The sequence below is a fragment of the Granulicella sp. L56 genome, from assembly GCF_009765835.1.
GTDB lineage: Bacteria > Acidobacteriota > Terriglobia > Terriglobales > Acidobacteriaceae > Edaphobacter.
The window spans coordinates 402,215-516,501 of record NZ_LMUS01000001.1 but is presented as its reverse complement, the minus strand read 5'-3'; the positions used below and the strand labels follow the sequence as shown (position 1 = coordinate 516,501).

Annotated in this window: 104 protein-coding genes, 2 tRNA genes, 1 pseudogene and 2 riboswitches (2 of these 109 running past the window's edge); of the genes and pseudogenes, 63 read left to right on the top strand and 44 right to left on the bottom strand. The window is 57.5% G+C overall.

Going from position 1 to position 114,287, the window contains the following annotated elements; all coding sequences use genetic code 11:
- The 6 genes from GSQ81_RS02195 to GSQ81_RS02170 form a co-directional block, all read left to right on the top strand.
- Nucleotides 1–525 carry the 3' portion of a 6-phosphofructokinase gene (locus GSQ81_RS02195; protein ID WP_158909096.1) on the top strand. 519 nt of this gene lie to the left of the window's left edge, so only the last 525 of its 1,044 coding nucleotides appear in the window; the start codon falls outside the window, past its left edge; the stop codon is at nucleotides 523–525.
- A gap of 227 nt (nucleotides 526–752) precedes the next feature.
- Nucleotides 753–1,007, top strand: coding sequence for a helix-turn-helix domain-containing protein (locus GSQ81_RS02190; protein WP_158909095.1), 255 nt, complete (start codon nucleotides 753–755; stop codon nucleotides 1,005–1,007).
- Between the two features lie 170 nt (nucleotides 1,008–1,177).
- A complete protein-coding gene (locus GSQ81_RS02185; RefSeq protein ID WP_158909094.1) occupies nucleotides 1,178–2,323 on the top strand; it encodes an NAD(P)/FAD-dependent oxidoreductase in 1,146 nt (381 codons plus the stop codon).
- 5 nt (nucleotides 2,324–2,328) lie between these two features.
- Nucleotides 2,329–2,913 (top strand): YceI family protein, encoded by a 585-nt coding sequence (locus GSQ81_RS02180; RefSeq protein ID WP_158909093.1) that lies wholly within the window; start codon nucleotides 2,329–2,331, stop codon nucleotides 2,911–2,913.
- 158 nt (nucleotides 2,914–3,071) lie between these two features.
- Nucleotides 3,072–4,607 carry an aldehyde dehydrogenase gene (gene adh, locus GSQ81_RS02175; RefSeq protein ID WP_158909861.1) on the top strand — a complete coding sequence of 512 codons (1,536 nt, stop codon included), beginning with the start codon at nucleotides 3,072–3,074 and terminating at the stop codon, nucleotides 4,605–4,607.
- Between the two features lie 6 nt (nucleotides 4,608–4,613).
- A complete protein-coding gene (locus GSQ81_RS02170; RefSeq protein ID WP_158909092.1) occupies nucleotides 4,614–4,991 on the top strand; it encodes a DUF779 domain-containing protein in 378 nt (125 codons plus the stop codon).
- Nucleotides 4,992–4,994: 3 nt separating this feature from the next.
- Here GSQ81_RS02170 and GSQ81_RS02165 read toward each other — a convergent pair whose 3' ends face one another.
- Nucleotides 4,995–6,035 (bottom strand): metallophosphoesterase, encoded by a 1,041-nt coding sequence (locus GSQ81_RS02165; RefSeq protein ID WP_254059939.1) that lies wholly within the window; start codon nucleotides 6,033–6,035, stop codon nucleotides 4,995–4,997.
- A gap of 134 nt (nucleotides 6,036–6,169) precedes the next feature.
- On the bottom strand, nucleotides 6,170–7,045 hold the full coding sequence (locus GSQ81_RS02160; protein ID WP_158909091.1) for a metallophosphoesterase: 876 nt from the start codon (nucleotides 7,043–7,045) through the stop codon (nucleotides 6,170–6,172).
- A gap of 80 nt (nucleotides 7,046–7,125) precedes the next feature.
- Between GSQ81_RS02160 and GSQ81_RS02155 the strand changes: the two genes are divergently transcribed.
- The 7 genes and pseudogenes from GSQ81_RS02155 to GSQ81_RS20280 all read left to right on the top strand — a co-directional run.
- Nucleotides 7,126–8,199 (top strand): Xaa-Pro peptidase family protein, encoded by a 1,074-nt coding sequence (locus GSQ81_RS02155; protein WP_318523847.1) that lies wholly within the window; start codon nucleotides 7,126–7,128, stop codon nucleotides 8,197–8,199.
- 34 nt (nucleotides 8,200–8,233) lie between these two features.
- Nucleotides 8,234–8,710, top strand: a complete 477-nt coding sequence (gene accB, locus GSQ81_RS02150) for an acetyl-CoA carboxylase biotin carboxyl carrier protein (RefSeq protein WP_158909859.1) — start codon at nucleotides 8,234–8,236, stop codon at nucleotides 8,708–8,710.
- Nucleotides 8,711–8,883: 173 nt separating this feature from the next.
- Nucleotides 8,884–10,248, top strand: a complete 1,365-nt coding sequence (gene accC / locus GSQ81_RS02145) for an acetyl-CoA carboxylase biotin carboxylase subunit (protein WP_158909089.1) — start codon at nucleotides 8,884–8,886, stop codon at nucleotides 10,246–10,248.
- 2 nt (nucleotides 10,249–10,250) lie between these two features.
- Nucleotides 10,251–10,877, top strand: coding sequence for a thiamine phosphate synthase (gene thiE / locus GSQ81_RS02140; protein ID WP_254059938.1), 627 nt, complete (start codon nucleotides 10,251–10,253; stop codon nucleotides 10,875–10,877).
- 72 nt (nucleotides 10,878–10,949) lie between these two features.
- Nucleotides 10,950–12,455: an APC family permease gene (locus tag GSQ81_RS02135; RefSeq protein WP_158909858.1), complete on the top strand. Its 1,506-nt coding sequence runs from the start codon at nucleotides 10,950–10,952 to the stop codon at nucleotides 12,453–12,455.
- Between the two features lie 17 nt (nucleotides 12,456–12,472).
- Entirely contained in the window at nucleotides 12,473–14,089 is a 1,617-nt protein-coding gene (locus GSQ81_RS02130) for an amino acid permease (protein WP_158909087.1), read from the top strand.
- A gap of 209 nt (nucleotides 14,090–14,298) precedes the next feature.
- Nucleotides 14,299–14,997 (top strand): annotated as a pseudogene (locus GSQ81_RS20280) (class I SAM-dependent methyltransferase); the annotation flags it as partial.
- Nucleotides 14,998–15,028: 31 nt separating this feature from the next.
- On the opposite strand, the gene GSQ81_RS19935 reads toward GSQ81_RS20280, so the two are convergent.
- The 3 genes from GSQ81_RS19935 to GSQ81_RS02115 all read right to left on the bottom strand — a co-directional run bounded on the left by GSQ81_RS19935 (nucleotide 15,029) and on the right by GSQ81_RS02115 (nucleotide 20,101).
- Complete coding sequence (locus GSQ81_RS19935) at nucleotides 15,029–17,785, bottom strand: hypothetical protein (protein ID WP_254059937.1); 2,757 nt, start codon at nucleotides 17,783–17,785, stop codon at nucleotides 15,029–15,031.
- Nucleotides 17,786–17,823: 38 nt separating this feature from the next.
- Nucleotides 17,824–18,606: an ABC transporter ATP-binding protein gene (locus GSQ81_RS02120; RefSeq protein WP_158909085.1), complete on the bottom strand. Its 783-nt coding sequence runs from the start codon at nucleotides 18,604–18,606 to the stop codon at nucleotides 17,824–17,826.
- Nucleotides 18,607–18,700: 94 nt separating this feature from the next.
- A complete protein-coding gene (locus GSQ81_RS02115) occupies nucleotides 18,701–20,101 on the bottom strand; it encodes an efflux RND transporter periplasmic adaptor subunit (protein WP_158909084.1) in 1,401 nt (466 codons plus the stop codon).
- 295 nt (nucleotides 20,102–20,396) lie between these two features.
- On the opposite strand from GSQ81_RS02115, the gene GSQ81_RS02110 reads away from it, so the two are divergent.
- Nucleotides 20,397–22,133, top strand: a complete 1,737-nt coding sequence (locus tag GSQ81_RS02110; RefSeq protein ID WP_158909083.1) for a GWxTD domain-containing protein — start codon at nucleotides 20,397–20,399, stop codon at nucleotides 22,131–22,133.
- Nucleotides 22,134–22,307: 174 nt separating this feature from the next.
- Nucleotides 22,308–24,023 (top strand): carboxypeptidase-like regulatory domain-containing protein, encoded by a 1,716-nt coding sequence (locus GSQ81_RS02105; protein ID WP_158909082.1) that lies wholly within the window; start codon nucleotides 22,308–22,310, stop codon nucleotides 24,021–24,023.
- Nucleotides 24,024–24,175: 152 nt separating this feature from the next.
- Here the strand turns inward: GSQ81_RS02105 and hydA are convergent, their stop codons facing one another.
- From hydA to GSQ81_RS02075, 6 genes are all read right to left on the bottom strand, one after another.
- Nucleotides 24,176–25,579, bottom strand: a complete 1,404-nt coding sequence (gene hydA, locus GSQ81_RS02100; protein ID WP_158909081.1) for a dihydropyrimidinase — start codon at nucleotides 25,577–25,579, stop codon at nucleotides 24,176–24,178.
- Nucleotides 25,579–26,994 carry an NAD-dependent dihydropyrimidine dehydrogenase subunit PreA gene (gene preA, locus GSQ81_RS02095; RefSeq protein WP_158909080.1) on the bottom strand — a complete coding sequence of 472 codons (1,416 nt, stop codon included), beginning with the start codon at nucleotides 26,992–26,994 and terminating at the stop codon, nucleotides 25,579–25,581. Before preA ends, hydA begins: the two co-directional genes overlap by 1 nt.
- Entirely contained in the window at nucleotides 26,987–28,315 is a 1,329-nt protein-coding gene (locus GSQ81_RS02090; RefSeq protein ID WP_158909079.1) for an NAD(P)-dependent oxidoreductase, read from the bottom strand. Before GSQ81_RS02090 ends, preA begins: the two co-directional genes overlap by 8 nt.
- Before the next feature lie 49 nt (nucleotides 28,316–28,364).
- On the bottom strand, nucleotides 28,365–29,171 hold the full coding sequence (locus GSQ81_RS02085) for a nitrilase-related carbon-nitrogen hydrolase (protein ID WP_216846354.1): 807 nt from the start codon (nucleotides 29,169–29,171) through the stop codon (nucleotides 28,365–28,367).
- Between the two features lie 270 nt (nucleotides 29,172–29,441).
- Nucleotides 29,442–30,872, bottom strand: coding sequence for a glutamine synthetase family protein (locus GSQ81_RS02080; RefSeq protein ID WP_158909077.1), 1,431 nt, complete (start codon nucleotides 30,870–30,872; stop codon nucleotides 29,442–29,444).
- Nucleotides 30,873–30,946: 74 nt separating this feature from the next.
- Nucleotides 30,947–32,143 (bottom strand): porin, encoded by a 1,197-nt coding sequence (locus GSQ81_RS02075; RefSeq protein ID WP_158909076.1) that lies wholly within the window; start codon nucleotides 32,141–32,143, stop codon nucleotides 30,947–30,949.
- Nucleotides 32,144–32,679: 536 nt separating this feature from the next.
- Between GSQ81_RS02075 and GSQ81_RS02070 the strand changes: the two genes are divergently transcribed.
- Nucleotides 32,680–34,242: an ammonium transporter gene (locus GSQ81_RS02070; protein WP_158909075.1), complete on the top strand. Its 1,563-nt coding sequence runs from the start codon at nucleotides 32,680–32,682 to the stop codon at nucleotides 34,240–34,242.
- Nucleotides 34,243–34,337: 95 nt separating this feature from the next.
- Entirely contained in the window at nucleotides 34,338–34,676 is a 339-nt protein-coding gene (locus GSQ81_RS02065) for a P-II family nitrogen regulator (RefSeq protein WP_158909074.1), read from the top strand.
- 75 nt (nucleotides 34,677–34,751) lie between these two features.
- Here the strand turns inward: GSQ81_RS02065 and GSQ81_RS02060 are convergent, their stop codons facing one another.
- The gene (locus tag GSQ81_RS02060) at nucleotides 34,752–35,663 is read right to left on the bottom strand and encodes a LysR family transcriptional regulator (protein ID WP_158909073.1); all 912 of its coding nucleotides are present in this window, start codon (nucleotides 35,661–35,663) and stop codon (nucleotides 34,752–34,754) included.
- 11 nt (nucleotides 35,664–35,674) lie between these two features.
- Nucleotides 35,675–36,214, bottom strand: coding sequence for a molybdopterin-dependent oxidoreductase (locus GSQ81_RS02055; RefSeq protein ID WP_158909072.1), 540 nt, complete (start codon nucleotides 36,212–36,214; stop codon nucleotides 35,675–35,677).
- A 127-nt stretch (nucleotides 36,215–36,341) separates the two neighbouring features.
- Between GSQ81_RS02055 and nuoI the strand changes: the two genes are divergently transcribed.
- From nuoI to GSQ81_RS02030, 5 genes are all read left to right on the top strand, one after another.
- A complete protein-coding gene (nuoI, locus tag GSQ81_RS02050) occupies nucleotides 36,342–36,845 on the top strand; it encodes an NADH-quinone oxidoreductase subunit NuoI (RefSeq protein WP_158909071.1) in 504 nt (167 codons plus the stop codon).
- Between the two features lie 75 nt (nucleotides 36,846–36,920).
- On the top strand, nucleotides 36,921–37,298 hold the full coding sequence (locus GSQ81_RS02045) for a hypothetical protein (protein WP_158909070.1): 378 nt from the start codon (nucleotides 36,921–36,923) through the stop codon (nucleotides 37,296–37,298).
- 135 nt (nucleotides 37,299–37,433) lie between these two features.
- A riboswitch (SAM riboswitch) is annotated at nucleotides 37,434–37,539 on the top strand.
- 119 nt (nucleotides 37,540–37,658) lie between these two features.
- Nucleotides 37,659–38,948 (top strand): threonine synthase, encoded by a 1,290-nt coding sequence (gene thrC, locus GSQ81_RS02040; RefSeq protein WP_158909069.1) that lies wholly within the window; start codon nucleotides 37,659–37,661, stop codon nucleotides 38,946–38,948.
- Nucleotides 38,938–39,219 (top strand): MoaD/ThiS family protein, encoded by a 282-nt coding sequence (locus GSQ81_RS02035; RefSeq protein ID WP_158909068.1) that lies wholly within the window; start codon nucleotides 38,938–38,940, stop codon nucleotides 39,217–39,219. Before thrC ends, GSQ81_RS02035 begins: the two co-directional genes overlap by 11 nt.
- Nucleotides 39,220–39,419: 200 nt before the next feature.
- Complete coding sequence (locus GSQ81_RS02030; RefSeq protein WP_158909067.1) at nucleotides 39,420–39,569, top strand: lmo0937 family membrane protein; 150 nt, start codon at nucleotides 39,420–39,422, stop codon at nucleotides 39,567–39,569.
- 71 nt (nucleotides 39,570–39,640) lie between these two features.
- Here the strand turns inward: GSQ81_RS02030 and lon are convergent, their stop codons facing one another.
- The 5 genes from lon to GSQ81_RS02005 form a co-directional block, all read right to left on the bottom strand.
- The gene (gene lon / locus GSQ81_RS02025) at nucleotides 39,641–42,064 is read right to left on the bottom strand and encodes an endopeptidase La (protein WP_158909857.1); all 2,424 of its coding nucleotides are present in this window, start codon (nucleotides 42,062–42,064) and stop codon (nucleotides 39,641–39,643) included.
- A 185-nt stretch (nucleotides 42,065–42,249) separates the two neighbouring features.
- Nucleotides 42,250–43,536 (bottom strand): ATP-dependent Clp protease ATP-binding subunit ClpX, encoded by a 1,287-nt coding sequence (gene clpX, locus GSQ81_RS02020; RefSeq protein WP_158909066.1) that lies wholly within the window; start codon nucleotides 43,534–43,536, stop codon nucleotides 42,250–42,252.
- A gap of 171 nt (nucleotides 43,537–43,707) precedes the next feature.
- Nucleotides 43,708–44,298, bottom strand: coding sequence for an ATP-dependent Clp endopeptidase proteolytic subunit ClpP (clpP, locus tag GSQ81_RS02015; RefSeq protein ID WP_026336315.1), 591 nt, complete (start codon nucleotides 44,296–44,298; stop codon nucleotides 43,708–43,710).
- Nucleotides 44,299–44,351: 53 nt separating this feature from the next.
- Nucleotides 44,352–45,776: a trigger factor gene (tig, locus tag GSQ81_RS02010; RefSeq protein ID WP_254059936.1), complete on the bottom strand. Its 1,425-nt coding sequence runs from the start codon at nucleotides 45,774–45,776 to the stop codon at nucleotides 44,352–44,354.
- 153 nt (nucleotides 45,777–45,929) lie between these two features.
- Nucleotides 45,930–47,156, bottom strand: a complete 1,227-nt coding sequence (locus tag GSQ81_RS02005) for a hypothetical protein (protein ID WP_158909065.1) — start codon at nucleotides 47,154–47,156, stop codon at nucleotides 45,930–45,932.
- A 188-nt stretch (nucleotides 47,157–47,344) separates the two neighbouring features.
- Here GSQ81_RS02005 and GSQ81_RS02000 point away from each other — a divergent pair, with 188 nt between their 5' ends.
- The gene (locus GSQ81_RS02000) at nucleotides 47,345–48,061 is read left to right on the top strand and encodes a uracil-DNA glycosylase (protein ID WP_216846353.1); all 717 of its coding nucleotides are present in this window, start codon (nucleotides 47,345–47,347) and stop codon (nucleotides 48,059–48,061) included.
- A gap of 10 nt (nucleotides 48,062–48,071) precedes the next feature.
- On the opposite strand, the gene GSQ81_RS01995 is transcribed toward GSQ81_RS02000, so the two are convergent.
- The 8 genes from GSQ81_RS01995 to GSQ81_RS01960 form a co-directional block, all read right to left on the bottom strand.
- Entirely contained in the window at nucleotides 48,072–48,470 is a 399-nt protein-coding gene (locus GSQ81_RS01995; RefSeq protein ID WP_158909064.1) for an EamA family transporter, read from the bottom strand.
- Nucleotides 48,467–48,907 carry an EamA family transporter gene (locus GSQ81_RS01990; RefSeq protein ID WP_158909063.1) on the bottom strand — a complete coding sequence of 147 codons (441 nt, stop codon included), beginning with the start codon at nucleotides 48,905–48,907 and terminating at the stop codon, nucleotides 48,467–48,469. The genes GSQ81_RS01995 and GSQ81_RS01990 overlap by 4 nt, the downstream gene beginning before the upstream one ends.
- A 112-nt stretch (nucleotides 48,908–49,019) precedes the next feature.
- A complete protein-coding gene (gene hpnJ, locus GSQ81_RS01985) occupies nucleotides 49,020–50,504 on the bottom strand; it encodes a hopanoid biosynthesis associated radical SAM protein HpnJ (protein WP_158909062.1) in 1,485 nt (494 codons plus the stop codon).
- 124 nt (nucleotides 50,505–50,628) lie between these two features.
- Nucleotides 50,629–51,960, bottom strand: coding sequence for a TolC family protein (locus tag GSQ81_RS01980; RefSeq protein WP_158909061.1), 1,332 nt, complete (start codon nucleotides 51,958–51,960; stop codon nucleotides 50,629–50,631).
- A gap of 55 nt (nucleotides 51,961–52,015) precedes the next feature.
- Nucleotides 52,016–52,990, bottom strand: coding sequence for a lipopolysaccharide assembly protein LapB (locus tag GSQ81_RS01975; RefSeq protein ID WP_158909060.1), 975 nt, complete (start codon nucleotides 52,988–52,990; stop codon nucleotides 52,016–52,018).
- Between the two features lie 2 nt (nucleotides 52,991–52,992).
- Complete coding sequence (locus GSQ81_RS01970) at nucleotides 52,993–54,240, bottom strand: efflux RND transporter periplasmic adaptor subunit (RefSeq protein ID WP_158909059.1); 1,248 nt, start codon at nucleotides 54,238–54,240, stop codon at nucleotides 52,993–52,995.
- A gap of 95 nt (nucleotides 54,241–54,335) precedes the next feature.
- Entirely contained in the window at nucleotides 54,336–56,147 is a 1,812-nt protein-coding gene (gene recJ / locus GSQ81_RS01965; protein WP_158909058.1) for a single-stranded-DNA-specific exonuclease RecJ, read from the bottom strand.
- 5 nt (nucleotides 56,148–56,152) lie between these two features.
- A complete protein-coding gene (locus tag GSQ81_RS01960) occupies nucleotides 56,153–56,617 on the bottom strand; it encodes a hypothetical protein (RefSeq protein ID WP_158909057.1) in 465 nt (154 codons plus the stop codon).
- 81 nt (nucleotides 56,618–56,698) lie between these two features.
- Here GSQ81_RS01960 and GSQ81_RS01955 point away from each other — a divergent pair, with 81 nt between their 5' ends.
- The 5 genes from GSQ81_RS01955 (at nucleotide 56,699) to GSQ81_RS01935 (ending at nucleotide 58,138) form a co-directional block, all read left to right on the top strand.
- Nucleotides 56,699–57,064, top strand: a complete 366-nt coding sequence (locus GSQ81_RS01955) for a ferredoxin (protein ID WP_158909056.1) — start codon at nucleotides 56,699–56,701, stop codon at nucleotides 57,062–57,064.
- A 60-nt stretch (nucleotides 57,065–57,124) separates the two neighbouring features.
- On the top strand, nucleotides 57,125–57,403 hold the full coding sequence (locus GSQ81_RS01950; protein WP_158909055.1) for a DUF507 family protein: 279 nt from the start codon (nucleotides 57,125–57,127) through the stop codon (nucleotides 57,401–57,403).
- A complete protein-coding gene (locus GSQ81_RS01945) occupies nucleotides 57,400–57,675 on the top strand; it encodes a DUF507 family protein (protein WP_158909054.1) in 276 nt (91 codons plus the stop codon). The genes GSQ81_RS01950 and GSQ81_RS01945 overlap by 4 nt, the downstream gene beginning before the upstream one ends.
- Before the next feature lie 230 nt (nucleotides 57,676–57,905).
- Nucleotides 57,906–57,982, top strand: a tRNA-Glu gene (locus GSQ81_RS01940).
- A 79-nt stretch (nucleotides 57,983–58,061) separates the two neighbouring features.
- Nucleotides 58,062–58,138 (top strand) — tRNA-Glu (locus GSQ81_RS01935).
- Between the two features lie 265 nt (nucleotides 58,139–58,403).
- Here GSQ81_RS01935 and GSQ81_RS01930 read toward each other — a convergent pair.
- On the bottom strand, nucleotides 58,404–58,598 hold the full coding sequence (locus GSQ81_RS01930) for a hypothetical protein (protein ID WP_158909053.1): 195 nt from the start codon (nucleotides 58,596–58,598) through the stop codon (nucleotides 58,404–58,406).
- Between the two features lie 873 nt (nucleotides 58,599–59,471).
- The gene (locus GSQ81_RS01925) at nucleotides 59,472–60,410 is read right to left on the bottom strand and encodes an IS1595 family transposase (protein ID WP_158909052.1); all 939 of its coding nucleotides are present in this window, start codon (nucleotides 60,408–60,410) and stop codon (nucleotides 59,472–59,474) included.
- Between the two features lie 357 nt (nucleotides 60,411–60,767).
- On the opposite strand from GSQ81_RS01925, the gene miaB reads away from it, so the two are divergent.
- From miaB to GSQ81_RS01910, 3 genes are read left to right on the top strand one after another with little or no spacing between them, the layout of a single operon-like run.
- Nucleotides 60,768–62,087, top strand: coding sequence for a tRNA (N6-isopentenyl adenosine(37)-C2)-methylthiotransferase MiaB (gene miaB, locus GSQ81_RS01920; RefSeq protein WP_158909051.1), 1,320 nt, complete (start codon nucleotides 60,768–60,770; stop codon nucleotides 62,085–62,087).
- On the top strand, nucleotides 62,087–62,626 hold the full coding sequence (locus tag GSQ81_RS01915; RefSeq protein WP_158909050.1) for a bifunctional nuclease family protein: 540 nt from the start codon (nucleotides 62,087–62,089) through the stop codon (nucleotides 62,624–62,626). The genes miaB and GSQ81_RS01915 overlap by 1 nt, the downstream gene beginning before the upstream one ends.
- Nucleotides 62,627–62,652: 26 nt before the next feature.
- Nucleotides 62,653–63,819 carry a glycosyltransferase family 9 protein gene (locus GSQ81_RS01910; protein ID WP_158909049.1) on the top strand — a complete coding sequence of 389 codons (1,167 nt, stop codon included), beginning with the start codon at nucleotides 62,653–62,655 and terminating at the stop codon, nucleotides 63,817–63,819.
- 225 nt (nucleotides 63,820–64,044) lie between these two features.
- Here the strand turns inward: GSQ81_RS01910 and aroA are convergent, their stop codons facing one another.
- Both aroA and GSQ81_RS01900 read right to left on the bottom strand, forming a co-directional pair.
- On the bottom strand, nucleotides 64,045–65,349 hold the full coding sequence (aroA, locus tag GSQ81_RS01905; protein ID WP_158909048.1) for a 3-phosphoshikimate 1-carboxyvinyltransferase: 1,305 nt from the start codon (nucleotides 65,347–65,349) through the stop codon (nucleotides 64,045–64,047).
- 133 nt (nucleotides 65,350–65,482) lie between these two features.
- The gene (locus tag GSQ81_RS01900; RefSeq protein WP_158909047.1) at nucleotides 65,483–65,935 is read right to left on the bottom strand and encodes a hypothetical protein; all 453 of its coding nucleotides are present in this window, start codon (nucleotides 65,933–65,935) and stop codon (nucleotides 65,483–65,485) included.
- A 148-nt stretch (nucleotides 65,936–66,083) separates the two neighbouring features.
- Here GSQ81_RS01900 and GSQ81_RS01895 point away from each other — a divergent pair, with 148 nt between their 5' ends.
- From GSQ81_RS01895 to GSQ81_RS01845, 11 genes are all read left to right on the top strand, one after another.
- Nucleotides 66,084–67,313, top strand: a complete 1,230-nt coding sequence (locus tag GSQ81_RS01895; protein WP_254059935.1) for a hypothetical protein — start codon at nucleotides 66,084–66,086, stop codon at nucleotides 67,311–67,313.
- A gap of 85 nt (nucleotides 67,314–67,398) precedes the next feature.
- A complete protein-coding gene (locus GSQ81_RS01890; protein ID WP_158909046.1) occupies nucleotides 67,399–67,713 on the top strand; it encodes a PspC domain-containing protein in 315 nt (104 codons plus the stop codon).
- 9 nt (nucleotides 67,714–67,722) lie between these two features.
- Nucleotides 67,723–69,009 carry a diaminopimelate decarboxylase gene (gene lysA, locus GSQ81_RS01885; protein WP_158909853.1) on the top strand — a complete coding sequence of 429 codons (1,287 nt, stop codon included), beginning with the start codon at nucleotides 67,723–67,725 and terminating at the stop codon, nucleotides 69,007–69,009.
- 84 nt (nucleotides 69,010–69,093) lie between these two features.
- Complete coding sequence (locus GSQ81_RS01880) at nucleotides 69,094–69,846, top strand: YebC/PmpR family DNA-binding transcriptional regulator (RefSeq protein WP_158909045.1); 753 nt, start codon at nucleotides 69,094–69,096, stop codon at nucleotides 69,844–69,846.
- Nucleotides 69,847–69,927: 81 nt separating this feature from the next.
- The gene (locus tag GSQ81_RS01875; RefSeq protein WP_254059933.1) at nucleotides 69,928–70,680 is read left to right on the top strand and encodes an acyloxyacyl hydrolase; all 753 of its coding nucleotides are present in this window, start codon (nucleotides 69,928–69,930) and stop codon (nucleotides 70,678–70,680) included.
- A gap of 9 nt (nucleotides 70,681–70,689) precedes the next feature.
- On the top strand, nucleotides 70,690–71,619 hold the full coding sequence (gene ftcD, locus GSQ81_RS01870; RefSeq protein WP_158909044.1) for a glutamate formimidoyltransferase: 930 nt from the start codon (nucleotides 70,690–70,692) through the stop codon (nucleotides 71,617–71,619).
- A riboswitch (cobalamin riboswitch) is annotated at nucleotides 71,612–71,808 on the top strand. It overlaps the preceding gene by 8 nt.
- Nucleotides 71,809–71,960: 152 nt before the next feature.
- Entirely contained in the window at nucleotides 71,961–74,240 is a 2,280-nt protein-coding gene (metE, locus tag GSQ81_RS01865; RefSeq protein WP_158909043.1) for a 5-methyltetrahydropteroyltriglutamate--homocysteine S-methyltransferase, read from the top strand.
- A 189-nt stretch (nucleotides 74,241–74,429) separates the two neighbouring features.
- Nucleotides 74,430–75,380: a hypothetical protein gene (locus tag GSQ81_RS01860; RefSeq protein WP_158909042.1), complete on the top strand. Its 951-nt coding sequence runs from the start codon at nucleotides 74,430–74,432 to the stop codon at nucleotides 75,378–75,380.
- Between the two features lie 186 nt (nucleotides 75,381–75,566).
- Complete coding sequence (locus GSQ81_RS01855) at nucleotides 75,567–76,028, top strand: MarR family winged helix-turn-helix transcriptional regulator (protein ID WP_158909041.1); 462 nt, start codon at nucleotides 75,567–75,569, stop codon at nucleotides 76,026–76,028.
- Nucleotides 76,029–76,203: 175 nt separating this feature from the next.
- Nucleotides 76,204–77,076 carry a pirin family protein gene (locus tag GSQ81_RS01850; RefSeq protein ID WP_158909040.1) on the top strand — a complete coding sequence of 291 codons (873 nt, stop codon included), beginning with the start codon at nucleotides 76,204–76,206 and terminating at the stop codon, nucleotides 77,074–77,076.
- Nucleotides 77,077–77,298: 222 nt separating this feature from the next.
- A complete protein-coding gene (locus GSQ81_RS01845) occupies nucleotides 77,299–77,838 on the top strand; it encodes a YceI family protein (RefSeq protein ID WP_158909039.1) in 540 nt (179 codons plus the stop codon).
- Nucleotides 77,839–78,055: 217 nt separating this feature from the next.
- On the opposite strand, the gene GSQ81_RS01840 is transcribed toward GSQ81_RS01845, so the two are convergent.
- Nucleotides 78,056–78,526, bottom strand: coding sequence for a chemotaxis protein CheX (locus tag GSQ81_RS01840; RefSeq protein WP_158909038.1), 471 nt, complete (start codon nucleotides 78,524–78,526; stop codon nucleotides 78,056–78,058).
- Between the two features lie 47 nt (nucleotides 78,527–78,573).
- Nucleotides 78,574–78,963 carry a PleD family two-component system response regulator gene (locus GSQ81_RS01835; RefSeq protein ID WP_254059932.1) on the bottom strand — a complete coding sequence of 130 codons (390 nt, stop codon included), beginning with the start codon at nucleotides 78,961–78,963 and terminating at the stop codon, nucleotides 78,574–78,576.
- Between the two features lie 138 nt (nucleotides 78,964–79,101).
- Here GSQ81_RS01835 and GSQ81_RS01830 point away from each other — a divergent pair, with 138 nt between their 5' ends.
- From GSQ81_RS01830 to GSQ81_RS01770, 13 genes are all read left to right on the top strand, one after another.
- The gene (locus tag GSQ81_RS01830) at nucleotides 79,102–79,860 is read left to right on the top strand and encodes a flagellar hook-basal body protein (protein ID WP_158909851.1); all 759 of its coding nucleotides are present in this window, start codon (nucleotides 79,102–79,104) and stop codon (nucleotides 79,858–79,860) included.
- 57 nt (nucleotides 79,861–79,917) lie between these two features.
- On the top strand, nucleotides 79,918–80,706 hold the full coding sequence (gene flgG / locus GSQ81_RS01825; protein WP_158909036.1) for a flagellar basal-body rod protein FlgG: 789 nt from the start codon (nucleotides 79,918–79,920) through the stop codon (nucleotides 80,704–80,706).
- 40 nt (nucleotides 80,707–80,746) lie between these two features.
- Nucleotides 80,747–81,247: a flagella basal body P-ring formation protein FlgA gene (locus tag GSQ81_RS01820; protein ID WP_158909035.1), complete on the top strand. Its 501-nt coding sequence runs from the start codon at nucleotides 80,747–80,749 to the stop codon at nucleotides 81,245–81,247.
- On the top strand, nucleotides 81,244–82,083 hold the full coding sequence (locus GSQ81_RS01815) for a flagellar basal body L-ring protein FlgH (protein WP_254059931.1): 840 nt from the start codon (nucleotides 81,244–81,246) through the stop codon (nucleotides 82,081–82,083). Before GSQ81_RS01820 ends, GSQ81_RS01815 begins: the two co-directional genes overlap by 4 nt.
- A 293-nt stretch (nucleotides 82,084–82,376) precedes the next feature.
- Nucleotides 82,377–83,420, top strand: coding sequence for a flagellar basal body P-ring protein FlgI (locus GSQ81_RS01810; RefSeq protein WP_254060041.1), 1,044 nt, complete (start codon nucleotides 82,377–82,379; stop codon nucleotides 83,418–83,420).
- Nucleotides 83,417–83,749, top strand: a complete 333-nt coding sequence (locus tag GSQ81_RS01805; RefSeq protein ID WP_158909033.1) for a hypothetical protein — start codon at nucleotides 83,417–83,419, stop codon at nucleotides 83,747–83,749. The genes GSQ81_RS01810 and GSQ81_RS01805 overlap by 4 nt, the downstream gene beginning before the upstream one ends.
- A 39-nt stretch (nucleotides 83,750–83,788) precedes the next feature.
- The gene (gene flgM / locus GSQ81_RS01800) at nucleotides 83,789–84,100 is read left to right on the top strand and encodes a flagellar biosynthesis anti-sigma factor FlgM (protein ID WP_158909032.1); all 312 of its coding nucleotides are present in this window, start codon (nucleotides 83,789–83,791) and stop codon (nucleotides 84,098–84,100) included.
- Nucleotides 84,101–84,102: 2 nt separating this feature from the next.
- Entirely contained in the window at nucleotides 84,103–84,372 is a 270-nt protein-coding gene (locus GSQ81_RS01795) for a hypothetical protein (protein ID WP_158909031.1), read from the top strand.
- Nucleotides 84,360–85,757, top strand: a complete 1,398-nt coding sequence (gene flgK / locus GSQ81_RS01790) for a flagellar hook-associated protein FlgK (RefSeq protein WP_158909030.1) — start codon at nucleotides 84,360–84,362, stop codon at nucleotides 85,755–85,757. The genes GSQ81_RS01795 and flgK overlap by 13 nt, the downstream gene beginning before the upstream one ends.
- A gap of 51 nt (nucleotides 85,758–85,808) precedes the next feature.
- Nucleotides 85,809–86,708 (top strand): flagellin, encoded by a 900-nt coding sequence (locus GSQ81_RS01785; protein WP_158909029.1) that lies wholly within the window; start codon nucleotides 85,809–85,811, stop codon nucleotides 86,706–86,708.
- A 114-nt stretch (nucleotides 86,709–86,822) separates the two neighbouring features.
- Nucleotides 86,823–87,059, top strand: a complete 237-nt coding sequence (locus GSQ81_RS01780; protein ID WP_158909028.1) for a hypothetical protein — start codon at nucleotides 86,823–86,825, stop codon at nucleotides 87,057–87,059.
- A 46-nt stretch (nucleotides 87,060–87,105) separates the two neighbouring features.
- Complete coding sequence (locus tag GSQ81_RS01775) at nucleotides 87,106–87,795, top strand: dienelactone hydrolase family protein (protein ID WP_158909027.1); 690 nt, start codon at nucleotides 87,106–87,108, stop codon at nucleotides 87,793–87,795.
- 39 nt (nucleotides 87,796–87,834) lie between these two features.
- Complete coding sequence (locus GSQ81_RS01770) at nucleotides 87,835–88,947, top strand: exo-alpha-sialidase (protein ID WP_158909026.1); 1,113 nt, start codon at nucleotides 87,835–87,837, stop codon at nucleotides 88,945–88,947.
- On the opposite strand, the gene pdxT is transcribed toward GSQ81_RS01770, so the two are convergent.
- From pdxT to pdxS, 4 genes are all read right to left on the bottom strand, one after another.
- Nucleotides 88,898–89,506, bottom strand: a complete 609-nt coding sequence (pdxT, locus tag GSQ81_RS01765; RefSeq protein ID WP_158909025.1) for a pyridoxal 5'-phosphate synthase glutaminase subunit PdxT — start codon at nucleotides 89,504–89,506, stop codon at nucleotides 88,898–88,900. The genes GSQ81_RS01770 and pdxT overlap by 50 nt on opposite strands.
- 50 nt (nucleotides 89,507–89,556) lie before the next feature.
- Nucleotides 89,557–89,928, bottom strand: a complete 372-nt coding sequence (locus GSQ81_RS01760; protein WP_158909024.1) for a VOC family protein — start codon at nucleotides 89,926–89,928, stop codon at nucleotides 89,557–89,559.
- 172 nt (nucleotides 89,929–90,100) lie between these two features.
- On the bottom strand, nucleotides 90,101–90,724 hold the full coding sequence (locus GSQ81_RS01755) for a pyridoxamine 5'-phosphate oxidase family protein (RefSeq protein WP_158909023.1): 624 nt from the start codon (nucleotides 90,722–90,724) through the stop codon (nucleotides 90,101–90,103).
- Between the two features lie 204 nt (nucleotides 90,725–90,928).
- The gene (gene pdxS / locus GSQ81_RS01750) at nucleotides 90,929–91,882 is read right to left on the bottom strand and encodes a pyridoxal 5'-phosphate synthase lyase subunit PdxS (RefSeq protein WP_158909022.1); all 954 of its coding nucleotides are present in this window, start codon (nucleotides 91,880–91,882) and stop codon (nucleotides 90,929–90,931) included.
- A gap of 860 nt (nucleotides 91,883–92,742) precedes the next feature.
- Here pdxS and GSQ81_RS01745 point away from each other — a divergent pair.
- Nucleotides 92,743–93,465 (top strand): glycosyltransferase, encoded by a 723-nt coding sequence (locus GSQ81_RS01745; protein ID WP_158909021.1) that lies wholly within the window; start codon nucleotides 92,743–92,745, stop codon nucleotides 93,463–93,465.
- Here GSQ81_RS01745 and GSQ81_RS01740 read toward each other — a convergent pair.
- Nucleotides 93,462–93,926 carry a PaaI family thioesterase gene (locus tag GSQ81_RS01740; protein ID WP_158909020.1) on the bottom strand — a complete coding sequence of 155 codons (465 nt, stop codon included), beginning with the start codon at nucleotides 93,924–93,926 and terminating at the stop codon, nucleotides 93,462–93,464. The genes GSQ81_RS01745 and GSQ81_RS01740 overlap by 4 nt on opposite strands.
- A gap of 94 nt (nucleotides 93,927–94,020) precedes the next feature.
- Here GSQ81_RS01740 and GSQ81_RS01735 point away from each other — a divergent pair, with 94 nt between their 5' ends.
- Together GSQ81_RS01735 and GSQ81_RS01730 are read left to right on the top strand one after the other, a co-directional pair.
- On the top strand, nucleotides 94,021–94,653 hold the full coding sequence (locus tag GSQ81_RS01735; RefSeq protein ID WP_158909019.1) for a DUF4126 domain-containing protein: 633 nt from the start codon (nucleotides 94,021–94,023) through the stop codon (nucleotides 94,651–94,653).
- A 74-nt stretch (nucleotides 94,654–94,727) separates the two neighbouring features.
- Entirely contained in the window at nucleotides 94,728–96,410 is a 1,683-nt protein-coding gene (locus GSQ81_RS01730) for a 30S ribosomal protein S1 (protein WP_158909018.1), read from the top strand.
- Here GSQ81_RS01730 and GSQ81_RS01725 read toward each other — a convergent pair.
- The 4 genes from GSQ81_RS01725 to GSQ81_RS01710 are packed head-to-tail and all read right to left on the bottom strand — an operon-like array spanning nucleotide 96,407 to nucleotide 101,214.
- On the bottom strand, nucleotides 96,407–97,813 hold the full coding sequence (locus tag GSQ81_RS01725) for an amidase (RefSeq protein ID WP_158909017.1): 1,407 nt from the start codon (nucleotides 97,811–97,813) through the stop codon (nucleotides 96,407–96,409). The two genes, GSQ81_RS01730 and GSQ81_RS01725, sit on opposite strands and share 4 nt — an antisense overlap.
- Nucleotides 97,814–97,817: 4 nt before the next feature.
- Nucleotides 97,818–98,942: a DegT/DnrJ/EryC1/StrS aminotransferase family protein gene (locus GSQ81_RS01720; RefSeq protein ID WP_158909016.1), complete on the bottom strand. Its 1,125-nt coding sequence runs from the start codon at nucleotides 98,940–98,942 to the stop codon at nucleotides 97,818–97,820.
- On the bottom strand, nucleotides 98,939–100,093 hold the full coding sequence (gene neuC, locus GSQ81_RS01715; RefSeq protein ID WP_158909015.1) for a UDP-N-acetylglucosamine 2-epimerase: 1,155 nt from the start codon (nucleotides 100,091–100,093) through the stop codon (nucleotides 98,939–98,941). Before neuC ends, GSQ81_RS01720 begins: the two co-directional genes overlap by 4 nt.
- Entirely contained in the window at nucleotides 100,090–101,214 is a 1,125-nt protein-coding gene (locus GSQ81_RS01710; RefSeq protein WP_158909014.1) for a polysaccharide biosynthesis protein, read from the bottom strand. The genes neuC and GSQ81_RS01710 overlap by 4 nt, the downstream gene beginning before the upstream one ends.
- Nucleotides 101,215–101,750: 536 nt before the next feature.
- Between GSQ81_RS01710 and GSQ81_RS01705 the strand changes: the two genes are divergently transcribed.
- From GSQ81_RS01705 to GSQ81_RS01695, 3 genes are all read left to right on the top strand, one after another.
- Nucleotides 101,751–105,365: a carboxypeptidase-like regulatory domain-containing protein gene (locus GSQ81_RS01705; RefSeq protein WP_254059930.1), complete on the top strand. Its 3,615-nt coding sequence runs from the start codon at nucleotides 101,751–101,753 to the stop codon at nucleotides 105,363–105,365.
- Between the two features lie 169 nt (nucleotides 105,366–105,534).
- Nucleotides 105,535–107,202, top strand: a complete 1,668-nt coding sequence (locus GSQ81_RS01700; protein ID WP_158909013.1) for a tetratricopeptide repeat protein — start codon at nucleotides 105,535–105,537, stop codon at nucleotides 107,200–107,202.
- Nucleotides 107,189–108,919, top strand: a complete 1,731-nt coding sequence (locus GSQ81_RS01695) for a CRTAC1 family protein (RefSeq protein WP_158909012.1) — start codon at nucleotides 107,189–107,191, stop codon at nucleotides 108,917–108,919. The genes GSQ81_RS01700 and GSQ81_RS01695 overlap by 14 nt, the downstream gene beginning before the upstream one ends.
- 18 nt (nucleotides 108,920–108,937) lie before the next feature.
- On the opposite strand, the gene GSQ81_RS01690 is transcribed toward GSQ81_RS01695, so the two are convergent.
- Complete coding sequence (locus tag GSQ81_RS01690) at nucleotides 108,938–109,363, bottom strand: hypothetical protein (protein ID WP_158909011.1); 426 nt, start codon at nucleotides 109,361–109,363, stop codon at nucleotides 108,938–108,940.
- Between the two features lie 147 nt (nucleotides 109,364–109,510).
- On the opposite strand from GSQ81_RS01690, the gene GSQ81_RS01685 reads away from it, so the two are divergent.
- Both GSQ81_RS01685 and GSQ81_RS01680 read left to right on the top strand, forming a co-directional pair.
- Complete coding sequence (locus GSQ81_RS01685; protein ID WP_158909010.1) at nucleotides 109,511–111,097, top strand: lipase maturation factor family protein; 1,587 nt, start codon at nucleotides 109,511–109,513, stop codon at nucleotides 111,095–111,097.
- A gap of 178 nt (nucleotides 111,098–111,275) precedes the next feature.
- A complete protein-coding gene (locus tag GSQ81_RS01680) occupies nucleotides 111,276–112,592 on the top strand; it encodes a sugar MFS transporter (RefSeq protein ID WP_158909009.1) in 1,317 nt (438 codons plus the stop codon).
- A 126-nt stretch (nucleotides 112,593–112,718) separates the two neighbouring features.
- Here GSQ81_RS01680 and GSQ81_RS01675 read toward each other — a convergent pair whose 3' ends face one another.
- Nucleotides 112,719–113,669 carry an aldo/keto reductase gene (locus tag GSQ81_RS01675; RefSeq protein ID WP_158909008.1) on the bottom strand — a complete coding sequence of 317 codons (951 nt, stop codon included), beginning with the start codon at nucleotides 113,667–113,669 and terminating at the stop codon, nucleotides 112,719–112,721.
- 62 nt (nucleotides 113,670–113,731) lie between these two features.
- A protein-coding gene (locus tag GSQ81_RS01670) for a PP2C family protein-serine/threonine phosphatase (RefSeq protein ID WP_158909007.1) crosses the window boundary here: on the bottom strand, nucleotides 113,732–114,287 show its 3' portion. Its footprint extends 566 nt past the window's final position; only the last 556 of its 1,122 coding nucleotides appear in the window; the start codon falls outside the window, past its right edge — the gene reads right to left on this strand; the stop codon is at nucleotides 113,732–113,734.

Here is a 114,287-nt window from a genome sequence, read left to right as displayed (position 1 = left end):
GGCTGGATTGCGATTACCTCTGGAATTGCGGGTGGCGCCGACGTTGTTCTGGTGCCCGAGGTGCCAATCGATATCGAAGAGACCTGCCGCCTGATCAAGTACCGTCGCGAGCATGGCAAGAAGTTCTCGATTGTGGTTGTGGCTGAGGGGGCGAAGTTCCCCGCGGGTACCGTGGCCACGCATGACGAGTCGCTGGATTCGTTTGGCCATCCGCGCTTGAGCGGCATTGGACAGACGCTGGCCGAGGAGATCGAGAAGCGTACCGGCTACGAGACGCGCAGCGTGAACCTGGGCCATACGCAACGTGGCGGCACACCGACAGCCTACGACCGTATGCTGGCGACGCGCTATGGCGTGGCGGCGATTGACCTGGTCCATGCGGGGAAGTTTGGCCGCTTGGTGGTGCTGCGCGGAACGCAGATCACGGACATTTCGATTGCCGATGCGATTGCCAAGACCCGGACGGTTGGACAGGATCTGCTGGATGTCCTGCAGAGCCTGCAACCCTTGAAGGACGCTGTTTAGCTTCTAGCTAGCAACATAGGCGAAGAGCCCCAGCGAGATTCGCTGGGGCTCTTCTATTTCTTTTATCCATGGGTTTTGGGGTAGTGAAGGCCGCTGGGTCGTTATCGGTTAGTTGGTTAACACCCGATGGTTTCTGGTTGTGCCGGGCTGTGGAAAACGGTACAAAGGGTGTGCCGGTTGCAGCAGGGTTTTATCCGGTTTGTTTCGGTTGTTCGGAGGGTTCTCTGATGGCTGCTTTGGCGCAGGTTGCAACTCGCGAAGTGATGGATATCCGGCAGGCATCGGAGTATCTGGGCATCAGTGGAGACACGCTGTACCGCTATGCGTCGGAGGGATTTATTCCGGCGTTCAAGCTGGGAAACCGCTGGCGGTTCAAGAAAAGCCTTCTGGATGCGTGGATGGATGAGAAGTCGGGTGTAAAGGTGGCTGCTCCGGTAACCGTGACGCCGAAGCAGAAAAAACCGGCCGGGCGAGTCCGATAGATATTCGCTAAGTGGTTTGTTGCCAAAGACACACCTCCAACAGCTTTGCTAACATCCCCGTCCGGCTTAAGTCCAACGGACGACGTCTGACAACCTCTTCGATTTAGCTTGTAACGGAGCGGAACTGCATTTTCGTTTTGAAAGCTTTGCTGGCGTCCAGAGGTAGCAGCTTGGGCTTTGCGAGCGCGGATATAGTGATTGTCGGCGGAGGGCCGATAGGGTTGGCGGCAGCCATTGCCTTGAGACAGGCTGGTGCGGATGTATTGATCGCCGATGCATGTGAGCCTCCTATCGACAAGGCATGCGGTGAAGGTTTAATGCCCGATTCTTTGTGTGAACTATCCAAACTGGGAATCGACCTCGCCCAAGTGGCGGGCACACCTTTCGACGGCATTCGTTTTGCCGACAGACAATCCACCGTGAGCGCCCGGTTTGCGGAGGGTCAAGGGCTGGGGGTGCGACGGTTGGCGTTGCATCGTCAATTGCTCGACCGCGCGGCGGCGATGGGCGTACGGATGCGGTGGAAGAGTCTGGTTGAGCTGCGGCACGGAGAAGAGCCAACGCTCGGTGGCGAAGTTCTCAGATACAAATACCTGATTGGTGCCGATGGCGAGTCTTCGCGGACTCGCGCGTGGGCTGGTCTAAGTGCAGGCGGGGTTCGCAGCCGTCGCTTTGGCTTTCGCGCCCATTTTGAGTTTGACCGCGGCGATGAGACCGGCATCTATTCGGGTGGTAGACACGTCGAGGTGCATTGGGGAGACGGAGGGCAGGCATATGTGACACCAGTTGGCGAGCGTATGGTGTGCGTCGCTGTCATATCCCGCTCCCAGTCGCCGGGGACATTCCAGAGCGTGATTGATAGCATTCCAGCCTTGCGTGGTTCGCTAGCGCGAGCGAAACAGCTTACACCGCAACGAGGAGCAGTGACGACGACCTCCAGCTTTGATCGCGTGGTACGCGGCAGGGTTGCGTTGGTGGGGGATGCCTTGGGCACAGCGGATGCTATTACCGGAGAAGGGCTTGCGATGGGGTTCCGGCAGGCGCTTTTGTTGCGTGATTCGATTGCAGAGGGCGGGTTAAAACGGTATCAGGCCCAGCATTCAGATATTCTGCGATTGCCGCAGGGGATGGCGCGCGCAATGCTGCTGATGGACAGGCATCCCTTGCTGCGGCAGCGGGTGTTGAGGGGATTCGCCAGGCGACCAGATCTTTTTGCGGCGATGCTGAGCGTGCATCTCAACGAAGAGAGCTTGTCCAGGGTTGTATTACGACATGGTGTGGACTTTGGAAGGCTATTGTTATCTTCAGCAGGATGAGAAAAATGATCTCTAAATTTCGATATGTACTTGCGGCGGCGGTTCTTTCGCTGCTGGTGGTCTCTGCCAGCGCGCAAAGCTCGCCCACGAAGATGACGCTTCATTTCGACCCGGCGACGACAAAGATCGACTGGACGCTGAAGGACGTTCTGCACACCGTTCGCGGGACGTTTCAACTGAAGAGCGGCGTGATCATCTTCGACGAAGATACGGGAACAGCGGACGGAGAGATCATTGTCGAAACCGCGTCCGCGGAGAGCGGTAACCAGAGCCGCGATGATCGCATGAAGAAAGATGTTCTTGAGAGCAAGAAGTATCCTGAGGCCATCTTTCATCCTGAAAAAGTCACAGGAGTGGTTCATGACGGGCAGACGCAGACGGTAACGGTTGAGGGAACGTTTACGATTCACGGTGCCGATCATCCGCTGTTTCTACAGGTGCGGACCTCATTGAGCGATGGAAAACTGAACGCGACAACGAGCTTTGTTGTGCCCTATGTTGCATGGGGAATGAAGGACCCGAGCACGCTAATGCTGCGTGTAGGCAAAGACGTGCAGGTCAGTGTCGATGCGCGGGCGACGGTGCAATAACATAGCAGGTTGTTGAGGTCGCGAGGGATGTCCAGGGCCGGTTGCAACGGTCTACTGTGCGGGTGTACTGTTGCTACGCTTAGGCGCGGGGCTACTCGAAGCGATTCTCTGCGTCTCAAGACAGCCCATCTCTGAAGGAGTAGCACGCCATGTCCACGATGACCTCCGCAGCAGCCAGCAAAGTCGTACCGGGAAGCTATGGATTTCCGGTCTCTTTCCGCAAGCAATACGGAAACTATATCGGGGGCGAGTGGGTCGCTCCTGCCTCGGGCGCTTACTTTGAAAATGTCACGCCGGTGACCGGCGAAGTTCTGTGCGAGATTCCGCGCTCGAACGCGGACGACGTGAACCGTGCGCTCGATGCCGCACATGCTGCGAAGGCGGCGTGGGGGCGCACCTCTCCAGCGCAGCGCGGCCATATCCTCGAACAGATCGCACAGCGCATGGAAGACAACCTGGAGATGCTGGCCACGGTCGAGACCTGGGACAACGGCAAGCCGATCCGCGAGACGATGGCCGCCGATCTGCCGCTGAGCATCGACCACTTCCGCTATTTCGGCGGGTGCATCCGCGCACAGGAGGGGGGCATCTCGGAGATCGATGTCGATACCGTGGCCTATCACTACCATGAGCCGCTTGGTGTCGTCGGCCTCATTATTCCTTGGAATTTTCCGATCCTGATGGCGACGTGGAAGCTGGCTCCGGCTCTGGCCGCGGGCAACTGCGTCGTGTTGAAACCGGCGGAGCAGACTCCGCTGTCGATACTGGTTTTACTGGAACTGATTGGAGACTTGCTACCTCCGGGTGTGCTCAATGTGGTGAATGGATTCGGATTGGAAGCGGGCAAGCCATTGGCCTCCAGCACGCGCGTCAACAAGGTAGCCTTCACCGGTGAGACCACGACTGGCCGTTTGATCATGCAATACGCCTCACAGAACATTATTCCCGTAACGCTCGAACTTGGCGGCAAGAGTCCGAACATCTTCTTCGAAGACGTGATGCGCGAGGACGATGCCTTCTTCGATAAGGCGTTGGAGGGTTTCACCATGTTTGCGCTCAATCAGGGCGAAGTTTGTACCTGTCCTTCGCGGGCGCTGGTGCAGGAGTCGATCTATGACCGCTTTATGGAGCGGGCGCTGGCACGGGTGAAGGCGATCAAGCGCGGCAATCCGCTGGACCGCGACACCATGATCGGAGCACAAGCCTCGACCGAGCAGATGGAGAAGATTCTTTCCTATCTCGATATCGGCAAGCAGGAGGGCGCGAAGGTGCTGACCGGAGGCAAGCGCGCCGAAAATGGCGGCGATCTCGCCAGCGGTTTCTACATTGAGCCGACCGTGTTCGAAGGCAACAACAAGATGCGCATCTTCCAGGAAGAGATCTTCGGGCCGGTGGTCTCGGTCACGAAGTTCAAGGACGACGAAGAAGCGCTGGCAATCGCCAATGACACGCTCTACGGGCTGGGCGCTGGCATCTGGACGCGCGACATGAACCGCGCCTACCACTTTGGCCGGAGCATTCAGGCGGGACGTGTCTGGACGAACTGCTACCATCTGTATCCGGCACACTCGGCATTCGGCGGTTACAAGCAGTCCGGCATCGGTCGCGAAAATCACAAGATGATGCTCGACCATTATCAGCAGACCAAGAACCAGCTCATCAGCTACAGCCCCAATGCCATGGGATTCTTCTAGGAGCCTATGCCACGTACTCCCGATCAGGTCATCGCCACCGATGCAGCCATCGAACTGATGGCGAAGCTGCATGGAAAGCACGGTGACCTGATGTTTCACCAATCGGGGGGCTGCTGTGATGGCAGCTCGCCGATGTGTTATCCACGAGGAGAATTCCTTGTAGGCGACAGCGATGTGCTGATCGGGACATTGGGCGACACGCCTTTCTATATGAGCCGCAGCCAGTTCGAATACTGGAAGCACACGCAGCTCATTTTGGATGTGGTGCCGGGCAGGGGTGGGATGTTTTCGCTGGAGAATCCTGAAGGCGTGCGCTTCCTGATCCGCTCGCGGGTGTTTACCGACGACGAGATCACTGCGCTGCGTGGAGCGGGGCGGATCTGACTACTAACTCAGGATGGTGACCTTCCCGGCTTTCGTCTTGGTGAAGGCATGGATAATGTTGCCCGTGTTGTCGAGATGACGCATGGTGAGAAGGTCTTCGGTCGCTTCGATATGGCTGAAACCATGAATCTTCTCTGCCCATGGACCGCGGACAGAGGGATCAATCTTCAAGGGATAGAGGCCCGCGCCGCCGCCGCCGGAGAGAAAGAAGGATGTGGGGTGTCCAGCGAACTCCAGATGCTGGAGGTCATGGTCGTGACCGGCAAGGTAGAGATGGACGCCGTATTTACGCAGCAGCGGGTCCCAGTCGTTGATGAGGGTGGCGTTATCGCCATGAATCCCGTCGGAGTAGATGGGATGGTGGCCCATGACAGCGAGAAATGGCGTAGTGAGAGGTTTTTCAAGCTCGGTCTGGAGCCAGCTTAGCTGCTGCTGCCTGGTTGTATCGGTCATGGTGTAGAAGCTGCCGTTTTGAGTGGCTCCCCCTGCAAGAGGCATATTGCTGTCCAGCGCAATCAGGGTGATGAGGGGATCGCTTGCGGGGAAGGTGACGCGATACCACTGCGAGGGCATCGTCCAGCGCGTGCCGCCTTGCTGGGCGTAGGCAAGCTCCGCGGTGTACTTCAACGGCTGGTATTGATAATCGTGGTTGCCGGGGATGGCGTAAGCCGGGCAGTTGAAGACCGAGGCAGGGTACATCTGTTCGAATTGCGTCTGCCAGCGGGGGTCAGAGACACCCCCAGGGAGCACTCCATAGAAGTTGTCTCCAAGCATGAGAAGGGCTTGGAGATTCGCCTTCAACTGCTTCGTGTAACTTTGCATCGCCTGTGCAACCGTCGTCTGATCGGAATAATCGCCATTGATGCCCCAGTCTCCGAGCATGAGGAGATGTGCGGAGTCAGGAGACGCTGGAAGAAGCGAAGCCGGGCCGCTGCCACAGGCCACGAGCGGACCAGCGAGCGCGGAGGCTGCACTGAATGCAAAGCTCTGTTTGAGAAAACGGCGGCGCGAAAGAGGTTGGAGCGTGGACATCGTGAGATGCATTGTCCCCTGCCGTTCTCCCGGTGTCAATTTTTAGCCATCCCAAAGATGCAATGGCTTCATCGCTTTAGCGACCGGATGACGAAGAGGATCGCCTATATGGATGCGAACTATCTGAAATAAATGCTATGTGTTTTTCAGGTAGATTGCAGGGTAAAAATGGTGATCTCCGGCGGGCAGTTGAGGCGGAAGGGAATGCCGACTGTGCCAATGCCACGGTTGACGTAAAGCTGCATGTTACCGAGACGGAAGAGCCCTTCGGCGTAGATTTTGCCCATGGGTGGAAGGACGAGCGGTCCCATAAAGGGCAGTCGAATCTGGCCGCCATGGGTATGGCCGGAGAGCATGACATCGACGAAGCGCCCGCGCGGATGCTCTTTGACGGTGTCGGCGTAGTCGGGTTCGTGTGCCATTAGAATGACAGGGCCGTCTGGCTGAGGCGGCACCGCCAGCTCAAGACGCGGATTAGTCGTGCCGGGATCGTTGACGCCCGCGAGCCAGAAGCGCGAGCCGTTTCGCTCGATGGGGACGTGCTTGTCGACGAGCACCGGGATGTCGTTGGAGGTGAGGGAGTCGATGACCAGCGGCGCGCTGACGGCGACGTCGTGGTTGCCCAGGCAGGCGAAGCGCAGCGGGCAGGTGAGGGTGCTGAGAATCTCGGCGCAGCGGTGCGCGGCGGACTGGCCGTTCAGGAAGGTGAGCGAGCCGTGGGTGACAAAGTCGCCGGTGAGAACGACCATGTCCGCCGCAAGAGCGTTGACATGGCGAACAACGCGTTCGAGGAAGAAAGGCTCTGTGAACTCGTCGAGGTGGATGTCGCTGATCTGTGCGATGCGGAAGCCATGGAAGGCGCTGGGAAGATTGGAGATGGCGAGGGTATGGGGAACGAGATCAAGCTCGTGGCGGGCGATTTCCCCGGAGTAGAGGGCGAGACCGGCGGCGGCTGCTCCTGAGCCGACGAGAAAATGGCGGCGGGTAATGCGCGGGGAGGAATCCTGTTTAACGCCGGACATAGGCCATGATAGCGGGTTGTGTCGGAGTTGAGCCAGTTTTACGGCACAAGTTCGGTAGAATCATAGGGATGAGTTTAAGCGTGCGTAAGAAGAGAGCTGTGGCTGCGGCGAAGGCTGCCGGAGTGGATTGCCTGCTGGTGACGCATCTGCCGGATGTCCGCTATCTATGCGGGTTTACCGGGTCGAACGCGGCTCTGGTACTGGCTGGCAGCCGCTCCGTCCTGTTTACCGACGGACGATACACCGCTCAAGCCAAAGCCGAGGCGGTGGGAACCAGGGTCGTCATCGCGAAGAAGCCCGCGGTAGCGGCTGCCTGCGAGTGGATAGAGGCCGCCGGGTTGAAGCGGTGCGGCTTCGACGCCGCACAGACATCGGTAGCTGCGCTGGAGGCGATGCGCAAGGCGGTTTCGGCGAAACTGCGGCGGGGGATCTTTCAGCCGGTCAAGCCGCTGGTAGCCGGACTACGCGAGGTCAAAGACACTGACGAGATCGCCGTGATGCGCGAGGCGGCCTTGCTGGGCTGCCGTCTCTTCGATGGCATGTTGAGCTATATCCAATTGGGGTTGACCGAGGTTGCCGTTGCGGCAGAGCTGGAACATGCGGCCCGGCTGGCCGGCGCGGAGGCGATGTCGTTTGACACGATCGTCGCCAGCGGAGAGCGCAGCGCGCTGCCGCATGGCCGTGCAACGCAGGTTAAATTGCCGCGCCGAGGCTTTGTCACACTCGATTTTGGCGTCATATTAAATGGATATTGCAGCGACATGACGCGCACCGTGCACATGGGCAAGGCGCTGCCGGGCGAGCGGGAAGTGTATGATGCGGTTCTGGAAGCGCAGGAGGCTGGAGTTGCGAAGGTGGCTCCGGGCGTGACCTGTGCCGATGTCGATGAAGCGGCAAGAAGCGTTCTGCGGTGGTCTGGTCTTGACAAGTATTTCAGCCACTCGACCGGGCATGGCGTTGGGTTGGAGATTCACGAAGGACCGAGGCTTGCGGCGAAGCAGACGCAGGTTTTAGAAGAGGGTATGGTCGTCACGATTGAGCCCGGTGTGTACATGCCGGGCAAGTTCGGAGTGCGGATCGAGGACATGGTTCTCGTGACCGCGACGGGAGGCGAAGTTATGACGCCAAGCGTGAAGGCATGGATTGAGTTGTAATTACCAGAGTGCCGCAACAGGCACAGGAGACATGATGGACGGAAATAAGTTGCAAGAGCTTCGCGAACTGGTCGAATTTTTGAAGGCGAACGAGATCGCCGAGTTCGACATGGAACAGGATGACCTGAAGGTCCGGATCAAGTTCGCGGGCGAGCCTGCGGCAGCGGCCCCGGCTGGCGGGGTAGACCTCGCAAACCTGAGCCGGTTGATGGCTTCGGCGGCCCCTGCTGCGGTCGCGCCCAGTGTGCCTGCTGCTGCGCCAGAGGAGGCTCTGCACGAGGTGAAGTCGCCGATCGTGGGGACGTTCTATGAGTCGCCCTCGCCGGGCACGCCATCGTTTGTGAACGTTGGCGATCAGGTGGAAGTTGGCCAGGTACTTTGCATCGTCGAGGCGATGAAGCTGATGAATGAGATCGAGTCCGATGTCGCCGGCGAAGTGGTAAAGCGGATCGCCGCGAGCGGACAGCCTGTGGAGTATGGTCAACCGCTGTTTGCGATCAAGGCGCGATGAATCAGCCAAACTCAATTGCGCGGTCGGATGATCACGACATGCAGGAATGGGCGCAAAGACTGCGTACGCCCTCCAAGCGCGGGTTGTTCTGGTTCTTGATCGTACAGATCCTAACCTTCATATTTTGATTTCTCTCGCGGCCGACTTGGGGCGAAGAAGTACAGGAAGATTACATGTTTCGTAAGGTATTGATTGCAAATCGCGGAGAGATTGCGCTGCGCGTCATCAACGCGTGCAAGGAGATGGGAATCCGCACGGTAGCGGTGTATAGCGAGGCGGATCGCAACAGCCTCCATGTGCGCTTTGCCGATGAGGCCATCTGTATAGGTCCGCCAAGGTCGGCGGACAGTTACTTGAATGTTCCTGCGGTCATCTCGGCCGCGGAGATTGCCGATGTGGATGCAATTCATCCCGGCTACGGCCTGCTCAGCGAGAACGCAAATTTTGCTGAGGTGTGCCGTGCCTCGAACATCAAATTCATCGGGCCTCCGCCTGAAGTAACGCGGATGATGGGTGAGAAGTCCACCGCGCGGCAGACCATGAAGAAGGCGAAGGTGCCGATTCTGCCTGGGTCCGATGGCGTGATCGCCAACGAAGGCGAGGCGCTCGAGTGGGCGCGCAGCGTGGGCTATCCGGTGATCTTGAAGGCAGTTGCTGGCGGCGGCGGCAAGGGGATGCGTATCTGCCGCAACGCAGAGGAGCTTCCGAAGTTTTACGAACAGGCCACGCAAGAGGCGATGAACTCCTTCGGCAACGGCGATATGTACATGGAGAAGTTCATCGAGCGGCCTCGGCATATCGAGTTCCAGGTGCTGGCCGACGAGCATGGCAACGTGATGAGTCTCGGCGAGCGCGAGTGCTCGATTCAGCGGCGACACCAGAAGCTTATTGAAGAGGCTCCAAGCCTGGTGATCACTCCCAAGCTGCGCGAAGAGCTTGGCAAGACGATCAGGAAGTCGCTCGAAAATATCGGCTACTGGAACGCCGGGACGATTGAATTTCTGATGGATGAAGACGGCAAGATCTACTTCATCGAGATGAACACCCGCATCCAGGTGGAGCATTGTGTAACCGAGATGGTTACAGGAATCGATCTGGTGAAGGCGCAGTTGCGCATCGCTGCGGGCGAGAAGTTGAACTCGATTGTGACCGAGCCGGTAACGATTCGCGGGCACGCGATTGAGTGCCGCATCAATGCGGAGCATCCCGAGAAGTTCACGCCCAGCGCAGGCAAGATTACCGCGTTCAACCTGCCTGGTGGCAACGGCGTTCGTGTGGACACTGCGCAGTATGCCGAAGGCGTCGTGCCCCCGTACTACGATTCGCTGATCGCGAAGTTAATCTGCCACGGCAAGGACCGCGAAGAGGCCATGAACAAGATGCAGCGGGCGCTGTCGCAGTTCGTGGTGCAGGGAATCCACACGACGATTCCGATGCATCAGAAGATCTTTGCCGATGCTGAGTTCCGTTCGGGCAAGTTCGATACGAAGTTCATGGAGCGTTTCTTCGAGCGGCAGAAGGACATCAAGGCGGAGTAGCAGTGGGCTTGCCGAAGTTATATCCGATTCTGGATGCGGGGTTGCTGGCGGCTCGTGGGCATGAGGTGCGCTGGGCCGCCGAGCAGATGCGAACGGCAGGCGTGGAGCTGCTTCAGTACCGGGACAAGGCCGGTTCGCCGCAGTCGATCTTGCAGAATGCAGCCATAATTCGCGAAGTATTTGCGGGTGCAAATTGCAGGCTCATCCTGAATGACCGTGCCGACCTCGCCGTGCTGGCGGATTGGGGTGGGGTGCATGTAGGGCAGGGAGATCTGCCGCCCGACGATGCGCGGCGAGTCGTGGGTGCGGCGCGCTGGGTTGGCGTCTCCACGCACAATGACGAGCAGGTACTGCTAGCGAATGCGACTTCCGCAGATTATGTAGCCGTGGGGCCAGTCTTTGCCACCGGGACGAAACTCGATGCGGAGCCGGTGATTGGTCTCGACGGAGTACGGCGCGCGCGGGTTTTGACGAGCAAGCCGATTGTGGCCATCGGCGGAATTACGCGGGCCAATGTGCGGAGTGTGATCGAAGCCGGGGCGGATTCTGTGGCCCTGATTAGTGCCTTATTTGTTGAAGGTGGGTCAGTTGAGAAAGTGGCGCGGGACTTTCTGGAGATTTTGGGGTAGAACTGACGCAACGTGAATAGTTCGGTAAAAATCCAAAACGAAGCTGTCGCCTCTCCGCAGTTCGTGCAGGGGATGGGGCTATTTTCGGCGACCGCGATCGTGATGGGCTCGATGATCGGCTCGGGCATCTTTATCGTCTCGGCCGATATGTCGCGCGCGCTCGGCTCCCCCGCACTACTGATCGCGGCATGGCTGGTAACGGCGGTGATGACAGTAATAGGCGCGCTGAGCTACGGCGAACTGGCGGCGATGATGCCAAAGGCTGGCGGCCAGTATGTCTATCTGCGCGAAGCTCTTGGGCCGTTGTGGGGATTTCTCTACGGATGGACGTTGTTCCTCGTGATCCAGACGGGAACCATCGCCGCGGTGGGCGTGGCCTTTGGAAAATTTCTCGGTGTCTTCTTCCCATCGGTGAGCGCGCAGCGCTGGCTGTGGCACATCGGCCATGTTCCGGCCTGGCATGTGGGGCCGATGGTACTGGGCAACATGGAGATCGGGTTGAACACCGCCAACCTTTCGGCAATCGTCGTAATCACGCTGCTGACGTTGCTGAACACGCTGGGCATAAAGATGGGCGCGGCGGTGCAGAATGTATTCACCTCGGCGAAGGTGCTGGCACTGGCCGCAGTGGTTCTGGTCGGCGTGTTCGCAAAGGACGCGATTGCGCTGGCGGCCAACTTCGGTGCAGGCTGGCATCACTTCTGGGCAGGTGCTGGCTGGCATACGACCCATGCAGTGCAGGTCGGCGTGGGCGGACCGACGGCTTACGTCGGGTTGTTGACGATTGTCGCGGTGGTGCAGGTAGGATCGCTGTTCAGCGCGGATGCCTGGAACAATGTGACGTTTACCGCAGGCGAAATCCGAAATCCGAAGCGCAACCTGCCGCTGTCGTTAGCGATTGGTACCGGAGTTGTGCTGCTGCTGTATGTCCTCTGCAATTTCGTCTACCTCAGCGTGCTGCCGATGATGGGCGACCCGGCAGCCGGAACGATTGCGGGGCGGGGAATTCAGTTTGCCTCGGAAGACCGTGTCGCGACGGCGGTGATGCAAAGCGCGTTTGCCGGATACGGCGCGAAGCTGATGGCGGCGGCGATCCTGATATCGACCTTCGGCTGCGTCAACGGAATGTTGTTGGCCGGGGCGCGGGTCTACTACGCGATGAGCCGCGACGGATTGTTCTTCAAATCCGTTGGCAAACTGAGCGAACGCTCGAAGACGCCGGTGAACTCGCTGTGGGTGCAGTGGGCATGGACGTGTCTGCTGTGCCTGTCGGGCAGCTACGGGCAGTTGCTGGATTACGTGATCTTCGCCGTGCTCATCTTCTATATCCTGACAATTACAGGGCTGTTTGTCCTGCGCCGGACGCGCCCCGATGCCGTGCGGCCCTATAAGGCATTCGGGTATCCCGTGCTTCCGGCGCTGTACATCGTGATGGCGACATGGATCTGCATTGTGCTGCTACGTTACAAGCCGCAATACACCTGGCCGGGGCTGGTGATCGTGCTTCTGGGAGTACCGGTTTATTTAATATGGAAGAGGCAGGGAACGGCTGTTGCAGGGGAGACGGCCGGGACGTAAAGGAGAGTTGATAAAAGATGTCGATGCTGTTTGCAAAAAAATCGATGGAGGTCCTGCTGGAAGAGAGCCGGGCAGAGGGCGCGCATACGCTGGAGCGATGCCTCGGGCCATTTCAGTTGACTGCACTGGGCGTGGGTGCGGTGATCGGCGCTGGCATCTTTGTGATGGCCGGGCTTGGGGCACACTATGCCGGACCGGGCCTGATGCTCTCGTTCGTGCTCAGTGGACTGGGATGCGGGTTTGCAGGGCTCTGCTATGCGGAGTTTGCTGCGCTCATTCCTTTGGCGGGATCGGCCTACACCTATGCCTATGCGACGCTGGGCGAGCTGATTGCTTGGATCATCGGCTGGGACCTGACGCTCGAGTACGCGATGGGCGCGAGCACGGTGAGCTCGGGCTGGTCGAACTACTTTGTCGAAGTGCTGGACATCATTCATGTAAAGTTTCCGCTGTGGCTGGCCTATGACCACTGGACAGCGCTGGGAAAAGCCGTTGAGACGGTCAGTCGCCAGGTGATGGCGATAAATTACCCCGCAATGTTGCCGGGATCGCAGCTTTACCTCGCGCAGCTTGAGGTCCTGAAGATGCACCCTACGGCCGATATGATGGCGCGGGCCCATCAGGTGCTGGGAGCACCGGTTCTATTCGGGCATGAGATCGGATTTAACCTGCCTGCATTCCTGATCGCGCTGATTGTGACCACCGTACTGGCGATCGGCATCAAGGAGTCGGCAAAGTTCAACACCGGGATTGTGGTCGCCAAGGTGGCGATCGTCCTGTTCGTTATCTTCCTGGGTGCGAAGTACGTTCATCCCGGAAACTGGGGGCATGACTGGCACACCTTCGCGCCATACGGATTTAGCGGAATCGGAGCAGGCGCTGCGTATATCTTCTTTGCCTATATCGGCTTCGACGCAGTATCGACGACGGCGCAGGAGGCGAAGAATCCGCAGCGCGACCTGCCTATCGGAATCATTGCATCGCTGGCGGTGTGTACGGTGCTCTACATCGCGGTCGCGGCAGTGTTGACGGGCATGGTGCCGTGGCAGTCGGTCAATATCGAAGCGCCGATTGCGCGCGCCTTCGCCGACCGCAACCTTGGCTGGGCCAGCGACATCATTACGCTGGGGGCTCTGGCCGGGCTGACCTCGGTGATGCTGGTGATGTTGCTGGGACAGACGCGCGTGCTCTATGCCATGGCAAGTGACGGTCTACTGCCGAAGAAGTTCTTTGCTGAGGTGCATCCGCGCTTTCGCACGCCATTCAAAAATACGTTCCTTGTAGGAACGCTGGCGGGAGTGGTCGGCGCACTGACACCGATCGACGACATCGGCAAGATGGTGAATATCGGGACGCTGCTGGCATTTGTGATCGTGTGCATTGCGATCATGATTCTGCGAAGAACCGAACCCGATAGGCCGCGCCCGTTCCGCACCCCCTGGGTCCCGCTGGTGCCTGTCCTGGGCATCCTCTTCAACGGATACATGATGATCAAGCTGGGCTGGCTGAACTGGGCGCGGCTCATTATCTGGTTGATTATTGGCCTGATCGTCTACTTCAGCTACAGCGTAAAGCACAGCCGCGTCAGGCTGCGAGCGAAAGGCCTTCCGGAGGGCGTTGAGACCTTGCACTGAGTCTGCGCGCCCGGCATTCTCATGTTGTTAAAAATGGGAAGGTTGAACTTTATCGATTTAAAAAGTTAGTCGAGGCAACCGCGCTGCTCAAAAGGATGTTCTTACTGTCACATAAAAGAGTTTGAGCGGTTCTTGCACTGTAACTTTCTGTCTGTTCCTTTTCTCCTGGTCGTGGAGCGATATTGCGCAAGTTGGCAGCGGAGGAGTGAATGGCAGTTTCTGGAAGCTACGTTACCCGGGCGGCAAAGGACATCTTATCGCTCAGTCTCGCAAGTTTGATTCGCATGTCACTCGGTGGATTTAAGGAAGGGCATAAGAGTCTCCATGACACCTATCGGGCAGTCTCTCCGTTCTCTCCTCTAAAAGAGGGAGAAGGACGCAAGGTGCTTGCGCTTATCCCGGAGGTTTCGCTTGAGTCGCTTGGAGGGTTTCCGGAGCAGGTCACTCTGGACATGCGCTACGTGGACGTGAATGGAGCCACGCCATTTCGAGACCTGATTGCGATCCTATCGTTGGCGAAGAACCAGCATCCCAGAGCGGCATTGGAGTTTGGAACCTACTTTGGATCGACGACGGCGAACCTGGCGCTGAATCTTCCGTCCGCGATCATACACACCATCGATCTGCCGGAAGATAGCGAAACGGCAGCGGCTTTGATTGAAGGGCAGCCCGTCGATGACCTTCACCTGATCTCGGGCAGGAAGCTGGGAAAGTCATTTCGCGGGACCGCCATTGAACAAAGGATCGTGCAGCACCAGGGGGATACGGCGACGTATGACTACAGCGTCATCCACGATCCAGTAACCGTTTTTCTGATCGATGGATCGCACACCTACGAGTATGCCCGCAACGATACTTTGCACTGTTTCGATCTCGCCCAGGAAGCCCAGGGCGAGTGCACCTTCCTGTGGCACGACTGCGACTGCCATTGTCTCGGAGTTACGACTTGGCTGGTGGAGATGATCCGGGCTGGGCTGCCGGTTGTTCGGGTGCAGGACACGTCCCTTGCGTGCATGCGGCTGGATGTCCGGGATCCGCAGGTGCAGAAGGTGATGCACTCGTGGCAGGGGCAGGCTCTGCAGGCGTCGCATCCGGCGTGGCAGTCGGAGCCACTGTCTCAGGCTTAACCGGAACAGGAGCTATCTTCTGGGCACGCTGGCTCTGCGGCGCCCTCTGAATCGAGACCGGGATCGTAACCGTGTTGGCGGCCGTAGGATCGTCGCGCAGCTTCAGGTAGAAGCCGCTCTTGCTGGGGCGCGAGAGCGAGAGCGTGGTGCCGATAAAGCCCTCGGGAACGTCCGTGGGGCTCGTGAAGCCCTCATCGATAGCGATGGAATCGACAAGGTAGAGGCTCGATCCGGTGATGGTGCAGGGCTGCGATGAATCGGAGGGGCAATGCACGTCTTCGAGCGCTGGCAGGCGGACCAGGGTAATCAGCGGAATCCAATCGCCGGCGGTGCCGTCGGGATCGACAGCACGGAGACGCAGTGGGCCGAAGGCCGAAGTGCCGAACGCCTTGAGCGGGTCCAACATGCCCACCAGCGTGTGGCGGTTCTGCATGATCAGCGTGCCCGTCGCGACACTGAGCGTAGTGTGCAGCGAGTTGTCGGCATTGGCGATCTCAATCTGGCCAGTGCGTGGAAATGAACCCTCTGACTTGAGCGAAAAGGTAAGCTGCTGCGTGACCGGCAGATCATCCGGGTCTGCCAGGTGGATGGAGTTATCTGTGGACGGCGCGATGCGCTTGTTGATGAGCGTAACCGATGGGCGCTCCTGGTCGACTTCGACCGGAAGCGTAAGCGTGCGCCCATCTTTCAGTGTGATGTGCGCCGTGAGCTTTTCGCCCGCCTTCAGCTTGGGAGGATTCGCATTGGCCGGCAACGCAAGTCGCAGAGAGGTCGTGCCCGCACTCTGCGGCTGGCTAAAGCCGTCCACGTTGGCGGAAACCGGCAACGGGGCCGGGATGAAGATCTGTCCCTTCATGTCAACCTGCGCGACCTGGTTGAGGTTGGTGCCGTTGAGCACCGCAGAGGTGTCTCCCGCGTAAAACTTCAGCGAAGAGAGCGTCGCAGGTTCGGAGAAGGTCTCGGCGGCGACGGTATCCGGCTTGGGCTCGCCATACTGATGCACGGTGAGGTGCAAAGCGCCGGGGTCGACCGATTTGAGCGAGACCTTAACGTCGATCAGGTTCGGTTTGTCGGCTTCCTTCCAGTCGGTCTTGTCCTGCTTACCCGCTGTCGTGTCAAGCGTGATGGATTGGACGCACGCCGTTCCGCTCGAGGAGAGCGAGAGATTGTTCTCACGTCCTGAGATCAGGACATCGTCTGCTGCCAGCTTCCAATCCTTGCCCGGAACGGTCTGCAACTGCATGGTGGGACCGGTGAAGGGATCGAATCCCCAAAAGCCGGTAATGGTTCCCGTAACTTTGCCTGAGGGGTCGGATTTTGCCGAAATTTTGGTGGCGGGCGCAGGAACCGGCTGCGGAGCATCCGTGGTGGCAGTGGTCAGCAGCTTCCGCTCGCCGGTGGCCGGGGAAAGGGTGAGGCCGCCCCGGTACGCATCGGGTACGAGGGGAATATCTTTCTCAGTCCCGGTGCCGTTGATGTGAAGGACAAGGTTATGTGCGAACGAAGTCGAAAAGACCAGAGGAGCGCCTTCGACCGGAAGTGCGACCGACGGCTGCAACAGGCAGGTCACATGCTTCGGATCTGCAGGCCGCAGAGGGGGAAGGGTAGAGGCTTGGATGGCAGGCAGGCCGATGACGATCACCGACTTCGGGTTATGAAACGAAGGCGGTGTATTGAGCCGCAGGTTGAGGCTCTCTCCCTCGGGAAACGCGATGGCGGGAATGTACTGGTACTGCGCCGTATGCAGGGTGCCCATCAGGTGGACGAGATCGACCACCGCTCCCACATAAGCGCTGTACAGGCCGCCTCCTCCCAATGAGGTATAACTCGCTGCGCTGATCAGGTTCGATGCATCGCCATTCGTCAGGCTGGAGACGACGGTCTCGCCGTGGCCATCGTTGAGCAGTGTCTGGTTTCCGCTCTGGGTCAGGCAGGTGTACTGCTGATCGATCGGGCGATTGAAGCAGTCCTCATTCGGCTTCAGGTTGAGGGTACGGGCGATGAGGTTCGAGTGTTCGAGCAGCGCCTTTGGGTCGGAGGGAGGCACCAGCCGCATATCCGCGAGGTACTTCTCGATACGCGCCTGTTCGAATCCGGCCTCGGCAAGGTCCTGCGAGGCCCGCACAAAGATGCCGGGACGGCCGCGAACTGCAGACCGAAGCGTGGTGAAGTCTCCGCCTGTCTCCGGGGCGAGAAAGAGGACTGCCTGCTGCGCCTCATCGGGAACATAGACGTTCACGCCTTCTTCGCGCACCTTCTGGTTCCAGGTCTGGATCTTGATGAACCAGTCGTCCGGCGGAGGGTTGGTGGTGCCGCGAAGGAAGCAGACCACCAGCAGATAGTGAACGGACTGAGTAGTCGGTAGATCGGGATGAAGCCAGATCTTGTCGCCTGCCTGCAGGTTGGGCACGGACGCAATGGGCAGCGTCTTCCCGTCACGGGTGACGTGGACCTCGATCTTGGGGCCGGTCAGGTCGAAGCGGGCTGCCTGTCCGAACAGCGAAGGGCAGACGAGAAGCAGTGCTACAAAAGCTCCAAGAGGACTGAAGGGCCGAAACTTTGCCATCATTCCATTTTAGACTGCCCCAGTAGGCGTAATGGATGCAATCAGACGCTAATATTGGCTGATTTGCTACCCTTGTTGCTGATACGGGAGGAGATATGGTCACTGGCGATGACTCCGTCGCGAATTGTGACCACGCGATGCGCAAACTCGGCGATGTCCGGCTCGTGGGTGACCAGCACAATCGTGTTGCCTTGTGCGTGCAGGTCGTCGAAGAGAGCCATGATCTCGTCTCCTGTTTTGGAATCGAGATTTCCTGTCGGCTCGTCGGCGAGGATGATCGACGGTTTGTTGACCAGCGCGCGGGCGATAGCGACGCGCTGCCGCTGGCCGCCTGAGAGTTCATTGGGCTTGTGCATCATGCGCTCGCCGAGGCCGACCGACTCCAGCACGCTTTTGGCTCGTTCAAGGCGTTCCGCCGCCGGGGTGCCGTTGTAGATCAGAGGCAGCTCGACATTGTGCAGCGAGGTCGCTCGCGCCAGCAGATTGAACGTCTGAAAGACGAAGCCGATCTCTTTATTGCGAATACGCGCCAGTTCGTCGTCGTTCAACTCGGAGACATCGTGGCCGTTCAACCAGTACTTGCCCTGCGATGGTGAGTCGAGGCAGCCGATCAGGTTCATCAGCGTCGATTTGCCCGAGCCGGAAGGGCCCATGATGGCGACGTATTCATTGTGCCGGATGCGCAGGTTGACCCCGCGCAGGGCGTTCACCTGCTGATCGCCCATCTCGTAGGTCTTCCAGAGATTGTCCGTCACGATCACATCACCGGCGCGTGGGCCGGAGGCGTTACTCAAGGTTGTATCGACTGCGGTTTCGATGGCCATCCGGTTCTCCGGTTCCTGCATGTTTCAGGATAGTACGTTTGTGCCGACGCGGTAGTTCCTTTTATGCGGTGTGACCGCCCGTGTCAGTCTGAGGCTACGATTGGTCGGTCGAGGTTGTCGTCTCGGGAGTGTTGTCTCGTTTGACGACCGTACCGCTCTTGAGGGTTCTCAGGACCTTGTAGCGCCCTGTCACAATCTCGTCTCCTGCCTTCAGCCCGTTGAGCACCTCGATATCGGTAGCTCCTGTGATGCCTGTCGTGACCGGCACAAAGACGACGCGAAGCTTCTTGCGCTCCGGCTGCAGGATATAGACGCCCTGAACCGGCTTGGCGTCGCCAGGGGCGGCGGTGGTCGCGGCAGCAACCGTCTTTGCAGGCTTACCCGCATTGGCGGCTAAAGCTTTTTCCTCGGCAACGTTGCGCTCGACCAATGCCTGAATGGGAATGGTGAGTGCGTTGGGCTTGTTCGCCGTGGTGATCTTGGCCGTGGCCGAAAGTCCGGGGCGAAGATCGTCGGAGGGGTGATCGAGCGTGACGACGACTTTAAAGTCCTTGGCCTCTTCCGTTCCGGTCGTGCTCTGACTGGTGGCGATGCCGGTGGTCCGCAGCAGGGCCTGATCGCCAACCTGGGTGACATGCCCTTTGAAGATCTTTCCCGGCAGGGCATCGACGGTGACGTCAGCCGGCTGCCCCAACGCAACGTTGACGATGTCAGTCTCGTCCACCTTGACCTCGGCGGTGATGACCGACATATCGGCCAGCGTCATCATTGTCGAGCCTTCGGCATTCTGAATACCGACGACGACCGTCTCTCCCTCGCGCACCGGAACGTTGGTCACGAGGCCATCGAACGGGGCGCGGCTGATCGTCTTGTCCAACGCATCAAAGTTGGCGCGCTGGCTGGCTACAGCCTGGTTCACATGTCCTCGTTGTGAGTCCGTCTGTGCCAGAGCCTGGGCATACGCTGCCTGCCGCTGGGCCAGCGTCGCAACGGCCATATCGTAGGCCGCCTTTTTGCTGTCATAGTCCTGCTTCGCGATCAGCTTGTCCTGATACAGCGCCTTGGCGCGGCCATAGTCCAGTTGCTTCTGCTCCAGATCGGCATTGGACTCCTCGATGTTCGCGCTGGCAGTCTTCTCGGCGGCGATGTAGCTGCTGACGTCGGTGCGGCTCGACGCAATGGTCGCCTGCTGGGCGGCGACGGTCGCCTCCGGCTGAACGCTCTCGACCGTGGCCAAGACGGTGCCCTTCTTAACGTGGTCGCCTTCCTTGACGTTCAGGTGCGTGATGCGTCCAAAGGAGGTGGCGCCGACGTTGACATAAGTCTTTGGCTTGATCTGCCCGGTGCCATTGACGATCGAGACGAGGTCCTGGCGCACCGCTTTGCCCGTCGCAACCTTGGTTACATTGGCCTGCCCATGGAGAATAGTGCCTACGACGATGCCTGCCAGTACCAGGACGCCGACGACGATTAGAACAATCTTTTTCGCGCTCATTGCTGCTTTCTTTCGCAGATCGGGCAAATCCCGCCTGCGGGCATTGGAAAATGGCCTGTCAGAGAAACAATACGAAAAGGACGTAGAAGCAGTTCCGTCGAACTTTCCCTGCGCAGCCGCATGGCTAAATCAGGCAGAGAGAAGAGTAGCAGTTATCCCAAAAGAACACGAAATGTTTTATGTCATGCGAGGATCACCGAGGATGATAGCAGGATACGAGCCAGATTCCACCCCTTGTACCGGCGCGGTAACCGCTCTACAATACAGATTGGTTAACAGGAGCACTGCCCTATTTATGAATACGTCTCGACGCCTTGTTTCGGTCACAGCTTTATTGTTTTTGACAATGGCGGGGGTAAGTGCTTTGCCGGCCCAGGACGCGAATCCGCTCCCGGCGGTCGATGGAACCACAGCGAACCCTGCCAACGTTGAGAAGCCTGACCCGCTGAAGCGGCAGTTGACCGACAATGAAAAGCGCGCCCAGCAGAAAGAGCTCCGCGGCGAATTGCACGGCGTCTACAAGAAGTGGCTCGACGAGGACGTTCGCTGGATCATTACCGATCAGGAGCGGAACGCCTTCAAGAACCTGAGCAACGACGAGGAGCGCGACTCCTTCATCGAGAACTTCTGGCTCCGCCGCAACCCCAATCCCGATTCGCCCGAGAACGAATACAAGGAAGAGCACTACGCCCGCATCGCTTTTGCGAACGAGCACTACGCCGCCGGTATGCCTGGCTGGAAGACCGATCGCGGCCATATCTATATCGCCTACGGCAAGCCTGACAGCACCGACTCCCACCCCAGCGGTGGCAACTACGAGCGGCCCATGGACGAGGGCGGCGGCGAAACATCAACCTTCCCCTTCGAGGTCTGGCACTACCGTTATCTGGCCGGCATTGGCGACAACATCGATATCGAATTTGTAGACACCTGCATGTGCGGTGACTACCACATGACACTTGACCGCTCCGAGAAGGACGCCCTCAAACACGTTCCCGGCGCTGGCCTGACGCTGTACGAAGAGCAGGGACAGGCGAAGAAGGCGGACCGTTTTTCAGGCGGTGGCCTCGAGCAGCTTGGCACCGGCCCCATGTCGTCTCAAAACCAGAGCAAGGAGTTCGACCGGCTTGACCAGTACGCCAAGCTGATGGCTCCTCCGGTCATCAAGTTTAAGGACCTGGAGTCGTTCATGGCGACCTCCAAGATCCTGGTCGGCCCCCCCTTCCTCTTCAGCGTCCGCACTGACTATGTCAAGGTCACCAACGACACCGTCCTTGTTCCTTTGACCCTGCAGATTCGCAACGGCGACATCACCTTCAACAATAAGGACGGCGTGGCCACCGGCACGGTCAACATTCTTGGTCGCGTCTCCAACCTCAACGACCGGCCTATCCAGACTTTTGAGGACACGGTCAATGTTCAGGTGCCCAGCGAGTTGCTCGCCCGTACCCAGAACAACGTCTCTGTCTACTGGAAGGCGCTGCCGCTGCGGCCGGGCCTGTACAAGGTCGATATCGCCATCAAGGACGTTAATAGCCCCGACCACATCGGCCGCTGGAAGCGCAGTATCAATGTGCCCAAATACGACGACGACCACCTCGCCTCCTCCTCGCTGATCCTCGCCGACCAGATGGAGCATGTCCCATCGCGCGATATCGGCGCTGGCAACTTTGTCATCGGCGACACTCGCATTCGTCCCCGCGTGCCAAGCGAGATGAGCGTGCCGGTCACCTTCCACCGTGCCCAGAATTTGAACTTCTGGATGCAGGTCTATAACCTTGGTATTGACGAGAAGAGCAGGCACAACGACGCGACCATTCAGTACGAGATTGTGAATACGGTCACGAACCAGACCGTCTTGCAGTCGCAGGAACTCACCTCGAAGACGAATCCGAATGCGGATCAGGTGACGTTGGAAAAGAGCATGCCGCTCGCTGGCCTTGCTCCCGGAAAATATAAGGTGACCATCAAGGTTGACGATGGCATCACCAAGCAGCAGATCGCAGAGTCTGCACCGTTTGTAGTGGATTAGCGCAGTCTGCACCAATCAGGTTCCATGCCTACGCGGATGCAATAGGCGATAGGCAGTAGCCGGGCAGGCTGTAAAACAGCACCCTCCCTTTTAGCTGGGTGCAATCACCATATGGAGTCGCCGTCGACGCGCAGGATGCAAAACGCTGTGCAACGATCCCAGGGAAGTATCCAGGTGAAGATCGCGCTTCTGGCTCTGATGCTGTCCACGGCGTCGGTATGCCTCGCTGTTGGCCCTGGAGCCACGGTCTCAGGCGTAGTGCGGGATGCCGATGGTGTCGCCCAGATGGGCGCTCTGGTCCAGGTGCTGGCAACTGACTCAGCCCTTGTGGGGACCGCCTTCACCGATCTTCATGGCCGTTATCTCATCGCCAGCCTGCTTCCCGGCAAATATGAGGTCCGTGCCACTGCCGCGCTCTTTGTGCCCACCACGCGAGGCGACCTTCATCTCCGTCCCGGTGCGCAGGCAGTCGTCAATCTCACCCTCAATACCATCTTCAACACGACTACATGGCTGCCCGCCGAACGTCGCAGGGCAGACGAGCCTGGCGATGACTGGAAGTGGACGCTACGCTCCGCCGTCAACCGTCCTATCCTCAGAATGGCTGGCGATGATGGCAATGTGATGACCGTTTCTTCCAGCGTGACTGAGGAATCCAGCAAGCCATCCTCTCGCGTCCGGGCCGCTGTCAGCAGCGGCGACGGCGGATTCGCCAACGGGGGCATTCACAACGTCGTCACCGTGGATCGCGTGCTGGACGATGGTTCCGGCATGGTCCTCCGAGGCGATATAGGCACCGGGCTCGGCCCGTGGATGGGATCGCCGTCCATGAACCTGTCCTCGGGCTTCGAGCGGAAGCAGGGCTTTGCCGGCTCCAGCCGTCTGGTGGCAAGCTATCAGTCCCATCCCGAGATACTCGGCTCCGGGAATACGCCCGGCCTCCAGACCCTCCAGCTCGCCAGCGCGGAGAAGATGCAAATTGGTGATTTCGCGGACGTCGAGGTGGGCGGCGTTCTCTATGCCATCCACGCCGCAGGCTATCTCGTCGCCTCACGGCCCTTCCTCAAGGTGACCACCCACCCTTCGGAGACATGGACGGTAGGCTACCGCATGGCAACTGCGCGCGACCTGCAGTCTTACGCCGGACTCAACACGGTACAGCAGGAGATGCCGGTTGCCGTGACCTCGCAGGGCCGCATGCGCACCGAGAGCGGTCTGCATCAGGAGTTCGCCGTCGGCCGCAAGCTCGGCCCCGGCCTGGTCCAGCTCGCCTACTATCTCGACTCACTCAATCAGGTGACGGTCGAGGGAGGAGGCTCTCTCAGCCCCTCCGATATTGCCCAGGCCGACGAATCGCCCATCGGCGGCGTTCTGGCCGACCAGACCACCGGCAGCTTCCGTCTCCTCAACGCTGGCTACAAGACCAACGGAATGAACCTCACGCTGTCCGAGCCGCTTACCACGAACATGTGGGTGGCCCTCGAATACAGCACCGGCGCGGCGCTCACGGCCAAGGATGAAGATGTTCTCACCATGGAGGACATGCCCACCGCGTTGAAGCCTATGACCTCGCAGACGGCGACGCTCGCCGTCAAAGGAAAGGTGCTTCGCAGCGGCACCAGCGTCCGCGCAGCCTACCGCTGGCAACCGGCCCGGATGGTGACAGCGGTCAACCCCTATGCCGCCTTCAGCGATCAGGCTTATCTTAGCTGCTATCTGCGCCAGGCGATCAAGTTGGGCAACCTCCTGCCTCCCGGCCTTGAGGCAACCGTCGACGTCACCAACCTGCTCGCTCAGGGCTATCGCCCCTTCGTCTCCGCTGACGGCAAGACCCTCTTCCTGGCCCAATCCCCAAGAGCGCTTCAAGCCGGCCTCGCCTTCACTTTCTAAGGCGCAATCCAAACTCTAAAACTCCTCCCAACTGCAACCCGATTAACCCCAACACAACCCAAACCAACGTCATCTCGACAGGAGCCGCGCAGCCTCATCGCGCGGCGGAGTGGCGAGACGACCTCTGTATTTGCCTTTAAAAAATAAGCACTTCAGCGCCAGGCGCCCCCACGCGGCTCACGCTTCAGATATCTGCCTCTTCCAGCTTTGCCCAGAAACTTACCGGCCTCAACAATCAACTCACCAGCAGAGAACACCTGCCGAGCATTACCCTTCACCCGATACCCCTCAAACATCGAGTAATCGCAGCGCATATTGTGGGTCGCGGCGCTGATAGTAAGCTCGGCCTTCGGGTCCCAGACCACGATGTCCGCATCGCTGCCCGGCGCAATCGTCCCCTTCTTCGGATACATCCCGAAGATGCGCGCCGGAGCGGTGGCCGTGATCTCGACAAACCGATTCAGCGACAGCTTGCCCGAGTTGACGCCATGATGATGGATCAACTGCATCCTGTTCTCGATCCCCGGTCCGCCATTGGGAATCTTGGTAAAGTCGTCGATGCCCAGCACCTTCTGATCGGCAAAACAGAAAGGGCAGTGGTCGGTCGAAACCACCTGCAGATGGTCATGCTTCAGGCCATCCCAAAGTTTGGCCTGATTTTTCTTCTCCCGCAGCGGAGGTGTGAAGACATACTTGGCGTCCTCGAAGGAGCCGGTATTCATATTGTCTTCAATCGACAGCAGCAGATACTGCGGACAGGTCTCGGCAAACGCCGGAACGCCGCGGTCGCGTGCCTCGCGAACCTGATTCAACGCGTCCTCTGAAGAGAGATGCACGATGTAAACCGGCGCTCCGGCGATCTCGGCCATGGCAATCGCTCGCTGCACCGCCTCTGCCTCGGCCAGCGTAGGCCGCGTTAGCGCATGGTAGATCGGCGCAGTCTTGCCCTCGGCCAGCGCCTGCTGCACGAGCACGTCGATGACGCTGCCGTTTTCGGCATGCATACAGACAAGCGCGCCGTTCTTCGCCGTCTGCCGCAGCGCCTTGAAGATGGTCGCGTCATCCGCCATCAGTACGTTGGGATAAGCCATGAAGAGCTTAAAACTGGCCACGCCCTCGCGCACCATGCTGTCCATGTCGTCGAGTCCAGCCTTGCCCGCATCGCTGCCCAGATCGGTCACGATCATGTGCAGGCCATAGTCGATACAAGCCTTGCCCTCGGCTTTCTTCCACCACAGATCGAGGGCATCGCGCATCTTCGTCCCTTTGGCTTGAATGGCGAAGTCGACAATCGTAGTCGTTCCTCCAATAGCCGCTGCCCGAGTTCCGGTCTCGAAGTCGTCGCTCGACATCGTGCCGCCGAAGGGCATATCGAGATGAGTATGTGCGTCGATTCCACCTGGCAGCACCAGCATCCCTGCCGCATCGATAACAGTATGGCCGCTGGCTGAGATCCCGGCGCGAACTTCCCTGATGACTTCGCCTTCGATTAGCACATCGGCGGCAAAGGTTTTTTCAGCCGTAACAACCGTTCCATTCTGAATCAGCAAGCCCATCAGCAACTCTCTCCTGTCAGGCACGCAGCAGAACGCTCTTCCCACGTCTCCGCTGGAAGATGCGTCTTCACTTCCACCATCGTGATGCATGCATCGACAGGGCAAACCAGCGAGCACAGATTGCAGCCAACACACTCCGTCTCGTCCACACGAGGAACGCGAGCAAGCGGAGTTACATAAGGTTGACGCGCCAAATAGCCATCAAGCTTAGGAATCGGAGTGACCGAAATATTGCTTCGACTCGCTGCTTTCACGTCGGACGGCTTCGCGTGCAACTCGATAGGGCCATCAACTTGCCCGCTCACGCGGTCGACATGAATACACTGATGCGCTCCATCCCAACAAGCTGTGTAACAAAGACCGCAGCCAATGCACTTCGCCTCATCGATATGCGCGACGACCTTGTAGTTCAGATTCAGGTCTTTCCATTCGGTCATCTTCGGCAAGCTCAGCCCACGAAAGTCCTCGATGGAGTGAAAGCCCTTCTCGCACATCCAGTTCTCAAGCCCTTCGATCATGTCTTCGACGATGCGATATCCCTGCTGCATCACCGCAGTGCAAACCTGCACTGTGCCTGAACCCAGCAGGACAAACTCGGCGGCATCTTTCCATGTAGCAATGCCGCCAATTCCAGAGATAGGCAGCATCGCCTCTGGATCGCTCATCACCTGCTGCACCATATTGAGCGCAATCGGCTTCACCGCTGGTCCGCTATAACCACCATGCGAGGATCTGCCGTCGACATCCGGCTGCGGAATCAACGTATCCAGATCGATGCCTGTGATGGAGTTGATAGTGTTGATAGCTGCAAGCGCATCAGCGCCGCCACGTTTCGCCGCTCGCGCCACCTCGCGAATGTCGGTGATATTCGGCGTCAGCTTAACGATGACCGGCGTTCTCGCCTTCTCTTTCACCCAAGCCGTAATCATCTCCGTATACTCAGGCACCTGGCCGACCGCCGAACCCATGCCGCGCTCGCTCATGCCATGAGGACAACCGAAGTTCAACTCCAGCCCATCGGCTCCAGCATCCTCCGCCTGCTGCACAACGTTGTGCCATGCCTCGCGCGTCGATTCGACCATCAACGAAGCAATAAGCGTCTGCTTCGGATAACGCTTTTTCACTTCAGCTAGTTCACGCAGATTCACTTCAAGCGCACGGTCGCTGATCAACTCGATATTGCTGAAGCCCATCATGCGCTGGCCATTCCAGTTGATCGACGAATAGCGCGAAGAGGTATTCGTCACCCGCGCGCCCATCGTCTTCCAAACTGCTCCGCCCCATCCGGCATCGAAAGCCCGCATAATCTGCTCGCCGGTGTTGGTCGTCGGCGCGGAAGCCAGCCAGAATGGATTCGACGACTGGATACCGGCAAAGTTTACGGAGAGATTCGGTTTTACGTTGTACTTAGACATAAGCAGACTCCAGCAGACGAGCGATCTCGACACCAGCCCGCTTGCCGTCTGCAACTGCATCCACTACTTCGCGTCCTCCGTTGACACAATCGCCTCCGGCAAAATACTTGGGATTCGTTGTCTGTCCTGTTGCGCGATTCACGACGACTCGTCCTCGTTCCAACTGCACCTCGCGGCATTGGTCTAGAAGTTCAAGCAGAGGAGACTGGCCAATCGCAGGAATCACCATGTTGCATTCCATATGGGAGGTCGAACCTTCGACCGGTTTAAGTGATCCATCGGAATCAATCTCCATGCGCAAACATTCAACGGAGGTGATGCCGATAGCTGAGGAATGAATCGCCATCAACTGGGTCAACCAGAGAAAATGAACGCCCTCCTGCAAGGCTTGCCGATATTCAAAATCAAATGCAGAGATATGTTCTCTCGTGCGGCGATACAGAATCGAAACGCTCTTTGCTCCAAGCCGCTTCGCTGCATTAGCCGCATCGATGGCAGTATTGCCTGCGCCAACAACGACGACATCGCCCTCGACCTGAGAGATCTTTCCCGTCTTATAGTCTTCGATGAATTGCAGAGCGTCGATAACGCCGGGATGAGATTCGCCCGGTATAGAGAGCCGATGCATTGCGCCGAGGCCTACGCCAATGAAGATCATGTCGAATTCAGCTTCGAGTTCAGCGAGCCAGGTCTCGCCGCAGATCTCGACCCCCAATCGAAACTCGACGCCCAAATCCTTGATCAACTCAATCTCGTCAAGGCTCTCTGTCAGTGGTAGTTTGTACTCCGCGATTCCATAGGTATTCAAACCGCCAGCTGAAGGGCGCTTGTCGAAGACAGTTACCTGAAATCCTCGCTGCTGTAACTCTGCGGCTGTAGACAGTGACGCGGGACCAGCGCCGATACAGGCAATCTTCTCAGTCCGGTTCTCGTCCGACTTTCGTGGCAGCTTGCCTCCCTTCGCATGGAAGCTATCCATGGCATATCGCTGGAGCCTGCCAATCTCAATCGGATGTTCGTTGGAGCCATGCATCACGCAGGCCCCTTCGCAGAGCACTTCGACAGGGCATACCCGGGCGCAACTTGCTCCGAGAACATTTGCGTCGAGAATGCCAAGTGCCGCGCCATGCAGGTTGCCGCTGGCGATCTTCTTGATAAACTTTGGCACATCGATATGGGTAGGACAGGCGATGGTACAGGGAGCGTCAAAGCAATTCAGGCAGCGGTTCGACTCAACCACTGCGGCCTGCGCCTCGAAAGGCGGATGCAGGTCCCCAAACCTCTCTGCGATCTCTGGCTTCTGCTGGAGTAATTCCTGCATCGTTACTTACCTCGGGATAAACGAAAATTCGTCGTCAAGGACAAGAGAACTACGGCTTGACCAGATCGCCATACATCTCCGGCCTGCGATCGCGGTAGAACTGCCATGTCTTCCGTACTTCGGCAACCTGATCGAGATCGAGATCGGCGGTAAGCACCTCGTCATTGTCACGCGAGGCCTCGGAAAATATCTGGCCGCGTGGATTGCAGAAGTAACTCTGTCCGAAAAACTCGCCGATATTCCATGGAGCTTCCGTCCCAACTCGATTGATTGCGCCGACGAAGTATCCATTCGCCGCCGCATGTGCAGGCTGTTCCAGCTTCCAAAGATATTCGCTCAGCCCTGCAACAGTCGCAGAAGGATTGAAGACAATGTCGGCGCCATTCAGTCCCAGCGCACGCGCTCCTTCTGGAAAGTGGCGGTCGTAGCAGAGATAGACGCCAATCTTGCAGAAGCCCAAGTCGAAGACAGGAAATCCAAGATTGCCGGGTCGAAAGTAAAACTTCTCCCAGAAGCCCGGATCGAGATGCGGAAGATGTGACTTACGGTACTTTCCGAGATAGTTGCCCTGGCCGTCGATCACCGCAGCCGTGTTGTAGTACACGCCTGTGCCTTCCATCTCGTAGATGGGGGCGATGATGGCGATCTGTAACTCCTTCGCCAAATCCTGCATGAGCTTTATGGTTGGGCCGTCGGGTACAGCCTCCGCCATGTCATACCAGCGAGTGGACTGCTCTGCGCAGAAGTAGGGGCCGTAGAAGAGCTCTTGAAGGCAGACTATCTGCGAACCTTCGGCAGCAGCCTGTCGAATGAGGGGAATATGTTTGTCGATCATGGCCCGTTTGATTTCGGCCAATGATCTTTCTTCGTGAGGGATACTTGCAGCCTGGATCAGCGAACAACGAACGATACGCGACATTCTAGTAAGTCCTTCCGTGGATTCCGCCTCCTACGAGAGTGCAGATCCCTGGCAAAATCTCATTGCCAAAACCTTTGCGCCTTGCAATTCGAGCTGAACGCGCAAATACTTGCGCTGTTGCTATTTTACGCCAACCGCAAAAGAATAGCCGACTCCCCGGAGAGTCGGCTATTGCGCAACCAAAGGAAACAAAGGTTGCAGCTTCGGTTAGAACTGGCCCCAGAGAAGCTGGTTATAGACATCGTGATGGAACTGCACCTCAGGCACTTTGACGATTGTGCCCAACAAGCGAGGGCAGCGATCCGCAGATGCCTGCTTCAGATCGGCGTAGCGGGCCTTGACATCTTCACCCAACAGCTCAGTCGTCCATTTGGAGCTACGGAAACCTTCAAGCGCGGTGTAGATGTTGTCGGGCAGATAACGTTCTGCCTGGCGCAGGTTCTTGATCTTCGCGGTATCTCCATCGAGTCCGCTCTTGAAGACCGAATACAGCACCATATAAGGATTCGCATCTGGCCCGACCGAACGCACCTCGACGCGCGCGCTTTTCTCGTTGCCGATAGGGATGCGCACCATGGAGCCACGATCCGTTGCCGAAGCCTTAATCTGGTTGGGAGCTTCGAAGTGGGGATCAAGCCTGCGATACGAATTGACACTCGCATTCAGCAGAAGACAGATGTCGTTGCCATGCGTCAGAATGCGGTCCACAAATTGCCATGCAAACTTCGAGATTTTCTCTTCACCCTTTGCATCCCAGAAGAGGTTCTTCTTGTTCTTCGAGATGGAGATGTTCGTGTGCATCCCGCTGCCGTTGACACCGACCACAGGCTTCGGCAGGAAGCTCGCGGTCATGCCCATCTGTGTCGCAACCTGCCGACAGATCAGCTTGTAAAGCTGAATCTGATCGGCCGCTGCGACCACCTCTCCGTAGCTATAGTTGATCTCGAACTGCGACGGCGCAACCTCGGGATGGTCCTTCTCGTTTTCAAAGCCCATCGCCCGCTGCACTTCGGCTGCGGTATCGATGAAGGTGCGTAACGGGTCGCCGGGAAGCGAGTGATAGTAGCCTCCGGTATTCACATACTTGAAGTCGCCTGTGTCATGGAAGCAGCGCTCTGCATCGGCTCCTTCAAATAGAAAGCCTTCGATCTCGTTCGCTGCATTCAGCGTGTAGCCATGCTCTGCATGCAACTTATTCGAGAACTGCTTCAACAATCCGCGGATGTCAGCGCTGTAGGGAGCGCCGCCCTTGTCGATGACTTCGCCAAAGACAAGCACTTTGCCTGCGCCGAAGACATCGGACGGAGCCCAGTAAAAGGCGCTCCAGTCCAGGGCCAAACGCAGATCGCTTTCTCGCTGGGCGGTAAAGCCGCGAATCGACGATCCGTCGAAGGTCAGATTGTCCCAGCTTTTGAGCAGGAACTTTTTATCGTAGTCCAGCATGTGCAGCCGGCCTTCGAGGTCGCTGAACAGGACGGTTACGGCCTTGATGCCCGGAGTATCCGTTAAGTATTTGAGTCGCGCCTCCTGGATGACATCAGCGGCTACACGGTTGCGCCGCTGCTCTTTAGCCTCAAGGTTGAGCTCTTCCAGTTCTGCATAGGAAAGCTCAAGAAAATTTCGAAGTACAGTCGACATAGTGCTCCTTAGTTATCGGGTAGATATCGTTGAATCAAGCAAAAGGGAACAAGTAGTCCTCATACTGAAATCTCCTACCTCTTTGGTCCGAAGAAGGCGACTACTCCAGCCTCTAAAGTTGATTGAGCATTTACGAGGCGGCTGCCTTTTACGAAATACGGTTGGTCGGAGTCATCGCGGCGGAATTCAAGCCGTGCCAGAAGTCCTTCTGGCATCTTGTATTCTCCGGTCAAAGTAAATTCGTTGACATTTTGCACTGTCCCGGTTGAGAACCCCGACTCGTCCTTGAAGTATTCAAAGCGAGGGGTAAAGGCAACTTTACCTGTGGCCTGATAATGCAGAGCCGCAGCGATGCCTTGCCAGTGAGACAGATCGGTCGTCTCGTACTGTGGAGTCGCAACTTCGCTATCGATGACGTCTGCATTCCGGTTCTGGCCATAGTCGTAATTGATATACGCGCTGACCTTCGGACTTGGTGTCAGCAACAGTGTGGTATCGAAAAGATTACGATATCCCTTGTTGGTTTTGTTGTTCTCGGGACCGACATAGTAGTTCGTGCTCAGCGTGTACTTTGGCTTGGTGTAAACACCAGTAAGTCCAATGGTTTTGCCGCTGTTGTTATCGCTGAAGTTATTCCATCCATTTACAACTTGAACTCCGGCGGTAAAGCTTTTGGTCAGTGGCATAGAAGTGCGAAGTCCGACATGGTAGTAGGGAATTGCCAGCGAGAACAGCAGTGAGCGTGAGTAGTTCCAGTTGTCCTTCGTCTCAATTACTTCTGCGCCAGCCGAGGTTACAAACTCACCGAAGTCAGCCTCAAATCCCTTGCCCTTGGTGGGTTTCCAGCTAACGAACGCTTGCTCCAGATGCTTGAAGTTCGGCTCGGTGCTGAGGATTTCGTTGAAAGCTTTCCCAAACCCAAGATCGATCCGGAATCCCACGGGATCGGGATCGTGAGACATCGTCAGCTTGGCCATATTCAAGCTAAAGGTATTGGCGTCATAGTCGAAGTTGTGGAGCTGGTTTCCGTTGGTGCTATCGGGCGGATGGTTCGCATTGAAGTTGTAATAGCCATCGACGAGACCGCTGAAGTCGATTCCGCCAACGCTCCAGACCGACGGTGCGGCAGCGGCGGGAGCAGCAGCCGGTGCTGTGCTGGGAGGTGTCGCGGGTGCTGTGCTTGACGGAGGAGGGGGTGGAGATGCGTCCTGTGCCTGGGAGTGCTGCGTAGTTAAAAGTGCTCCGGCGCAACATGCCAAGGCCGCGATCATGGTTCTCGTAAGTGCAGTCTTCCTCTTTGATTGAGCCATCGTTTTCAGTGTCCTCTCTCTTGTTATGTGCTGTGATGGTAGAGCGCAAATGATAGGAAGTTCGTATGGAAACCGTTAAGAAGTCATAAGCATGCTGGCGCAAATTCCAGCGGTGATTGATGGCCCTCATCCTGCCAGAGTGTGAGTCTGAGCAGGTTGCTAAGTGTGTGTAAGTTGGGTATAGCACGCAGATTTCGGCATTCTTTCGGCATTCTGCGCGAATCAATGCATTCGATATGGCATATCAAAAAAAGCTATCTTGATGGCTGAATACTCTGCCTTTATCCGTGTATCGGTCGCAAAAAGTAATGCGGTCCATAGAAAAAAGTTCTTCTGCGAATGAGCTCTTGATGCCCGGTAACGGGCTGTGTACGGTACAGCTACCGCAACGTAACCAGGGATCGCAAAATCAGGCAGTTGGGCTCCAGGCGCCTTCCAGGTCTTAGCGATATGTGTCTCAATAGCGTCATCTACTTTCCAGCAAAGGAGTTCTCTGAATGTCACAAACAGTGAACCAGGCAGTAAGACTATCCTTCCCGCAGAAGATCAGCCGATTGGGCGAGCGCCTGCACGAGGCTCAGTGGCGCCGTTACGGCATGGTTCTGCTCGCCGGCAAGGTGCTTGGTGTTGCGGCCGTCATGCTGGTCGCCACCTTTATCACCGAGCTCTGCTTTACCAACGTGTTGGCTGCCGATTCACCGGTCAAAGCAGCCGATATCGTCAACCCAGTCAACACCATGTGGACGCTGGTCGCGGCCTTCCTTGTTTTCGGAATGCAAGTCGGCTTCACCATGCTTGAGGCTGGCTTTTGTCGATCTCGAGAGACGGTCAACGTGTTGATGGAGTGTATCGTCGATACCTGTCTCTGTGGCCTGCTCTTCTATGCCATCGGCTTCTCATTCATGTTCAGCCATGGCAATGGCTTCATCGGCTATCATTGGTTCTTTCTGAAAGATATCCCGGCAACTTACGAGTCCACCGGCGTCAGCTTCCTGGCCTTCTGGATCTTCCAGTTCGCCTTCGCTGATACCTGCTCCACCATCACCTCGGGAGCGATGATCGGACGTACCGGTTTTGTCGGAGACTTGCTCTACAGTCTTGGCGTCTCCGGCTTCATCTATCCCATCATCGGCCACTGGGCATGGGGCCCGGACGGTTTCCTCGCAACCATGGGAAGCACCGGCTTCTTTCTTCCCACCCTCGGCCAAAGCTTTCACGATTTCGCTGGCTCGACAGTCGTACATACCATCGGCGGCATGGTCGCTCTTGCGGGGGCAATCGTTCTTGGCCCGCGCCTTGGTCGCAAGTTCAAGCGCGATGGCGGCGGCCCTATGCTTCCTCATGACCTTACGATTGCTGCATCGGGCGGCTTGCTTCTCTGGTTCGGCTGGTACGGATTCAACCCTGGCAGCACGCTCTCCGCAATGGACTTTGAGGGCATCGGCAGAATCTCTGCAAATACAACCCTCGCCGCCTGCGCTGCTGGCCTCACTGCCATGACGTTCGCTTACTTCATGAGCAAGAAATGGGATATCAGCTTCACGGTCAATGGCTTCCTTGCGGGACTTGTGGCAATTACCTGCCCTTGCTATTGGGTAAGTCCAACCGGGTCGATTATTCTGGGTGGTATCGCTGGCATTATCGTTGTGTTGGGAGTCGAGTTACTGGAGTGGCTCCGCATCGACGATCCTATCGGCGCGGTTCCCGTTCATGGACTGTGCGGCATATGGGGCACGCTCTCTCTCGGCTTCTTCGCCGTGGGTAAGTACGGTGCCACCGGGCCACTCGCTCCGGACAACAGCGCACCGCTGAGAGGTCTCTTCTACGGTGGCGGGTTGACGCTCCTCAAGGCACAGTTCATTGGGAGCGCGATCATTACTGTATCGACCTTTGCGGTAGCCATGCTGCTCATGTGGGTGGTCAATCTCACCGGTACGCTGCGTGTATCGAAAGAGGGCGAACTCTACGGCATCGATCTGCACGAGCACGGCATCTCAGCGTATCCCGAATACGTCATCACCGCCCTTGGCTCACCTTCGGGCATGACGGACGGCAGATAGCCCGTGAGGGAATGGCCGCTATCGGACATTCCCTCGCGTCGTGCTCTTCTTTTGAAGCTCACCATTCAACCCGATGAAATCGATGCGAGGACAGCATGACAAAAATAGAGGCGATTGTAAGACCAAACAAATTTGACGCGATCAAAGAAGCACTCTCGGATCTCGGTGTCGAGGGCATGACAGTAGGAGAGGTTCGCGGGCATGGCAGGCAGAAAGGCCACACCGAAACTTATCGCGGGCGAGAGTATGAAGTCAGCCTCATTCCCAAGCTGCGCGTCGAAATCGTTGTCCCTGACGAGCGTGTCGAGCCAATCATCGAAGCCATCATCAAACATGGTGCGACGGGAGAGATAGGTGATGGAAAGATATTCCTCTTCAAAGCCGAAGACGCGATTCGTATAAGAAACCAGGAACGCGGAGAGCGGGCCTTGTAGAGCATTCGGGAAAGCCCGCATCGAATGATAAAACTCGATGCGGGCTTTTCTCGCATTTCCATATCTCGTAACGGCTTATTCTGTCGGAAGCCCCGCAGAACCAGGTCCGCCGACATCGCGAGTGGCAATCTCCAGAAACGCTTTCGTGGCTCGTGTCATCGATTTCTCCTTGAGATAGACGATCCCCAGATCGCGTGACAGGCGCAGCGATTCAATCTTCACAATCTCCAAAGTACCCCGCTTGATCTCATCCGCAATGTTGGCGCTCGGCAGGAAGCCAATGCCGAGTCCCGCAAGAATGAAGCGCTTCATCAGCTCTCCGCTCTCTACTTCCATCACGGTCTTGGGCTGAACATCCTGCATTCCAAAGATGTTGAGAATTAATTCCCGTTGTCGTCCCTGCTTGGGTAGCAGAAAAGGAAACTTCACAATGTCTTTCACGACGACATTTTTTGCGGTGCGCAACGGATGGTCCTTCGGAACTGCAAGTACCAGCTCATCACGATGAATTGTCTCTACTGTAAAACGCGCATCTTTTACAGGAAGAGAGACAACCCCAAAATCGATCTCCCGGTTAGCGAGCAGTTCGAGAGTGCGTGCTCTCTCTGCCCGAATAATCTTCAGCGCAACCTTCGGATAATATTTCTTGAACTCCACGAACACATCCGGCAGAACATGCAGGCTGGTGGACTCCTGCGCGCTGATCCCAACCTCTCCTCGCGGAGAACGTAGCTGCTCCGCCACCATCATCATCATGTGCCGCTGGCAGTCGAGAGCATGTTCGGCGAACGGCTCAAAGACCCGCCCAGCCGCCGTAAAGGTCACCTTACCCCCTTTGCGGTCGAATAACGTCTCTCCTATCTCACGCTCCAACGAGCGAATCTGCGCGGAGACTGCCGGCTGCGTAATCCGCAACTTCTCGGCCGCCTTGGAAAAACTCTTTTGCCGCTGTACCTCGACGAATGTCTTCAACTGTTCAAAGTCCATGATGAATCCCCTTAATCCACCGTCACCAGCGAAATTTTCGTAGCGTTTCTTACCCAACGCATCGGCTTCTTGTCTCCGCTGGCCACCAGCTTGATCGCTCCGTCTTCTCCTACCCCGCTGCCATTCATGCCGGTAGCCACAATGACATCGACGTTGTGTATCTCCCCTTCAATTTCTGCGGCGGAGTACAGCACAAAGTAATGGTCCGTCCCTTCCACCCGTAGGTAGCTACGCAGGATTCGACGCTGTGTCGTCTTGTCCAGCGCTGCGCCATACTTCGCCAGCAGATCGCTCAACTCCACGCCGGTGTAGTTCTCATCCATCTTTGTATGCGGATTGTGGACGGTGACCGTCTTCTGCGGCATCGCCTGCAGCTCAGCTACGGATAGCGTCGTCGCCTTACCTTCTATAACAAGTGTCAGGCTCGTCGATAGCACGGCCTGGACGTGGGCATGTTCCGGCATCCCCTGACCCTGTGCCGGAATCCCGCTCAGAGTACCGCCTAAAACCATCGTCATCGTCAGATAGCCAGCAAATCGAATTGCTTTCATTACCACATCCTACCCTGTGTGGCCAAGGACTTCAGGCACATACGACGCAGAAGATAAAATTTCAGCCGGAAGTTCAGCTTGTTTTCGTGTCAAGCAGCGCTCTTCTGACACAAGTTATACTGGAAGTATGTCCAAAGTACGCGCCGCCGCAGCCATAGCCAAGGGAATGAGCATCACCCTCAAGGAGATGTTCCAGCCGACCGAAGTTGAAAACTACCCTGACGGCAAAGGTCCAATGCGAGGGGCTAAATTTCAGGAGCGTTTCCGCGGCAAGCACCAGCTTCAGCGCGATGAGAACGGTCTCGAAAAGTGTGTGGCCTGTTTTCTTTGTGCCGCAGCCTGCCCATCAAACTGCATCTATATTGAAGCGGCTGAGAACACCGAGTCCGTCCGAATCTCCTCTGCCGAGCGCTACGCCAAGGTCTACAACATCGACTACAACCGCTGCATCTTCTGCGGCTATTGTGTCGAGGCTTGCCCGACCGATGCCATCACGCACGGGCATGGCTTTGAACTTGCCAGCCTCAACGCGACCAATCTCGTGATGCGTAAAGAAGATCTGCTCGTCCCCTCTGCTAAGCTTCCGGACGCCGTCCGCTCCGAGAAGGACGAAGCCGAAATACTTGCCTAGAAGGCATCATCTGAAATGGCTGACAGCAAAGTGTAGAGATAAGTCAAAAAGGCCCAACGACAAAGTAACGGAATCATGGAACCACTCACAGACAATAAGCAAGCAATTCTGCACATCTGTCGTCGCGAGATGCTACGGCCCTTGCGCGATCAAATCCTTCGTATCTCGGGTTTCGACGTAGATTCCACTCTCAGCAATGCCGAAGGGATGTCCATGTTCTGGGCACGGCCCTACGATCTTGTTCTGATCGACGTTGAAGGGGAGGCGGGAATTAGCGAAGCGGAACATCTGTGCTCTGAGATCAAGACAGCTCAGCCTGGCCAGTTGATCGCCTTTGTTTGCAACTGGCGTGTCGCCATCCTCACCGACTGCCCAGATGAGATCGTTCGTACGGAGTTTGATCCTGCAGCCTTCGTCGAAGGTGTCCGCGATATTGTCCCAAAGCCACGCTAAGCTTCCACGGCACGGACGCAATAAAATGCAGCCGCAGCTTGATGAGATGCATCTAGTTACTAACTGACACAGTTGCAGAGGCAACCGTGTTGTGCTAAAAGTTAACTATTCCAGTTTGCTTTCGGGCAAATTTGAATTTCATGCAGAGTGGTTGAGGGACGAGCCCTGTGACGCCACGACAACCGGACAGAACAAACGCGTACCGGTGTCAACTCTCTCCTGGAAACAGGGAACATGAGATTAGGAGCACGCAGCCAAAATGTTAGGTTGCACCCCATTTCACCTTCCTGGCCGTTCGCGGCGTTCCCATAAAAGAGAGTATGTCGCAGGTTCAAAACTCCTCCTCTCGGAGAGAGCGTAATGAACTATTCCTGTACGGTGTATGAGCTGAAATGCAATGAGTGCGGAAAGCGGTTTGGCAACCAGCCACTGTCCGCATGCCCCGATTGCCTGGCCCCGCTTGAAGTGGCCTACGATCTGGAAGCAGCACGCGGTGTCTTCACCCGCGAAGCCATCGCAGCAGGCCCGCCCAGCATCTGGCGCTACGCCGCTCTCCTGCCCATTCCCGCAGGCTACCAGCCCGACCTTCCCGTCGGCTTCACGCCTCTCATCAAGGCCAACAATCTCGGCAAGCGCATCGGCGCAACCAATCTCTACCTTAAGAACGACGCCGTCTGCTTCCCAACTCTTAGCTTCAAGGACCGTGTCGTCTCCGTAGCTTTGGCAAATGCCCAGCGCTTCGGCTTTGATACCGTTGGCTGCTCTTCCACCGGCAATCTGGCCAACTCAGTAGCCGCACAGGCCGCGCGCCTGGGTATCAAGGCGTGCATCCTCGTTCCGGCTGAGCTCGAAGCCGCCAAGATCCTTAACACCCAGGTCTATGGTGCCCGTCTGGTCCGCATCGACGGCAACTACGATCACGTCAACCGTCTCTGCAGCCAGATCGCCGACGAGTACAACTGGGGTTTCGTCAACGTCAATCTCCGCCCCTACTACGCTGAAGGCTCGAAGACGGTAGGCTACGAGATCGCCGAGAAACTGGGCTGGCGGCTGCCCGACAACGTCATCGTCCCCATGGCTGGCGGCTCGCTCATTCGCAAGATCCGCAAGGCCTTCCAGGAGCTCATCTATCTTGGCCTTGTCGAAGAGAAGCATGTCCGTTTCTTCGGTGCCCAGGCTACCGGATGCTCGCCCATCTCTCAGGCTGTCAAGCTGGGCAATGACTTCATCGAGCCCCAGCGGCCCAATACTATTGCCCGCTCCCTCGCGATCGGCAATCCTGCCGATGGCCCCGCAGCGTCGCAGATGATCCGCGCCACGGGCGGCTGGGCTGAAGACGTCTCCGATGTAGAACTCGTATCCGGCATGCAAGAGCTTGCAGAGACCGAAGGTATCTTCACGGAGACCGCCGGAGGCGTTACCACCGCCGTCACGGCTCGCCTCTACGCTCACGGACGGATCTCCCCCGACGAACTCACGGTTGCCTGCATCACCGGCAACGGTCTTAAAACAACTGACGCGCTGACCGGACACTATCGGGAAGAGCGCGCCGTTCGCCCTCGCCTGGCTGACTTCGATGCCTACCTGCGGGAGTTGGATGGCGCTGCGGAACCTGAACTGGCTGCCGTTGGAGGTACTCATGGCAATTAAAGTAACTCTTCCCGCTGCCTTCACCCGCCATACCGATGGCCGCAAACAGTTCGACTCCGCTGCGCAGAATCTGCCCGGTCTTATCGCCGATATTGACCAGACATTTCCTGCTCTCGGTACCCAGATTAAAGATGATGACGGTAAGCTCCGCCGCTTCATCAACATCTATGTCAACGACGAAGACATCCGTTTTCTCGGTGGCGAGGCCTACTCGTTTCAGGATGGCGATGAGGTGATGCTGATTCCTTCGATCGCCGGTGGCACCTTCTAAAGAAAATCACGATTCAACGCTAACGATGTAAAAAGGATAGGGCAGTCAGAGACTTCTGGCTGCCCTATCCTTTTATAGCCCCCAAGTGGGTCACTTCATATTCTTCGCTATAGATACAACGAATGCGGCCTCTCGCGGCTCTTATCACTTGTAAGTTTCGCGCCTGACGCGATACATCAAAGAAGAAAGAAGGGCTCTAAATGTTTCTCATATTGGCCGTGGTGCTGATTATTCTATGGCTGGGCGGATTCTTCGTCCTGCACATAAGCAGCTTCCTGATTCACCTGCTTATCGTCTTCGCTGTCATCTCTTTCATCATGCACTTCGTCACGGGTAAGCGATCGGCTTGAACTGGATTCATCAGTCACAAAGATAAAGGCCGAGCCTGGTTGGCTCGGCCTTATCTTCACAGCATTGTCTTCTATTGATGTGCAGCGGGCTGCGGAGCATCAATGCTTGGCGGCAGCACAGCTCCCAGACCGCTCGGCGTCTCTTCCTGTAACTCGGGGAGTTTTTCTTCAAGAGCTATCTGGAGCACCTGATCCATCTCTTCAACAAAATGGAGCTTCATCGAGGTCTTCAGCAACTCAGGCAAATCGGCCAGATCTTTGCGGTTGTCTTCCGGTAGGATCGCCTCAAAGATACCTGCCCTGTGTGCTGCCAATAGCTTCTCTTTAAGGCCACCAATTGGAAGTACCTTGCCGCGCAGCGTGATCTCACCTGTCATGGCGATATCGCGTCGCACCTTGATCTTGGTCAACGCGCTAGCCAGTCCAGTAGCGAGAGTGATGCCTGCCGATGGCCCATCCTTGGGAATCGCGCCTTCAGGGACATGGACGTGAATATCGACGTTCCGGTAGAAGTCTTTCGCCAACCCAAGATGATTTGCCCTTGACCGTATGTAACTCAATGCGGCCTGCGCCGACTCCTGCATGACATCGCCAAGCTGCCCGGTCGCCGTCATCTTACCCTTGCCGTCCAGCACTTGCACTTCAGTCTGCAGAATCGTGCCGCCCATCTCAGTCCAGGCAAGACCGGTTACTAGGCCGACCTCGCTCTTTTCATGGACCTGAGAGTCGCGGAACTTCGCCACGCCTAGAATCTCGCCGATATTCTCCCCAGTCACGGTCTCCTGATGCTTGGCGCCATTCTTTACAACGCGACGTGCAATCTTGCGGCACACATTGCCGATCTCGCGCTCGAGATTTCGCACGCCTGCCTCGCGAGTGTATCCACGAATGATCTGCCGCAGAGCATCATCTTCAAAGGTGACCTGGCTTTCAGTTAAACCCGTGCCCTCGCGCTGCTTTTTGACCAGATATTGCTTGCCGATTTCCAGCTTTTCGAGTTCGGTATAGCCATGCAACCGCAGAATTTCCATGCGGTCCTGTAATGGCCCCGGAATCGTGTGCAGCACGTTAGCCGTCGCGACGAAGAGCACCTGTGACAGGTCATACTCCACGTCGAGATAGTGATCCTGAAAGGAGGCATTCTGTTCAGGGTCCAAAACTTCAAGCAGGGCACTGGCCGGATCGCCGCGAAAGTCCGATGCCATCTTGTCGATCTCATCCAGCATGAATACCGGGTTCTTGGTTCCGGCCTTTTTCATCGACTGAATAATCTGGCCCGGCAGCGCCCCGATATAGGTACGCCTGTGGCCTCGAATCTCAGCTTCGTCTCGAACGCCGCCAAGCGACATGCGCACGAACTTGCGTCCTGTGGCCTTGGCAATCGACATTCCGAGAGAAGTCTTGCCCACGCCAGGAGGTCCAACAAAGCACAGGATCGAGCCCTTCGGATTCTTCACCAACTGTCGCACAGCCAGAAATTCGAGGATCCGCTCCTTGATTTTTTCCAGTCCATAATGGTCTTCGTTCAGGATCTGCTCGGCGTGTTCAATCGAGCGAATCTCCTTGGAACGCTTCTTCCATGGCACTGCAAGCAGCCAGTCAAGATAGTTGCGCGAGACGGTAGATTCAGCCGACATCGGCGGCATCGCCTCAAGCTTCTTCAACTCCAGAAGCGATTTTTCGAGGACATCCTTCGGCATGCCTGCCGCTTCAATCTTCTTCTTCAGTTCGTCGAACTCGGACTTTTCTCCCCGGCCAAGCTCTTTCTGAATCGCCTTGATCTTCTCGTTGAGGTAATACTCTTTTTGCGCCTTCTCCATCTGCCGTTTAACGCGAGACTGGATGGTGCGGTCCATGTTCAACTTCTCGATAGCAAGATCTAGAACGTCCGCGACCCGCGAAAGACGCATCTCCGGATCAAACACTTCCAACAACTGTTGCTTCTCTTCGATGGATAGTTGCAGGTTCGCGGCAATCGTATCGGCCAGCTTTGCCGGTTCATCGGCACGGACGCTTGCAGCCATCGTCTCGTAGTTCAGGGACTGCTGCAGCTTCACATACTGCTCGAACAGGGTATGAACCCGTTGCATCAATTGCTCAACCTGAGGTGTCAGCTCCAGGTGCGTCTGGCCGGTGCGTACGGTCGCGACAAAAAATCCGTCGTTATCGTTGATTGCAGTCGCTCGCGCCCGCTCGATTCCTTCTACAAGCACTTTGATGTTTCCGTCAGGCATCTTGACGCTCTGGACGATATTGCCGATGGTGCCCGTCTCGTAGATATCATCGATACTGGGCTCATCGATAGAGGCGTCATGCTGGGTCGCCAGGAAGATCTTCCGGTCACCCGAGAGCGCTTCTTCGAGCGCTCGTACGCTGGATTCGCGACCCACGACAAACGGAGTCATCATGTGCGGGAAGATGACCATGTCGCGAATAGGCATCATGGGCAGCTTGCGTACTTCGCCGCTCAACGTCTCTTTGGTTGAATTAGTCATCATGCTCCCTATTAGACGTCCGTCCGTGCGCAACGGTGCAAACGCGCTAACGGCTTTGAGTGATTGTAAACGGCTCCGGACAAGACATTTAAATACATCCGAAAAAGTGGAAAATTACATATCACCCATTTTCCCGAAAGCAGACAAACTGATGTGCTGGAGCTAACTGATCCTGCGCATTAGTCTTATCCGGCTTTTTCCAACAACATCGGCAACGTCAAACTGTGCTTCTTCACCATCTCCGCCGTGATGGACAACTCCTTGACCTTCTTGTTGCCCGGGACGAAGTACATCAGATCGAGCATCAGTTCTTCGAGAATCATGCGCAGGCCACGGGCGCCTACCTTGCGCTGCAAGGCCTCGCGCGCAATCTCGCGTGCGGCCTCATCCGTGAAGGTGACCTTTACGCCTTCGAAATCGAACAGCTTCGTGTATTGCTTCAGGATGGCATTGCGCGGCTTCGTCAAGATGTCGATCAACGCAGCCTCATCCAACTCGTCGAGAACTCCCATGACCGGCAACCGCCCTACAAACTCAGGAATCAGTCCATACTTCAACAGGTCCTGAGGCTGCGCCTGCCGCAGCAACTCGGCATCGCGTTGGGCGCGAATTGGCGTCACTTCGTCTTCTTTGGCCTCCGGGTCAACGACTGCCTTGAATCCCAGAGCCTTCTTGCCAATGCGGCGTCCGATCACTTTTTCGAGGCCGACAAAAGCTCCGCCGCAGATGAAAAGGATGTTCGTGGTATCGACAGCCGTAAATTCCTGGTGCGGATGCTTGCGGCCGCCCTGTGGCGGAACATTGGCGACCGTTCCTTCCAGAATCTTCAAGAGCGCCTGCTGAACCCCTTCGCCGGAGACATCGCGTGTAATCGATGGGTTCTCGTCCTTGCGTCCGATCTTGTCAATCTCATCGATGTAGATGATGCCGCTCTGGGCGCGCGCCACATCTCCTTCGGCTGCCTGCAACAACTTCAAAATAATATTTTCGACATCCTCGCCAACATATCCGGCTTCGGTCAGAGTGGTCGCATCGACGATTGCGAAGGGAACGTCCAGCATCTTAGCCAGCGTGTGCGCCAGCAGCGTCTTGCCCGATCCCGTCGGGCCAACCAGCAGAATGTTCGACTTCGCCAGCTCGACATCGTTGCCGCGAGTCTTGTTCATCTGAATCCGTTTGTAGTGGTTATAGACCGCGACCGCCAGCTTCTTCTTCGTCTGGTCCTGACCGATAACGTACTCATCCAGAAACGCCTTGACCTCTTGCGGCTTAGGCAGGTGGGCAGGCGCTGCACCGGGCTGCGCCTCCGTACGGTCGTCTTCGAGGATGGAGTTGCACACAGCAACGCACTCGTCGCAGATATAAGCTCGCGGATAGTCCGATGGAGAGGAGATGAGCTTGGCAACAGCGTCCTGCGACTTGTGGCAGAAAGAGCAGCGAAGAGATTCGTCTGTGCCTCGTGACGTTTTCATAAGTGCGGCAACTCCTGGGTAATCCGTGCAGTGCAAAGGTATAAGCAGAAGTTTACACCCGTTTCATCTTGTAAACCGTAGATAGGGGTGCCTGCCGCTGTACACCGAATTGGTGATAACGCAAGGGAGCCCGGACCCATTTGGCCCGGGCTCCCTTGCGTTACCTTTTGATTACGTTCGTGGCCTATCGATAATGTCGTCGATAATCCCGTATTCCTTTGACTGTGCTGCCGTCATGATGAAGTCCCGCTCCACGTCGCGCTCGATCCGTTCCAGCGTCTGGCCGGTGCTGGCGCTCATCAGCTTATTCGTAATCTCACGAATCCGCAGAATCTCCCGTGCATGGATGTCGATATCGGTGGCCTGTCCGCTCAAGCCGCCCATCGACGGCTGGTGAATCAGGATTCGCGAGTTCGGCAGGGCAAATCGTTTGCCTTTTTTCCCGGCCATCAGCAGAAAGGCACCCATGCTGGCCGCCTGGCCGATGCAGAACGTCACAACATCGTTCTTGATGTACTGCATCGTGTCGTAGATGGCGAGCCCCGCAGTAATCGATCCGCCCGGAGAATTGATGTAAAGCTGAATGTCCTTCTCCGGGTCTTCACCGCTCAGAAACAGCATTTGCGCAATGATGACATTCGCAATGTTGTCATCGATCGGCGTGCCCAGAAAAATGATGTTGTCACGCAGCAGACGGCTGTAGATATCGTAGGCGCGTTCGCCCCGGCTCGTCTGCTCAATCACCATCGGTACTAATCCCATAGCGCTCTCTTTCTAAAAATCGTTAGCAGAAAATTCTGGTTTATGTTTTATATCTACGAAGCCAGCTTCTCGTAGAGCACGCTTCCAGTCTTTTCGCGGCGCATCTGCTCGCGGATGCGGTCCAGACCGCCATCCTTTGCCAGTCGCTCCCTCAGAGTTTCCAGCGGCTCGCGCGACTGAATCGAAATCATGAGCAGTTCACGATCAAGGTCCTCATCGCTCACCACGACGCCCTCAGCCTCGGCGATTCTGTCGAGAATCATCGAAACCTTGACTTCGTTTACTGCCTGATCACGCTGGGCAGCGCGCAGACGGCCAAAGTCCAATTTGCGCATGTCGTCGGCCTTCATACCCTGCTGGGCTAGAGCGCGGAGGCCGCGATCCAACCGCGCATCCACCTGCTGCTGCACAAACGATTCGGGAACAGGGAAGTGATACCGCCCGATCAGCTCTTCGAGCATCTTGTCTTTGGCACCGTTCTCAAGCGCGTCCTTTTTACGGTCTGCCGTGTGCTCCCGCAGCTTGCTCTCAAAGTCATCCCAGCTCTCATAATTTCCAAGCTGCTTGGCAAACTCAGCATCGCGCTCGGGATACGTCTTGCGCTTGATCGCCTTCACCGTCACGTCGTAGCTGACAGTCTGTCCCGCAAGTCGGTTATCGCCAAAGTCCGCCGGATAGTCTACCTCGAACTTCAGCTCCTGCCCCGGCTTCGCACCGCGCAGCGCATCGTTGAATGCAGCCAGAGTGTTCTTGCCGCCGATTTCGATCAGCACGTCTTCACCGGTAATCGGCGCGTGTTGAGAAGCATTGGCCACGCCGTCTTCGGTAACGGTCTGTGCCAGGTCCTTCACTTCGCCGCGAAACTGGATCTCGGCCCAGTCGCCGTTGACGAGTTCCCGGTCTTCGTCCACCGGTTCAACGGTCGCATGAGCATCCAACACCCGGCTAAGCTCTGCATCGAATTCCTCGCTGGTCAGCGCAACCTCGGGCTTGGCTACATGAACGCTCTCATAACCGGCAATGTCGAACTCGGGTGCAACCTCAAAGGCAGCCTTGAACTTCAGCGGCTGCCCGTCGAAGAGCTGCATGTCGAGCAGTTGCGGTTCGGACACCGGGCGCAGCTTCTGGTCGTCGATCGCCTTGCGGAAAGGCTCGGACACCAGGCTCTCCAGAACCTCCTGCCGGACCTCTTTGGCGAACTTCGACCGGATCAGCGACTCCGGCACCTTGCCTGCGCGGAAACCAGGAATACGCGCCTGCTTCTGATAGCGCTTCACGACCTTCTTAAAGGCTTTCGACACCTCATCCGCCCCGACTTCCACCTCGATCTCCCGCGTCAATTCCGGGTTCAGCGAAGGAGCGTGCTGATGCTCGTGTTCATGATCGTGCTCGTGGTCATGATTGTGGGTATGCGCCAGTTCAGACTGCTGCTCGGCAGTCTCATTCGTCTCTGTCATCTCAGTCGGGGTCAAATCCATGCCTTCCGGGGTGCTTGTATGTACGGTTTTGCGCGCTCAAAAGCTGACCGCTTGGAACACGCCTCTTTACTACTGTACGAGTCTTCGTTGTGGAGGGTCAAACCTCGACCATTCGAGTAGTTCCTTATGCTGGGCTCCCTGACTTGGCCAAACCTACATATGTTGGGAAGCGTTACCGTTCAGCGCAAAAATCTCCAGCCGGATCTTCCATTGCGCCGTCTGCCCCGGTTCCAGAACGACCATGCCGGTGTCTTCGCTCTTGGGCCATTCCTGGCCGAATGGATCGTCGTAGTTGAATTGGGGATCAATCGAGACAAAAGAGCTGTCCGCCGCCGCATTGACGTGGATCGCTTGTATCTTTGGACTCAAGATTGTGATGCGTAACCCATAATTGCTCTTCGGGTCTCTCAGTTCGGCGATAGGGCCGTTATCCAGCAGGCCCTGCTTCAGATGCACAAAGCTGTCATTCAGGTTCAATGTGCCCAGCCGGGTGCCTTCAGGCTTGGTAAAGTCGTACGGCGTGCCATCGACCGGTAAGAGTTTGCCGGTAGGCATTTCACCACGACGATCCGTAACTTCTACATGAAGTGCGTTTGGCAGCTTCAGCGTGGCCTGGTTGCGGTCTCCGCTCAGAATTGCGAATTTTGGCTGCCAGCCAATCCCAACCGGCTCAGCTTCGTTGCCTGTATTATGGGCGGAAACATTCATCTCGATCGCCCGGCTGTTCAGTTGAACGGTAGTCGTAATGATGGTGTGCGAGATCCAGTGACCGTCAAAATCTCCCGCATCATAGATTGACTGGACTTGACCACCGTCCGGCATCACATTTGATTTCACTGTGTCTGCCTGCCGTTTCAGCAGCAGGCCTCCGTTGCTCACTCCTTGCTCCGCAGGTAGATGGAAGCTATGTCCCCGCCAGGTTGTAATCGTGTCGCCGTCCAGCGGGGAACCCCAAATACGGTTTGCCCACGGAGCCTCGATCGCTCCGCCCATGGACAGGCTTGCGAGCCCATCAGCGTCCTTGTCCTCTCCTGTCATCTGCTTGGCGGCATCTTCCAGAGACGGCGAAGCGAGCAGGTTTACGGTTCCTTTTTGAGGAATATAGGCCTGTATTTGCAGCAGATTCATGCCGCGCCCCGGCAACAGCGTCGCCGAAACGAACTCAGGACCTTCCACGTCCACCGTCTGCGCATGTTCCAGGACAACCGGATCCTGGCCGCCGGGACGTATGGCCACGGCTTCATGCGATACCGGCTTAGGGACCCCAAGCTCTGTCTTCAGCTTCGTAAGATTCCCCCGACCACGCTCCTTCAAGCCGACGGCCACCAGCAGCACCAGCACGGCCACCGTGATAGTAATCAGCAGGCCTGAGCGTTTCACTGCCGTTTGCCAGGCACCATGCCAGAGTTCGGCGAGTTTCCGTCTCCACAATGCTGCGTACATTCTGCTGAGTCTGGGATCTTCCAACGAACCTCCAATTCACTTTTTATTCAACGAACATCTTACTTAGCCGGTTTCACAAAAGCTCACATGACCAGTCGAGGGTTCTGCAACTATCATGGGATGCAGTGATCCGTTCTAAAGTTCAGCCCCTGTCGCCGATTTTGCAGCAAGTCAACGACTCCATCGTCAAGTGCAACCGCTGTCCACGCCTTCGCAACTATTGCCGCGGAATCGGCGAAACCCGCCGCCGTGCCTATCAGGACGAAATCTACTGGTCCCGTCCCGTTCCCGGCTTCGGGGACTCTCGTGCCCGCGTTCTTATTCTGGGGCTCGCTCCCGGGGCTCATGGTGCTAATCGAACCGGACGGCCTTTCACAGGAGACGGTTCGGGAGCCTTTATGTACCCTGTTCTCCACGAGTTAGGATTTGCGAGCCAGCCGACCGGCATCTCCCGCGACGACGGCCTCAAGCTCCGCCACGCCTGGATAGCCTCTGTCGTCCGCTGTGCGCCGCCGGGGGATAAACCTCTCCCCCAGGAGATCCGCAATTGCGCCACGCATCTTGCCGACGAAATTCATGCTCTGCCTCGCGTTCGTGTCGTCGTATGCCTCGGCAAAATCGCCTTTGACGGCTATCTCGCCTATCTTCTCCAGATGGGCATCATCGCCCGTAAATCTGCCTATCGGTTCGCTCACGGCGCGGAATACCTTCTTCCTGACGGAATGCATCTTTTGGCCACCTATCACCCATCTCTGCGCAACACCAACACAGGCCGTTTGAACAGCACCATGTTCACCCGTGTCTTCCTTCGCGCAAGGGAACTGGCCGGGCTGGCTGTTTAGCGTTGGCTTCCTATTTCGAAAGTAAAACCACCCCGGCGCAGACGAACAGCGCCGCCAGCCATCTGCGCCGATCTACATTTTCGTGCAGAAAGAGCTTCGCAGCGACGGTGTTGCCAATATAGGTGAGGGAGGCGATGGCGGGGGCGGCGAGGGAGAGCTGGGCGATGGAGAGGGTATAAAGCATGGCGAAGAAGTTGAGGGCCATGCAGAGGGCTCCGATAAGGAAGAGTGGGTTGGAGAGCACAGCGCGCACAGGGCCGAGATAGCCGAGAAGACCTGGGCGAGTGCGGAAGCAGTCCAGATCGCCGAGGCGGCGCATACCGGCGGCGATGAGGCACTCACCAGTGATAGCAAGGACAACTACAAAGAGGATGGCGGACCATTGGTGGAAGACGTGCGCGGAGGTCATCGGCCGACACCACTGTCCATGAGATCGAGGTCGGGGTGATCGGAGGGGTGCTCTGTGCGGGAGGGTCCGTTGGCAACAAAGCCGACGGCGCAGACGATCAGGACGATGCCCGCCCAGCGGTAGGGGCTCAGATACTCGTGCAGCCAGAAGCGGCTGAGCAGCGCAATGACCACGTAGCCAAAGGCGGTGGCAGGCATGACGAAGGTGAGATCGGCCCAGGAGAGTGCAGTCGTGTAGCTGGCGAAGAATCCGATGAGCAGAACGATGCCGGCGATGACATTGATGTTGGTAAGAGCGTGCAGCAGCAGACCGAGATGATGCAGATCGACCGGGCCAACCTGGGACATGCCACGCGAGAGCAGCGTATCGCCCACCGATGCAGTAAGCATGACAGCCAGCAAAATGAGATAACGTCGCGGAGTAAGGGTGTGCTTCATCGATTTAACAATCACCCCAATTGGAGTGGGTTGATCCAGCCATTGATTCAGTCTGCAGTCCAGAAAAAAGCGGCCAGCATCACCTATGCTGACCGCTCGGAATAAAAATCAATTACGCGTTCATGCTGACGGATTCCTGCGCCTTGGCGGCGTTGGCTTCCTTCATCTTAAGTGCGGCCTTGTTGCGCTGCGAACGGAGTGTCATGAAGGACTTTGCCTCGGTGTAGAGGCGGGGGACATCGCGGTTGACGATGGCCTGCCAGACGACACGGAAGGCCGCCTTGGGGCGGAAGTAGTATTCGTCATAGAACTTATGCACCATCTCCATGACGTACTCGACAGGCAGTCCGGGATACTCGATGTGCGCCATCTGATGGCCACCGTCATCGGACATGGCCTCATTGGTGATGAAGCCCTTTTCCTTGGCATAGTCGAAGAACTCGGTGCCGGGGAAGGCGTGCGCGATGGAGACCTGGATGGTCTCGCAGTCGAGCTGCTTGGCGAAGTCTATGGTGTTGCGAATCGACTCCCTCGTCTCACCAGGCAACCCGAGGATAAAGTCCCCATGAATGACTAGGCCGAGCTTGTGGCAGTCGCGGGTGAAGTCGAGCGCACGTTCGACGGTGGCACCCTTCTTGATGTTCTTGAGAATCTGGGGATCGCCCGACTCATAGCCCACGATGAGCAGGCGGCAGCCAGCTTCCTTCATGGCCTTGAGCGTGTCGAAGTCCGTCGTCACACGCGAAGTGCAGGACCATGTCAGGCCAAGGGGCTTCAGCTTCTCGCAAAGCTCGACGGTGCGTGCTTTCTGGATATTGAAGGTGTCGTCATCGAAGAAGAACTCCTTGACGTGGGGGAACTTGGCCTTGGCCGACTTCATCTCGGCGGCCACATCATCGGTAGACCGCTTGCGCCACGCGTGGCCACTCAGCGTCTGGGGCCAAAGGCAGAAGGTGCACTGCGCCGGGCAGCCGCGGGTGGAGTAGAGCGCGACGTACGGGTGAAGAAGGAAGGGAACGTTGTATTTGGTAACGTCGAGATCGCGGTGATAGATGTCGGTAGCCCAGGGCATCTCGTCGAGCTGCTCAGGAGTAACCTGCGGACGGTCAGGATTGTGCTGGATCGTGCCGGAGGCGTCTTTGTAGCTGACGCCGAGGATCTCGTTCAGGGGCTTGCCATTGGCATATTCGACGACGGAAAAGTCGAACTCGCGGCGGCAGATGAAGTCGATGGCAGGGCACTCGTTGAGCGCCTTGTCGGGCGACGTCGTGACCGGGGGCCCGACGAAGGCGATCTTGATCGAGGGATAGGTCTGCTTGATGACCTCAGCCATCTTCTGGTCGCCATCCCAGCCCATCGTGCTGGTAAACAGGACGAGGAACTCGTAGTCCTTCAGAATCCCGACGACTTCCTGCCACTTGATATGGTGCGGCGGCGCGTCGAGCAGGCGGGACCCTTCGAGCATGCCCGCCGGGTAGGTGAGCCACACAGGGTACCAATAGGATTCGATCTCGCGAGTGGCAGGCCAGCGGGAGCTGGCACCACCGTCAAACTTCTCGAAGGAGGGCGGGTTCAAGAACAGTGTTTTCAAGGGCATGATAATAGTCCAAGTTTACCATTTTGCTAAGGGGTTTGAGGGGATTTCTTTGGTCTCTACGGTGGTTCACTCTTTGCGGATCAATAAGATAGGCAAAAAGTAGTCGAAAAAAATGTCCTCGAAGCTATTCTGGTTTCAATCCAGTCGAAGATTGTGACTGCGCTACGGATTTGACCCAGTCCTCGAGCTGGCCTGTCTGCCGCAGAAGATTGATCTCTGCCTTACGCATCTCGAAGCTGGTATCGAGCACCGTCAAAAACTTCTCTCGCTCGCCGATCCGAGATTTTTCTTCATCCTTGGGCGTCATCTGCGGAGCGGAAGGATTTCCGCTCCCCGATTTCAATTGGACAGCCAAAATATCAAGTTGCTGCTGGGCCAACTGCTGATCGAGGGCGGCAACCTGGGCTTGCGCCGCCAGCTCACTGGTAGCGTGGCGCATCTTCTGGCGGCCTTCGAGAAACTGGTCTCGTGCCTGATCGGCTTCGCGTGCGGCATAGATGGCGTCCGCTGCAGATTCGCGGGCCTTGGCGCGACGGGACATATCGAAGATCGGCAGGGTGATCTCCACCCCGATACCGAAGTTATTGTGCTGAAAGTGCGAATAGTAAAGGTCGTAGTTGTTGAACTTTGCGTAGCGATTATATTGCGCGGCAAAGGCAATCTGCGGTCTCCAGAGATAACGTGCGTCTCCCAGTGCAATCTTCTGCTTAGCGTTCGCGGTGGCATAGGCAGAGGCGACAGAGGGGCTGCTCTGTGGTGCGGACTCCGCCAGATTAACCGGCGGTGCCGTGAACGGGGGAATGCTGCTGCTGACGACACCGAGACCTTGCGCTGGAACACCGATCAGGAGTGCCAGATGGGCCTGATCATTCTCTGCTTCGTCATCGGAGCGAAGTTTAGCCAGCTTGATCTGCGCTGCTGAAAGCTGTGCGCCGGTGAGATCGATAGGCGTGTCCTGGCCTGCGTCGAGGCGCTCCTGAATAATATCGATCAGACGGGTAGCGTATCCTGCCTGTTCGCTCAAAGCCTTCTGCCGCTGCGAATCACGGTCGAGCGCAACATAGGTGACGGCGACATCTTCCGTCACCGCCTGCTGTGCGTCTTGCAGAGCCAGTTCCGCGGCGTTCAAGGCAAAGCGCGATGCCCGAATATAGTCTCCCTGAGAAAAGTTGAAGACCAGCGACTGCATGGTGAAGTTGAAGACGGAGGGCTGGCCAACCGGAAATCCATAGGAATAGCCCAGCCCCGAACCACCCGCAACGCTCGGAATATAGACGTCGCGGGACTGCGACAGTGCGGCATTGGCCTTATCGACATTGGCCTGCGCCATCCGGACGCTGGGGCTGTTTTTTTGCGCGAGATCCAGGGCGGAGGTGAACGAAATCTGCGCCATGGCCGGAAGACTTCCAGCGGCGACCACAGTACACGTAATGGCGAGGCGGAGAAGTCGGGTCATGCGTTCTGAGAGATTCCTTCGAGATGGGCTGCGTACCATGGTATCGCTCTTTCCGTCAGGAACCCTGCAGCGATTTACGGGCAGGTGCATAGTTTGAGGCCAGTGCGGCAGCGGCAGCATACTCCCGATGCGCGGAAGCGGCGTCGCCCTGATGCGCCAAAAGGTCGCCGAGCTGGATACGCACCTTGAATGCCGGCGCATCATCCGACTTGGCGGAGGAGGAGAGATACTCACGCAGCAGATCTTCGGCGAGTTGGGGTGATTGGTTCATGGCGGTGAGAATGCTTGCCGCGTCTACCAGAGACGCATCTTTTCTGCGGTCCGCGTCAATGCCTGCCTTCAGCGCTTCAAGCGCCTTATCCGGCTGGTTCTGCCTCTGATAAAACTGGCCAAGGTCGATATAGGCTGCGGGCGTTCTGCCTGCGAGAACAGCTTTTTTGAACTCCGATTCAGCGGTCGCAGTATCCTTGTCTTCGCTGGCGATCAATGCCAGCAAGCGATGCGATTGCGACGAAAAGCGAGGCTGCATCCGGCTGGCCAGCGCCCGTGCCTTGTCCAGCCCTCCACCGACGATTGCTGGAGCATCCACATAGAACTCGCCAAGGTCGCTCATTGCCTGAATATTTTCCGGATCGAGCTGTACCGCTCGCTCAAAGGCATATCGAACCTTACGCGCAAGGCCGAAGGCAACAACCGGATTGGCATGAGAAGCCTTCATCCCGTAAGCGCGGCCCAGCCACATCTGGGTGCCGCTGTTGCTAGGATCTTGCGAGGCCGCCAATTCGCACTCCTGGATCGCGGCATCCGCCATTCCCTGGGCATAATAGACGCGGCAAAGTAATTGGTGGGCATAGGAGTTGCCGGGTTGCGCCGCCAGGAGTGTCTGCAAAGAGAGGTGTGCTTCATCGACGCGTCCCTGCTGTAGAAGCGCGTTTGCTGACTGTGCGTCATCGGCCAGCAGACGGCCTCCGGAGAGCAGAACCAGTAAAAATGCAATCCGGAGGTAGATCAGGTTTGTCTTTGGAACCATGGTTAGTCGACTACTTTTACTGCAAGCCCATTCGAGAGGTCACGGTTGCTGTTCGTTGCGCTCAGGGCAACGGTGTCCTTCTCGGTAAGGCCGCCAGTGATCTCAACCCGCAAGAGATTCACTACCCCAACCTGGACGGGGGTGACCACAAGCTTGTTATGGATGACGCGGTAGACGAAATCATGCCCCGAGGGTTCGGTATGCAATGCCTCTCGTGGAATGCTCAGAACGTTGAACCGCTGCTGGGTGGTCACAGTCACCGTTACATTCGTGCTGGGAAGCAGGTCCTCATTCGCGTCGTCTACGGAGATGAGGCACTCGCCGACGCTTCTCGATCCGTAGGCGGTCACGGTCGTCGGTACGCGGACGACGTGGCCATGCCAGACCCGGCCCTGTTTGCCTTCCCAGACGATGGTGACCGGCTGTCCTGCTGCCAGATTGCCGATCTCCGGTTCATCGAAATAAGCGCGGAGCTGAATTTTATTGAGGTCGGCAACGTCCACCAGGTCCTGTCCTGCCTGCACGAAATCGTACTGAGAGACGGGGATGGCATAGACCGTGCCCGACAGAGGCGAGCGGACATTGACGTTCGCATATCCTTTTTGCGCAGCGAGGACTCCGGCCTGTGCGTCGGCCAGTTGCGCCTGGGCGCGTGTCCGGTCAGGGCCGCTATAGCGTTGGGTGCTGCGCATCTGGACATTCTGCGAAGAGCTGTTCGCGGTCTGAAGCCGCTGCTCCGCCGCCGCAACTTCGCTGGCCGAAGCCGCACCCTTTTGTTGAAGCTGTTTCAGCGCGGTAAGATCGCTCTCCGCCTGTTGTTGCTGAATCCTGCTTCGGCTCAGGTCTCCCTGCAACGCAATGCGCTCATCCTGAGAGCCGCCCTGCTGCAGGTCATGCATACTTGCCTGTGCGGTGCGCAGGACAGCATTGGCCGCGGCAAGTCGTGCCACAGCGTCGGCATCGTCCATCTTGATCAGCAGATCGCCGGACTTTACTTTCTGTCCGACCTTGACATAAATCTTCGCCACCACGCCCGGTCCTTCCGCATGAGCACGAAAGTCGCTGATCGGCTCGACTTTGCCATTCGTAGGAACGGACTTGACCAGATTCTGGTGAGTTACTGCGGCCGCCCGGATCTCCACTACTTCGCGCGTAAACGAGCGAACGACCACAACGACGAGAAGAACGACTCCGAGCAGGATGCCCAATAGCGCAAAGGGATTCAGGCGTCTTGTATCGGTTGTCGGCATCAGTTTGAATTTTCAGTATATAAGACGCTCATGCACTGGAAACGGAGCAGGAAAATTTGAGTCTCCGAACAGGTACATAGTCGGGTGCGGAGCCTTCAGCTCAATTTAAGGTCGAGTAATTCAAGTTCGAGGCCGGGGAACTGAGGATTCATTGCCCCCTTCAGCCGATAGGCGATATCCACAATCGAGCCCCGCCGCAATTCCATCTCCGCACAGCGCGCTGGCCAGTCCACCGCCCCGCGGCTCCAGCCCAATGCGCTAAATCGTGCAGGGTTGGAGCCCTGGCACAGTTGCAGGCAGACATGCTTTTCCTTGATCAGCCTCACGTCAGCCGACAGCGTTACTCCGCGAGTTGCAAAGACAGGCTCCCGATTACCGATCCCAAACGGGCCGCAGCGCGTCAACCAGTCGAAGAACTCCGGCGTAAGGTCATTCAACGAAAGCTCGACGTCGCACTCCAGTGGCGGAGCAAGCAGCGGTCCATCCAATATGGACGAGCTATAGTTCCGCATTCGCGTTCGTAAAGTCGCAACGCTCTCCGAGGGCAAGGAAAAGCCCACAGCATGAGTATGGCCGCCGAATCGGGTAAACAATTCGCCGTCTGCATGAATCGCGGTCAGAGCGTCGAGCAAGTGAAATCCGGCGATAGAGCGGCCCGAGCCATGCGCATGGCCATCTTCATGGGTCAACACCAGCGCCGGACGCCCGGTGCGATCGACGATTCGCGATGCCAGAATCCCAAGCACCCCCCGATGCCAGCTCGGGTCGTCCAGAACGATGCACTCAGATGGAAACGTGCCGTCACCGTCTCGCAAAGAGGCGAGTTGCACCTCAATGTCCTCAAGTGCCCTGGCCTCGGTCGCCCTCCGGTCTTCGTTCAGCCGGTTCAGCTTTTCTGCCAGTTTAGAGGCCAGCTCTACGTCTCTGGTCAGAAAGAGTTCGACGACGTCGCTCGCGATATCCATTCGGCCTGCGGCATTGATACGCGGTGCCAGCCGAAAGCCGACCTCGGTCGCTGTAGGAGGGCGATTGGCCGGTATCTGCGCCACCTGCATCAAGGCTCGCAATCCGGGCTGCACCGGGTTCCGAAGCTCGCGCAGGCCAAGCGCCGCAATCACCCGATTTTCTCCCTCCAGTGGAACCGAATCCGCGATGGTCGCAATGGCTACCAACTTCAGAAAAGAGGGAACCAGACTGTTCCGCAATTTCGCGCGACCTTCCTCGGTATCGGCGGCAGCAGACAAAATCGCATGGGCGAGTTTGAAAGCCACCCCTGCTCCGCAAAGAGACTTGAAGGGATAGCCGCACCCCTCCTGCGCCGGGTTGACGACGGCAATCGCGTGAGGAACCCCGACCGCGTCATCGGGAAGATGATGGTCCGTGACAATTAGATCGAGCCCCAGTGCTTTGGCCTCATCGGCCGCAGCAAACGCTCGAATTCCGGTATCGACGCTGATCACCAGCCGCACCCCGGACGCAGCAGCAGCACCCAGCACGCCGGTTTGCATCCCGTAACCTTCGCGCAGCCGATGCGGCACATGATAGGTCACGACCGCGGGGCAATCTTTCGTGGCTGTGCGCTCGATTGCCGTCTTCAGCAATACGGTGGCAGTGGTGCCGTCCACGTCGTAGTCGCCGTAGATCAGGATCGGCTCTCCCCCGCGAACGGCCTGCTGGATTCGTGCGACTGCCTCTCGCATCCCGAGCATCAGCATCGGGTCAATCAGATCATCAAGAGAGGGATTGAAAAATGTCTGTGCCGCGGCTACATCGACAATGCCGCGCGACACAAGCAACGCAGCAATGGCATCCGGGCACCCTAATTCACGCGCAAGCCGCCCCACTACATCGGCATCAGGCGAAGCGACTGCCCATTCCTGTCGAAGCCCATTCTGGGCGGAGATCATTTTGCCTACTCGTCGCTCTCGTGGTCATCGAGCACAATGCCGCCAAGCTCGGACACAGTCTCCAGAAGGTCCTGAAAACGGTCATACCAGTCTGTGGCAACCTCAAAGACGAACATCACGCCCTGATGTGCAAACCCGAGCTGCAGATAGCCGATCTTTCCCACGTAATTGACCAGGTATTCAGCGTCGTCCAGCTCCGCGGCCTCATCGTCCGGAAACGTCTGATCGCGAATCTGTTCGAGCAGGATCGCAATGTCCGACTTCTCCAGCACCACCTCGCTCATCGTCACAAAGGGAGCGCCAGCCGCCTTCGCATGTTCGACAAAATCCTTCCATCCGTCCGGGTTTTCTTCTTCAAATAGGACGGTGGGAACGTCTTCGGTGACATAGGCATTCAGCCGGCGCATCCCATGGCCAGCGATGAACGCTATCATGTCGTCTTTAAGCGAGATAAGATTGTCTGGTTGCATCGATCTCATATTGTCTCAGAAAGCTACGAGGCCCGCACGATCCGCCGTTGCAAAACGAGACCAGGAACAGGAAATCCAGCCGTGCCGGAATTTAAACATCACGTCTTCATCTGTACCAACGAGCGCGACGAATCCGCGCCCCGTCCGAGCTGCCTTCCCCATGGCAGCAAAAAGCTCAAATCCGCCTTCAAGGACGCCCTCAAAGACGCTGGCCTCAAGCATCTCGTCCGCGCCAACGAGTCCGGCTGCCTCGATCAATGCGAACACGGCCCAACCGTGGTGGTCTATCCCGAGGCCGTCTGGTACGGCTTTGTCCAGCTTAAAGACGTGGATGAAATTGTCACCGAGCATCTACTGCATGGCCGTCCCGTGGAGCGCCTGCGCCTCCCCGCAACCTGCCTCAATACCGAGCATTGCCCACACAGGCCAGCGCCAAAACAGAAGTAGCGCCTCGGCGAAGGTCCGCTACAAGTGATAGACACGCATGATATATTCGAGTGAAAGTCAATGATTTTTTCTAAAGATTACGTTGGATATCTGGCGCGCCAGACCCTCAAGCACCTCGTTGCCGAGAAGATGATCGAAACCGCCAAGCCTGCTGTTCTCGAGGAGCGGGTTACAGCCGCCATGATCGAAGAACTGGCGCTGGAGGATCGTATCAACGACGAAGTTCGCGTCATCCTCGAAGCCTTCCAGGACGACATGCTCAAGACCGGAGCCAGCTACCCCGAGATGTTCAAAAAGGTGAAGAACGAGCTGGCCCGCAAGTACAAGGCGGTGCTGTGAGAATCTCCCGCGACAAACTCAATAAGCTCGCCCACACCATAGCCGACACCCTCGCCGAGATTCCCGAGTGCGACTTTCTCGAAGATCGCAATACCATCCGGCAGGAGGCCCGCAAGGCCCTCGAAAAGCTTCTCCTCGAAGAGACCAGGATCGACGCAGCGGCCCGGCTGAAGATCGCCTCGCAGCGCAAGATCATCATGGAAGGCTCGCAGGAGTGGGACATCCTCTACCGCAAGTACTATAACGACGAGGTCAAAAAACTCGGCCTGTAAATCGCGCCGTATTCGCGTCGCGCAGGTTTTGCTTCTGTCGTTGTAGTTGCCTGTCTTTTTGTTTGTCATCCCGTAGGGATCTGCGGTTGCAGTTGCCGTTGTTTCCGCTTGTCATTCTGAGCGCAGCGAAGAACCCCCATATTTGGTTTTTGCAGTTGCTTGTTCTCCACTAAAACACCCCCAAGTTCTGCTATACTTAACCCATCGCAGCAGAGAACTTCCTCCCTTCTGGCGTTATGGTGTAACTGGTTAACACGTCGCCCTCTCAAGGCGAAGAGTCCGGGTTCGAGCCCCGGTAACGCTACCAAATCTGTTTCCTTCCGAATGCGTTTCGCTTAAGAAGCTGCAAGCGGAATATAGTCGAAGCAACGGAAGATTCTGTGTACGGCGCCATGGTGTAACTGGTTAACACGCGGCCCTTTCAAGGCTGAGAGTCCGGGTTCGAGCCCCGGTGGCGCTACCAAATCCCTCAAAATCAGATTTTGATAAGATTGCTGCCGTAAAGGGGCGAGACGATGAAGGTCTATCTCTGCGTAGCACTTCTTTTTGCTGTCGGTCATCTTGCGCATTCACAAACCGTTAAGACGGTAATAACAGATTTGACTGACTACGAAGAAAGGACGAAGATATGAACACCGTGACAGGGCAGCATAGTTTGCACAGAAAACCCCGCCTAGGTCGAGGCGAGGTTTTTCGTTGCAATTGATTGCAGGAATTTAGGAAGAGAATTACCGATGTGCGGGCATCATGTCGCTATCATGTTTATGCTCAGACCGGCTTATCTCTACTTCAATGCGGTGCTTCTTGACCTCTTCAGTCTTTTCCTTCAGCTTGCGGATTGCTAACAGCGATCCCACAATCACGCCTAGAGTAGCAAAGCCAAGAACCCCAACGATTAGCTGGATGATGTGAGTTTGAACCATTTTCCCATCTCCTCTTCGTACAACTCTCTGTACCGTTTGACGGCAATCGCCGCATATTCGCACATCAGCCCGAAACCAAAGATTCCCGCGCTAGCCCCAAATACGGCATAGAATCTCGGCCATGAAAGACCAACCTTCCAATAGTCAATCGGTATAAACACTAGCAATAGGACGGCCAATTCCCTCAAGAAGTCGCCAAATTTTTCAAGCCCAACCTGTAGGGCTTTGTAGAACGCTTCAATGACGGTAACCGGTCTTAAGCTCAATTTATATATCGTCCAATTTCGGAATACCCTTATATGCTTAATGGGCACTAAACACAATGGCCGCAGCATATTTGACCTGATCATGTAGTGAATGCGCTGGAATAGGGCAGTGGCGCTTCGTTAAATCAATAATTGGCTAAAAAAGCAAATGTTGGCTACCTGTGGAACATAGTGCCACATTTATTTTTATGCTTGTTTTTTGGATGCGCTCCTGTTACGCTAAAAAGCGCGTAACGGAGCCGTGGGAGCCAAAGGTTTGGAGTCTGCCCGCTTGGGGTATTGCGAACCCCTTTAGGTTTATGTAATCTTCGCACAGTTTCAAAAATTCTCTTGGCTGCGTGCCGAGAGGCGAATATCCAAAGGGAGGCCGCGTGCCTCCCTTTTTCATGTGAGGAACACCGATGAACTTCCGAACGGCCATGCAACCACCCGTCATCCCCTAAAAAAGGTACAATCGCGGCATGAAAAAGCAATGGAAAGACCCGGCAAAAAGGCCACCGAAAACAGAAACGATGAAGACCGCTGGCGATTTCGGAGCGTTCACCGATCTGATGAGGAAAATAGTTCCGGCAAAGCCTAAGACCGCTTCCCCCGGCCCTGCCCGTTCTTAGACCACACTCGGCCTTTGCGTGAGCGCCTGATAGGTGAGGCGCTTTCCCTGTATGCCCATCATGCAAGTTGCAAAGCGCGTGAAGTCGTCCGCGTCCTTGCGATTGTTGTAACGAAAGACCTGCTCTTTCACGTAGGCGTCAAGGTGGAAGGGTTCCACACTGACATAGGTTCCACGAAGACCACGCTTCAATAGCGCCCAGAAGTTCTCAATGCCCTGTGTGTGGATGTGGCCATTGACGTACTCCATCGCGTGAGTGATGACCTCACGGTTATAAGGCGTGTCGAGTACGCCATAGGTCGCAAACTCATCAGTCATGATATTTGCTCCCGCTTCCACGTTTGCCGTCATTACAGGGTTCATATGCATCTTATGACGTGCAGGGATCACCGCAGCCTTGACGCGGCCACCACGCTCCAACATGCCCAGTACAACAGCCTTAGAGCCGCCTGTAGCGTGGTACTGGATGCGCTTGGCCTTATGCATCTTCTGAGTCTTAGGAACGATGAAAGTCTCGTCACACTCTACAGGCGTACCGTTTCCGCCGATCTTGCCAGTCTCATCCGTCATTGCTTCCCGCAGACGGTGAAGCATGTGCCATGCCGACTTCTGCGTGACGCCAAGCGCCCTCGCAAGCTCATAGCTGCTGATGCCATTTTTGCAGTTCGATAGGAGCCATGCAGCGGGAAGCCATTTCTCAAGACCGATAGCCGAATCTTCAAAAATGGTGCCAACCTTGAGGGAGAACTTTTGCTTTGCGTGGTCGCCATAGCAGCGGTACACTCGCGCCTTCTCCAGATAGGTCAGCTTGGTGGCATCGCAATAAGGGCAGCGAACAACACCATCAGCCCAGCGAATAGCGATCATGAATTGACGGCAATTCTCGTAAACTGAGAAGAAGTTGATGGCTTCGAGTAGTGTCTTAGGCGTTTCCATGTTTCTAAGATACAACTCTGACTATAGTCTGTCAAGTATATTATTACCGTTAAGACTTGGGATGGCTTCGTTACCGATACCCACTGCGGCACCCATTGTCAGCGTACGTCTACCATGCGCCCTGACCGGGCATGTGTTCGGCTTTGTGTAAAGCGGGGATCGAAGTATGGGCTTTGGGTCGATAACAAAGTCTACGAGGTCGAGCCTCAGCAACAAGTCTCCCACTTTGCTGCTGAAGAAGTAAGGGTTACAGGCCAAATGAACAATGACATCATCCATATTGCATCCATCACCCGAATATCCAAGCCGGTTTCGCAATAATCAAATTCCATATTTTCCAGCCGTTATACTGTAGTTGTGAGCAAGACTTTCTATATCGAAACCTTCGGCTGCCAGATGAACGCCCATGACTCCGAAAAAGTCATCGGCACTTTGGAGCAGCAGGGATATGCCCGCGTGCAGGACGAAGCCGACGCCGGTCTAATTCTCTACAACACCTGTTCAATCCGTGACAAAGCCGAACAAAAAGTCTTTCACCGCCTCAACGAGTACAAGAAGCTGCAGGGGGAGGGCAAAAAGTTCGCCGTCCTCGGCTGCGTCGCCCAGCAGGAGGGCGAAAAGATCTTCGACAAGGCGCCCTATGTCTCGCTCGTCTCCGGCTCGGCGTCCTATCGCAACCTGCCCGACATGCTCGCCCGCCTCGAAGCAGGGGAGCAGCGCATCACCGGCCTCGATGACCGTCAGACCGACGAGACCTTCGAGACCCCGTTCGTCGCCCGCACCAACCCTCATCGCGGCTACATCACCATCATCGAAGGTTGCGACAAGTTCTGCGCCTACTGCGTCGTCCCTTACACCCGCGGCAAAGAGCGCAGCCGCACCGCGAACTCCGTGCTCGACGAAGCCATTCGCATGGCCGATGCCGGTTTTACCGAGATCCAGCTCCTCGGCCAGAACGTCAACTCCTACCACGATCCCTCCGCGAAGATGACCTTCGCCGAACTTCTGGCCGCTGTCGGCAGCATTCCCGGCATCCGCCGCGTGCGCTTCACCACCTCGCATCCGCGCGATTTCACCAAGGACATTGTGGACGTCATCGACGCCGTGCCCACCCTCTGCGATCACGTCCATCTCCCGGTCCAGAGCGGCTCCACCGCTGTCCTTCACGCCATGTCGCGCGAGTACACCCGTGACTGGTATCTCGAACGCATCTCCTGGATCAAAGCGGCGAAGCGCAACATCAGCATCACGTCGGACATCATCGTCGGCTTTCCCGGCGAGACCGAGGAAGACCTCGAGCAGACCGCAACTCTGCTCGAAGAGGTCGGCTACGACGCCATCTTTGCCTTCAAATATTCACCCCGGCCCAACACACCTGCCATCACCATGGCCGACTCCATCCCGGAAGAAGTCAAAGTGAAGCGGCTGCAAATCCTCCTCGACCGCCAGCGCGAGACCCAACGCTTAAACTATGAGCGCCATCTTGGTGAAGTAATGGAACTTATGGTTGAAGGCCATAACCGTCAGCGCAATCAGGTCATAGGCCGCAGCACCCAGAACAAGACCGTCAACTTCACCACCACGCAGCCCATTCTTCCCGCAACCGGAAGCTACGTCTCCGTCCGCATCACCCAAACCTTCCCCAACAGCCTCCTTGGCGAGGCAGTGGCAAGCTGATGAAACCACGCGATCAGGCCGAAGTGCACCAACCTGCCGACTCCGGTTCTCAGGCCGAAGTCGAGATGCAGATTCGCGGTCTCATGATGGACCCCGTCACCAATATGCCGATCGTGGTGCTGAAAGACGTCGCCAGCGATCTGGTCCTTCCCATCTGGGTGGGCATCTTCGAGGCAAACGCCATCGCTCTTGAACTCGAAAAGACAGCAACACCGCGACCGATGACGCATGATTTGCTTCAAAATCTCGCTCGCGGACTCAACGCGCAAGTCAACAAGGTCGTCGTCTCCGAGCTGCGCGACGACACCTTCTACGCCGTCATCTGGATGGACCATGCAGGCGAAACGGTAACTCTGGACGCCCGTCCATCGGATGCGATTGCCCTCGCTCTGCGCTGGGATTGCCCCATCTACGTTAATCGTCAGGTGCTTGAAAACTCGAAACAGGCCGCCAGCGGTTCGCAAACCGTCAATGCCGATGAGATGCGGCGATGGCTGGAAAATCTGAACGACGACGACATGGGCCGCTACAAAATGTAATTGGAAACACGGGAGAACAGCAGGGCATGTCTTTGAAAAAGAACCTGATGGGTCTCTCTGCCGGTGCCGTCATGGCATCGGAGCGTCTGCTCCGTGGACGTGCGGTAACGGTCGATCCAGCCAAAGTTAAGAGCGTACTTTTTCTCGAATATCTTCTTCCCCTCGGATGCTGTGTTCATCTCACCCCGGTTTACGAGGCGATCAAGCGGTCTCGGCCCGAGATTACGGTGACTGTTGCAACGCGAGGTCTCGGGCTGGCCGTCCTCCGTCATAACTCGTCAATCGATCATCTGATCGAAACGCCCGATCCCTTATCCGATCTCTCGAATGCCGCCAAAACATTACGGAGTGAACTTCAACGTCGGAAGTTGCAGCCCGACTGCACCTTCACCGGAACCTCCGATCAGCGTACCCGCATTGCTCTGCTGAGTTTTCTGGCCGGAAGCGGATGGCGTGGCGGTTTTACCCTTGCGCCGCAGCTTTATCAGCGGCCCTTGCGCTATTTGGGAGAACGCAGCCAGATCGACAACAATCTGCGGCTTGCCGATCTGATTGGCGCTGGAGCAGGCCACTTTGAGCCGCGCGTCTTCTTCTCGAAGGCCGATGTCGCAACTGCCCGGTCCATGGCTCAGGAGATCAATCCCTCGGGGAAACCATTGCTGATTCTGGTCACGCAGGGCAGCGGGGGACAGCGAACCGGCTGGCACGAAGATCGATTTGTAGAGGTGATTCGGCACGCCCACGAGGTTCTAGGATGCGCAATCGCCTATGTCGGCACGCCTGCCGATACTGCGGCGGTCGAGCGCATTTGGCAGGTTGCGGGCGGTATCGGAACGTCGTTGACGGGCAGAACCTCGGTGACAGAGCTTGCGGCGCTGCTGGCGCTGAGCGATGTGGTGGTGTCGCTCGATACCGGCACAATGCATGTTGGCCGAGCAGTGGGAGTGCCCATGGTGGTCATGGGGCCTTCGTGGCAGAAGCCGCTCGAGTGGCTCCCTCTGCAGGTGGCCAATGTCAGGATTCTGCGCGGGGAAGATCGCACCGAGGTCCCGGCAGACTACAAGCTCGATGAAATAAAGGCGTCCGCTGTGATCGCTTCGCTTACGGATTTATTGCAGGCTCACCCTGCGAACCCGGCACAGCGGGAGAAGCGTCTTCAGGCAAGTGTCTCTGAAGTCGATCACCGCAGTTGAAGAGGCAGCACTGAAAGATAAAGTGACTGGCACCAAAAACCTCGCCGTGGTGGCGAGGTTTTCTGTCGAAAGCTACAAGTGCTATTGAACTTACAGCTATTTCCTCTCAGGCGTAGCTTCCTTTGTCATTCCAAAGGGACAGGGATAGCTTCCTTTGTTTGTCATTCCCGAAGGGAATCTGCGTTTTGCTCGAATCACCAAAACTACATCGGGAGGAGAACCGCTCTAACGCTGCGCCAGTGAATCGAGATACGTGAAGAACTCCGGGAAGGAGATAGCTGCTGCCTCGGCCCCGTGGATCTCCGTGTCGCCCGTGGCTCTGAGAGCGGCGATGGAGAAGGCCATCGCAATGCGGTGGTCATCGCCCGAATCGATCTGTGCGCCGTGGAGCTGCTGATTGCCGGGGATGGTGAGACCGTCTTCGTGCTCGGTGAACTCGGCTCCCATGGCTTTGAGGTTCTTGGCGACGAGCGCGATGCGGTCGGACTCCTTCACCCGAAGCTCCTTGGCGTCGCGGATCGTAATCCCTTCGCGAGTGTAGGGTGCAATCGCGGCGATGACAGGCAATTCGTCGATGAGCTGGGCAGAGAGCGCACCGGCGATGGCGATGCCCTTGAGTCCGCCGGGCGTAGTGTTGACCTGAATGGTGCCGATCAGCTCGCCGTGATGTTCCTCGACGTTGAGCACCTTGATCCTGCCGCCAAGCTCGGTGATGACATCGAGCAGGGCAGCGCGGGTGGGATTCATGCCCAGCGAGTCGAGGATGAGGTTCGAGTCAGGGAAGAGCAGCGCCGCGCAAAGAAAAAAGGCAGCCGACGAGAGATCCCCGGGCACAGTGGCTTCGATGGCCTTAAGCTTCTGGCCGCCGGGGATGCTCAGCTTGTCGCCCTCGCGGTGGAGGGTTGCGCCGAACGCCTTGAGGGCGTGCTCGGAGTGGTCGCGGGTGCGGACCGACTCGGTGAGGCTGGTGGTGCCGTTGGCCTGAAGTCCGGCAAAGAGGACGGCGGTCTTGACCTGCGCCGAGGGGATCGGCGTGTCGAAGTCGATGGCCGTGAGCGGGCCGCCGATGATGGTCATGGGAGCGTGGCCGCCTACGGCTCCGTCGCCGCCGGTCAGGTGGATCTCTGCGCCCATCTTCGAGAGTGGCTTACGGATGCGCTCCATGGGCCGTATGGTGAGGGAGTGGTCGCCGATCAAGGTGAAGGTGTGTGGATGAGGGGCAATCAAACCGGCCAGCATACGCATTGTCGAGCCGGAGTTGCCGCAGTCGAGCGGGTGCTCCGGCTGACAGAATGCACCGGCAACCCCGGTAACCTCGATGGTCTTGTCCTTTTTGACGACGGTCGCGCCAAGGGCCTCCATGCAGGCGAGGGAGGAGTGCGGATCGGCGCCGGTGGAGAAGTTGGAGAGGATGGTGGTGCCTTCGGCGAGGCCGGCGAGCATGGCATAGCGGTGGGAGATGGACTTGTCTCCAGGCAGCGTGACGGAGCCTTGCAGCGTGCGGGCGGGGCGGATGGTTTGAATGGACATTGAGTTCTAGTTTAGGACATCGGATTATCGCGAGGGAAAGTTATGTCGCAAGTTTTGTAATCCCGGCGATTTGAGATGTGCAGAAATATCTCAAATTGCCACGTTTTTCCAAGCCTCTGCATGACGTGGAAGGCTAGCTCTTGGCGGTCTTGATCTCATGTTCCGGGCTCGGAGCAGCCGTCTCGTCTTCGAGCTCGTCCTCGACTCGCACAAATCGCCGCATGTAGCGCAGCGGATCCTCCGACACGGCCATCTCGCGAAGATGGTAGCGCCATGCATCTTCGCGCGTATTGCGCCGCGTATACCCTTTGCGCTTCACCGTGCCAACGGTCCCATCGGCCATGCGGCGCTGAAAGGTCTGCGACGGCACCTGAAACGTCATCAGCTCGCCGCCCTTCCAGAACGAGGACGCGAACTCATGCGAGAACAGCAGCACATAGTAGCGCTTCTCCGCCGAAAGCATCTCAATGGCATGGCGCGTGTGCTGCCATGGCAATCCAAGACTGCCGGTGTACCACTTGCGAAGCTCGAAGCCGTTTGCCCGGGCCTGGCCAATCAGCAGTTGAAGCAGTTGAAACCGTGTCATAGAGTCCGTTTTATCCTGAAGCTTATGCAGTATCTATCTCTAGTACAGGAGTCCAACTGTATAGTTTACGGTGACGAGCCGTCCAACACTATAGAGAGGTGCCTCCTGCCTCCGCAACCGATAGGCCCGAAACTATTTCCCGGAAACGATGACACTCAAACCGCCTACCCCAGCGATTCTAAGTTCTCTTTTGCTGCTGCTCGTGTTGACCGCGTCGGCTGGCGCACAGACCTATAACCGGGCCGACCATACCGACCCCATTAACCTCTCGCCGCTCGTTCAAGAGGCCCGCGTCGACTTCTACAACCTCGACTACGACGGCGCCCTTGCCCGTTTCGAGACTGTGCTCAAGGCCAATCCGCATAATCCGATGGCCATCGACTACGTGCTCACAACGATCGTCTTCCGCGAGCTCTATCATCAGGATTTACTCGATACCACCTATTATGCGCACAACAGCTTCCTCAGCTCCAAGCGCGAGGTCCCCGTCTCCGAGGCTACGCGGCAGCGCATTGAAGATCTTACCAATGGCGCCATCGATATCTGCGACAAGCTGATTCACGAGAACCCCAACGACAAGAACGCCTACTTTGCCCGCGGTTACGCTCGCGGAATACACGCCGCATTCATCACGCTGGTCGACCACAGCTACGTCTCGGCGGCACATCAGGGACTCGCCGCCCGCAACGACAGCGAGCAGGCGCTCAAGATCGATCCCGGCTATGCAGACGCCAAGATGGCAATCGGCATTCAACAGTTCGCCGTGGCCAGCCTGCCGCGCCTGCTGCGCATCATGGTCGGCATCGCCGGAGTCAACGGCAGTAAGGAAAAAGGCCTGCAGATGCTTCGCGAAGCCGCCGCGCAGGGCGTGGTCACTCCGGTCGAATCGCGCACGGCGCTCTCCCTCTTCCTGCGTCACGACGCCCGTTACCCCGAGGCGCTTGTCGTAGAGCAGGGACTCGCCGAGCAATTTCCCCACGACTATCTCTTCCGCCTCGAAGTGGCCAACATTACCAAGGACAGCGGCAACGGCCCGGCTGCGATTGCTGCCTACAAAGCCATCCTCGTGGACGCTGCGAAGCCGGGCTACTTCTACGATCCGCGTCTGCACATGACCTACTTTGGCCTCGCCGACACGCAACGCGGTCAGAATGATATCGCCGCCGCTGCAAAGAATTATCTTGAAGCCGCAGCGCAGCCCACCTGCAGCGACTGGCTTCGCCGCCGTGCCCAATTGAACGCAGGTGAGATGTTCGACCTGCTCCACAACCGCCCGGAAGCGATCAGGCAATACGAGCAGGCCAGCGCCGGAGGCGGCGACCAGTCGCAGGCCGATACCGCGCGCAAGTACCTGAAAGCCCCTTACGCGGGTAAATAAATGCCAGGGAACCAGACGAATAAAAGATGCGTAACTATGGCAAAATAGAGTTCGCTGCGATTTAGTCGTCCTTTGGAGGACTCCCATGTTCTGTAGCCATTGCGGAAAGCCCATCGAATCGTCGTCCCGTTTCTGCCCGGCCTGCGGAGCCACCATCAACTCTGCCCCGTTTACGGCGAACGCTTACCAGTCCGCGCCCCGGATGACCCGGCCGCTTACCAACCGAATGATTGCCGGCGTCTGCGCTGCCTTCGCTCTCCAGTACGGTTGGGATGTCACCGTGGTGCGGATCGTTACGGCATTGTTCATCATTCTTACCGGCGTGGGAGCCCTGGCCTACATCGCTGCCTGGGTCATCATCCCGCAGGAATCCTATCCAGTCTCCATGAAGAGCATTTAAGTTTTGACCCTGAAAAAAGCTGAACCCAAAGCTAGCCCTCGTCCCTTCGCCTATCGCAACCGCACGCTTCACTGCGACGGGGCTGACCTCTCCGCCCTCGCCGAAGATCACGGCACCCCGCTCTACGTCTACTCGGCGCAGCAGATCTCCGCACGCTTTCGGCTTTTTGAAGAGGCCTTCCAAGGCCAGCCGCATACCATCTGCTACGCGGTCAAAGCCAACTCGTCTCTGGCCATCCTTCGCCTGCTCGCGCAGCATGGAGCAGGCTTCGACATCGTCTCCGGCGGCGAGCTGGAGCGCGTCCGCAAGGCGCACAGGCCTGCACTGGCAAAGGTCGTCTTCTCAGGCGTAGGCAAGCAGGTCTGGGAGATCGACGCAGCTCTCAAGGCCAACATCCTCCTCTTCAACGTCGAGTCCGAGGCCGAGCTATACCTCCTCGCCGCCCGCGCCGAAACCCTTGGCATCCGCGCGCGCTTCGCCCTTCGCGTCAATCCCGACGTCTTCGCCGACACCCATCCCTATATCTCTACCGGCCTCAGCGAGCACAAGTTCGGCATCGACATCAAGGCCTCCCGCGCGATCTACCGCAAAGCGTCTAAGTCAAAGTGGCTCGACGCCGCCGGAGTCAGCGTCCACATCGGCTCGCAGATTCGCAAGGTCGATCCCTTCGCCGCAGCCACGGCTCGCGTCACCGCCCTCATCGCCGACCTCAAGAGCGATGGCCACAATATCCGCTACATCGACGCTGGCGGCGGCCTCGGCATCGACTACGGCACCACTGCCTTCGATCCAGCGCAGCAGGTGCAGAAGTACGCCGCTGCTCTCCGCAAAGGTCTCGCCACCGAATCTGCCCACCTCATCATCGAGCCGGGCCGCTTCATCGTGGCCCAGGCCGGAGCGCTGCTAACCCGCGTCCTCTTCGTCAAGAAGAACGGCTCCAAGACCTTCGTCATCACCGATGCCGGAATGAACGACCTCATCCGCCCCTCGCTCTACCACGCGCACCACGAGATCCTCCCCATCAAACAGCCGCGCACCGCGACCCCGTCCATCATGGCGGACATCGTTGGCCCAGTCTGCGAGTCGGGTGATTTCTTCGCTCGCGACCGTGTTCTTGCTGCCGTAAAGCCGGGTGATCTGGTCCTGATCCTCGACGCCGGGGCCTACGGCATGAGCCTGACCAGTAACTACAACAGCCGCCCTCGTCCAGCCGAGATTCTGGTCGAAGAGGGAAGCGCCAGGCTCATTCGCCGCCGCGAAACCATGCGTGACCTGCTGGCTCCAGAGGTACTCTAAGGCGTCCTCAGCGTGCTAAACTCACAAGGTCGCCGGGATTCGCCAACGGATGGGTTTTCGGCAAAATCACCACTGAGGTAGTACATGTCCGGCCATTCAAAATGGGCCACAATCAAGCATAAAAAGGGCGCGCTTGACGCCAAACGTGGCAAGATCTTCACCCGTCTGATCAAGGAAATCACCATCGCTGCCAAAACTGGCGGCGGCGGCGACCCAGACGGCAATCCCCGTCTCCGTGGCGCGATCGTCGCGGCCAAGGCGGAGAACATGCCCGCCGACAACATCAAGCGCGCCATCCAGCGCGGCACCGGCGAGCTCGAAGGCATCTCCTATGAGGAGATTACTTACGAGGGCTACGGTCCCGGCGGGGTAGCAGTCATTGTCGATGTGCTCACCGACAATAAGAACCGTGCCGTCAGCGAAATTCGCCATGCCTTTTCCAAGAATGGCGGCAACCTCGGCGAATCCAATTCCGTTGGCTGGATGTTCTCGAAAAAAGGCGTCATCGTCATCGCCAAATCGGCAGCTAGCGAGGACAAGCTTACCGAGATCGTCCTCGACGCCGGAGCGGAAGACCTGAGCGACGAAGGCGAAAATTGGGAAGTGCTCTGCGACCCCAAGGACTTCGAGGCGGTCACCAACGCGCTGAAGGCCGCGAATATCACGCCCGAGCACGCCGAGGTCACCAAGATCGCTTCGACTTACACCAAGCTCGAAGGCTCTCAGGCAAATGCCATGATTCGGCTGCTGGAAGTGCTCGAAGATCTAGACGACACGCAAAACGTCTACTCCAACTTCGACATGGATGAAGCTGCGATGGCAAATGCAGGACATTAACCAAAGCGGTCAACGATTCACATCAGGCCGCCGCTTATCGGCGGCCTTTCTTCTGCAACAGGTGGCAAACGGAGCGACATAGTGACCAAGGGATTTCGCGGCATAGCAAGACCACTCATCGGGATATTCGCTCTTGCACTCTCTGCTCACTTCGCAACCGCGCAGGCTCTGGCGACAAACAGCGACGCAAACCCTTTCCACGCCAACTCCGGCAAACTGCCGTTAGAGTTGGGCGTGCTCGTTCAGAGCGGAGTCGGCTTGACGGAGGACCGCAACAGCTTCAAATTCCTGATGGCTGGTGTTCATGCGGGAAAAGTCCTCACCGGCGATTATCTGCCCGGCCCGCTGCACGGTAACTTCGAGTATGCGGTCGAGGTCTTCCCCTTCTGGCAGTCCTACACGCCGAAGTTCCAGCGCGCCAACTGCACGACTGCCCCCAACTCGCCTGACCTGTCCTGTTCGCCCCTCTACACCGTAGGCGGAACCTACAGCGGTATCTCCATCACCCCCATCATCCTGCGTTGGAACTTTACCGGTACACGCCGCATCTCACCATGGATACAAGGTGCGGGAGGGGTTCTTTGGACAAACCACAAATACCCAGCGTTTGGCGGCCAGCCTCTGAGTGTCTTCAACGACGGCCCCAACACCGACGCCAGCGTGTGGAACTTCACTCCGCAGGGAGGCGTCGGGGTTCACTACTTCCTTCGGCCTCGCCGCTCCATCGACTTCGGCGCCAACGCGGTGCATATCTCCTCGGCCTCGCTCGGCGACAAAAACCCCGGAGTGAATGCCAGTGTCCAATTCACGATCGGCTATTCCTGGTGGAAGTAAGACGGGCCTATGAATCCTGACGCGATCATCGAGTGTGTCCCCAACTTTTCTGAAGGTACCGATCCGGCGAAGGTAGCTAAAATCGTCGCGGCGATGCAGGTCGAAGGCGTAAGCCTGCTCGACTGGTCGCTCGATACGGCGCACAATCGCTCCGTCATCACTGTTGCAGGACCACCGGCAGCGGTGATTGCGGCAGCAGTCAAGTCTGTCGGCAAGGCGGCAGAGCTGATCGACCTCACCAAGCAGAAAGGCGTTCATCCTCGCATCGGCGCTGCGGACGTCGTCCCGTTCATCCCCGTCAGCGGCATCTCGATGGCGGAGTGCGCCGTGCTGGCGCGGCAGGCAGGTCTGCTGATATGGAGAACCTACGGCGTTCCTGTCTACTTTTACGGAGCCGCCGCCGCACGTCCCGATCGCGTCCAGCTTGAAGAGGTACGCAAAGGCCAGTTCGAGGGACTGCGTGAAGCAACGCGCCGTGATTCATCCCGCAGCCCAGATATTGGCGGGCCAGGGCTGCACGAGACGGCAGGCGCTTCCGCTGTTGGAGCGCGGAACTTCCTCATCGCCTACAACGTGCATCTGCACCAGCCGGACATCTCCGCTGCACGCGCCATCGCTCGCGACATCCGCGCCTCGAATGGTGGTTTGCATGGAGTGAAGGCTATCGGCGTCGTCGCCAATGGCCGCGCCCAGGTGAGCATGAACATCACCGAATTCCGCATCACTCCCATGCGACACATTCACGCGACGATCCAGCATCTCGCGCAGCGGCACGGCGTTCTCATCGACGACGCTGAACTCATCGGCCTTATTCCCGAAGAGGCCTACGAAGCGGATTCGGAGTGGGTAAAGCAGATCACCGGCTTCGATCCTGCGCTCAAAGTTCTGGAGCGGCGGTTGGAGCAGCCGCTCGCGTGGCCTCCGTCTGATGTAAAGTGAAAGATGTGCAGGTGCAAGACCTCGGTCTTGTTAAACGGGAAGCCGGTGAGATTCCGGCGCTGACTCGCAGCGGTGATGGGAACGAACAACGCAAGGCCCTGGCCAAGCACTGTTCTTGAAAAAGAATGGGAAGCGGCGTTTAGTAGGTAGCCCAAAGTCCGAAGACCGGCCCGCCGCCACCACCGCGGAAGAGACGTTGCGTCTCCCACTGCGGCTGCGCTGAGGACACTGGTCTCGAGTATGGGCCGGTTGCCAATGTTCCGTCGACTCCGCTACTGCGGAAGCGACGATGCCTGCGCATAAGGTGGTTCCTTCGTTTCATCAGGAGAGGAACCCACACAATGTTATCGCCTTCACTATCAACTGCAAATCCTGTAACCGCAAATTTGGGATATCCACGTATCGGTCGCCATCGCGAGCTTAAATTCGCGCTGGAAGATTTCTGGCGCGGCCGTTTGAGCGAGACCGATCTGCTGGCAACCGCAAAGACCTTGCGACAGCGCAACTGGCAACTACAAAAAGATGCCGGTCTCGATGTCATTCCCAGCAACGACTTCTCGTTCTACGATCAGGTGCTCGACGCGCTGGTGCTCATCGGTGCAACTCCGTCACGCTTCGGCGCTGGACCAGTCACGCTCACCCGCTACTTCCAGATGGCACGCAACAGCAACGAGCAGACTGCCATGGAGATGACCAAGTGGTTCGACACGAACTATCACTACCTGGTCCCGGAGTGGAGCGACGATCTCGCATTCACGCCCTACACGACAAAGCTGCTGGCCGAGTTTGCCGAAGCGAAAAGCCTCGGTATCGCAACCAGGCCGGTCTTGATAGGTCCTATTACCTTGTTGCTGCTTGGTAAAGCCGTCGATGGCATCGATCCGTTGGACCTTTTGCCTCGACTCCTGAACGCTTATCGCAAGGTGCTGGGCGAGCTTGCCGCAGCAGGCGCGGAGTGGGTTCAGATCGATGAGGCTGCTCTCGTCACCGATCTTCCTGAAGGCTATGCCGAGGCGTTTCGCTCCGCCTACGCCGAGCTTGCCAGCGTTCCGCTCAAGCTGATGCTGACGACTTACTTTGGCGAGCTGGGCGACAATCTCGAACTGGCTTGCTCGCTTGGCACTGCCGGATTGCATATTGATGCTGTTCGAGCGTCTGAGCAAGTTGCTGAAGTGGTTGAACAGTTGCAATCGCATCAGACGCTCAGCCTTGGATGCGTCGATGGCCGTAATATCTGGCTCGCCGATCTGAAGGCACTGCATCAGGTCGTTGCTTCCGTTACCGCAAAGATCGGTGCAGAGCGGTTGCAGCTTGCGCCATCCTGTTCGCTGCTGCACGTTCCTTATGACACCGCCGATGAAGACAAGCTCGATCCGCGAGTGCTGAGCTGGCTCAGCTTCGCAAAGCAAAAGGTGGAAGAGCTTGTCCAACTTGCGCAGGGACCTGAAGTAGCTGCCGCAGCCTTTGCGGAGAATCGCCGTCGCCACGAAGACCGTCTTGTCGCAGAGAGCAGCACTAACAAGGTCGTTCGCGGACAGCTCGCCACACTGTCCGAAGGAGCCTTCCGGCGCAAGTCGCCTTACAAACAGCGTGTCACTGTGCAACGGCAGGAGCTTGGTCTTCCTCTGCTGCCGACAACCACCATCGGCTCCTTTCCGCAGACGCAGGAGGTTCGCAAGCAGCGAGCCGCACACAAGAAAGGCACGATCTCGGATGCGAAGTACAACGATTTTCTGAAACAGAAGACCGAGGAATGCATCCGCGAACAGGAGCAGATTGGGCTCGACGTTCTCGTCCATGGCGAGTTCGAGCGCAACGACATGGTCGAGTACTTTGGCGAGCATCTTGCCGGATTTACCTTCACCTCGAACGGCTGGGTGCAGAGTTATGGCTCGCGCTGTGTAAAGCCGCCGATCATCTATGGCGATGTCTCGCGAGCCCGTCCCATCACGGTCGAGTGGAGCAGCTATGCCAACTCGCTCACCACTAAGCCAATGAAGGGAATGCTTACCGGTCCCATCACCATTTTGCAATGGTCGTTCGTTCGCAACGACATTTCCGAAAGGGACGTTGCCTGGCAGATCGGGCTGGCCTTACGCGAAGAGGTTCAAGACCTCGAAGCGGCGGGCATCCGCGTCATTCAGGTGGACGAGCCTGCGCTGCGCGAAGGGCTTCCGCTGCGGCGGTCGGAGTGGCCAGCTTACCTTGACTGGTCGGTCAAAGCGTTTCGGCTGGCTACGTCCGGCGTTACGGATGGCACGCAGATCCATACGCATATGTGCTACTGCCAGTTCGAAGACATCCTGTCGTCGATTGCTGCGTTGGATGCAGACGTTATCTCGATGGAGACGGCGCGGTCGCGCATGGAGATGCTTCATGCGTTCAAGCGGCATGGTTACCCCAACGAAATCGGGCCGGGTATCTATGACATTCATTCGCCGCGAGTTCCGGCGAAGGAGGAGATGGTCGGGCTCCTGCAACTGGCGCTTGAGGTGCTTCGGCCGGAGCAGCTCTGGGTCAACCCGGACTGCGGTCTCAAGACCCGCGCCTGGCCGGAGACGATTGAAGCGCTTACCAATCTCTGTCAGGCGGCAGTGGAGGTACGTGCCGGGCTTGTCTAAATAAAACGGGATGCCGGGGCCGTTTTTTTGCGGCCCCGGTATTGCGAAGATGCCTGTTTTGAATACTTCACCCAACCTTCTTTCGCAGGGTGCGTCCAAAGTGGGAGCCCTATTGCTTGCGTCTCGCCGTGTTTCACGGAAGAATAGAAGGGTTGGGCCGCAAAACCCCGCGGCCAAGGAGTTACTTCATTGCGTATCCTGTACCGTCACCTTCTTCCCATCGCTGTGCTTGCCCTTTCGGCCACCTTTTCTCAGGCGGCTGAGTTGTCGAGTGACGCCAAGTCGGCGATTCCTAAAGATGTCCAGCAGATCATCGTCGTGGACTACCGTGCCATGCAGAACTCGAGTGCCGCGATGGCGCTCAAGGAGCAGGTTCTGCCGCCCGAGCTGAAGCGGCTGGAGACGGCGCTGAAGAATGCCAAGCTCAACGTGGACAAGGACGCCGACGTACTGGCGTTTGCGTCGTTCAAAGACCCGAGCGGGCAGGGAACCAGGACCGTCGGCATCGCGCAGGGCCAGTTTCAGACGCAATCCATTCTGGCTAGCTTTGCCAAGAGCAAGGCCAAGACGACCGTGGTCCGCAATAACACCATCTACCCCATGGGATCGGCCGGAACGAGCGTCGTTTTTCTGGACCAGACCACAATGGTCTTCGGCGACAAGGCTGCGGTCAAGATGGCAATTGACGCGCGGGACGGTATTATTCCGAACTTTCTAAGCAACGGCGAGATGGTCAACGACATGGGAACGGTGGACCAGCGGGCGATCTGGAGCCTGCTCGACGCCAAAGGCACGCAGACGATGATGCGCAGCGTGCTGGGCGACGCCGCGCAGTTGACCGACTACGACACCGTTCGCAACCGGATGAAGAGCTCGCGCTACACCCTGGACTTCGACAACGGGGTGAAGTTCGACATGGCGGTGGTGATGTCCGACACGATGACGGCGGCGACCTGTGCCACCCTGATGAAGGGCATGCTGATTATGAAGAAGACGTCCGGCAGCCAGATGGAGAAGTCGGCGCTGGAGCGGACTACGATCGATTCCAACTCAGGGACGTTGACCGTGGACTACTCTTCCTCCGACAGTGAGTTCGCCGGGCTGCTCAGCTCACCGCTCTTCCAGTCCGTTGTTAAATAGTTCGATACTAAATAGTTGAATACCTCAACTATTTAGTATCGAACTAAATTCTCGCATTCGACCTCGGGCTCACCGCCGCTGGCACGACTCCGCCAATCGGCATCCTGAAACTCTTTGACAGTGATTTTGCAGTCCGGTATCTTTCTTGAATCTTTATCTTGATATCAAGCATCTTTATAACAAGACATGAATGATCTCACAAAAACCGGAAGCGAGACCGATACCAGCGGGATTCATCTTTGGCTGGTCCTCTGGAAGGCGATGCGCTCGCTCGAGGCCCATGCGATGCGGAACATCGGCGGATTTGGGATGGGGCAGAGCGACTTCGGGGTTCTGGAGGCGCTGCTGCATCGCGGGCCGCTGAGCGTGAAGCAGATTGGAGCCAAGGTGTTGTTGACCAGCGGTTCGATGACGGCGGCGGTCGACCGGCTGGAGGCGCGTGGCCTCGTGACTCGGCAGGACGACGCGGAGGACCGGCGGTCGCGGATTATTCACCTGACCGATGCCGGAAGAGAGTTGATCGAGAGGGCGTTTGCCGAACACCGCGAAGCGATGGAAGAGGCAGTCGCCGGGTTCCCGGTGGAGGAGAGGGCAGCGCTGATCGAGTCTTTGCGGCGGTTAGGACGGCTGGCCGAGGGGAAGTTTTGAGATGGGAGCGGGTCGAAGCTGCGAGCAAACCGCAGGTCCTTCGACTGCGCCTCTCGCGATAAGACGGCGAGAGGCTGCGCTCAGGATGACAATTTTGATCAACTCGTTTTCTTATCTTTCATTTTTCAGGTAAGTGAAGGCAAGTGGCGTTGAAGGACGCCGGAAGGAGTAAGTGATGGCAGAGCAGAAAAAAGTGCTGGGCGTATATGGACCGGGATCGAACCACTGGGTTGGTGACGGCTTTCCGGTGAGGAACCTGTTTCCGTCGAATGGGCTGGAAGCGGAGGTCAATCCGTTCCTGATGCTCGACTATGCGGGACCGAATGAGTTCAAGCCGTCGGGCAAGACTCCGGGAGTCGGGCAGCATCCGCACCGTGGCTTTGAGACGGTGACGATTGCGTACCAAGGCTCGGTGGAACATCGCGACTCGGCGGGGAACTCGGGGGTGATCTTCCCTGGAGACGTGCAGTGGATGACGGCGGCTTCGGGCGTGGTGCACGAGGAGATGCATGAGAAGGAGTTCGCCCGCAAGGGAGGGACCTTTGAGATGGTGCAGCTCTGGGTGAACCTGCCCAAGGCGGTGAAGATGTCGAAGCCTCGCTACCAGGCGATTACGAAGGAGCAGATTCCGGTTGTGGAGTTTGGGACGGGCGGATATGCACGGGTGATCGCGGGGGAGTTCAACGGAGTCAAAGGGCCTGCCCTTACCTTTACGCCGGTCAATCTGTTTGACGTGGTGTTGAAGGCTGGAGAGAAAGTCGAGATTCCCTTGCCGGAGGGGCATAATGCCTCGATTGTGTTGAGGAAGGGAGATGTCTCCATTGATGGAGCGCACTCGCTGATGGGCGAGGCTCGGATTGCGACGTTGAGCCAGTCGGGGATCGGTGTTGCCATTGAGGCGAAGGAGGACTCGACGCTGCTGGTGCTGAGCGGAGAGCCTATCCAGGAGCCGGTGGCCAGCTATGGGCCGTTTGTGATGAACACGCGGGAGGAGCTGGTGCAGGCTGTAGAGGACTACAAGGCAGGCAAGATGGGACAGCTCGCGTAAGGAGCGGCTGCTATGGAAGAGATCCCTCCGCGGAAGGCTTCGCGGCGATTTGCACTGGTTTGGATGAGGCAATGACACAGACAAGTGCGAAATACAGGGGTCTCTCCACTCCGCTGCGCTTCGGTCGAGATGACGTGCGAGTTCTTAATAGAGTCTAAGAGGATTTATGGAACATCATGCAATACAAACCATCACGCTTGACCAACCAAGGAGAGAAGACCGATGAAGACTGTATATGAGATAGATCCGGCGCACTCGAGTGCGCAGTTCACGATTCGCCACCTTATGATTTCGAACGTGCGTGGTGACTTCAAGAGTGTGAAGGGCACGGTTGTCTTTGACCCGGAGAACCTTGCGGCTTCGAGCATTGAGGCGGAGATCGACGTCAACTCGCTCAACACGCGCGATGAGAACCGCGATGCTCATGTGAAGAGCGCGGAGTTTTTCAATGTCGAGAAGTATCCTTCGATTACGTTCAAGAGCACGAAGGTGGAACGTGAGGGCGAGGGCGAATTCAAGGTCACGGGAAATCTTACGATTCTGGGCGTGAGCAAGGAAGTGGTACTGAAGGTCGAAGGGCCTTCCGACGAGGCGAAGGACCCCTGGGGCAATCTCCGTATCGGTGCTTCGGCCACGACCAGGATCAAGCGCAGCGAATATGGGCTGACGTGGAATGCGGCGCTCGAGACCGGCGGCGTAATGCTGGGCGACGACGTGAAGATCGAGCTTGACGTTGAGCTGGTGAAGCAGAAAGCGGTCTAGATCGATGGCGTATCAAGCGTGAGCGGAGCGGTATAGATCGGGCCTTCAGCCCTTTACTGATTGGGGGGCTGGGTACCTGGGGCTTTGCCCCAGGCTAGTATAAATCGCGCCGTTGGCGCTTGGTGCGAGGCGCTATCGCTGCGGGCGCTCTCTATGCCTTATCTTTATGGGCGGTCTTTATAACTTATTGGTTGAGTGGCACTGCTTTGCTTCTCGATTAAAAGGCGAGGACGATGCCGAAGACGTTGCCCTGGAAGGAGTAGGTGCGGCTGAACTTGGTGCCGAACTTGCCCTCCAGGGCGCCGAGGCCCTCGCGGGTGACGGCGGGGACGGAGATGAGGCAGCCTGCCTGCGGGTGTTCGAGCTTGCTCTTCCATCCGCCGGCGATCATGTTGCACAACTCGCCGATGGCGTCGTCGACCATGGGATCGGCGGGCTCGGAGGAGGCTGTCCCGAGCAGGGCTTCGGCGGTGACAGCAGCGGTGGCGGGGCTGGCGTAGAGGATGCACTCGCCGGAGACGGCGCCGGTGAACTGGATGCGGGCGACGATTCTGCCGTCGATGATGTTGACGTCCCCGTCCATGGGGTCGCAGCTTCGCTCGAGCATCATCTCGAATACCTCGGAGACGGCGGTGTCGAGTCGGTTCGCCATTTCGGCGTGCGGGGTGGGATTCTCGGTTGCCAGCATGTGTCCTCTTTTTGTTTAGAAGTTGGGATCGACGGTTGTCGGTGAGACTAAGCCACTCGCAGCAGAGGCACGACGCGTGCCTTGACCTGTTCGGCGGTGAAGGGCTTGCAGATGTAGCCCATTGCTCCGGCGGAGATGGCGCGGAGGACGAGCGGCTCGCTGCCCTCGGTGGTGATCATGACGACGGGGATCCCGATGCCGAGCTTTTCGTTGCGCCGCTGCTCGAGGAATTGCAGGCCGTCCATCACCGGCATATTAATGTCGCTGAGAATCAGGGACAGCGGGTTGGGCTTGCCGCTGTCGTCGCGCAGGGCCTGCAGGGCTTCTTCGCCGTTGGAGGCCTGTAATACTTCGGTGAGTTCGAGGCCAGCCTGGCGAAGCGCCCGTTCGATCACCTTCCTCATCACTGCTGAATCATCAATAATCAGAGCTCGCAACCCACCCCTCCGGTAGTACATCTCGATCTGTTTGCTGTATCGGCTGATGGGCTGGAAGCTTGAGGGGACGAAGGCGTTCTTAATTTTCTCTAACCCCGCGTGGCACGACTTCGGCCACTGACCTGCATTATCACGGGCATGGATAGCGGCTTATATGCGGCATACACAGGGCTGTTGGCGCGCACGCAGGCGCTCGACACCGCGGCCAACAATCTGGCGAATGCGGGAACGACGGGCTTTCGGGCGGCGCGGGACTATTTCAGCGGCGTGCTGACGGGCGGGATGGACCAGGCTACTTCGGCTGGAGCGTCGCAGGTCGGACAGTCGGTCAATGACTTTGGCGTTCTCGGCGGCAACCTGCTGGACATGGGGCAGGGAGAGTTGACGGCGACAGGCGATCCTCTGGACTTCGCCTTGCAGGGGCAGGGATTTTTTGCGATCCAGACAGCGAACGGCGTTCGCTACACGCGCGATGGCTCGTTTCGGCGGTCGGCTGCCGGGATGCTGGAGACGAGTGCAGGGGAGCCGGTGCTCGACATCAACCAGCAGAGCATTACGATTCCGAGCGGGGCTGTGCATCTGGGGCCGGACGGGAGCATCTCCGTGACGACGCAGGATGGAAACGCCATTGTGGGACAGGTGGGCGTCTTCGACTTCAGCGACCGGTCGGTGCTCGAGGCCGAGGGGACGAACCGTTTTTCGGCAGATGGGGCGAAGCCGGTGGCGGGAAAGGCCTCGTTGATTCAGGGGTCGGTCGAAGGATCGAACGAGGATGCGATTCACGGCACGATGCAGATGGTGCTGGTGCAGCGACAGGCAGAGATGATGCAGAAGGCGCTCAGCGTCTTTGACAACAGCTTCGATAAGGTTGCGGCGGAGGACCTGCCGCGGGTTTGACACGAACGGCACGGCGCTGGGGAAGGCCTGCCCAAACAGAAGGGAATGGAGTAGACGATGATTCGAGCGTTGTATACGGCGGCCAGCGGCATGAGCGCGCAACAGGCAAATCTGGACACGGTGGCGAACAATCTCGCCAACTCCGCGACGGCCGGATTTCGCGAGCGGCGATTGCAGTTCGAGGACATGATCTATCAGAACGTGATCGTGCCGGGATCGGCAGAGAGCACGCAGACGGATTCGGCGGGGTTGCAGATCGGCCTGGGAACGAAGTCGTCGGCCAGCGAGGTCATCATGACGCAGGGAGACTTCAACTCCACTGGCAACACGCTGGATCTGGCGATCCAGGGGAGCGGATTCTTTCAGGTGTCGCAGCCGGATGGAACGATTGCGTATACGAGGGCAGGGAGCTTTCACAGGAATAACCAGGGGACGATGGTGACTGCGGACGGCGACACCGTGCTGCCCGCGATTACGATTCCATCGAACGCGACCAACATCACTATCTCGGCGTATGGCATTGTGACGGCGACGATTCCCGGACAGACAGCGGCGGCGCAACTGGGGACGATCCAGTTAGCGACGTTCGTGAATCCGGGTGGATTGAATTCGGTTGGCGGCAATCTTCTGATGCCGACTGATTCTTCGGGCAATGCGATTACGGATGTTCCGGGTGGAAACAGTGGGATGGGGACGCTGCAGCAGGGCGGCCTGGAGAACTCGAACGTCGACGTGGTGGCGGAGTTTGTACAGATGATCCTGGCGCAGCGCGCGTACGAGAGCAACTCCAAGGTCGTGCATGTGGCCGACGATATGTATTCGCAGATCAACGGAATGATTCGATAGGTGCGCTATGGAGAATCGGTTCTGCTCGCGTAGATGGATTTTGTTGAGCTTGATTGCGCTGGTGGGATTGCAGAGCGCGACTGCCTTTGCGGCGGCTTGTGCTGAAACGCCCGCGGCTGCCATGAGATTGGCGGGAGCGAAGGCTGCGCCTTCGTCGATGCCGGATGACAAGGGCTACCGCGTGGCCAGCGTTCGCTGGGACCCGGTGATGCAGCAGAGTTGGGCGACGATTGTGAGCTGCGGGCATCCTGAGTGGCCTGGAGTTTCGCTTCGCACGGATGAAACGAGCGATGCACAGCGTGGATTGAGCGCGCAGGCTCGTGTGGAGCGCTCTCCATTGGTTCGCGCAGGCGACATCGTTGAGCTTTGGCGGCAGGAAGATCTGCTGCGGATAGAAGTGAGCGGCGTTGCCGAACAGAGCGGGAGTATGGGCGAGACTATTCGCGTGCGCTTGTTGCGGCGACAAGGCAGCAATCAATCGGTGGAAGAGCAATTCAGGGGTATCGTTCACGGGCATGCAGACGTGGAGATGCAGCCATGACCGATCTCATGCTGATTGGCTGGGGGATGAAGACGAAGGATTGGCCAGGAGTTGAGTTTACGCCGGCGGTTGCAACGCCGATGCCTCCGCGACAACCGCGAAAGGGGGGAATGGGACCATTTGTTGCAGGGATGATTGGCCTGCTGCTGTTGCTGATGGCTGCCTGTTCGCTTCATGCACAGGTTCAGGCGATCAAGAAGGCGTTGGCGCCGAAGCCGAGCGTTGCCGAGACGTCGCTCGACTCTTATCTGGAACGGGTACGCACCGCGAACTCGAATGTGCTGCCGACGCCGGGTTCGATCTGGACGGACAACGGGCGGCTGACCCGCATGAATACAGATGTTCGCGCGATGCGGCCTCACGACCTGATCTCGGTGGTGGTGGAGGAGAACCTCGCCGCGTCGACGGATGGAACGGTGAAGAATTCGCGCACTTCGAATGCAAACTCCGGAATCTCCGGATTGATTGGAACGCTGCACGCGGGCAATGCCCTTCAGAATTTAATCAATATGAATGCTGCGTCGGGACTGAATGCCCAGGGCACGAGCGCGACCAATTCGAGTTTGAGCACCGTGTTCGGCGGTCAGGTGATGGCGGTGCTTCCGAATGGAATTCTTGTGATCGAAGCGGCCCGGCAGGTTGAGTTCAGCCAGCAGACGCAGACGATTGTCCTTCATGGGCTGGTGCGGCCTGAGGACATCTCTCAACAGAATCAGGTGCTTTCGACTGCGATTTCAAGCCTTGAGCTCGAGGTTCGCGGGAAGGGCATCGTCAACGACTACACCCATCGTCAGAATGCGCTGGTCCGGCTTCTGCAACAGATCCTGATCTTCTGAGGAGCTGTTTAAAACTGGAGGCTTAACACCGATTTGCAGCGATGACACCGATCAGGAACAGGCAACAGCAAGGACAAGGACGAAATACAGGGGTCTCTCCACTACGCTTCGCTCCGGTCGAGATGACGTGGTTCAAAAATTCTAAACAGATTGTAAGTGGATGCGCCATGATTGCGAGAGTGAGTGACTTGAGAGTGTCGACGATACTGGAAAGAAAAATTGTCTGCCGTGGGTTGGCGCTGGTTGGCCTGCTTGCGTTGGCGTTGCCGGGGTTTGCTGTCGATGCGCCGGAGATGCCGCAGAGAGAGGCGCGAGTGAAGGATATCGCCTCGATTGAGGGCATCCGCGACAATCAACTGGTTGGCTATGGCATCGTGGTTGGCCTGCAGGGCACGGGCGATAGCCAGCAGACGACCTTTCCTGCGCAGACGTTGGCTGCGACCTTGTTGCGCATGGGAGTCAGTGTTCCGGCGACGTCGATCCGGGTGCAGAACCTCGCGGCTGTCTTTGTGGAAGCGACGCTGCCGCCGTTTGCGCGACCTGGAACGAAGCTGGATGTGACTGTCTCCTCTGCTGGCGATGCTAGAAGTCTTGAGGGTGGGTTGCTTTTGATGACTCCGCTCTATGGTGCCGATGGCAAGATCTATGCGCAGGGGCAGGGACCGCTGGTGGTGGGTGGTTACTCGGTCAGCGTGAATGGGAATACGAAACAGTACAACCATCCCAATACGGCGCGGGTTCCTTATGGAGCAATCGTGGAGCGGGGTGTGCCTCTGGATTTGGAAGGGCGAAGCAAGTTTTCACTGCTGTTGAACGATGCGGATTTTCGGACGGCCGAGGCCGTGTCGCAGGCGATCAATCATGAGCTGGGAAGGCAGGCCGCTCATGCGCTCGACAGCAGGCAGATCGATCTCTCGGTCGTGCACGGAGAGGATGTTCCAGAGTTGCTGGCGCAGGTGGAATCGGTGGAGGTGCCGGTCTTTCCGAGGGCGAAGGTCGTGGTCAATGAACGGACAGGAACGGTGGTCATCGGAGGAACGGTGGTGCTGCAACCGGTGTCGATCCTGCACGGCGGTCTGGCGATCAACGTGGTGAGCCAGTTCGAGGTATCGCAGCCGAACGCTTTCTCGTCTGGAGGCACGAGCCAGGTGGTGCAGCAGACGAGAGTTACCGCGCGGGATAAACCTGTGAACAGCATTGAGTTGAAGCAGGGAGCGACGGTCGATGATCTGGTGCGCAGCCTGCAGACGATCGGCGCTTCGGCGCGAGACGTGATCTCGATTCTTCAGGCGATGAAGTCCGCGGGCGCTTTGGAGGCGGAGATTGAGGTGTTATGAAGATTGATGCGACGATAGCGAGCAGTGCTCCGCCAGCGACGACGACCACAGCTAAGAATCCGAAGCTGGTCAATGCTGCTCAGCAGTTCGAGTCGATGATGCTGCAGGAGATGTTGAAGCCGATGCGCTCTGGCGAGGATAGCTGGGGCGGGGATGACGAGAAGAGCAGCGATAGTTCGATGGATACGATCAGCAGCTTTGGGACAGAGGCCGTGGCCACGGCGATATCCAAGGGCGGAGGGCTCGGCATCGCCCGGCAGGTGATTCGACAGGTGACGCAGGAGCATCAGCGGGAGACGCAAAAAGCGTCGCACGGTACTAAAGTTTAGTGAGACTGCGCCGATAGATTCAAGTAGACGGAGGAACACATGAGTTACACAAACGGAATCGGGAGCCTGCCGCAGGCGCTTAGCTCGATTACACCTGCGCCGACACAGCCGGCGTCCCAGGTGACGGAATCAACGAGTGCTTCTCAGCAGCGCAACGCAACGGCGACGCCCGCGAAGCAGGCTGACCAGACAAGCCTGAGCTCTGCCGGTGGCGTGATTGCCCATGCGCTTGAGGGATCGGATGTACGGACAGATAAGGTGGCTGCTTTACAGAAGGCGATTGCCTCGGGGAGCTATAACGTCTCCTCGTCGGACGTGGCCAGCAAGATGATCGACTCTCTGCTGGAGTAGAGATGGCTATCGCACAGGCGCTGGGAGAGGCTCTGGATGAGACTATCCATGCGCTTGCCATTCTGGATTTAGACGCTCTTCAAGTGATCGAACGACGATTGACGACGCTGGCTCAATCCCAGCTCGTTACGGATTGGATCGGCATCGATTCCATTCTGTCCATCGTGGCGAAGAAGCGTGTGCTCGAGCTGGTTTTGTATCACAGTGAATCAAATCTCAACGCGCTTCGCCGTTTGTACGGAAGAAATACGAGAGACCTATGGGAACGCTGACCTCGCTGATGGACCTGTCCCGGGAAGCCTTGATGGCGGACCAGAACGCTCTGAACATAACCGCGAACAATGTGTCGAACCAGAACACGCCGGGCTATACGCGTGAGGTGGTGAACTGGCAGCCGACGGACGCTGTGACCCTGAGCGGCACGAGCTACAGCACCGGAATCACGAGTACCGCAACGTCCGTACGCGACCGGGTTCTGGAACAGCGCGTGCAGCAGCAGACGCAGACGCAGGCGCAGAGCGGGGCGCTTCAATCGGCGCTGCAACAGGTGCAGGACATCTTTGGCTTGAGCTCGACGAGTACGTCGGCCAGCTCGACGGCGCTTGGCTCGGCGGTGGACTCCTTCTTCAATTCACTCTCGACACTCGAGGGGAGTCCTGGGGATACGTCGGCCCGGCAGGCGGTGCTGACGGCTGCGAACAATCTCACGTCGGCCTTCAACTCTGCCTCGAACCAGCTTGCACAAGTGAGTACGGGGCTCGACCAGCAGGTTGGCACTACGGTTGGCCAGATCAACTCTTTGACGACGACGATTGCATCGCTGAACCAGCAGATTGCGACCATCAGTCCCAATACGGATGCGGGAACGCTCGAAGACCAGCGGCAGTTGGCGATTGCACAGTTGTCGCAGTATGTTGGCCTCGACCAGATGACCACCGAGTCGAACGGCATTACGCTGACGACCGCGAATGGCGCGGTCCTGGTGAGCGGCAGTCAGTCCTATGCGCTGAGCACAACGCAGGTGGCTGGAAAGACCGACGTAGTCGCGAATGGGCAGGATGTGACTTCGGGCATTACCGGCGGACAGCTTGGCGGCGTCTTGCAGGCGAGAGATCAGGAGCTGCCCACGTACGCGAGTGCGCTGGACAATCTCGCCTATGGAATTGGGACTGCGGTGAACCAGCAGAATGCGCTGGGGACCGATGGTAGTGGCAATCCCGGCGGTGCGATCTTTACCCTGCCGACGAGCGCGGCTGGTGCGGCATTGTCGATTCAGGTAGCGACGAGCGATCCGAAGGCAATTGCAGCAGCGGCTACTGGTGAAGGATCATCCGGCAGCGGCAATGCGATTGCGCTGGCTGATCTTTCGACGGCGAACGTAGCTGGCGGACAGACGGCTTCGGGTTTTCTCGCCTCATTTCTTGGGCAGGTTGGCAACGATGCGGCTGGCGCGACGACGGACAATACCGCGCAGCAGGCTACTTTGACGCAGCTTACGAGTCAGCGCGATTCGCTGTCGGGGGTCTCGCTCGATGAGGAGGCGTCGAACCTGACGCAGTATCAGCGCAGCTATGAGGCTGCGGCGAAGGTGTTCTCGATTGTCGATGCGATTATGGCCAGCGCGTTGAATCTGGGTGTAGAGACCACGGTGACTTAGAGCGCGGGCTCCAAATTTTGCGGTTTCAGTCAGCTTGATCAGGAGGGGTGCGTGAGGGTCGATCCGAATTATGTCAGCAATCTTGCGGGAGCTTTGAACCAGTCGAGCAGCCTTGAGGCTACGCTTACGAACGAGCTTTCGAGCGGTCTGCGAGTTACGTCTTTACAGGATGATCCGACTGCTGTGGCCGAGAGTACGATGATGGCCAGCGCGATCTCGAAGGACGACACCTTCGTTCAGACCGTGTCGGGGACGCAGTCGATGATGCAGGTCTCGGACTCGACGCTGGGTGAAGTGGTCAGCCAACTGACTTCGGCCTTGTCGCTGGCGGTTTCGGGAGGGAACGGAACGCTCAACTCGGCCAACATCGCCAGCATCGAGCAGCAGCTCACAGGAATTCGCGACCAGGTTTTGTCGCTGGCGAACACAAGCTACCTTGGCCAGTCGCTCTTTGCGGGCAGCCAGGGATCGGTCAGACCGTTCACGCTGGACAGCTCGACTTCGCCTGCTACGACCAGCTATGTGGGCGATACGAGCGCCAACTCTGTCGAGACGCCGAGCGGACAGAAGATCCAGACGAACCTTGTCGGGTCGGATGTTTTTGGTTCGGGCAGCTCGGGCGTCTTTGGAGCGTTGAATCAGTTGATCGCGGATTTTGCAGGGGGCACGGCGAGCGCAAGCGCTATCGCCGATACCGGAATACTGTCGGCTGCGCTGAGCAATGTATCCGCACAACGCAGTCTGCTGGATGGCTCACTCAGCCGGTTGGAGGCTACCAGCACCTATGCACAGACCGAGGAGGCTCAGTTCAAGGTGCAGCAGGGAAGTCTGGTCTCTGCCGATCCGGCTTCGGTGGCTACGCAGCTCAGCTCGGCGGAGACGCAGAATCAGGCATTGATGAGCGTGATGACCGCGCTCGAAAAGACAGATCTGTTTGACTACATGCAATAGCATCTTGCTTTCAATACATGAGGCCCGACCTTTCTGGTTGGGCCTTTTTGCTTTCTTCGCCCGGGAGCAGTCCTTTCGAGTGAAATTGTTTCTTTATACTGGAGGGGCGGGGTCATGATGGGAGCAATTAGTTTTTTGTGGAATGCTACACGGGGCGAGAGGCTGCGGCCCTGGCGGAGCCCCTATCTGCGCTGGCGGCTCGAGACCTACTCCGGGCAGCGAGCGGATACGGTGCGGGCAAGGGATTTCTGGAACCTGTTCTGGAAAGAGAAGAGACAGTTGCTGCGGTTTCTTCGCTGGACGGGCGAGATCAAAGGCTATGCGGAGAAAACGGTGGACGGCGGACGTTGATCTCGCATCTATCTCAAGCATAGTCGACAACGGAAAAGGGGAAGCGATGAGCGAATGGTTGAAGGTGAAGGCGTCGGATGGGCATGAGCTGGGCGTGTATGTCGTGCGCCCTGAGGGAGAGCCGATTGGGGCAATCGTGCTGGTGCAGGAGATCTTCGGCGTCAACTGGCATATACGCAGCGTGGCCGACGAGTATGCCAAAGAGGGCTTCGTCGTGGTCGCTCCGGCGCTGTTCGATCGCTATGAGCGTGGGGTGGAGCTGAAGTACGAGGGAGAGGACGCTAAGCGGGCGGGGGAGTTCTGGAAGAAGCTGAATCCCGAGACGGCGCTGCTGGATATCGCTGCGGCCTATGAGGTGGCGAGGGGCGTAGGCAAGGGGATTGGCGTGCTGGGGTTCTGCTACGGCGGCTTGATGAGCTGGCTGACGGCGACGCGGGGCGAGACGCTGAAGATGCAGCCGTCGTGCTGCGTTGGATACTATCCCGGAGGGATTGGGAAGTATGCCGAGGAGGAGCCGAGCTGTCCGGTGATGCTGCACTTTGGCGGTGCCGATAGTCATATCGGGTCTGACCAGATTGAGGCGGTTCGAGTGGCGCATCCTCAGGTTGAGATCTATATCTACGATGGTGCGGGACATGCGTTCAATCGCGACGTGGATCCGAATACCTATCATGCGGCGTCGGCTGCGCAGGCACGGGAGAGGACGCTGGAGTTTTTCAAGACGAATGTTGCCTGAGATACGTCGCTGCGAAGGGTGTGGAGATTAGGCTGTTCGATGAAGATCAGAAACAGACTTTGTACCCTGATGCTGATGGCTTCGCTGCCACTGTCTGCCTTTGCGAGACAGCCTGTCTTTTCGCAGGCAGATCTCTTCCAGCAAGGCGAGACCGGCGTCAACACCTACCGCATTCCGGCATTGGTAGAGACTGCCAAAGGCACCCTGATCGCGGTGGTAGACGCTCGCAGGGACAGCTCGCAGGATTTGCCTGCCCACATCTCTCTCGTCATGCGGCGAAGTTTCGATGGCGGAAAAAGCTGGGAGCCGATGCGGACCATTCTTGCCGTCGAGAAGGGCGGCGTTGGGGATGCATCGCTGCTGCTGGACCGCTCGAACGGGCGCGTCTGGTGCTTTCACGCCTACGGACCACCCGGAATCGGGTTTCGGGCGTCGAAGCCGGGGACGACAACTGGGGAGACAACGCTTCAGGTCCATGCGATGTACAGCGACGACGATGGCGTCACCTGGTCTAGCCCGGTTGACCTGACTCCTCAGATTAAAGAGCCGCAGTGGCAGGCCATGTTTACGGCATCGGGCACCGATATCCAGACGAGCAGTGGACGGTTGCTGGTGCCTCTGGTGGTGCGGGACGAAAAGGGCGTGCTTCATTCGCTTAACGCTTACAGCGACGATCATGGAAAGACATGGAAGCATGGCGCGATGATCGGCGAGGGCACGGACGAGAGTCACAATGTGGAGTTGAAGGGCGCCGTCATTCTGCAGAATATGCGCGACGGAAAGACGCGAGAGGTTGCCCGTTCTTCCGATGGAGGAGTTTCCTTTGGCCCTATGAGCCATGATGCTGCGCTGATCGATCCGGGCTGCAATGCGGGGATTACACGGTATCGCCGGGGAAAGATCGACGCGCTGCTCTTTACCAATGCCGCCAGCGCACGGCGCGAGAATCTGAGCGTGAAGGTGAGCTACGACGGCGGCCAGACGTGGCCGGTTGGGCGCACGATCCATGCCGGGCCTTCGGCTTACTCCACAGTGATTGTGCTGCGTGATGGCAGTATTGGAGTGCTTTATGAAGAGGGAAAGACCGACTCAGATGAACGCATTACTTTTGCGCGCTTCGACTTTGGGTGGATTGCTCACGCACGAGATTGAGGAAGAGTTGGTGGACGCGGGTGTCGGCGCTTAGCTCTGGGTGAAAGGTAGCGGCGAGCAGATGACCCTGGCGGACGAGGACGGGGAAGCCATCGCGCTCGGCGAGTGTTTCGACGGTGGGGCCGGTGCGGGTGATGCGGGGGGCGCGGATGAAGACCATCTCCAGCGGACCGCCTTCGAGCTTCGTCGGCGCGGTGAGGATGGTGGAGTCGATCTGGCGGCCATAGGCGTTGCGTTCGACAGTGATGTCTAAAACGGCGAGAGATTTTTGAGTTGGATTTTCTACCTGCTTTGCCAGCAGGATGGCCCCGGCGCAGGTGCCGAAGGTTGGGGTGGTCTCGACGAAGGATTGCAGGGCGTCGAGGAAGCCGTCGCGCTCGAGGAACTTGAGAAAGGTGGTGGACTCTCCGCCGGGGATGATGAGACCGTCGAGGTCCTTCAACTCGTCGGGATTGCGGATGAGCTTCGCCGTGACGCCGAGGGATTCGAGGGCTTTTGCGTGGGCTTCGAATGCGCCTTGCAGGGCAAGTACGCCGATGGTGAGATGTGTCTGTGACATGCTGTTTATTTGATTGTAGTGAAGTTGAACCGATGCGGCTGGTGACTGCACTAAGCTTCGGGAAGTTCTTCGCCGAAGCGCAAAAGATTGCCGTCGGGATCGCTGAGCATGAACTCGTTCATCTTCCACTCACGAGGTTCGAGCGGGGAGAGAATTGTGACGCCAGCCGCGCGGAACTCGGCTTCGAGAGCGGCAGCGGTATCTGCGGCGAGATAGAAATAGACGCCGCAGGGATTATGGCTCTCGATGAGGTCGGGGGCTTTGCGGAGATGAATGTCGAGGTCATCGCGGCTAAGGAAGGCATAGAAATTTCCCTCCTGATAACGCGTGCAAGAGAAGCCGAGGAGCCGGTAGAAGTCCATGGCACGCTGGAGGTCGTGGATCGGAAGGATAGGTGTGATGCTCTGAAATATTTGGGGCATGCAGAACCTTGCTTCTGAGGATACCGTCAATTTTAAATGGCCGCTAACGTTAAGAAAAGTCTGATTAAGTCCCCAATGATTCCCTCAGAGGCTAAAGCCTCTTTGCATAAGAATGATTTACGACGCGGCTGAAGCCGCGTCCCTTCAAAACCAGCACTTGATCAGAGGTTCCTTAAGGCTTTTGCGCTTCTGTGAGGGCTGCTTTGAGAGAACGTACCTCTTGCTCCAGAGACTCGATGCGTTCGAAGAATGTAGTTTGCTTCAGCTCTTCGATGGTCCAGCGTTGGGGGATGTGTTGCGGGCAGTTCCAGTCGAAGGCGGCGACGTGAAGCAGGATCAGGCGTTCGGGGCGGCCGCGTTCGGGGAGCATCAGCTCAGTCTTCCAGTCGGGGGCTTTATTCCACGGGATCGTCTCTACATTGGCCAGAAGCTTGAGACGGGTCTGGTGAGGATAATCCATGAAGAAGAGTGCGGCGCGTTGGTTGCCGCGGAGGTTGCCGGTCGTGATGTACTGGCGATTGCCGGTTACGTCTGCGTAGGCCAGCGTGTGCTCATCGCGAACATTGACGAAGCCGATGGGGCCTCCCCGGAATTGGATATAGGGCCAGCCGGTAGAGCCGACGGTGGAGAGGTAAAAGCCATCGCGGGCGGCGATGAAGGCGCGCTCGTAAGGGCCGAGGGTGTCGTTTGTGGGGCCGCGCTCGGTTAGCTTTTCGTTTGAGGGGCGGCTGCCCATCTCACGTTGAACTTCGGCAACATCGTCGGTAAAGGTAAGGGAGGAGAACTGGTGGGCCATTGCTGGTGGCCTTCTTCCTGAAGCGGTCGACTCGCGCTCTGGAAATAAGACGCAGAAAAAGCGGCCACGATTCAGAATCGTGACCGCTTTAGGTTCTTCCGCCAGAGCGGTGTGTCTGATGGTGTATGGCCGCCCCAAAACAGCAGATTCCTCCGCTTCGCTGCGGAATGACAAAAAAGGAAAACAAACTCCACGCTCAGGGCTTTACCAGCCGCGAGTTTGCATCAGGTCGCGCTCTTCGATGGCTGCTGCGGCGAGGCCTTTCATGGAGCCAATAACGGCTTCGCTGGCTTCGGCCACGATCTTTGGATCGTTGAAGTGGGTGGTGGCGATAACGATGGCTTTGGCGCGGGAGACGGCTTCGGCGCGCTCCTTCGGGTCGTTTTCGACGTCGAGGGGAGTGGCGCGCTCCTTCATGAAGATGCCGGAGCCGACGAAGATGGATTCTGCTCCAAGCTGCATCATGAGAGCGGCGTCGGCGGGGGTGGCGATGCCGCCGGCGGAGAAGTTGGGGACGGGGAGCTTGCCGGCTTTGGCGACCATGCGGACGAGCTCGTAAGGTGCGCCGTGGACCTTGGCGGCGTTGTAGAGCTCGGAGTCATCGAGGACGGTGAGGGCCTTGATTTCGCGGACGATCTGGCGCATGTGCTGGACGGCGTGAACGACATCGCCGGTGCCGGGCTCGCCCTTGGTGCGGATCATGGCTGCGCCTTCGGCGATGCGGCGGAGGGCTTCACCGAGATTGCGGGCTCCGCAGACGAAGGGGGTGGTGAAGGCGTGCTTGTCGATGTGGTAGACCTCGTCGGCCGGGGTGAGGACCTCGGACTCGTCGATGAAGTCGACGCCCAGGGTCTGGAGCACCTGGGCTTCGGCGAAGTGGCCGATGCGGGCCTTGGCCATGACGGGGATGGAGACGGTGGCGACGATCTCCTTGATGAGCTTGGGGTTGGCCATGCGGGCGACGCCGCCTTCGGCGCGGATCATGGCGGGGACGCGCTCGAGCGCCATGACGGAGATGGCTCCGGCCTCTTCGGCGATGCGGGCCTGCTCGACGTTCATGACGTCCATGATGACGCCACCTTTAAGCATCTCGGCCAGGCCGGTCTTGAGGCGGAGGGAGGATGAGGCGAAGTTGCCGTTGGTGGTGTGGTCTGCCATGACGATATCTCCTTGCCGCGAGATGCGCGCTGAGGGGGTGATTCAGGCTGTTCGCGGGAAAGTTAAGTTTACCAGTTTTGGGGCGAGGGATGTAGGCGCTGGGCTATTGGGTAGTAGGTCAGTTGGAGGGAATGGCTGAAGTTTCCGAAAAGCCGACTTTTCAGGAAGTTGGACCAAGCGATTGGTTAGCCTCGGGTTACTCCTACTGTCTATGCGCCTTGGCATCAAAGTAACTTTTGGCGGTAGGCACGGACATTGCAGCGAGGACGCAAAGAGAGGTCACAACAAAGACGAGGGCTCCAAATACCTCTGAGCTCTCTTCTCCGCTGTATGTAGATTTAATCCTCAAGTATCCGTCCCAGAACAAGAACACTGAGAAACATACACCCAGGGCGCCAATCGCAATCGAAGCCCAACGCGCCCAGCGGTGACCGAATGTCACCCCGAGGGCAACAGCTAAGAGCGCCAATGCCAGCGCGGCAGACTTAAGGCCAGAAACGACCTGTGGCAAGCGGTAGCGAGGGTAAAAGCTTTCCCAACTCATTGCCGCGCAGCTAAGTGCCAACCAACTATCAAAAAGAACAACATACCCCACGCACAGACTTCTCAGCATTTTCGTCGCGAAGGTTAGTTTCTTGCCGTTGCTATCCACGATCAAAGTCTAAACATACTTCACGAAAAAAGGGGGTATAAGTAATTTTAGTTGCCTCGAAGTTCAAACTGACCCTCTATCGACTATTGACGGAGCTGAGACCGGCGGCGAGAGATTTGCTGAAAATTCAAGAAGTGTTTATGCGGTGTGTTGGGTTAGCTCGTCAAACTACGTAGAGAGTCAGGTGTTGCCAGCGTATGGAGGGCAAATGGAAGCGGAACTGACGATTGTGATTCCGGCGAAGAACGAAGTGAAGATGCTGCCGAAACTGCTGAAATCTCTTTGTAAGCAGGACTATGAGGGCATGGCGCAGGCAAGGGTGATTGTCGCCGATGCCGGGTCGACCGATGGCACGGTGGAGGTGGCGCTGAGCTTCTGTGATCGGCTTAAGGTTGAAGTGATTCGAGGGGGGCTGCCTTCGGTGGGACGGAATGCGGGGGCGCGATTGGCGACGACCCGGTTTGTGCTGTTTCTAGACGCCGATGTGGAGCTGCCGGAGCCGACGCTGCTGCGGCGGGCACTGGGGAAGATGCAGCGAGGCGATCTGCATCTGGCTACGACGAATATTGCGTGCAGGCATGGCGGCTTCTTTGACGATGCGCTGTATGCAGGCAGTAATCTGGTGCAGCGTGCGAGCTCGTTTGTGAGCCCGTTTGCGACGGGGATGTTTATGTTGTTCGACCGCGAGGCGTTCTGGGGGCTGGGTGGGTTCAATGAACGGGCGCTTTTTGCGGAGGATTATCTCTTGTCGAAAGGCGTGGAGCGGCAACGGTTTCGCATCGTGCGAGGCAAAGTGCTGACCACCAATCGGCGCTTCAAGAAGCTGGGTCATGCACGGATGGTCTGGATGTTCTTCAAGACTGCACTGCATAGCTGGGATGAGGGATATTTCTTAGAGGACCAGGGGTACTGGGAAGAGCTTGAGGCTTAGACTTGCGGCTGGGTGAGGCCAGCACGGGCGAGCAACTTCTCATCGATGACGACGAAGAGGCCTTTGCCGCGAGCGAGGACGGTTCCGTCGGGGTGCTGGAGTTCGGCCTGATGGAAGAGCTTGCGTCCTTCGCGGCGAAGATGACGGCTGATGAGCGTCAATGGCTGGTGGAGGGATGCGGGGCGTAGGTAGTCGACCTCCATGTGGCGGGTCATGGCGAGAACGTTGAGCGGGCGGTTGAGCTTGCTCATGGCCTCGTCGAGCAGGGTGGCTACGATGCCTCCGTGGATGTGGCCGGGTGGGCCTTCATGCATTTGCGTCAACTGGATGTGCGCAGTTGCGGTGGGGATTTCCGGATGGGTGGTGTCGATCTCGAAGCTGAGGTGCAGCCCTTGCGGATTGGCGGGACCGCAGCCGAAGCAGTGACTGGCTCGCTCGTCCAGAGTTGGATTGGTCTTCATGCAGGCGGTCTCATTATTATTCGGTGGAATCGCGCTCTGGAAGTCAATATATACCCGACGAGCGATGATTGAAGGGGTATAGAATTCCGTGCACATGGACTTCTCGCCTGCCAATATTACCGCGCTCGTGATCGCTGCCAGCTTCGCGGCTGGACTGAATATCTATGCCACAGTGCTGACGCTGGGAATATTGGCGCGAACGCAGTGGGTTGCGCTGCCTGCGGGGCTGGATTCGCTGGGGCATACGTGGGTTCTGGTCGTCTGTGGGGTCATGTTTGCCGTTGAGTTTGTCGCGGACAAGATTCCAGGCTTCGATGTCTTCTGGAATGTGCTGCACACCGCTGTCCGTGTGCCGATTGCTGCGTTGGTTGCCTACCATGCGAGTGCGCAGCTTTCGCCGCAGATGCAGATCGTCGCTACTGGGTTAGGTGCGGCGGTTGCACTGGCTACCCATAGTTCGAAGACGGCACTGCGGGCGGTGGTGACGCCCAGCCCTGAGCCGGTGTCGAATATTGCATTGAGCAGTACGGAAGATGTTGTTGCTGTGGGGCTGACCTGGTTTGCGACGCATCATCCGGTGGTGGCTGCCTCGATTGCCGTGGTTCTGTTGGTAGCGGCGGTGCTGGCTGCTCGGGCGCTTTTGCGAGCGATCCAGCGGCCTCTGCGGCGGCTGTTTGGAATGCCTCCGGCTGGTGCGCCAGCGGTCAGCAAGCCTTCTGCTGAGTGAGCGGTGGCCGCGCGATAAGCGGACGCGATGGTATCCTAGCCGCAATCACAGTGATAGCGAGGCTGTAACTTTTCATGTCCAATCCAGATATTTCGGCAACCGATTCAACCCTCGAAAACAACGAATCATTCGACAAGATCCTTTCGCAGTATGAGCAAAGCCACTCGCATCGGGTGGGCGAGGATGGCAGGCAGCTTGAAGGGACAGTGATTGTCGTCTCGGCTGAGTCCGTGTTTGTCGATATCGGATTTAAGACCGAAGGCATTTTGCCGCTGACCTTATTTCAGAACGCCAATGAGACGGTCGAGGTAGGCACGAAGCTGCTGGTAACGGTGAAGGGGCGCGATGCCGAGGGTTACTACGAGCTTTCGCGGCAGCGAGTGGAACGTCCAAAGGACTGGACCGCGCTCGAGAAGGCGTTTGCCGACAAGGCGATCATCGTGGGGACGGTGACTGCGGTTGTGAAGGGTGGACTGTCCGTGGATGTTGGGTCCCGGGCGTTCATGCCGGGGTCGCGCAGTGGAGCGCGTGATGCAGCCGAGATGGAGAAGCTGGTAGGGCAGGAGATTACCTGCCGCATCATCAAGCTGGATGTGGCCGAAGAAGATGTGGTGGTGGATCATCGCTCGGTTGCTGAAGAGGAAGAGCGCTCGACCAAGGAGCGTCGGTATGCCGAGATCAAGGAAGGCGATACCGCGCTGGGGACGGTGCGCAGCCTTGCGGATTATGGCGCGTTTGTCGATATCGGCGGTGTGGATGGGCTGTTGCACATTAGCGATATCGCATGGGGACGTGTGAATAAGCCTGCCGATGTGCTTTCTGCAGGGCAGCAGGTTGAAGTGAAGGTTTTGAAGATTGATGCAGCGAGCAAGAAGATCTCGTTGGGCATGAAGCAGCTTCTGCCGCATCCGTGGGACGCGGTGGAAGGGAAGTATGTGACGGGAGAGCGTGTTCGCGGCACGGTAACGCGCGCGACGGACTTTGGCGCCTTTGTCGAACTGGAGCCGGGGATTGAGGGGATGGTTCATCTGTCCGAGATGTCGTGGGCGAAGAAGGTTCACAAGCCGAGCGATATGCTGAAGCCGGGCGAAACCGTCGAAGTGATGATTCTTGGCGTCAATGTGGCTGAGCGGCGCATGTCGCTGGGGCTGAAGCAGACGCTGGGCGATCCGTGGGCTGAGGCGCAGGAGAAGTTTGCAGTTGGCTCGACAGTGGAAGGGCCGGTCGCCAGCCTCACCAAGTTTGGCGCGTTCGTGCAGCTTGTCGAGGGTGTCGAGGGCATGATTCATGTCAGCGAGATCAGCGCAGAGAAGCGTGTGGAGCGTCCGCAGGATGTGCTGCGCGTGGGCCAGGTGGTGAAGGCCAAGGTGCTCGATATCGACAAGGAGAAGCGGCAGATCAAACTGAGCATGAAGCAGCTTGTGCCGACTGGTCTTGATGAATACATCGCCGAGCATAAAGAAGGCGATGTGGTGACGGGACGGCTGATTGAAGTATCCGGCGACAATGCGACAGTAGAACTAGGCGAAGGGATTCGCAGCAGGTGCAGGATGGTTGCGGCGGCTACAAAAGAAGAACAGCCTGCGGCTGCGGGGCAGGTGGACCTTTCGGCGTTCAGCTCGATGTTGAAAGAGCGCTGGAAGAGCGGGCCTGTGAGCGCGGCCAAGACAGACGAAGTCCGCGCGGGGCAGATTCGCAGCTTCAAAATTACGAAGCTCGATCTGGATGCAAAGACGATTGAGGTGCAGTTAGTTTAGGAGAGTGCCATCGGTGGGGGCTGGTAGCCGAAGTCGTGTTCGATAGCTGCAGCGACGCCGAGCACGGCTTCATCCTGATAAGGTCGGCCTGCGATCTGGATGCCGATGGGCAGACCTTCCGGCGAGCGTCCAACTGGCACTACAGCGGCGGGTGCGCCGAGCAGGTTGAACCATTGGGTGTAGCGCATCGCGTCAAGATAGGCGACCTGCTGGCCGTCGATGTTCCATTCCCGCTCGCCGTGACGAAAGGCGGGGACGGAACAGACTGGCATGAGCAGGATGGGGAATTCGCGCATCTCTTCAAGCAGTGCGGCCCTTATGACATCACACTCTGCCCATGCAGAGAGTAGTTCGTCGCCGCTGAGCGGCGGATCCTGGCGGGCGATAGTAAGGAAGTCCTGAAAGGTTGGGCTGAGGCGCGATTCTTTGCCTGCAAAGATGGGGTTGAGCAGCATGGCTCCGCAACGCACGAAATACTTCCACCAGAGTTTGCGTGCTTGTTCGAGTGCGCGGGGGCGAAAGGGTTCGACGCGGAAACCCTGGCTGCGCAGCGAACGGACTGCATCCTGTATGGCCTGCCGTGTCTCTGGCGTTACGGGCGTGATGTTGTCATCTTCGAAGAAGCCTATGGGGATTCGTCGCAGTTCTTCTGTGGTGTAGCGCTGGAGAGGCAGGAGAGCGCCGGTGGGATCGGCATCGTCATGGCCCGAGAGGATGTTGAAGAGTAAAGATACGTCGGCGATGGTTCGCGCCATGGGGCCGATGGCTCCTAAAAGCGAGAACGGGCCGACGCACGGTGGTAGATGGCCGACTGCCGGAATTCTGCCGGGAGTTGGCTTGAGTGCGCAGATGCCGGTGAAGTGCGCAGGCTCACGTACTGAGCCGCCGCCGTCACTGCCGAAGCCACAGGCAGAGAGGCCAGCGGCGATGGCTGCGGATTCGCCACCGCTTGAGCCTCCGGCGGTGCGAGTGAGATCCCACGGGTTTGAAGTGCGGCCATAGAGGAGATTGTCGGTCTCGTAGGCCATCAGGAATTCGGGGCAGTTTGTGGTGCCGAGAATGACTGCGCCTGCTTGCTTACTGCGCTCGACGATGATGGCGTCTTCGCGGGGAATGTGTCCCTTGTTGAATATGCTTCCTGTCTCACAACGATGACCGGCTACGGCAATGCAGGCCTTGATCGTCATGGGAAGGCCGTGAAGCGGGCCGGTTGGCGCGGCTTTTTCGAGAGCGATGGCCTGGGAACGAACTCGCTGCTCGTCGAAGTCGATGAGGGCGTTGAGTTGCGGGTTCAGCCGCTTGATCTGAAGGATGTGTTCCTCGGCGAGTTCGAGGGGAGAGAGCTTGCGGGCGGAGATCATTGCCAGCAGATCGACGGCGGGTTGCAGGACTAGATCGCTCATGGGTCTATCTATCTTGTATCTGGAGAAGTGCACTGCGCAGAGTATCGCTAACCTGTGCAATTTCATCTTCGGTGATGCGATTGAAGAAAGGAAGGGCGATGGTGCGGCTGGCGTGTGCTTCGGTTACAGGAAGTGCAGCCGAGTTGCGCCATGCAGCATAGCTCGGTTGCATATGGATGGGAGCGAAGTAGCGTCCGCAGCCGATGCCTGCGTTGGTTAGCTTGGCAACGATGCTGTCACGGCCTGCTTCTGTCAATGTGGCTTCGAGGCGGACGACGTAGACGAACCAACTGATGCGTATGCCGGGGACGTCTGTTGCAGGGAGGATGAGGCCATTTATTTCTGCGAGGGACTGCTGATATTGACGGGCTACTTTATCGCGCTGTTGCAGTATGGCTTCGATTCGCTGAAGCTGCGCGAGGCCGAGGGCGCAGTTGATCTCCGAGAGGCGATAGTTGTAGCCGACTTCAGCGTGTTGCAGCCAGTCCGTGCTGTCGTAGCGGCCCTGGTTGCGCAGTGCGCGGATGTGCGCTGCCAGCTCTGATCGTCGAGTGACGACCATGCCGCCTTCGCCGGTCGTGATCTGCTTGTTGGGGTAGAAGGCGAAGACTGCGGCGTCGCCGAACGAGCCAGCCTTGCGTCCCTGATAGGTTGCGCCGATGGCTTCGCAGGCGTCTTCGATAACGAGAAGATGATGGCGGCTGGCGATGTCCATGATGGCCTCCATCTCGGCAGGACGACCGAAGGTGTGCACGACGAGGATTGCGCGGGTCTTTGGAGTGATTGCCTGCTCGATGCTGGCAGGAGACATATTCAGCGATTCGGCATCGATGTCGACGAAGACAGGCTGGGCACCCTCGTAGCGAATGGCGTTGGCGGCGGCGATGAAGGTGAAGGAAGGTACGATGACCTCGTCGCCTTCGCCGATGCCGAGCGCCTTGATGCAGAGATGCAGCCCGGCGGTTCCTGAACTGACAGCGATGGCGTGCGAAGTGCCAATGTAATTCGCCATCGCATCTTCGAACGCTACCATCTGCGGCCCGAGGCTGAGCCGCGAGGTACGCAAAACAGCAGTGACGGCTTCGATTTCGGCGTCGGTAATGTCCGTGGAGGAGAGAGGGATCGTCATGATTGGACGGAGCTGGCTCGCTTGCGAAGTAAGCCTTCGATGGGAACCGTAGTGAGGACATCCACGATTCGTTCTGCGGCGCGGCCGTCGCCATAGAGGTTCGTCATGCCGCGCAGCGATTCGTGGAAGGCTGCGCTTTGCGCTGTGGAGATTTTATCGAGGATGGAATCGACATTGGGATCGGCGTCGAGGACGTTGGGCGCTCGCTCGCGGCCATATTGCCTGAGGCCAACGTTGACCACGGGCAGCGCAAACGATGCAGCTTCCATAATGCCGCTGCTGGAGTTGCCGAGGAGTAGGCCAGCCTGTTTCAGCAGGCTCCAATAAGTGACAGCGCCGAGATTTACAAAGACATGCGCATCGGTGTGCTGCCGAATAAATTCATGGGTGCGCTGCATCAGGCTATGGCTGCCTGCATCAGCGTTGGGATAGCAGAAGATAATCTGCCCTTTGATCTGTGCGAGCGCGGCGAAGAGGGCGTCGGCTTCTTCGGTCGTGTTCTGCAAGAGCGTGACGGGATGGTAGGCCACGACGGTTGGAGCTTGTTTCAGGTCTATCTTCAGCGCCTGCTCTAACTGTGACCGCGTCAGCAATTGGCTTCGTGTGATGTGATCGAGCGAAGGCGCACCCGCGCGGGTCACTCGCCACGGCTCTTCGCCCATGCTGATGACGCGCGCGCGTGCTGCATCTGTCGAGGTGAAGTGGATGTGCGCCATCTTGGTGAGAGCATTGCGGACGGCGTCGTCGATGGCGCCTTCGCTAATCTCGCCGCCTTCGATGTGAGCTACCGGGATGCGCAGTGTCAGAGCGACGCTCGCAGGCGCGAGCATCTCGTAGCGGTCTGCGATGAGCAGCAGAAGGTCAGGGCGCATCTGTGCGAGCACGTCGGCTAATCCAAGTACGGCGAGGCCGAGGGTCTTCGCCATACCAGTGTCGGTGTCGGAGTTGAGCAGGCACTCGATGCGCGAGGCTATAGTGAACCCGTCCTGTTCGATCTCGTTCACGGTATTGCCGAAGGCCGGGGAGAGATGTGCAGCGAGAACGATGAGCTTTAAGTCCACGTCAGGATGGGATGCGAGATCCTTTAGTGGCCAGTAGAGATGGCTATAGTCCGCGCGCGAACTGGTGACGACAGCGATAGTGCGTTTCATGCATTCACCATTGCGGCAGAGGCTGTGCGGAGGAAGAGGCTGGGGCGATATTCCGGCACGATGCGTTGCACTGTTTCAAGCAGAGAAGGCAGGTCGTTTTGCAGTATGGCTATTCGCAGATCGTTTAGTGAAGAAGAAAGCTCGTCTGAAGAAAGCGCGGGGCTGTTGACCGCACGCAGCGAGCCGCTTGAGGCATTTCGATACGACTCTGCCGGAGAGATCAAGGACTCTTCCATCTTATCTCCGGGACGGAGTTCGGTGAAGACGATCGGCACCTGCTGCTGGCCGATCAAGAATTGCGCGAGATCGAGGATGCGGATCGGCTCTCCCAGATCCGGCACGGAGACACCGGTAGGCGCTTCAGGCGACAACGCCCCGAGGAGAGTGTCCACGGCTTCGGTGAGCGTCATGAAATAGCGGCGTACGTCGGGGTGCGAGACCGTGACCGGGCCGCCCTGCGCGATCTGGCGCTCAAAGAGGGGAACTACGCTGCCCGAGGAGCCCAACACATTGCCCAGGCGTACCGCTTTCATGCTCGTGGGAACTGTGGGAGAGGCCGCAAGCAGGACTAGCTCGGCGATGCGCTTGGAGGCCCCCATGATGCTCGATGGGGCGACCGCTTTATCTGTCGAGACCATCAGTAATTGCTCGCACCCGTATTTTGCCGCTGTCTCTGCAAGGATTTGGGTGCCGAGGGCGTTGTTAGCCACGGCGGCAAAGGGATTCTCCTCCATCAGCGGCACATGCTTGAAGGCGGCGGCGTGGAACACGATCTCCGGCCGATGACGCTCGAACAGGCTGGTGATTGCCGCAGTATCGCCGACGCTGGCCAGGATAGGGAAGTGCGGCGACTTCATTTTCAGGCCGACGAGAGCCTGATGAATGTTGTAGAGAGCTCCTTCAGAGGTATCGAGCAGAATTAGCTCGCGCACGCCTGACTGCACCATGGCCTTTGCCAGCGCTGAGCCGATACAGCCACCCGCGCCGGTGATCAGGACTCGTTTTCCGGCCAGAAGCCCAAGAGATCGCTCGCGCCCGGTCTTTGATCCGGACGGAATCTCCCGCCGCAGGAATGCGTGCCAGTCAGGAGCGGCGAGATGGGTTTTTAGTAGCGGAGTCAAGATAATCGTTAGTCCTGGGAGAAACGCAGCGGAACAGCTCCGGCGAGCCGCTTTATCAGACTACACGGCGCCTGCCGGGAAGTAGAACAGGGCACAGTATCCCTATTTTTTTCTTGACAATGGCTTAGGCAGAGACGTAAACATGGTTGTCACTAAAACGCTTTAGTTTATCGATTCATCTTTACAGTCATAAGCCGACTTGGGTCCCCAAAGCGGCTTATTTTAACGATTATCTATGCCTAGTTCCTTATTTCTTTTGATGTCCGTAAAAAACTATTGACAGTCGTTATTGCAGTACTGTAAACGATTCAACGTCAAACTGAATCGTTTTAGCACGTCGGCAATGCCGGTGTATCTACTTGCGGAGCTGATGGGCAGTAACCGGCGGATACGAATCGTGCCGGAGAGCGGTGCAGGCGCAGTTTGGCCTGTGGACGCTGGTTGAAGGGTATGCCTGATGTTGGGCATTGATGCAGTGGAAGTTTTTTGGAGGCAGTATGCAATCTATGCAGAATCGTGGGAGATGTTTCCCGAAGTTGTGGCGACAGGCAGCAATGGGCCTGGCGTTTATTTTTGCTTTGTTCCTGGTCTCGCTGCCCAGCGCGGATGCCCAGGTATCGGCAACCCTCAATGGAACGGTAACGGATTCGACGGGCGCGGTTGTTCCCGGTGCGGACGTTACTTTGACCAATGAGGCCACCAAGGAGGCCCGCAACAGCGTCAGCAACGACAGCGGGTACTTTGCCTTTCCGGCGTTGCTGCCCTCAACCTATACGGTCAAGATCGACGCGAAGGGCTTCAAGTCCTATGAGCGTCACGGCATCGTGCTGCACGCGGCCGATCTCATCAAGCTCTCCGATCTGACGTTGACCATCGGTCAGACCAACGAGACAGTTACCGTCGAAGCGAATACGCAGATCATCCCGGTCGAAAATGGCCAGCGGGCTGCGATTCTCGACTTCAAGGACATTCAACAGCTCGCCATCCAGGGCCGCAACCTTTCAGAACTGCTGAAGGTGCTTCCCGGCGTCACCAACACTCCCAATGGTCTCAACAACGGTTCGCAGTTTGATCCTACGGTTGTCAGCGTCGGTTCGAGCGCGGTCGGTAACGGCTTGAATGCCAACGGTGCGGTCAACCGTGGTGGTACCAGCCAGCTTTCCGACGGCGTCGACGTCGACGATCCCGGTTGCGATTGCAACTCGATCGCGATTCTGAACCCCGATATGACGCAGGAAGTCAGCGTCCAGACCTCGAACTTCGGTGCGGACGCTCCGCGTGGTCCGGTCGTCATCAATGCCATCAGCAAATCAGGCGGCGCCGATTATCACGGCGAAGGCTATTTTTATGCTCGCAACGATATCTTAAACGCCAATGACTGGCAGAGCGACAACGCAGGAACGCCCAAGGGAAGCGCTCACTACTACTACCCTGGCGGCAACTTTGGCGGCCCGGTTCCGTTTACCCATAAGAAGCTCCGGTTCTGGACTGGCTACGAACGCATCCTGCAGAACACGGGTAACTCGAACCGCCTTCAGTCCTTTATCCCTACCGCTGACATGATGGCGGGTAACTTTACCAATACTGCTGCAAATATGGCATTTTGCCAGGGCCCTCTGCTCGCAACGAACACCAATGGCTGTAACGACCTGACCGGAACGGTTCTGCCCGATGGAACCATCATCGGTCAGGGTAGCCGTGCCGCTGGAATCATCCCTGCTCAATTCCTCGATCCGGGAGCTACCTCTCTTGCCAGCATCTGGCCTGCAGCTAACGCCAACCCTGCCACAACCAAGGGTGGATTCAACTACAACCAGGTCATCCCCGGAACCCACAACGGTTACCTTTTCCGCGCTCGCGTGGACTACAACCTCAGTGACAAGACCAGCTTCTTTGTCTCCTACCAGTATGGTCAGGACGCCGCTCCCTCACAGGGCAATGGCGCTCACATCTACTGGACGCCAGGCAACGCCATTCCCTATCCCGGCGGCGGTCTGATCAGCAGCTCCTTCTCGAAGTCGATTGCCGGTCACTTTACCCATATCTTCAGCCCGACGCTCACCAATGAGTTCATCGCGAGCTGGGGCTGGGGAAACTTCCCGGTTGGCCCGCCCTCTGCTTCGGGCGCGTACAAGACGACGCTTAAATATCCGACCAGCTACGGAACCATCTTCAACACCGGTTCTCAGTTGATTCCGTCCTACTCCAGTGCGGGAACTTTGACCTTCCCGGACTTCTCGCAGCAGGACATCTTCGAGTCGGCAAATGGCAAGTATCTCGTTCGCAAAGAGATGCCTGCGTTCTCCGACGATATGACCAAGGTCATCAACACGCACACCATCAAGTTCGGCGTCTATGCTGAAAATGTTGGCAATATTCAGGGTGCATCGGAGTCTCCGAATGGCGCACTGAACAGCTTTAGCGCTGGTGGTACCTTGCAGAAAAATGTTCTTACCGGCAATCTGCTCGGTTCACCAAACAACCCGACCGCAAACTTCGTGCTGGGCAACGTCACCAGCTACGGCGAGAATAATGCCTCGCCGGTCAGCGACATGGCCTATCAAACGTTCTCTTTCTACGTGAATGATTCATGGAAGGCGACACAGCGTCTCAACATCGAGTACGGTGTTCGCTTCGACCACATTGGCCACTGGTACGATCGCCAGGGCAATGGCCTTGCGGTCTTCATTCCTTCACTCGTTGCGTCCGACAAGGCGTCCGGCAAGCTCGATCCCGGCGTCTACTGGCATGGCATCAACCCCGGCATTCCCAAGAGCGGCCAGCCGGACCGGTTCCTTCTGGTCTCTCCACGCTTCGGAGTCTCCTATGACCTCTTTGGCACAGGCAAGACCCTGATCCGCGGCGGATGGGGCATCTACCGCTTTACCGATCAATACAACGACTACACCGGCGCTTTGACAACGGCACAGAGCATCCAGAGCTATGGTCTGCCTGGCGGCAGCTTCGCTCTGCTCTCTCAGATTGGCTCGATCCCCAAGCCTACTGTTGGAGGTCCCGGATATATCAACGGTTCGGTCAACGCACTTAATCCAACAGACTATGGCGTCCCTGAAAGCCGTGCTTACAACCTGACGGTCTCGCAGCAGGCACCTTGGAAATCGTTGGTAGAAGTTGCCTACGTCGGCAGCTCCAGTTCGCAACTTGTGATGGGCGGCGAAAGCACCTCCGGCAGCGGGTTTGCCGAATTCACCAACCAGAATAAGGTTCCTCTCGGGGCTTTCTACTTACCAGACCCGAACACAGGTATCGTCTCGCCCAATCCGGAGCAGCTTGGTGGGCCGGGATCGCCAAACAACGTAGAGGCGGACTATCGCCCCTATGGCTCAACCTATGGAACCAACCAGATCCTCGTGAACACGAACTCGGGCTATGCCAACTACAACGGCTTGCAGTTGAGTTGGGTCAAGCGCTCGGACCGTCTCACGTTCAACTTCAACGGCACCTGGTCCAAGACTCTCGGAGTCGGTCAGCAGATCGATCCGTTCTCTCTCCGCGGCAACTATGGCGTTCTGAGCATCGACCGTCCTTATGCCTTCAACTCTTCCTACTCGTATAACTTCCTCAGGGTCTACAACGGCGATTCGCACATCATCAGTGGTGTGGCGAATGGCTGGACGCTCTCGGGCATTACGTCGTGGCAGTCCGGTGGCAACCTGCAGGCGATCAACAGCCCGAACTTTGGACTGTCGATCACAGGCAAAGGCGATGCTACCTATTTCGGTACTTCGGCTCCGAAGCTGATCATGCCGGTTCTGACCTGCGATGCGGGTGCTAATCTGAAGAGCATGCAGCGGGTAAACGAGTCTTGCTTTGCAGCTCCGGCAGTCGGAAGCAATGGGCCGCGGAACCTTCCTTACTACAGGATGGCGGACTTCTTCGACACCGACCTGGCTGCATACAAGACGTTCCATGTCACGGAGCATCAGACTCTTCAGTTCCGTGCCTCGGCGTTCAACTGGATCAACCATCCTCTGCCGCAGTTCAGCGGCGGCAACCAGTTGGCTCTCCACTACAACAACGACCTGTCGGTAAATACAGGCTCTAACTCCAAAACGCTTGGTTTCCTCGATACCAAGACTGGAGCACACGCACAACGCACCATGGAACTGGCTCTGAAGTACAACTTCTAGCTTGTTCTTAAAACAAGGTGGGGCGGCTCTCTTTGAGTCGCCCCATTTTTCTGCATGGAAGAAATCGCAATTGGATGAAGGTCGTCATGGCCCTTCGCTATACTTTGGTTCAATGCTGGTAAGACTTACAAAGGCTGCCGGACGGAGCAGTCAGTTCCGGGAATACGCTATGAGAAGTTATTGGCGAGCTGTGGCGTTGCTGATCTTCTGCTCTGCCACAGGTAGGGTGGGCCTTTGCCAGCGAGCGGATGAAGCGTCTGCGCACGCTCCCGATCTTCAGCAGAGGTATGATGCCGCCCAACGAGCTCAATCGGCTGGCGATCTGGCTACTGCCACAGGAGAATATCGGGGCTTTCTAACGGACACGCTTCGCCATCTTGCCGACGGTTACGTTCGAGCAGGAGATTATCCTGGCGGAGCGAAGTTCTTTGAAGAAGCGCTGGCTGTTGTCCCCGAGGATAAGGCCACTGATCTGCGCCTCGCCTATGCTCAGGCAGCTCTTTTAGCTCGGGATATTCCCACAGCAAAGTCTCAGGCATCAGCCGTTGTTGCAGCCGATCCTGATAGTTCAACCGGGCGGTTGATTTTTGGCGAGGCGCTGTTGCAAACCGACGAAAATGAGGAAGCTCGCAAGCAGTTGGAAGTCGCAGTTGCTCTGGACCCGAACTACAAAAATGGACTGGCTTTGGCGACAGCCTATCTTGCGTTGTCCAATACGAAAGACGCCTCGAAGCTATTCAATGAAATGTCTGCTGGCTTTGGCAATACCGCGGCAATTCACCTGGACTTTGGCCGGGCCTATGCCGAGGCGGGGAATCCCGATCTTGCCATCGAAGAATTCAAGAAAGCCATCGCGCTCAATCCTCGTTTGCCTGAGGCGCATTACTGTCTCGGCGCTTCGTATCTGCTCAGTCAGGGGCAGGTCGGATTTCCGGAGGCGGTTAAAGAGTTTTATCGCGAACTGGAGTTGAACCCGAATGACTATTTCAGCCTGGCGCAACTCGGCTATATAGCATTCAATGACCGTCGATTTCCTGAAGCAGAAGAAGATCTGAAACGTGCGGCAAGCCTCGATCCACGCAATCCCGATAATCCTCTGTTGCTGGGCCAGATATACATTCAACTGAACCGGCCAGCGGATGCGGCGCTGGCTCTGCGCAAAGCTATCGCCCTGAGCACGGATCTCTCTCGCAATCATTACCAAGTGCAGCGTGCCCACTACCTACTGGGACGGCTACTCGTGCAAACCGGTCATGTCGATGAAGCGAAGCAGGAGATGCAGATCTCCGCGAGCCTGCTGAAGATGAATTCGCTGCGAGACCAGGCGAGAATGACTGGCGCTCCTATAAGTGACGCGGCCAGTATTGCACCGTTCCAGCGCCCGCCCGATCCCGCACCGATGGACGTGAAGGCACGGCAGGCCTTGGACGACTTCACAAAGCGTGCTGTGCCAGCCATTGCGGACAGCTACAACAATCTCGGAGCCATGGCTGCGGGAGCCAGCGAGTTCGCAACGGCAACCGGGTACTTCGCGAAAGCTGCGAAGTGGAATTCGTCGCTCGAAGGGCTCGACTATAACTGGGGCAGGGCAGCGTTTTCTGCACAGCTTTATGCCCAGGCAGTGCCGCCGCTGAGCCGCTACCTTGCTGCGCATCCGCAGGAGTCAGGTGCGAGGCGGGTTCTCGGCATCAGCTACTTCATGGTCAAGGACTATGCTGCCGTGGTGCAGACACTTCGGCCTATCGAGTCATCGCTTGCAACTACTCCACAACTGGCGAGCATGTACGCTCAGTCACTGGCGCATACAGAGAAGAAGGGTACAGATGTTCAACCCTGAAACTGTCATTCGCAGAGGCCTGCGCGCGGTTGCGGCGATGATGCTCCTCTCAATCACAGCGTCTGCGCAAAGTTCGTCTGTGTCGGGGGTACGCTTTCGCGATATCGGCCCACAGGCTGGCCTCACCACCGTGCCGCACTCCGCTCCGGTGAAGCAGTATCTGGTAGAGATGATGGGCGGCGGAGTTGGATTGCTGGACTGTGATAACGACGGCAAGCTGGATATTGTTACGGTAACCGATTCCACAGTGGATAGCTATCTTCATGGCGGCGACCTGATGGTGACGCTCTACCATCAAGATACGAAGCCAGGTGGGCCTATACACTTCACCGATGTCACGCTTGCGTTCGGGCTGGCCACGCGCGGCTGGGGAATGGGCATCGCCATTGGGGACTTCGACAACGATGGACTGCCCGATATCTACGTCACCGGCTATGGCCATAATGTGCTCTACCGCAACCTCGGCGGATGCAAGTTTGAAGATGTCACGGCACAGCAGAAGGTAGGCGGCGGAGGTTTCAGTGCCGGGGCAGCGTGGGCGGACTATGACCGCGACGGCAAACTCGATCTTTTCGTCTCTCGCTATGTGGACACCGATCTGAACCATCTGCCGAAGCCTGGCGAAAGGGCATTTCAGTATCAGGGGCTACCGATGGAGGTGCCGGTGCTGAACGGGGAGACCGATCTGCTCTTCCATAACAATGGCGGCAGCTTCGATGAGGTGGCTCAGAAGGCAGGCGTCGATAACCCCGATAAGCGGCTCGGCATGGGCGTCGTCTGGGGAGACTATGACCACGATGGCTGGCCCGATCTCTTCGTCAACAACGACATGGGGCCGAATTTTCTGTACCGCAACAAACATGACGGCACGTTTGAAGAGGATGGCCTCATCTCCGGTACAGCGTTGAGCGCTGAAGGCCGCTCCATGGGCAACATGGCAGCGGATTTTGCGGACTACGACCGCACCGGCGCGCTCGATCTTGTTGTCACTCGCTATGGATATCAGCCGATGAGCCTCTATAAAAATCAGGGCGAGACCGGCTTTACGGACCGCGCTGCGGTAGCAGGTTTGACGCAGGCTTCAGACCAGCTTGTGGCATGGGGAGCAGGCTTCGCAGACTTCGGCAACAACGGCTGGCCGGATATCTTTGTTGCCAATGGCAATGTCAGCTCCATGGTCGACAACCTGCCGCACGACCTGAAGTACCGCGAGCCGATTCATCTGTACCGGAACCAGCGCGATGGTACGTTTCACGAGGTTGCCGATGCCTCAGGCCTGAACGATGGGCCATTGCATTCGCGACGGGGCACGGCGTTTGGTGATATCAATAACGACGGCAATGTGGACGTGGTGGTCTACAACGTGGGTGGGCCGCCGTCCCTGTTTTTGAACGAGACGAAGAATGCGAACCATCGTGTCCTCTTCCGTTTGGTAGGCAAAAAGAGTAATCGCTCTGCGATCGGCGCGCGTGCCACGGTCACTGCCGGAATGCTGGTTCAGATTGATGAGGTGCGTGCCGGGGGAAGTTATCTGTCCTCGAACGACCAGCGGCTTCACTTCGGCCTTGGAGCCGCCACGACGATGAAACAGGTGAAGATCGAATGGCCCAGCGGAGCGACCGAGGAACTGCACGATATTGCGGCAGACAAGCTTTATACCATCGTTGAGGGGGAAGGCATCACGCAGACGGTCGAGCTGAATGAGCCGGGGAACTAACCACCTTTTCCTAGCTGATCAGCGAGGGACAATCTGGAAGTCGATTGCCTTGCCAGTCGCTGGATTCAGGTTGCAGGTGAAGGTGAAATCCTGCCAGCCCTGAGGTGTTCGAACCTGTCCGCTGCCGGTCAGTCTTCGGTTGTTTTCGAGTATTAGGGTTTGCGGTGCATCGGTTCCGAGAAAGACTCGATCTGCGCCTTTGATTTTCCTTTTCAGAATGGGCAGCGCAGCCGGACGGCAGATCAACTCAGCTACTTTTTTGGCATTGCTCCAACCCGTGGCGACGTTGCGATCTGTGGATGACTTCAAGGTTGTTATCTGCCGAGAGATAACCGCAGTCTCCGCTGGAGAGAGCGTGGTTTCGAGATGATCGGCAGCGTTGGTGAAAGGGCAAAAAACTATCAGCAGCGTGAGAGTTGCTATCTTCCAGATCGCACTTTTCATGGCACCTCGATCATCCCTCAGAAAAATGACGGATGCAAGACATTCTGCGGAAGAACCGCTTCGTCGAAATGACGGTGGTGTAGAAGTGGGCTTCGCGTGTAACGTTTTAAGCGAGTTCGACGAGTGGCACTCGCGGCTGGCATTTTTATGGATCGTTTGCCTCAGCTCTATCGGTGGCTGTTTGATTCGCGCGAAGGAGCGGGGAACTGTCTGGTTGCGAGATGGCTGTTTCTGAGAGCGCTCGGCGCAATTTACTTCTCTGCATTTTTCTCGCTTACGTTTCAGATCAAAGGTCTGATCGGGCCAAAAGGAATTCTTCCGGCGCAACAGTATTTGACGTGGGCTGCGCACTCGATGGGAGCGAGTCGGTATTGGAACGTTCCGTCTTTGTTCTGGCTATCGGCTGATTCGCAGATGCTGATGGCTGTGGTGTGGATTGGCCTGTTGGCGTCCGTGCTGGTATTTCTCAATGTCTCACCCCGGCTGAATCTCCTTGTCTGCTTCGTTTGCTTTTTATCCTTCGTTGCAGCGGCGGGAGACTTCTCGGGCTATCAGTCGGATGGCATGTTGCTGGAGGCTGGGTTTCTGGCACTCTTCTTTGCGCCAGCCGGATTGCTGCCCGGATATGGCGCGAACCATCCTCTGTCGCGCGCGAGCCTGTTTCTGCTGCTGTGGGAGTGGTTCAGGATCTACTTCGAGTCGGGAATGGTGAAGATTCTCAGTGGCGACCAGCAGTGGCGAAACCTGACTGCTATGGATGGCTACTACCAGAACAGCCCGCTGCCGACGTGGATTGGATGGTACGTGGCACATCTGCCGCATTGGTTTCATGCGGCCACGGTGGTAGTTACGCTGCTGCTGGAGTTCGTCGTGGTGCTGATGCTTTTCTTCCCACGCCGGGTAAGGCTGGTCTGTTTTTGGATCGTCACGCCGTGGCAGATCGGCGTGATCCTGACGGGAAATTATGCGTTTCTGAACTATCTGGTGGCCGCGCTGGGATTTTTGCTACTGGATGATTTTAGCCTGCGCCAGTGTATGCCGTCACGGTTTCGCCCGCCGTTGTCTGTTGAGGAAAGCAGCGTGGAGCCGAGAAGCGCGACCAGAATTCGAGAGTGGCTGCACGCTGCGAGTGTGGCTGTGGCGGCGGTGCTGCTGACCTGGGTTGGTTATGCCACGGTCATCGAGATGGGAGCGATGGTGATGTCGCGCGTGCCTCTGCCGGTGGCTCCAGTGAAAGCGCTCGAACCGTTTCGCATCGCCAACCAGTACGGACTGTTCGCTGTAATGACACGCGGGCGCTACGAGATTGAGTTTCAGGGCTCGAACGATGGCGTGAACTGGCAGCCTTACCTGTTTCGATATAAGCCGCAGGCGTTGAAGGAAGTTCCGCGAATCTATGCGCCGTATCAGCCGCGGTTCGATTGGAATTTGTGGTTCGCGTCGTTGGGGGACTGGCGGCAGAATGAGTTGGTAGTGTTGACGGAGGAGCGATTACTTTCGAATGAAGGCGATGTGTTGGAGCTCTTTCGCAACAATCCGTTCCCGCAATCCCCGCCGCGTTATGTCAGGGCGGTTCTCTGGCAGTACTGGTTTACGTCGATGGAAGAGAAGCGCCGGACAGGAGACTGGTGGCGGCGTCAGATGCTGGGCCTCTATGCGCCAATGATTACGCGAGGCGCGGATGGGCACTTTGGCGCGGTGCAGATTCCAAAGGAATTGCCTCCGCACGATTAGCGGTAACTTATTTCAACCGGGGTATAGGCGTTGGCTGCGGCGGACTTTGGGCGGAAAAGTAGTTTGAGCAGGATATGATTCTCAGAGTGAGTTCTTGCGCTTTCCACGGCCTGGAACATGAAGTCGACCGGTCGGCACTGTGATGCGCCAGACATCGAGACATGGGGAATTTAAGTAAATGGCAATGACGAATGTAGGCAGTTCCACGCAGATAGCCGCGACGCCAGGCTCCGGGTCGGGCACAAACTATCGCAGTGCCTTTGCGATGGTCACCACGCTGTTTTTTGTGTGGGGATTTCTCACCTCGCTTAACGATATTTTGATTCCGCATCTGAAGGCGATCTTCGATCTGAACTATGCCCAGGCGATGCTGGTGCAGTTTGCCTTCTTCTCCTCGTATGCCGCGTTCGGAATTCCTTCGGGCAAGGTTGTGGAGTGGATTGGTTATCAGCGAACGATGGTGCTGGGGTTGCTGACGATGGGAGTGGGAGCGGCGCTGTTTATTCCCGCAGCGAATCTGCCATCGTTCCCCCTCTTCCTTGCAGCCTTGATCGTGTTGGCGGCGGGCATTACGGCGCTACAGGTCGCAGCGAACCCTTATGTCACGGTGCTGGGACCGCCGGAGACCGGATCGAGCCGGTTGAATTTGACGCAGGCGTTCAATTCATTGGGCACGACGATTGGGCCTCCGCTGGGTGGCTGGCTGATTCTGCGCGGAGCCGAGAAGACGGTCGAGAACACCGATAAGATGACGCCGCTGATGCTCCATGCGTACCGGATTCAGCAGGCGGCGACGGTGAAGTTTCCTTATCTCGCGATTGCACTGGCGCTCGTATTGCTGGCGCTGGCGATCTGGTTCTACAAGTTTCCCCGGCTGGATGCTACTCAGGACTATCGGCCGAGCAAGGCGGGCGAAAAGGGACATAGCATGTGGCGTTATCCGCATGTGGTGCTGGGCGCGGTTGCGATCTTTGTGTATGTGGGCGCCGAGGTTTCGATTGGCAGCTTCCTGATTAACTACTTCAACCAGTCGGACATCGCCGGTTTGACCGCACTGGCAGCCGCTAACCTTGTCCCGTTTTATTGGGGCGGAGCGATGATGGGCCGCTTTATCGGCTCCGCGATTCTACAGAGTGTGAAGACGGAGAAGCTGTTGGCCTTGTGTGCTGTCGTGACGACGGTGCTGGTACTGATTTCGATGTTTACCGTCGGTCATGTAGCGGTGTGGAGCATCCTGCTGGTGGGCTTTTTCAACTCCATTATGTTCCCGAGCATCTTTACGCTAGGCATTGCAGAGATGGGGCCGTTGACGGGCGAAGCTTCCGGGCTTCTGGTCACGGCGATCGTGGGTGGCGCTATCATTCCTGAACTGCAGGGAATTCTTGCCGATCACATTGGCATACACCATGCGTTTATCGTGCCGGTACTCTGCTACCTCTTCATCATCTATTACGGGTTGAGAGGGTCGCGGGTGATTCAGCCAGTTACCGCCTGACCGGCTCCAGGCAGTGAATGAGTTCAGCACCTAGTTCGCAACGCGAGCCTCCTGCACTGACGGCGGAGGCTCGCGTGCTTTCTTAGCCTTCAGCTTTTATAGGCTTCACCTGTTGTCGGCGATCAGCTATAAATTTGCATCCAGGAAGGTATTGATCTCGCTAAACTCCGCTTCTGTAAGCCGGAAGTTGATGGCAGGGGCAACCCCTTCGACTTGTTTCGCGTTGCGACCGCCGACGATGGCCGCAGTGATAGCGGGATGGTGCAGCGTCCAGGCAATGGCGATCACACCGGCCGAGACACCATGGCGACTGGCAATCGACTTGAGAAAGTCAGCTATGGCGAGATTTCGGGAGAGTTGAGGCTCCTGGTAGTTCTTTGCGTTGCGGCGGAAGTCATCGGCTGGAAATGCGGCAACGCGCTCTTTGCTCATCGCCCCTGTAAGAAGGCCGGAGTGCATGGGAGCATAGTTGATGACACCGATATTATTCTTCTGACAGAAGGGCAGAATCTCGGCTTCGACGCTGCGGTTGATCATGGAATAAGGCGGCTGGTTCGAGGTGATGGGCGCAATCTTAGCAGCGCGCTCCATCTGCGAGACGCTGAAGTTAGAGACGCCGATCCAGCGAACCTTGCCCTCGCGTTGCAGGTCGGCCATTACGGTCCAGCCTTCTTCGAGATCTTCATCAGGTTTGGGCCAGTGGATCTGGTATAGGTCGATCACTTCGACCTGAAGACGGCGAAGACTGTCTTCGACTTCGCGGCGGATTTGTTTGAGGCTGTTGGTGATCTCGCGCTTTTCATCCCAAACCATCGCACATTTGGTGAAGACATAGGGCTTTCGCGAGGCGGACTTGATGGCTTTGCCGACGACCTCTTCGGAGTGCCCGAGGCCATATACTGCGGCGGTATCGATCCAGTTGATGCCGTGGTCGATTGCCTTGTGAATGGCGGCGATGGAGTCATTATCGTCCTGCGGACCCCATGAAAAGGCCCAATCGCCGCCGCCGATGGCCCATGCACCGAAACCGATGGGCGAGAGGTGCAGATCGGAGTTGCCTAGTTGCTTTTTGTCCATAGCTCAATTAGACGCTGCGACGGCCCAATAAGCCTCTGAATGAAATGAACGGAAGAAAAAGCTCAGGAGACCTTCGCAACGACCACGGTAAAGTCGTCCGACTGTTCCACCGTTCCTGCGAAGGCGGGCACGGCCTCGCAGATGGCATCCACAATTGCGGTAGACGAACTGTGATTGTGCTCGCCGAGGACTTGTTCGAGGCGGTCTACCGAAAACTGCTCGGCCTGTTTGTTCTCCTGCTCCGTCACGCCGTCGGTGTAGAGTGCCAGAATGTCGCCCGATTCGAGGTTGATCGTGACGTTCGAGTACTCCGCGTTGTCGAGGATTCCGAGGATAGGCCCCGACGCTTCGAGAAGGAAGGTTTTACCACTTGGGCGGAGCAAAATGGGTGGGTTGTGACCGCCGTTAGCGTATTCAAGCGTCTTTGCGGCCAGATGGAAACGGGCGTAGAACATGGTGACAAAGCTTGCAGGCCGCGTAACCTGCTTGAGAACTCCGTCAAGGTCCTTCATGATTGCGGCAGGCCCGCTCAGCTCACGAGCGCGAAGGCGAAGGGCCACGGAAAGCGATGGCATCAGTAATGCCGCCGCCGCGCCTTTGCCGGAGACGTCGGCGATA

What these genes read in the sequence shown, in the direction of transcription:
- GSQ81_RS02035 (WP_158909068.1), top strand. Translation starts at nt 38,938, where the DNA reads ATGGCAATTAAAGTAACTCTTCCCGCTGCCTTCACCCGCCATACCGAT.
- GSQ81_RS01810 (WP_254060041.1), top strand. Translation starts at nt 82,377, where the DNA reads ATGCCGCAGAGAGAGGCGCGAGTGAAGGATATCGCCTCGATTGAGGGC.
- GSQ81_RS01840 (WP_158909038.1), bottom strand. Translation starts at nt 78,526, where the DNA reads ATGCTGGCAACCGAGAATCCCACCCCGCACGCCGAAATGGCGAACCGA.
- GSQ81_RS01720 (WP_158909016.1), bottom strand. Translation starts at nt 98,942, where the DNA reads ATGACGATCCCTCTCTCCTCCACGGACATTACCGACGCCGAAATCGAA.
- flgK (WP_158909030.1), top strand. Translation starts at nt 84,360, where the DNA reads ATGGGAACGCTGACCTCGCTGATGGACCTGTCCCGGGAAGCCTTGATG.
- GSQ81_RS01845 (WP_158909039.1), top strand. Translation starts at nt 77,299, where the DNA reads ATGAAGACTGTATATGAGATAGATCCGGCGCACTCGAGTGCGCAGTTC.
- GSQ81_RS01975 (WP_158909060.1), bottom strand. Translation starts at nt 52,990, where the DNA reads ATGGTTCCAAAGACAAACCTGATCTACCTCCGGATTGCATTTTTACTG.
- clpP (WP_026336315.1), bottom strand. Translation starts at nt 44,298, where the DNA reads ATGGGATTAGTACCGATGGTGATTGAGCAGACGAGCCGGGGCGAACGC.
- GSQ81_RS02170 (WP_158909092.1), top strand. Translation starts at nt 4,614, where the DNA reads ATGCCACGTACTCCCGATCAGGTCATCGCCACCGATGCAGCCATCGAA.
- GSQ81_RS01780 (WP_158909028.1), top strand. Translation starts at nt 86,823, where the DNA reads ATGATGGGAGCAATTAGTTTTTTGTGGAATGCTACACGGGGCGAGAGG.
- GSQ81_RS01730 (WP_158909018.1), top strand. Translation starts at nt 94,728, where the DNA reads ATGTCCAATCCAGATATTTCGGCAACCGATTCAACCCTCGAAAACAAC.
- GSQ81_RS01970 (WP_158909059.1), bottom strand. Translation starts at nt 54,240, where the DNA reads ATGCCGACAACCGATACAAGACGCCTGAATCCCTTTGCGCTATTGGGC.
- GSQ81_RS01815 (WP_254059931.1), top strand. Translation starts at nt 81,244, where the DNA reads ATGACCGATCTCATGCTGATTGGCTGGGGGATGAAGACGAAGGATTGG.
- GSQ81_RS01685 (WP_158909010.1), top strand. Translation starts at nt 109,511, where the DNA reads ATGGATCGTTTGCCTCAGCTCTATCGGTGGCTGTTTGATTCGCGCGAA.
- GSQ81_RS02180 (WP_158909093.1), top strand. Translation starts at nt 2,329, where the DNA reads ATGATCTCTAAATTTCGATATGTACTTGCGGCGGCGGTTCTTTCGCTG.
- GSQ81_RS01725 (WP_158909017.1), bottom strand. Translation starts at nt 97,813, where the DNA reads ATGAGCGATCTAGTCCTGCAACCCGCCGTCGATCTGCTGGCAATGATC.
- GSQ81_RS02075 (WP_158909076.1), bottom strand. Translation starts at nt 32,143, where the DNA reads ATGATCGCGGCCTTGGCATGTTGCGCCGGAGCACTTTTAACTACGCAG.
- hydA (WP_158909081.1), bottom strand. Translation starts at nt 25,579, where the DNA reads ATGGGCTTGCTGATTCAGAATGGAACGGTTGTTACGGCTGAAAAAACC.
- GSQ81_RS01675 (WP_158909008.1), bottom strand. Translation starts at nt 113,669, where the DNA reads ATGGACAAAAAGCAACTAGGCAACTCCGATCTGCACCTCTCGCCCATC.
- GSQ81_RS01695 (WP_158909012.1), top strand. Translation starts at nt 107,189, where the DNA reads ATGTTCAACCCTGAAACTGTCATTCGCAGAGGCCTGCGCGCGGTTGCG.
- GSQ81_RS01980 (WP_158909061.1), bottom strand. Translation starts at nt 51,960, where the DNA reads ATGACCCGACTTCTCCGCCTCGCCATTACGTGTACTGTGGTCGCCGCT.
- neuC (WP_158909015.1), bottom strand. Translation starts at nt 100,093, where the DNA reads ATGAAACGCACTATCGCTGTCGTCACCAGTTCGCGCGCGGACTATAGC.
- GSQ81_RS02070 (WP_158909075.1), top strand. Translation starts at nt 32,680, where the DNA reads ATGTCACAAACAGTGAACCAGGCAGTAAGACTATCCTTCCCGCAGAAG.
- GSQ81_RS01680 (WP_158909009.1), top strand. Translation starts at nt 111,276, where the DNA reads ATGGCAATGACGAATGTAGGCAGTTCCACGCAGATAGCCGCGACGCCA.
- adh (WP_158909861.1), top strand. Translation starts at nt 3,072, where the DNA reads ATGACCTCCGCAGCAGCCAGCAAAGTCGTACCGGGAAGCTATGGATTT.
- nuoI (WP_158909071.1), top strand. Translation starts at nt 36,342, where the DNA reads ATGTCCAAAGTACGCGCCGCCGCAGCCATAGCCAAGGGAATGAGCATC.
- GSQ81_RS01760 (WP_158909024.1), bottom strand. Translation starts at nt 89,928, where the DNA reads ATGCCCCAAATATTTCAGAGCATCACACCTATCCTTCCGATCCACGAC.
- GSQ81_RS01995 (WP_158909064.1), bottom strand. Translation starts at nt 48,470, where the DNA reads ATGACCTCCGCGCACGTCTTCCACCAATGGTCCGCCATCCTCTTTGTA.
- pdxS (WP_158909022.1), bottom strand. Translation starts at nt 91,882, where the DNA reads ATGGCAGACCACACCACCAACGGCAACTTCGCCTCATCCTCCCTCCGC.
- accB (WP_158909859.1), top strand. Translation starts at nt 8,234, where the DNA reads ATGGACGGAAATAAGTTGCAAGAGCTTCGCGAACTGGTCGAATTTTTG.
- GSQ81_RS01700 (WP_158909013.1), top strand. Translation starts at nt 105,535, where the DNA reads ATGAGAAGTTATTGGCGAGCTGTGGCGTTGCTGATCTTCTGCTCTGCC.
- GSQ81_RS01830 (WP_158909851.1), top strand. Translation starts at nt 79,102, where the DNA reads ATGGATAGCGGCTTATATGCGGCATACACAGGGCTGTTGGCGCGCACG.
- accC (WP_158909089.1), top strand. Translation starts at nt 8,884, where the DNA reads ATGTTTCGTAAGGTATTGATTGCAAATCGCGGAGAGATTGCGCTGCGC.
- GSQ81_RS02110 (WP_158909083.1), top strand. Translation starts at nt 20,397, where the DNA reads ATGAATACGTCTCGACGCCTTGTTTCGGTCACAGCTTTATTGTTTTTG.
- flgG (WP_158909036.1), top strand. Translation starts at nt 79,918, where the DNA reads ATGATTCGAGCGTTGTATACGGCGGCCAGCGGCATGAGCGCGCAACAG.
- GSQ81_RS02065 (WP_158909074.1), top strand. Translation starts at nt 34,338, where the DNA reads ATGACAAAAATAGAGGCGATTGTAAGACCAAACAAATTTGACGCGATC.
- GSQ81_RS01950 (WP_158909055.1), top strand. Translation starts at nt 57,125, where the DNA reads ATGATTTTTTCTAAAGATTACGTTGGATATCTGGCGCGCCAGACCCTC.
- GSQ81_RS01855 (WP_158909041.1), top strand. Translation starts at nt 75,567, where the DNA reads ATGAATGATCTCACAAAAACCGGAAGCGAGACCGATACCAGCGGGATT.
- GSQ81_RS02080 (WP_158909077.1), bottom strand. Translation starts at nt 30,872, where the DNA reads ATGTCGACTGTACTTCGAAATTTTCTTGAGCTTTCCTATGCAGAACTG.
- GSQ81_RS02045 (WP_158909070.1), top strand. Translation starts at nt 36,921, where the DNA reads ATGGAACCACTCACAGACAATAAGCAAGCAATTCTGCACATCTGTCGT.
- recJ (WP_158909058.1), bottom strand. Translation starts at nt 56,147, where the DNA reads ATGATCTCCGCCCAGAATGGGCTTCGACAGGAATGGGCAGTCGCTTCG.
- GSQ81_RS02120 (WP_158909085.1), bottom strand. Translation starts at nt 18,606, where the DNA reads ATGGCCATCGAAACCGCAGTCGATACAACCTTGAGTAACGCCTCCGGC.
- GSQ81_RS01850 (WP_158909040.1), top strand. Translation starts at nt 76,204, where the DNA reads ATGGCAGAGCAGAAAAAAGTGCTGGGCGTATATGGACCGGGATCGAAC.
- preA (WP_158909080.1), bottom strand. Translation starts at nt 26,994, where the DNA reads ATGTCTAAGTACAACGTAAAACCGAATCTCTCCGTAAACTTTGCCGGT.
- GSQ81_RS01805 (WP_158909033.1), top strand. Translation starts at nt 83,417, where the DNA reads ATGAAGATTGATGCGACGATAGCGAGCAGTGCTCCGCCAGCGACGACG.
- GSQ81_RS01740 (WP_158909020.1), bottom strand. Translation starts at nt 93,926, where the DNA reads ATGAAGACCAATCCAACTCTGGACGAGCGAGCCAGTCACTGCTTCGGC.
- GSQ81_RS01745 (WP_158909021.1), top strand. Translation starts at nt 92,743, where the DNA reads ATGGAAGCGGAACTGACGATTGTGATTCCGGCGAAGAACGAAGTGAAG.
- GSQ81_RS02165 (WP_254059939.1), bottom strand. Translation starts at nt 6,035, where the DNA reads ATGCATCTCACGATGTCCACGCTCCAACCTCTTTCGCGCCGCCGTTTT.
- GSQ81_RS01900 (WP_158909047.1), bottom strand. Translation starts at nt 65,935, where the DNA reads ATGACACGGTTTCAACTGCTTCAACTGCTGATTGGCCAGGCCCGGGCA.
- GSQ81_RS01910 (WP_158909049.1), top strand. Translation starts at nt 62,653, where the DNA reads ATGTCTTTGAAAAAGAACCTGATGGGTCTCTCTGCCGGTGCCGTCATG.
- ftcD (WP_158909044.1), top strand. Translation starts at nt 70,690, where the DNA reads ATGAATCCTGACGCGATCATCGAGTGTGTCCCCAACTTTTCTGAAGGT.
- GSQ81_RS01915 (WP_158909050.1), top strand. Translation starts at nt 62,087, where the DNA reads ATGAAACCACGCGATCAGGCCGAAGTGCACCAACCTGCCGACTCCGGT.
- tig (WP_254059936.1), bottom strand. Translation starts at nt 45,776, where the DNA reads ATGGATTTGACCCCGACTGAGATGACAGAGACGAATGAGACTGCCGAG.
- GSQ81_RS02060 (WP_158909073.1), bottom strand. Translation starts at nt 35,663, where the DNA reads ATGGACTTTGAACAGTTGAAGACATTCGTCGAGGTACAGCGGCAAAAG.
- lon (WP_158909857.1), bottom strand. Translation starts at nt 42,064, where the DNA reads ATGACTAATTCAACCAAAGAGACGTTGAGCGGCGAAGTACGCAAGCTG.
- GSQ81_RS01690 (WP_158909011.1), bottom strand. Translation starts at nt 109,363, where the DNA reads ATGAAAAGTGCGATCTGGAAGATAGCAACTCTCACGCTGCTGATAGTT.
- GSQ81_RS02090 (WP_158909079.1), bottom strand. Translation starts at nt 28,315, where the DNA reads ATGCAGGAATTACTCCAGCAGAAGCCAGAGATCGCAGAGAGGTTTGGG.
- GSQ81_RS01795 (WP_158909031.1), top strand. Translation starts at nt 84,103, where the DNA reads ATGGCTATCGCACAGGCGCTGGGAGAGGCTCTGGATGAGACTATCCAT.
- hpnJ (WP_158909062.1), bottom strand. Translation starts at nt 50,504, where the DNA reads ATGCCCTTGAAAACACTGTTCTTGAACCCGCCCTCCTTCGAGAAGTTT.
- GSQ81_RS02030 (WP_158909067.1), top strand. Translation starts at nt 39,420, where the DNA reads ATGTTTCTCATATTGGCCGTGGTGCTGATTATTCTATGGCTGGGCGGA.
- aroA (WP_158909048.1), bottom strand. Translation starts at nt 65,349, where the DNA reads ATGTCCATTCAAACCATCCGCCCCGCCCGCACGCTGCAAGGCTCCGTC.
- GSQ81_RS01880 (WP_158909045.1), top strand. Translation starts at nt 69,094, where the DNA reads ATGTCCGGCCATTCAAAATGGGCCACAATCAAGCATAAAAAGGGCGCG.
- GSQ81_RS19935 (WP_254059937.1), bottom strand. Translation starts at nt 17,785, where the DNA reads ATGATGGCAAAGTTTCGGCCCTTCAGTCCTCTTGGAGCTTTTGTAGCA.
- GSQ81_RS01775 (WP_158909027.1), top strand. Translation starts at nt 87,106, where the DNA reads ATGAGCGAATGGTTGAAGGTGAAGGCGTCGGATGGGCATGAGCTGGGC.
- GSQ81_RS02135 (WP_158909858.1), top strand. Translation starts at nt 10,950, where the DNA reads ATGGGGCTATTTTCGGCGACCGCGATCGTGATGGGCTCGATGATCGGC.
- GSQ81_RS02055 (WP_158909072.1), bottom strand. Translation starts at nt 36,214, where the DNA reads ATGAAAGCAATTCGATTTGCTGGCTATCTGACGATGACGATGGTTTTA.
- GSQ81_RS01770 (WP_158909026.1), top strand. Translation starts at nt 87,835, where the DNA reads ATGAAGATCAGAAACAGACTTTGTACCCTGATGCTGATGGCTTCGCTG.
- metE (WP_158909043.1), top strand. Translation starts at nt 71,961, where the DNA reads ATGTTATCGCCTTCACTATCAACTGCAAATCCTGTAACCGCAAATTTG.
- GSQ81_RS01960 (WP_158909057.1), bottom strand. Translation starts at nt 56,617, where the DNA reads ATGCAACCAGACAATCTTATCTCGCTTAAAGACGACATGATAGCGTTC.
- GSQ81_RS01925 (WP_158909052.1), bottom strand. Translation starts at nt 60,410, where the DNA reads ATGGAAACGCCTAAGACACTACTCGAAGCCATCAACTTCTTCTCAGTT.
- GSQ81_RS02160 (WP_158909091.1), bottom strand. Translation starts at nt 7,045, where the DNA reads ATGTCCGGCGTTAAACAGGATTCCTCCCCGCGCATTACCCGCCGCCAT.
- GSQ81_RS02190 (WP_158909095.1), top strand. Translation starts at nt 753, where the DNA reads ATGGCTGCTTTGGCGCAGGTTGCAACTCGCGAAGTGATGGATATCCGG.
- GSQ81_RS01755 (WP_158909023.1), bottom strand. Translation starts at nt 90,724, where the DNA reads ATGGCCCACCAGTTCTCCTCCCTTACCTTTACCGACGATGTTGCCGAA.
- flgM (WP_158909032.1), top strand. Translation starts at nt 83,789, where the DNA reads ATGAGTTACACAAACGGAATCGGGAGCCTGCCGCAGGCGCTTAGCTCG.
- thrC (WP_158909069.1), top strand. Translation starts at nt 37,659, where the DNA reads ATGAACTATTCCTGTACGGTGTATGAGCTGAAATGCAATGAGTGCGGA.
- GSQ81_RS02130 (WP_158909087.1), top strand. Translation starts at nt 12,473, where the DNA reads ATGTCGATGCTGTTTGCAAAAAAATCGATGGAGGTCCTGCTGGAAGAG.
- GSQ81_RS01895 (WP_254059935.1), top strand. Translation starts at nt 66,084, where the DNA reads ATGACACTCAAACCGCCTACCCCAGCGATTCTAAGTTCTCTTTTGCTG.
- pdxT (WP_158909025.1), bottom strand. Translation starts at nt 89,506, where the DNA reads ATGTCACAGACACATCTCACCATCGGCGTACTTGCCCTGCAAGGCGCA.
- GSQ81_RS02115 (WP_158909084.1), bottom strand. Translation starts at nt 20,101, where the DNA reads ATGAGCGCGAAAAAGATTGTTCTAATCGTCGTCGGCGTCCTGGTACTG.
- GSQ81_RS01890 (WP_158909046.1), top strand. Translation starts at nt 67,399, where the DNA reads ATGTTCTGTAGCCATTGCGGAAAGCCCATCGAATCGTCGTCCCGTTTC.
- GSQ81_RS01990 (WP_158909063.1), bottom strand. Translation starts at nt 48,907, where the DNA reads ATGAAGCACACCCTTACTCCGCGACGTTATCTCATTTTGCTGGCTGTC.
- GSQ81_RS01735 (WP_158909019.1), top strand. Translation starts at nt 94,021, where the DNA reads ATGGACTTCTCGCCTGCCAATATTACCGCGCTCGTGATCGCTGCCAGC.
- clpX (WP_158909066.1), bottom strand. Translation starts at nt 43,536, where the DNA reads ATGAAAACGTCACGAGGCACAGACGAATCTCTTCGCTGCTCTTTCTGC.
- GSQ81_RS01930 (WP_158909053.1), bottom strand. Translation starts at nt 58,598, where the DNA reads ATGGTTCAAACTCACATCATCCAGCTAATCGTTGGGGTTCTTGGCTTT.